Genomic DNA, 115,038 nt, shown 5'->3' on the forward strand with positions numbered 1-115,038 from the left:
CGGCTTGAAGGGCTTGGGGATGTAGTCGTCGGCGCCCGACTCGAGGCCGAGCACCACGTCCACCGTCTCCGACTTCGCGGTCAGCATGACGATCGGCACGCCCGACTCGGCGCGGATCTCACGGCAGATGTCGATGCCGCTCTTGCCGGGCAGCATGAGGTCCAGCAGGATCACGTCCGGCTGCTCGGCGCGGAACACCTCCACGGCGCGGTCGCCGTGGTCGCAGAACACTGGCTCGAAGCCGTCGCCCCGCAGGACGATTCCGATCATCTCGGACACTGCAGGATCGTCGTCGACCACCAGGATGCGCGCCGTCATGCGCCCATCTTGCCACGCACCGCAAGGCTCTCCCAGGGTCTGCTTCAGTCGTTCCCCGCGTCACGGCCGCATGGCAGGATGGTCGGAACGAGGAGGGATGCGAGTGAGCGACCAGCCGCAGGGCCAGGACGAGGCCGCGACGGACCGGGTACAAGGGGGATTCTCACCCTTCGCCGCGCCGACGGGCGGGCAGGGTCAGATCGACGCGTTCCCGCCGCCGCCGGTCGCCCCGGCGCCACCGCTGGGCGCCCCTGCGCCAGCGTCGGGCGTGGGGCCGACAGCGCCGCCGCGTGCGGGGACGCAGGCCCCTCCCCGCTTCGCGGACGCCGCCGCGATGAACCGCCCTGGGATCATCCCCTTGCGACCGCTCACCTTCGGCGAACTGCTCGACGGCCCCCTCAAGGCGATCCGCCACAACCCCAAGGTGATGCTGGGGCTCAACGCGCTCGTCGCGCTCGTCTCGATGCTCGCGACGTACGGGATGGGCTACAGCTACTACTCGGCGCTGTTCGGCAGCGCCTACCTCGAGTCGGGCTCGACGACCGACGCGCCGTTCACCGTGACGGACGTGGTGCTGCTGCTCGTCGGCGCCTTCGTGGGCTCGCTCGTGCTGCTGGTGTCCACGGGCATCACCACCCTGTCCTTCTCGCGCTCGGTTCTCGGCGAGCGCATGAGCGTAGGCGAGGCGACGCGCCGAGCCCTGCGCGCACTGCCGACGCTCGTGGTGCAGTCGCTCGCTCTGGGCCTCGCGTACAGCGCGGTGCTCGCGGTCGTCGTGCTGCTCGCGATCCCGTCGTTCCAGGCGTCGGTAGGCCTGGGGATCGCGGTGCTGATCCTCAGCGCGCTCGGCGCCACCGCCCTGGTCATCTGGACTGCGATCAAGCTCTCGCTCGCGGTGCCCGCCGTGGTGCTCGAGCGCAAGGGCCCGTTCGCCGCGATGGCCCGCTCGTGGCGCCTCACCGGTGGACGCTTCTGGATGATCCTCGGCGTGCTCGCGGTCGCCTCGATCATCACCGGGGTCATCCAGAACGTGCTCGCCGTGCCTGTCTCCGTCCTGCTGCCGCTGCTGATGTTCACCACCGACCCCGCGACCGCCGTGCCGATCTACGTCATCGCGATCGGCGTCGCCTCGTTCCTGGGTGTCCTGCTCTCGATCGCGTACCTGGGCGGGGTGACCGCAGGCCTGTACACGGACCAGCGGATGCGCAAGGAGGGCTTCGACCTCGCGCTCACCAAGGCAGTCCAGCAGCGTGCCGAGGCCGACGCCGCGTGATACTCGCGCTCCTGCCGCTCGCGCCGCCGGTGGAGCCGGGCGCTGATGAGGCGCGCCGCTGGGCCGAGGACGAGCTGTCGAAGGCGGACTACGCCGCAGGGGCCTCCCTCATGGACCGGATCGCGCAGGCACTCACCGACTTCCTCGCCGATCTGCTCTCCGGCGAGGGAAGCGGCTCGCTCGAACCGCTGGGATACGTGCTCGCGCTGCTCGCCGTGATCGCCGTGCTCGGCGGGGCCTTCGCCATCGCGCGTCCGCTGCTCGCCGCGCGCCGACGCGAGCGGTCCGATGTGATGGAGGACGAGACACGCAGCGCCACCGAGCTCGATGCGGCCGCCCGGACGGCCGCCGCTGCCGAGCGCTGGCACGACGCGGTCGTCGACGGGTTCCGAGCGATCGTGCGCTCTGCGGAGGAGCGCGCGCTGATCGACCCGCGGCCCGGCCGCACGGCGCACGAGGCCGCGTGGGATGCCGGCGTCGCAGTGCCCGATGCCGCGCGCGCGCTGCACGCCGCGTCGCGCACCTTCGATGAGGTCAGGTACAGCGACGTCGTCGCCACGCGCGCCCACTACGAGACCGTGCGCGCGGCGTCGGAAGCACTCGCCCTCGCCCGCCCCGCTGTGAGCGCCGCCCAGGAGCCGACGCCATGAGCCGCACCGTCGCCGCGCCCGACGGCTTTCTCCTGGGAGACGGCTCCACAGCCGCTGTGGTCGGCTCGGCGCGCTGGAACCGCTCGCGCTGGCTGGTGACCGTCTTGGGGCTCGTGCTCGTGCTGCTCGTGACGGTCACGCTCGCACGCCCCGCAACGTCGTCCACACCGCTGTCGATCAGCAACCCGGGCCCCACCGGCGCCCGCGCGCTCGCCGAGGTCCTGCGCGACCAGGGCGTGAGCGTCGAGGAGGTCGACACGCTCGCGGACGCGTACCGGCGGCTGGACGGCGGCGGCACGCTCGTGATCGCCTCGTACGTCTTCCTCGAGGACCGTCAGGTCGCGTCCATCGCCGACCACGCGGGCGACATCGTGTGGATCGACCCGGATGCGAACACTCTCGATGCGATCGACCCCGGGCTGTCGGCCGAGCCTGCCACCGGCGAGGGGACGCTCGTCGCAGACTGCGACGCGCCCGCGGCCGTCGCCGCAGGCTCGCTCACGGGGGTCGCCACCAGCATCTACGCCGACTCGCCGCGCGCGGTTCCTTGCTTCACGGACGGCTACGGGTCGGCGTACGTGATGCTCGAGCGCAACGGCGCCCGACCCGTGCACGTGCTCGCAGACGCGGACATCGTCTCCAACGCCGGCCTCGCGACCGACGGCGCCGCGGCGCTCGCACTGTGGACCACCGGCCACGCGGAGCACGTGGTCTGGTACATGGGAGGCGAGCTCGACGACACGGTGTTCGGCACGGACCAGGCGGGATCGACCTACTTCACGCCCCGCACGCCGCCCTGGCTCGCCGCGGGCGGCGTCGCCGCCGCGATCACCGCGCTCGTCGCCGCCGCGTGGCAGGGCCGACGCATGGGCCGCCTCGTCACGGAGCCGCTCCCCGTCATCGTCAGAGCGTCAGAGGCCACGCGCGGCCGCGGACGCCTATACGAGCGAGGCCGCGCCCGCGGGCACGCGCTCGCCGCGCTGCGCGCCGGAGCCGCCGCACGCATGGCGAGCCGGCTCTCGCTGCCGCGGACAGCCCCGCGCGGAGCGCTCGTCTCCGCGATCGCCGCCCACACCGAGCGCGACGGCGCCGAGATCGACCTGCTGCTGTACGGCCCACCGCCGGCCGACGACCACGACATGCTGGACCTCCTGGCCCGGCTCGACTCCCTGGAAGACGAGGTGCACCGCTCGTGACCGAGAACCCCGACCAGAACCCGCCCGCCTACTCGCCGCTGGTGACCACGCTCGCGAAGGTGCGCACCGAGGTGGGGCGCGCCGTCGTCGGCCAGGACGCCGCCGTCACGGGCCTCATCATCGCGCTGCTGTGCCGCGGTCACGTGCTGCTCGAAGGAGTGCCCGGCGTCGCCAAGACGCTCCTGGTGCGCACCCTCGCGGCATCCCTCGCTCTCGACACCAAGCGCGTGCAGTTCACCCCCGACCTCATGCCGGGAGACATCACGGGCTCGCTCGTGTACGACGCACAGACCTCCCGCTTCTCGTTCCGCGAGGGCCCCGTCTTCACGAACCTCATGCTCGGCGACGAGATCAACCGCACTCCCCCCAAGACGCAGTCCGCGCTGCTCGAGGCCATGGAGGAGCGCCAGGTCACCGTCGACGGCGAGGCGCGCCGCCTGCCCGAGCCATTCCTCGTGATCGCGACCCAGAACCCCGTCGAGTACGAGGGCACCTATCCGCTCCCAGAAGCCCAGCTGGACCGCTTCCTGCTCAAGCTCCAGCTGCCGCTGCCCGATCGCGCCGTGGAGGCCGAGGTGCTGCGCCGCCACGCCGCGGGCTTCGACCCGCGCGACCTCGGGGCCGCCGGCGTCACCGCAGTGGCATCGCTCGAGGATCTCGAGGCTGCGCGCAGCGAGGTCGCGAAGGTCGAGATCTCACCCGAGGTGATCGCCTACATCGTCGACGTGTGCCGTGCGACGCGCGCGGCGACCGCGACCTCGCTCGGCGTCTCGCCCCGCGGCGCGACCGCGCTCCTCGCCACCACTCGCGCATGGGCGTGGCTCTCGGGACGAGACTTCGTCACCCCGGACGACGTCAAGGCGCTCGCGCTGCCGACGCTCGCGCACCGCATTCAGCTCACCGCAGAGGCGGAGCTCGAGGGCGTCACCGCGGACAGCGTCGTCGAGTCCGTCCTCGCGGCGGTCCCCGTACCCCGCTGATGTACCTGACCTGGAGGGCCGCAGCGCTCAGCGCCGTCGGCATCGTCATCGCCGCGGCCGCGGGATCTGCGGGCGCCGCGCTCGTGTGGGCAGGCATTACCGCGGCGCTCGTGCTCGGCGATGCGCTCGGCGCACCGTCCCCGCGGCTGCTCGCCTCCAGGCGTGAGCCGCCGGGCGCGGTGAGGCTGGGCGAGGCGACGCAGACGACGCTGCTGGTGCGCAACGTCGGCTCGCGGCGCGCGCGCGGCGCCGTCCGCGACGCCTGGCAGCCGTCCGCAGGCGCGGGCGTCAATCGGCACGCGTTCGACCTCCCGGCGGGCGAGGCGAGGCGCTTCACGACCTCCTTGCGGCCGGTCCGACGCGGTGATCGGCACGCGGGAGCAGTCACTCTGCGCGTGCGCGGTCCCCTCGGCCTCGCTGGCCGACAGCTGTCCGTCGACCTGCCCGCGACGCTGCGCGTGCTCCCCGAGTTCGCGTCGCGCCGCCACCTCCCGTCGCGGCTCGCCCGCCTGCGCGAGCTGGATGGCCGGTCGGCCGTCCAGATGCGCGGCCCCGGATCGGAGTTCGACTCGCTCCGCGAGTACGTGATCGGCGACGACGTGCGCGCGATCGACTGGCGCGCCACCGCCCGACGCTCCGAGGTCGTCGTGCGCACATGGCGCCCCGAGCGCGACAGGCAGGTGCTGATCCTCGTCGACACGGCCCGCTCCGCAGCCGCGCGCATCGGCGACATCCCCCGGCTCGACGCGTGGATCGAGACCACCCTGCTCCTGTCCGCCCTCGCCTCCAAAGCCGGGGACCGCGTGCACGTGGTCGCGTTCGATCGTGGCGTGCGCGCACGCGTCTCGGGCGTCTCCGGGGCGGCGCTCATGCCCGCGATCGCCGACCGCCTCGCCCCGCTGGAGCCACGCCTCATCGAGCCCGATTGGACGTCCGTCGCGGGCATCGTGCGCGAGACTCTCTCACAGCGCGCGCTCGTGGTGCTGCTCACCGACCTTGGCGCCGCGGCCGCAGATTCAGGCATGATGCGTGCGCTCGCGCCCATCGCGCGCGACCACCAGTTGCTCGTCGCACCGGTCGACGACCCAGAGCTGCGCGAGATCGCGGCCGCCCGCGGAGGCACGGCCGAGGCCTATGCCGCCGCCGCGGCCACCCGCCACGAGCTCGAGCGGGCAGCCGTCGCCGACCGCATGCGGCGCAGCGGCATCGAGGTGGTCTCGGCGGGCCCCGACGACCTCCCGCCCGCCGTCGCCGACGCGTACCTGGCCCTCAAGGCAGCGGGACGGCTCTAGGGCTGGCCGCCCACTGCGTCGGGCGTCTGCGACTCACGTCGCTACGCGGCGACCGGAGCGACGTCCTCGCGCAGCTCACGCTCGACATCGCCGGTCTCCCCCATGAGCGCCGCGCGGCGGCCGAGCGTGAACACCAGCGTCCAGTAGCCGGCGAGTGCCGTCACGCCGATGGCGATCTTCACCGGCCAGGGGATCGCAGGGGCGCCGGTGACGTATCCCTCGATGATCCCCGACACCAGCAGCACGACGACCAGGCCGAGCACCGCGCCGAACATCGCGCGTCCCTCCTCGGCAAGCGCGCGCATCCGTGGGCGGGGCCCCGGGACGAGCGCCGTCCACGCGAGGCGAAGCCCCGCCGCGCCGGCGATCCACACGCCCGTCAGCTCGAGCAGGCCGTGCGGCGCGATGAGCTGGAAGAACAGTCCGAGCTGGCCGAACTCGTGCATGACCGACGCGGCCACGCCCACCGACACGGCGTTCTGCACCAGCACGTACAGCGGCACGACGCCCGTGATGCCGCCGAGCACGCACATCGCCGCGACCCACGCATTGTTGGTCCATACGCGCGCGAAGAAGGACGCCGAGGGGTTCTCCGAGTAGTAGGCCGCGAAGGCCTCCTCGGCATACGCCTGGCGCTCCTCGACGGTGCCCAGATCCGACATGAGCTCAGGGTTCGCGACGTAGTGCAGCGTGGTCGCGGCGCCGATCAGCAGGAACACCGCCATCACGGCGAGCGTCCACCAGCGCAGCCGGTACAGCGCCGCCGGCATGGACAGCACGAAGAAGCGTGCGACTTCACGGTGCACGGGCGGCCTCGCGCCAGCGAGCGCGGCGCGCGCCTTCGCGAGGAGCACCGACAGGCGCGACACGAGGGCGGGATCGGGAGCTGCGGACCGCACCTGCGCGAGATCCGAGGCGACCAGCTGGTACAGGCGCGCGAGCTCGTCCGCCTCCGCGCCGCTCGGCCGCCCGCGGCGCGAGAGCGTCTCGAGCCTCCTCCACCGATCCTCACGCAGCGCCATGAAGGAGTCGAGGTCCATGCGGATACGATGCCATACGGGGGCGAGCGCGCGCCATGGAGTCGCGGCCCAGACGGAGGGAGACCCGTGGACGACACCACGACGATCGGCGAGGGCGTGGTCCTCGAGACCGCCGCCGCGAGCGTCGGACTGAGGGCCGCTGGCGCGATGCTGGACGCGATCGTGCTGGGGGCGTTCTATGTGGGGTCCTTCACGGCACTGGCCTGGGTGATGCCCGACTCGATGGACTTCGCGGCGCTGAGCGCGGCTGTGCTCACTCACCTCATCCTCGTGTTCGTCGGCATCCCGGTGGCCCTCGAGACACTGACGCGCGGACGCTCGGTGGGCAAGTTCGCGACCGGCGTGCGGATCGTGCGCGACGACGGCGGGCCGATCGCGTTCCGCCAGGCATTCGTGCGCGGGCTCGTCGGCGTGCTCGACCTGTGGCTCACCGCGGGCGGCATGGCGCTCATCAGCGCCTTCACGACCGCGCGAGGCAAGCGCGTCGGCGACATCCTCGCCGGCACGTACGCACTCAAGGAGCGCGCCGCACGCAGCCCCCACGCGCCCCTGGTCATGCCGCCCGCCCTCGCCGAGTGGGCCACCACCGCTGACGTGCGACGCCTGCCCGACGGTCTCGCGCTCACGGTGCGCCAGTTCCTGTCGCGGGCCGCGCAGCTCAATCCGGTCTCGCGAGCCCAGATCGGCACCGAGATGGCCGACGCGGTGACTCCCTACGTCTCCCCCGCGCCCCCTCAGGGCACCCACCCGGAAGCGCTGCTCACCGCGGCGCTCGTGATGCGTCGCGATCGCGAGTACGCCCGGGCGCTCGAGCACCAGCGCACAGACGCCGAGGTCGCCTCACGGATCCAGCGGCTCCCGCACGGCGTCCCCGAGGTCTCGTAGCGCCCGACGCTCTCGCCGGGCAGGCGCGTCGGCCCGGCTCAGTACCGGTAGTGGTCAGGCTTGAAGGGCCCGTGCTGCGGCACGCCGAGGTAGTCGGCCTGGTCCTTGCTCATCTCCGTGAGGCGCACCCCGAGCGAGTCGAGGTGGAGGCGCGCGACCTTCTCGTCGAGCACCTTCGGCAGGCGGTGCACGCCCAGCGGGTACTCCTCAGGGCGCACCCACAACTCGATCTGCGCGAGCACCTGGTTGGCGAACGACGTGGACATCACGAAGCTCGGGTGGCCGGTCGCGTTGCCGAGGTTCAGCAGACGTCCGGCGGAGAGCACGATGACGCTGTGGCCGTCGGGGAAGGTCCACTCGTCGACCTGCGGCTTCACGGGCTCGAGCTTCGCGCCCGAGCGTGCGAGGCCCGCCATGTCGATCTCGTTGTCGAAGTGGCCCACGTTGCCCACGACGGCCTTGTTCTTCATGGCCGCCATGTGCTCGACGCGGATGATGTCCTTGTTGCCCGTCGTGGTGATGAAGAAGTCCGCGCGGTCCACGTAGTCCTCGACGCGGGCGACCTCGTAGCCGTCCATGGCGGCCTGGAGCGCGCAGATCGGGTCGACCTCCGTGACGACCACGCGCGCACCCTGGCCGCGCAGCGCCTCCGCGGCGCCCTTGCCGACGTCTCCGTACCCGCACACGACCGCGACCTTGCCGCCGATCAGCACGTCGGTGCCACGGTTGAGGCCGTCCGGCAGCGAGTGGCGGATGCCGTAGCGGTTGTCGAACTTGGACTTGGTGACCGAGTCGTTGACGTTGATCGCGGGGAACAGCAGTTCGCCGCGCGCATGCATCTGGTCGAGGCGGTGCACGCCGGTGGTCGTCTCCTCGGAGACGCCGACGATGCCCGCGGCCATGCGCGTGAAGCGCGTCGGGTCCTTCGCGAGCGAGCGGCGGAGCACCGCGCGCATCGCCTCGATCTCCTCGTTGTAGCGCGGGTCGTCCTCATCGATCGGGTCCGGCACGGCGCCCACCTTCTCGAACCGCACGCCCTCGTGCACCAGCAGCGTGGCGTCGCCACCGTCGTCGAGGATGATCGTGGGGCCGTCGTGACCATCCCACGTGAGGATGCGGTCGGTGTACTCCCAGTACTCCGCGAGCGACTCGCCCTTGACCGCGAACACGGGCACGCCGTCGGGCGACGAGTAGGAGCCCTGGCCGACGACGATCGCCGCGGCCGCCTCGTCCTGAGTGGAGAACACGTTGCACGACGCCCAGCGCACGTCCGCACCGAGCGCAGTGAGCGTCTCGATGAGCACTGCGGTCTGCACAGTCATGTGGAGCGATCCGGCGATGCGCGCGCCGGCGAGCGGCTGCGACGCGGAGAACTCCTCGCGCAGCGAGGTGAGGCCCGGCATCTCCACCTCGGCGAGGCGGATCTGATGGCGGCCCGCCTCGGCGAGGGCCAGGTCGGCGACGACGTGCTCGGTCATGGTTCTCCTTCAGGGACGGCGTGCGCGACGGCCCGGTGGCGGGGCGCGATGTCTGAGGAGAGGCTAACGCAGATGCGCCCGACGCTGTGGAGGGCCGCCACTGCGGGCCTCCTGGGGGCGGGCGAAAGGTGGCTAGCTGCCGCGCTCATCCCCGAGCTCGGCACCGAGCGGACGCGCGCCACCCTCGCGCTCCGGCTCGTCATGGCGCACGTCGGGCTCGATGAAGATCAGCCGCGCGGCGGGCACGGCCGCGCGGATGCGCTGCTCGGCGTCGTCCGTGCGGCGAGAGATCTCTGCGAGCGTCTCGTCGGCGCCCGCGCCCACCTTGGCGGTCACGAGCACGTCGTCGGGACCCAGGTGCATCGTGCGCAGGTGGATGACGTCGGTGAAGCCGGCCTCAGCGAGACCCGCTCGGATCTTCGCGATGTCCTCCGGCGTGGCCGACTCGCCGAGCAGCATCTCGCGGGTCTCGCGCGCCAGTACGAGCGCGATGCAGACGAGCAGCACGCCGATCATCGCGGTGCCAGCCGCGTCCCAGAGCCCGTTGTGCGTGACGAGCGTCATCGAGACGCCGAACAGCGCGAACACCAGGCCCACGAGCGCGCCGAAGTCCTCGAGCAGGATCACGGGCAGCTCGGGAGAACGCGAGCGCTGGATGAACTTCGCCCAGCCCACATTGCCGCGGATCTTGTTGGACTCCCTCATGGCAGTGCGGAAGCTCAGCCCTTCGAGCATGATCGCGATGAGCAGGACCACGATGGGGACCCAGTGCCATGACTCGATCGGCTCAGGGTGCTGGAACTTGTGCCATGCCTCGTACAGCGCGAACAACCCTCCGAGGCTGAACAGCACGACGGCGACGAGGAAAGCGAAGTAGTACCGGTACCGCGAGTAGCCGAAGGGGTGCTCCGGCGTGGCCTCCTTGCGCGCCTTCCTGCCGCCGAGCAGGAGCAGCAACTGGTTGCCCGAGTCGGCGACCGAGTGGATCGCCTCAGCGAGCATCGACGACGCGCCCGTCAGCGCGTATGCCGCGAACTTGGTGACGCCGATGCCCAGATTGGCGCTGAGCGCAGCGACGATCGCCTTGGTGCCGCCCTCAGCCGACACGTCAGCCCTCCCGGATGACCCGCAGCGCCTCGTCGCGCACTGCCTCCATGTCGGCGACCGTGGCCGCCTCCACGTTGAGGCGCAGCAGCGGCTCGGTTCCAGACGGGCGCACGTTGAACCACCAGCGAGGCTCGTCATCCCAGTGCGTCACGGTCAGGCCGTCGAACTCGTCGAGGACCACGCCGTCGCGCGTGCCGAAGGCGCCCTTGATGCGTGCGAGCGCCTCAGGCACCGAGGTCACGGTCGAGTTGATCTCGCCGGACGCGGCGTAGGGGTCGTAGGCCTCGAGCATGGCGCTCAGCGGCCCGTCCTGCTGGCCGAGTGCCGCCATCACGTGCAGCGCCGCGAGCATGCCCGAATCGGCGTAGAAGAAGTCGCGGAAGTAGAAGTGCGCCGAGTGCTCGCCACCGAAGATCGCGTCGTGCTCAGCCATCTGCGCCTTGATGAAGCTGTGTCCCACGCGCGAGCGAACGGCGGTGATGCCAGCCTCGCCCAGCAGCTCCGGCACGGCCCGCGACGAGATGAGGTTGTGGATCACGGTCGACTGGCCGTCCTCGCGCGCGGCCTCGCGCAGTCCCACGAGCGCGGTGATCGCGGAGGCGCGCACCACCTCGCCGCGCTCGTCGACGACGAAGCAGCGATCGGCGTCCCCGTCGAACGCGAGCCCCAGGTCCGCGCCGTGCTCCACGACGGCCTTCTGCAGGTCGCGCAGGTTCTCCTCCTCGAGCGGATTGGGCTCGTGGTTGGGGAAGGTGCCGTCGAGCTCGAAGTACAGCGGCACGATGTCCAGCGGGAGCTCGGGCAGGCCCGCCTCGGTGCCGAGCACCGCGGGCACCGTGTAGCCAGCCATCGCATTGCCTGCGTCCACGACGACCTTGAGCGGGCGGATCGCGTCGAGCGGCACGAGCGAGCGCAGGAACTCGCCGTACTCGCGCAGCATGTCCTGCGTCTCGTCGGTGCCTCGCTCCTCTGCGACCGGCACGCCCTCGTCCACGTAGCGCTCGGCGAGCGTGCGCACGTCCGCGAGGCCGGTGTTCTCGCCGACGGCGCGTGCGCGCGACCGGCACAGCTTCATGCCGTTGTATGCGGCCGGGTTGTGGCTCGCGGTGATCATCGCGCCGGGCAGGTTCAGCGCGCCCGACGCGTGATACAGGCCATCGGTGGAGCACAGTCCGATGCGGATCGCGTTGACGCCACGGTCGTTCAGGCCCGCGACGAACGCGTCGGCGAGGCCTGGGCCCGTGTCGCGCATGTCGTGGCCGAGCGCGACCGTGGTCTCGCCGTCGGGGCGCACGATGGCATCGGCGAATGCCGCGCCGATCGCGTGCGCGATCTCGGTCGTGAGCTGCTCGCCGACGATGCCGCGCACGTCGTAGGACTTGATGAGGCCGCTGAGATCGGTCATGACGGACAGGCTAGCGCCCGCCGGTGACGGACGGAGCCCTCCCCACCAGTCGTGGCGCGGCGGACCGGTTCAGGAGTCGGAGTTGACGACCCGCAGATGCCCGCGGCGCGGCTCTGAGGCGACCGGAGCGGGCGGCATCACCGCCACGCGCGGCGCGCCCGCCTCGCGCACGGCGCGCGCGAGCGCGTCCAGGTCGTCCGGAGACGGGCCGGGATCCACGAGGTCCTGGTGGATATGGACCACGTCCCAGCCGCGCGGCGCCGTGAAGCCCTCCGCATGAGGGGCGCACAGGTCGTAACTGTGAGGCTCGGCGTTCGCGGACAGCTGCCCCACGACCACGGTCGAGTCCGCGTAGACATAGGTCAGCGTCGCCGCCGCCGGGCGGGCGCAGGTCGACTTGGAGCACTGTCGCGAGGCCATCACGTCTCGTGACGCTACCCCCGCGCCACCACGTACCGCTGGAGGCACGCCGCCCGCCCGACCACGGCGTCGGGCCGGTACCGCGACACGCCCGACGCGCGGACTAGGGTTCCCGTATGGGCGCGCGCGACAGGCACGGCAGGGGGCTGAGGGCTCCCCTGGTGCCTGCGTCGCTGCCGGGTCACCTCACCCGGGCTGATCGCTTCGACAGGCTCGTGCTCGAGGCCGCCGAGCGGCTCGAGCCACGGTGGGGCCGACGCTGGGGCAAAGTCGAGTTCGGCGCCGAGGACGTGCCCCCGTCCGACCCGAGCCCGTGGGAGCGCGGCGTGCCGCTCGGCAGGCTGTTCCCCTCAGACCTGGGGCAGCCGACACGCGTGGTCGTCTACCGACGCCCGTGCGAGGAGCGGGCCGACGGCCCAGAGCTCGCGCTGCTGGTGCGCGACGTAGTCGCGGAGCAGGTGGCGCATCTGCTCGGCATGGCGCCGGAGGACGTCGACCCCGAGTTCGGCGAGTGAGCGTCAGCGCACGTACGAGCGATCGACAGTGGTGATCTCCATCGGATCCACCTCGGGGCGCGCGGGCGCCATCGCCGCCAGGAAGCCAGGGTCCTGACGCACTGTCACGACCCACGCGGCACGTCCCGTGATCGACACGGCCGTGCCCGCAGGCAGATCGAGGGGGATGCGGACCACGGTGCGCGCCGCGACCGGCGTCTCCGCGACCACCGCGCCCGCACCATCGAGCACCGTCACCGTGGTGCTCACGGGCGAGTAGGCGACGATCGCCCCACCGAGTCCCGGGGCGTACGCCACGCGTGCCGCCGTCGACTCCGCCGTGGTTGGCACCGGCTGCGCCGCGACCCACATGAAGTCGGTCGCAGTCTGCCCCTCGAGCCCCACATCGGAACTGCGCTGCACGACCGTGCGCGCGGCGGCCACCACGTCAGCATCGGCGTCGATCTCGATCGCCCTGACGTCGCCGAGCGGCACCGCGACTTCGGTCACGACGCCCGCCTCGAGCTCCACACGCGAGGTGCCGGGCCAATCGAGGATTCCGTCGGCGCCCACGAGCGTCAGCGACGCCACCGCACCCTCGGGCGACATGAGACGCAGCGTCGCCGCGCTCGCGCCTCCGCCACCGACCGCGGGCACCACGAGATGGCGTCCAGGCTCGGAGGCGCTCGCCCAGTCGGTGCCCGCGGGCTGCAGCCCGTCGAGCCTTGAGTCCTGCAGCGCCGCGACCACGCCCGCTCCGGTCGCATCGACGCGGATCGCCATGGCGGGCAGCTCTGCCTCGACGCCCTCGAGCAGCAGCTCAGCCTGGGACGCCGCGCCGACCGCGAGCGTCCTCGTCTCGCCGAGCGCGCCAGCGCCGCCGTACAGCGTCACGGTCGCCTCGATGTTGCGCTCGGTCGGGTTGGTGAGCACGAGTCGGGACGAGGCTCCCACGGTCGTCGCGCCGGCCACGATCCACTGCGTGGACGCGGGGCGCGTGCACGTGAGCGCCGCAAGCGAGGCGATGTCGCCGTCCTCCGCGCGTTCCAGCACGGCGCCGACCGGCGCTTCGACCGCCACCCCATCGCCGACCGGCGTGGACGCGCCGCCGAACACCGCGCGTGAGGACTGCGTCGGCACCGAAGAGAAGTCGTCGCCCTCGATCGCGCCCACCGGCACCGTGAGAGGTGCGGGGCAGGCCGCGGGCTGGGCAGCGGGCATCACTGCGGTCGTCGACGTCGCATGCGCGCGCTCGGCGGCGGGGTCGAGCGATGATCCCAGCACTGCCACAGCCGCGAGGGCGCCCAGCGCGACGGCGCCCGTCGTCGCCTTGATCCAGGTCGCCGTCATCGCGCGCCCCGTCCGAACCTCGTGCGATGGATGGGGATGGAACCCAGCAGCGTGAACCCCACGAAGCCCGCCACGATCCACAGCCAGCGTGCGCGCGTCGGGTCATGATGGACGATCTCCAGCTGCCCCGATCCCGCGACCTTCCATGCCGCACGCCCGAGCGGATCGTCCACGCGCGCCAACGGCTCGCCGTCCAGGGTGGCCGTCCAGGCCCGGTCATCCGCGACCGCGAGCACGAGCGTGCCGTCCACGCTCTCGGCGAGCTCGATCGTGCCGGAGAGGCGTCCCATCGGCACGGCCGTGCGGGCATCGCCCACCTCGACCCAGGCGCGCGTAGCGCGTGCGTCGTCCTCCCACGTGACCCGGTAGGGGGTGCCGCGGTCGCTCGCGCCCAGCAGGTCGAGCTCCTCGATCTGGGACAGCGCCGCGTCGAGCTCGGTGGCCCCTGGCGCGACCACGACGGTGCCGATGCCCCACGCGGCCAGCGAGGGCGACGCCCCCGAGCCTGCCCCGGCGAGGGTTGCCACAGCTTCCCCGAGCGAGGCGGGCGTTGCAGGCGGCGGGTCGGTCGGGTGCGCGTACGCGCGCCCGTCGTCATCGCGCTCGGCCGTCCCGAGCGCGTGCACCGAGCCGTCAGTCTCGAGCACGGTGTAGGCGACGGTGCCATCCTCCGCCGAGTCCAGTACGAGCACGCGCTGGCGTTCGCCGGAGACCTGGTCGAGCGCCGTCGCCAGGGGCAGCACCGCCACATCGGTCGTGCCGAGGTCCGTGGGACGGCCGGGCCACGCGACGACGAGCGCGTGCGCGCTCAGCGCGAGCGCCGCGACGCCGAGCACCACTGCATATCCCGTGCGCCTCCACGCCAGCGCTGCGCCCTTGCCCTGACCCCATGCGCCGGACGCCGCCGAAGCCGCCGCGCCCAGCAGAGCGAGAGCCATGAGCGAGGAGCCGGGGCCGGGCCACCCGTTCACGAGCTCCATGCCCGCGCCGTCCTCCCCGCCGACCAGCGTGCGCTGCTCCACGAGCGCCGTCGCGAGGCCCACGGACGCGAGCAGCACGAGCGTGCGCACCGGCCAGGTCGCGCGGCCCGAGAGCACGGCCCACGCCGCGCCGAGCACGACGAGCGCTCCGACTGCGAGTGCGGCCGCGCCTGCGGTGGGCGCGAGGTCGGCCCATGGGAGGGCCGTCTGGGGCGTCGGCGCGCCGAGCAGCAGTTCCCACGGCTCGGATGGCTGCGAGGCGGCTACCGGTCCCGCGTCGCGCAGCAGCACGCGCGCGGCGCCTCCCCACGTGCCCTCGTGCCATGCGGCCACGAGTGCGGGTGCGGAGACGAGCAGCGCCGGCAGGGCGATCGCCCACGTGCGCAGCCGCGCGCCTCGCGCGAAGCCTCCGGCGACCAGCGCCACCAGCACGACCGCTGGCAACAGCGCGGGCGCCGCGGAGACTGCGGCGGCCGCAGCGACGGCAGCTCCCGCGGATGCGCTCGGCGAACCGACGCGCACGCGGGGGAACTCGCCGTCCCCCACGGGCTCGCCGCGATGCCACCCGGCGCCGCGCACCAGGCCGAAGGCCACCCACGGCAGCAGCACGTGCGCAAGTACGGCGCCGAGCCGGCCATCGTCGACCGAGACAAGGAACGCGGGCCACAGGCCATACGCGAGCGCCGCGGCGCCGCGGATCCACGCCGACCGCACCGCAGTGCCGGCAGCAGCCCAGCCGCCGAGCGTCGCGGCCAGCGGCGCGAGCACGAGCGTCAGCGCGAGCCCGACGCGCGCGCCGCCCGGCACCACGCTCGCGGGAAGCAGCAGCGCTGCATAGACGGAGTCGATCGAGGCGGCGCCGAAGCCCGCGCCGTCCCAGCCGGAGACGAGGCGCGCCCACACGTCCCCCGCCGCGAGGTCCGTGACTCCGAGGATGCCGCCAGCGAGCATGTCGCCGCGCAGCACGGGACCCAGCCACGCGCCGCCGAACGCGAGCGACGCCGCGAGTCCTAGCGCACCGGTGATCGCGAGCCCCCGTCGACGGCGGCTCGCCGCGAGCGCCAACTCGGCGCGTTCCACATCGTTGGGGGCGATCGATTCGCGCCACTGCTCGTAGGCGCCGAGCTCGCGGGCGCGCACGAAGCGCACGACGGTGCGCCACGGCGCGAGCAGCGGCCGCTCGACGCGGGGCCCGAGCTCCTGAGTACGCCGGATCGCCGCGCGCGACGCGGGCAGTCGACCCAAGCGTCCCAGCACTCGCCACGGCACGCCGAGGTCGGCGAGCGCCATGCGCGGCTCGTTCTGCGCGATGCGCAGCAGGGCGCGCACGGGTGCGGAGACGAAGGCCCACAGCACGAGCAGGGGGACGCCGAGCGCGGGCGCGAACGCCATCGCGTGGTACCACTCGCCCGTCCGACGCTGGGGGTACGACGAGCGTCGGTCCTGCTCGCCCCCGGCGCGGGTGCCGTGCAGGTTCTCCTGCGCATGCCGGATGCGCGCGGACGGCACGACGACCACGTCGAGTCCCGCGCGCCACGCGCGGCGGCACAGGTCGACGCTCTCCCCGAAGCCGCGGTACGCGTCGTCGGTGCCGCCAGCGCGGTCCCACCACTCACGGCGCACCAGGGCGCCCGCGAGGCTGACGGCCAAGACGTCGTCGCGCGAGTCGTACTGGCCCTGGTTGACGTCGTCCTCCTCGACCAGCTGGATGCGGCGCGCGCCGACGCGCGAGACCGTCGCCCCCAGATCGACGAGTCGCGAAGGGTCGCGCCAGTTGACGTGCGCGGCACCGACGATCGCGGCACGGCGGCGCTTGCGCGCGACCGCGGCGAGCGCGTCGAGCGCTCCTGGCATGGGCGCCGTGTCGTCGTGGAGCAGCCACAGGAGCTCCTGATCGAGCGCGGGGTGCGTCGCGACCGCGGCATCGATCGCCTCGCGATAGTTCGCGCCGTCAGCGCGCAGGATCTCGCCTCGAAGACCGTCAGGGAAATCGGGTTCGTCGCCGTCCACGACCACGACATCGAGGGTGTCGTACGAGTGGTCCGCGAGCGAGGCGAGGACCGCTGGGAGGTGACCGCTGCGACCGTCGGTGACGACAATCGCGCGCACGACAGCGCGCGCCGTTGTCACGACGCGCCTCCCGTCACCGGCTCGCTAGACAGCGCGACGCTTGAGCTTGCGTCGCTCACGCTCCGACAGACCGCCCCAGATCCCGAAGCGCTCATCATGCTCGAGCGCGTAGTCGAGGCACTCCGAGCGCACGTCGCACGACGCACACACCTTCTTTGCCTCACGGGTGGAGCCTCCCTTCTCGGGAAAGAAGGCCTCCGGGTCGGTCTGCGCGCAGAGCGCGCGTTCCTGCCAGCCGAGCGGACCGTCGTCGTCGACAGCATCGAAGATGTCGACCACCGGTGCCAGCGTCGGCGTGGGCTTGCCGGCGTCTGAGGGCACGGTGCCGTCGTAGATGCTCCACATAGGCTTCCCTCCGAATCGCCCACGAGGGTGGCAACCCCCGCTTACCCGAAATTACACCTGTGTAATCCGCGCCAGTCAAGTCGAGAGCGACCCTTGCCACACCCTGTCACCGCCCTCGCAACGTACACGCCGCGCCGGGCGTTGAATGCGCAGCAGGGACGAGGAGGGGAATGTGACCAGGTACGCGCGCGGCAGCGCGCCCGTGCGCCACCGCACGCGGCGCGGCGCGCTCACGGCGCTGCGGGTGGGAAGCACTGCTGTCGCCGCGCTCGCCGGATTCGCGCTCGTCTCGGTCGCCGCGCTCGCCGGGAATCTGCAAGGCGCGATCGACGCGAACGACGTCTCCGGCATCGTCGACCCGATAGACGAGCAGCTAGACCCCACCGATCCCGACGCGGGCCGGGCCCTCGACATCCTGCTCATCGGCACCGACGTGCGCACGGGCGAGAACGGGGACATCGGGGGCGATGACGCCGAAGGCATGCGCTCCGACACCACGATGCTCATGCACATCTCCGCGGACCGCGCCCGCGTGGAGCTCGTCTCGATCCCGCGTGACGCGCAGGTCGACATCGCCGACTGCACGCTGTTTGACGGCACCGAGATCCCCGGCGGTCACGGCGACTTCAACGTCGCGTTCAGCAACGGCGGGCGACAGGGCGACGCCGCCGAGGCTGCCGCCTGCACCATCAACACGGTCCAGCACCTCACCGGGATCTCGATCGAGCACTTCGCCGTGCTCGACTTCGTCGGCTTCGAGCGCATGGTCGACGCGCTCGGCGGAGTCGAGATGTGCATTCCCTTCGATATCTCGTCCAAGAAGGCCCACCTCGAGCTCACCGCGGGTCAGCAGACCCTCACGGGTGCGCAGGCGCTGGGCTTCGCGCGCCTGCGCACGGCCGAGGTGGGCGACGTCTCCGGCTCGGACCTGCAGCGCATCTCGCGCCAGCAGGCGCTCATGGGGGCCGTCGCGGACTCGCTGCTCGCCCAGAACATCCTCACCGATGCCGGGGCCATCACGCAGTTCCTCAAGGCGGTCGCCGGATCCCTCACCACCGACACCCAGCTCGGCTCAGTCGAGTACCTCACCGGGCTCGCCTGGAGCCTGCGCGGCATCGACACCGATGACATCGTGTTCGCGACCGTCCCGTGGGAGTACACCCCTGACTTCCTCAACGTCGAGCTCCTGCCCGAGTCCGAGTCGATGTGGCAGCAGCTGCGCGACGACGAGCCGCTGACCATCGACGCCGCAGACGACGCGTCGTCCACGTGGGACGACGGCTCGAACCCGTCCACGGGCTCCGACCCGACGCAGGAATCCGGCGATTCCGGCGAGGAATCCGTCACAGACTCCCAGAACGCGGCGTGCACCACGTAGAATCGGCGCATCCATGACTGAGGCATCTCCTGTGCAGCGCGCCCACCGGCGCCCCCGCCACGCCGCGCGCATGCGCACCGGCGTGGTCGTCGGCGTGCTCGGATCTCTGGTGCTCGGAGCAGCGACCTTCGGCGCAGTGTTCTCTGGCACCTCGCTCGCGCTGTTCGAGAGCGAACTGAACACCCAGGACATCGGCTCGATCGCGGGTGACGCCGGCGACAAGCCCGATTACATCGCGGCTCCCGTGAGCGCCGACGCCACCACGGGAACTCCCGTCGACACCTATGCAGGCGAGCCGGTCAACATCCTGCTCATCGGCTCGGACGTCCGCAGCGACGAGAACGCGGCGCTCGGGGGCTACGTGGACGGTGCACGAGGCGACACCACGATCATCGTGCACGTCTCAGCCGATCGCAGCCGCGTGGACCTCGTGTCGATCCCGCGCGACGCCAGGGTGGACATCGCCTACTGCGAGTCCCTCGACGGCCAGTCGCAACGCGGCTGGACCACGAAGTTCAACGTCGCCTTCTCCAACGGCTTCGGCTTCAACAACAACCCCGCGGAAGCCGCCGCGTGCGTGATGCGCACGATCAACGAGATGAGCGGACTCGCCTTCGACGGCCAGTACGTCGTCGCGGACTTCGCCGGCTTCCGCGACATGATCGACGCTCTGGGCGGCGTGCCCATGTGCATCCCCCGCGATGTGTACTCCAAGAAGGCGGACCTCGACCTCGACGCCGGCGCGCAGACGCTCAACGGCACGCAGGCGCTCGCGTGGGCGAGGGCCCGCACGGGGTCCGGCCTGGGCGACGGCACGGACCTCGCGCGCATCGAGCGCCAGCAAGAGCTCATCGAGTCGGTCCTGCGCAAGGCGCTCGGCATGAACGTTCTCACCGACATCGACGTGCTGACGCAGTTCATCCGCGCGGCGGCCGGCTCGTTCACCATGTCGGAGCAGCTGGGCGACGTGGGCTACGTGTTCGGTCTCGCCTATTCGCTCCGGAACCTGTCGATGGACAACGTGAGCATGTCTACCATCCCGTGGGCCTACGCGGGCGACGGCTCCGGCGACGTGGTCATCACGAGCGCGGCCGATGACGTGTGGGAGGCGCTTCTCGCGGATCAGCCGCTCCCCCTCAAGGACGACTCGTCCGACGACGAGGAGACCGACGATAGCCCCGGAACGGTGCAGCAGCCGGTCGACACCTCGCAGCTCGAGCGGACGCAGTACCTGCCGATCCCGCCGGAGGCCGCGTACGTGGTCACGGTCGAGCGCGAGACCGAGGAGCAGATCCTCGCCTCGTGCGTCCTCGACGACTGATCGCCGCCTAGGCTCGGCGCAGCGCCTCTCCCTTGGCGTGCGCAATCTCGCGCAGACGCTCCTGGAAGCCCGACATCTCGTCGCGCAGTCGCTCCGCGTGCGGCCCCTCTCCCGCGGCGAGCATCCTCACCGCGAGCAGGCCCGCATTGCGCGCCCCTCCGATCGATACCGTGGCGACGGGAACGCCTGCGGGCATCTGCACGATGCTCAGCAGCGAGTCCATGCCGTCGAGGTGCTTGAGCGGCACGGGTACTCCCACGACGGGCAGCGTCGTCACCGAGGCGAGCATGCCCGGCAGGTGCGCCGCGCCTCCCGCGCCCGCGATGATCACCCTGAGCCCGCGATCTGCGGCCGCGCGCCCGTACGAGATCATCTCGTCCGGCATCCGGTGCGCGGAGACGACGTCCTTCTCGAACGGCACGCCGAACTCGGCCAGGGCCTCGCCCGCGGCCTGCATCACCGGCCAGTCGGAATCGGAACCCATCACGATCCCCACCAGGGGTCGCTCGTCGCTCATGTCGCACCTCCGTCCCTCACGATAGCGGCGGCGGCCACCGCACGGCCGTAGACGTCGTCCGCGTCGGCGCCGGAGAGGTTGACGTGCCCCACCTTGCGCCCCGCCCGCACGCCCTTCGCGTACAAGTGAATCTTCGCGTCGGGGTCGTGCACGTCGGCGAGCGCTGCGGGGAGGTCCTCGCGCGCGCCACCGAGCACGTTCGCCATCACCGTCACGGGCGCGGTCGCCGCGGTCGAGCCAAGCGGCAGATCCAGGACTGCACGGAGGTGCTGCTCGAACTGGCTGGTCACGGACCCGTCCTGGGTCCAGTGACCCGAGTTGTGCGGCCGCATGGCGAGCTCGTTGATGAGCACGTGCTCGCCCGTGTCGAACATCTCGACGGCGAGCACCCCCACGACGCCGAGCTCGGTCGCGATGCGCGTCGCGACCTCGCGGGCCTCGCTCTCCTCCTGGGCCGTGAGCCCCGTGGCGGGCGCGATGACCTCCGAGCACACGCCGTCGCGCTGGATCGAATCGACCACGGGCCACGTCACCACGTCGCCTGAAGGCCTGCGGGCCGCGAGCGCGGCGAGCTCCCTCACGTAAGGAACCTTCTGCTCGATGAGCACGCGCGGACCGCCGTCTGCCGCGGCTGCGAGCCAGTCCGACGCGTCGGTCGCCTCGGTGATGACCCTCACCCCCTTGCCGTCGTAGCCACCGCGCGCGGTCTTGAGCACCGCCTCGCCGCCGTGGGAGTCCAGGAAGTCAGCGACCTCCGCCTCGGTGGTCACCGGCGCCCAGTCGGGATTCGGCAGGCCGAGCGCGTCCATGCGGCGGCGCATCTCGATCTTGTCCTGCGCGTAGATCAGCGCGTCCAGGCCAGGGCGCGCGGGCACGCCGACGGCCTCGGCCGCCGCGAACACCTCGGCCGGAATGTGCTCGTGCTCCCACGTCAGCACGGCAGGACGGGGCTCGGCGAGCAGCCTCGCCACCGCGTCGGGGTCGCGCGGCAGGCCGACGACCGTCTCGTGAGCCGGCAGCGCCGCCGCGGCCTCCTCGGACTCGACGAGGACGCGGAGCACGATGCCGAGCTCGGTTGCCTCGGGTGCCATCATGCGGGCGAGCTGGCCGCCTCCGATGACGGCGACGATAGGCGGGGTCATGGCCCCCAACCTACCGCCGGTACGCTCGACAACCATGACACTCGTCGACCGTCTGCGGGGCCGCGCGGGAGAGCTCGCGCGCTTCGCGACGGTGGGCGCCGCGGGCGTCGTCGTGAACCTGGGAGTGTTCAATCTGCTCAGGCTCGGGCCGCTCGCTCCCGACTCGACGGTCGCGGGCGATGACGACCGCGTCGTCACGGCCAAGGCCATCGCCACGGTCGTCTCCATCGCCTTCGCATGGCTCGCGCACCGCGGCTGGACGTTCCGGGGGATGCAGGTGCACCGCCCCGGCGCCGAGGCGCTGCTGTTCTTCCTCATCAACGGTGTGGCGCTCGGGCTCGAGGCGGGGGTGGTCGCGCTGTCGCATCACGGGCTCGACCTCACGTCGGCGCTCGCCGACAACGTCGCCGCGGCGATCGGGATCGGACTCGGGACCGTCGCCCGCTACGTGGGCTACCGGCTCTTCGTGTTCCGTGACGCCGCGCCTTCGCACGACGAGGAGCGCTCAGAGCGCTGAGGCGCGGATCAGCGGCGGCGGCGGCCGCGTCGGCGCTCGACGCGGCTGTGCGGGACGACCTCCTCGAGGTCGACCATGCGCGGCACGCCCTGGAGGAAGACGGAGAACACGGCGGGCCTGCGCTGGGACAGCTCGAGCCGACCCCCGTCCGCCGTCACGAGGTCGCGCGCGAGTGCAAGTCCCAGCCCGTGCCCACGACCGGACGTGACCTCGCGCTCGAAGATGCGCGGCGCGAGATCGTCGGGCACTCCTTCGCCCTCGTCACGCACCTCGATGACGAGCGCGTGGTTCGCGCCCGAGGACCGCGCGGAGACGGTCGTGGTGCCGCCTCCGTGGTGGAGGGAGTTCTCGATGAGAGTCGCAAGCACCTGCGCGAGCGCGCCCGGGGTGGCGAACAGCGTGGCGTCCGTGTCCTCGACCACCAGCGCGCGACCGGCGCGCGCGAACGACGCCTCCCACTCCTCGTACTGCTGGGCGAAGACCTCGGCGAGCTGCACCATCTCGGTCCCCGCGCCGAGCGCGCGTCGCGATCGGCCCAGCAGGTCGTCGACGACGCCGACCAGGCGCTCCACCTGTTCGAGCGATGCGTCGACCTCGGCCCTCACCTCGTCCTGATCGGTGGTGAGGGAGATCTCCTCGAGCCGCATCGTGAGCGCCGTGAGCGGCGTGCGCAGCTGATGCGACGCGTCGGACGCGAACTGGCGTTCGGCCGCGAGGCGCGCGGCCATCCGATCCGCGGATCTGCTCAGCTCGTCCGCGACCATGTCGATCTCCTCGACTCCGGTGCGCTCGAGGCGGGGCCGAGTCTGACCGGCGCCCACCTGCTCGGCGGAGGCGGCGAGGTACACCAGCGGGCGCGCGAGCCGCTCGGCCTGCCACGACGCCATCGCGACACCCGCGACGACCGCGATGACGGCGACCGCGAGCACGAGACCCACGAGCCGTGACGCTTCGAAGAACACGTCCCACCATGCGACCTCCATGATGACGACGATCCCCGAGTCGGAGGACTCCGAGTCGGAGAGCGCGGGCGAGGGACGCTCGCCGGCCGAGTGCTCGGAACCGTCGGGCAGGCGCACCGAGATGTAGCGCGGCGCGCCCGACGCGGTAGAGACGAACGACGAGAGCGTGCGCTCGTCGATGGTCTCACCGAGGAGGTACCTGACCTCGAGCGCACGCGCCGCAGTCGAAGTCCTGAGATCCAGGTCCCGCTCCGCGTCGCCACGGATCAGCTGCGCGGCAGCAACCCCTAGCGGGATGCCGAGCAGGATCACCGCGACCACGAGCGCGGAGATGGTCGCCTGGAGCATCCGCCGCCTCACGGCGCGCTCCTAGTCGTCGTTCTCGAAGCGGAAGCCCATGCCGCGCACGGTCGTGATGTACCGCGGGTTCGCGGCGTCGTCGCCGAGCTTGCGGCGCAGCCACGAGACGTGCATGTCGAGCGTCTTGGAGGGCGCACCCGACTCCGCCTCCCACACCTCGCGCATGAGCGACTCGCGCGACACGACCGAGCCTGCGTTGGCGACGAGCACCTGCAGCAGCTCGAACTCCTTGGAGCTGAGCTGGAGCTCGGCGTCGCCGAGGTATGCGCGGTGCCCCGACACATCGACGCGCACGTCGCGGGCCGCGATCTCGCCGGCAGCCTCACCGCCGACGCGACGACGCAGGAGCGCGCGCACGCGTGCGAGCAGCTCGGCGAGACGGAAGGGCTTGGTGACGTAGTCGTCCGCGCCGGCGTCGAGGCCCACCACGAGGTCCACCTCGTCTGCGCGCGCGGTGAGCATGAGGATCGGAACCTGGAGGCCCTTGTCGCGGATGCGCCGCGCGACATCCACGCCGTCGATGTCGGGCAGGCCGAGGTCGAGGATCACCAGATCGGCGTCCTCTGCTCCCCCGACTCCTCCGGCACCGGTTCCGTGCCATTGCACGTCGTAGCCTTCCCTACCCAAAGCCCGGGTCAAGGGTTCCGAAATAGTCGGGTCATCTTCGACCAAGACAATGCGGGTCATGGGGACACGATACCGCTGGGACCCGACATTGCAAGAGCCGCGCGACACGCCACGGCGCGCGTCGCCGCCGGTAGGCTCGGAAGGCGTGAGCGCACTCGACGCAGACGCCGCGGCCCTGCGTGAGCCGCGCCTCCCCCAGCCGCTGATCGCAGCCGCCTCCGCGGCGCCTGCGGCGATCGTGCTGATCGCCTCGTCGCTCGCGCTTGCCGCAGGCGTGGCCGTCTCTCTCGACGCGCATCATCCCTGGACAGTGATGCCGCTTGCGGCCCTGATCGCCGCGCTCGGATGGAGACCCCTGGTCCGCGTGGATCCGCACCCGCGCGCCGCCCTCGCGGGCACCCTGCTGGTCGTGGGGCTCGTCGCCTGGACCGTCGCGAACGCCCTCATGGCGTCCGAGTACCTCATCGTGGTTCGCGACCCCGGCTTCCTCACCCTCTCGGGGATCTGGCTGGTCGACCATGGAGGCACCGACATCCCGGCGTCGGGGGCGATCGAGGCGGCGGCCCTGCAGGCCAACCTCATCCCCGACGCCTCGGAGGCGTGGACCCTGCGCGGCGAGATGGTGCAGCCCCAGGGGGCGCACATGCTCCCCGCGACCATCGCGATCGGTGGCTGGATCGGCGGCCTGAACGGCGTGCTCGTCGCCAACGTCGTCGCCGGCGCTGCCGGGCTCGCCGCAGTCCACCTCGCCGCCCGACGGTTCCTGACCCCGATGGCGGCCCTCGCCCCTGCCACCGCGCTGGCGTTGACCGTCGCGCACATCGGGCTCTCACGTGCCGCCTATACCGAGCCGCTCACGCTGCTGTTGGTCATCGCGGGCCTCGCGTGGACGTGGCAGGGAGTCGACGAGCGACGCTGGGCACCCGTGCTCGCGGGCGCGATCGCGACGGGCGCCACGAGTCTCATCCGCATCGACGCCGCCGCGTTCGCCGTCGGCGCGCTCGCCGGGGCGGCGCTCGCACTCGCCGCCAGCCCGCACGACGCGACCTGGCGGCGGCGTGCTCTTCTGGGCTTCGCCGGAATGCAGCTGCTCGTGCTCGGCGCCGGCTACCTCGCGCTTCTGCGCTGGAGTCGGGAGTACGTGCTGCGCCTCACCGATCAGATCACCTCCCTCGGCGCCGTCTACGTTCTCGGGCTTGTCGTGGCAGTCGCGTGGGCGCTGACGTGGGGGCGACGACTCCGAGGTGAACGCCTGCTCACGGGCGCGACCGCACGCCTGGGCCATCGCGGCTCCCTGATCGGCGCGCTCGTCGTGTCCGGAGCCCTGGTCGCGCTCGCGTCGCGACCGCTGTGGACGGTGGTGAGGCGCGGAACCGAGACGCCCTCCGACGTGTTCGCCAATGGGGTGGTCGAGCAGTTCCAGGCAGCGGCTGGCATGGAGATCGACCCTCTGCGCACGTACGCGGAGCACACGATCACCTGGATCAGCTACTACCTCACCTGGCCGCTCGTAGCGCTGGGAGTACTGGGGTTCGGACTCATGACCTACCGCGCGCTGCGCGGCCAAGGGGCCTGGTGGATCGCGCTCGCGGCACTGCTCGCGCCGACGCTCATGTACGCGTGGCAGCCCTCGATCATGCCCGATCAGCTCTGGGCGATCCGGCGCTTCGAGCCCGCCTCGCTGCCGGGATTCCTCCTCGCGGCCGCCGTCGCCGCGTGGTGGCTCGCGAGCCTCCTGCGCACCGAGGGCGCGCGCCATTCCGCGCGCAGAGTCGCCGCGATCGCATTCGTGATGCTGCCCCTCAGCACGTGGGTCTCGGTCGTGCCGGGCGACGAGGACCCGGTGCTCGCGGCGGTCAACGTCGCCACCCGCGAGATGGGCGCCCCGCTCGGAGGCGGCGAGCACGACGGCGCGGTCGCACAGGCTCAGGCTCTGTGCGACGTCGCCGACGGCCGCCCGATCATCCTCGCGGGCACCTCGTCGCACTTCGGGACACTGCGCGTGATGTGCGACGTGCCGGTGGTGCTCGCGCTCGTGGAGCCGACGCAGGAGACGCTCGCGGCGATGACCGAGGTGTTCGGCGAGCCGCCGGTGGTGCTCACGCGGAACGCCGAGTGGGTGGCGTGGACCTCGGAGCCGCAGGTCGTGGTGTCATCGACCGTGGTGCATTCCGACTACTCGTTGCAGCGGATTCCGCGCACACTCATCATGCGTTCCTATGAGTGGTACGCGGGCGTCGTCACTCCCACAGGCGAGGTGCAGCCGATCGCGCGCGAGAAGGCCGCTGCCTCAGCCCTCAACCCCTGAGGGATTGCACCCCCGTGACCTGAGCGTCAGCGGCCCTCGTCGGTCTCGGCAGATGCGGCGGCCGCGCCGCGGCGCGTCACAGCGATCGCGACCACGCCCGACACGACCACGATCACCGCCGCGGCGACAGGAAGTGCGCGCCAGATCAGCGTCGCGATCGCTACCTGCAGCAGCTGCCAGGTCAGGGCTGCGCCATACGACCAGCTCGAGCCTCGTGAGAAGCCGCGCGCGATCAGGGCGACTGATGCCGCGCCGAGGACGGCACAGGCTGCGATACCCAGCGCCGCACCCCCGTCGGCGGTGCCCACCTGGGCGAAGTGAACGGCTGCCCCCGCCGCGAGCGCGGCGAACGCCACGGCCTCGAGCCACAGCAGCACCGAGGCCGCGCGCGTGAGCAGATCCGGACCTGGGCGAGGCATGCCCCCCACGGTAGCGCGCGTCGGGATCAATCCGGGCCCCTCGCGCGTTACCCGAGGGACGGCAGTACCCGTCACGAAATCCCCTCTCAACTGTGAGAAAGGTCGCAGAATTGGGGTCTTGTCATCTGTTCGTAACAATGCGACGATGGTAGGCAGTGATGTTGCAGAGACGCGACGGATCCTCCTTCCTCCCCCGGAACCGAGGCCGTCGCGCTCGTTTTTTCCAAGGAGTTCAAGATGGATTGGCGCAATCGCGCAGCCTGCCTCGAGGTCGACGACCCCGAGCTGTTCTTCCCCGTCGGCAACACCGGCCCCGCACTCGTTCAGATCGAGAAGGCCAAGGCCGTGTGCAACGGCTGCTCGGTCCGCGAGGTCTGCCTGCAGTGGGCCATGGAGCACAACCAGGACTCCGGCGTATGGGGCGGACTGTCCGAGGACGAGCGCCGCTCGCTCAAGCGCCGCGCTGCGCGCGCACGCCGCGCCGCCAAGTAGCCGCGCGCCCGGCGACGCCGGGTGTGGTGCCCGGCGGCCGCTCGCCTGAGCCGTAGTTCAGTACCGCGTGTCAGTGCGCGGCTCCGACACGCGCACATCGAGGCGCACCATCGAGCCGCGGCCCGTATCGGTCCACTCGATCGAGCCGCCCAGTTCGTTCTCCACGAGCGTGCGCACGATCGACGAGCCCAGGCCCGTCGGGTTCCCCGTCAGACCCGAGCCATCGTCCTCGATCTCCACGTGCAGACGCTCGCCGTCGCTCGTGCGATCCGCGCGGATCGTGATTGTGCCGTGCTCGCGCCCCTCGAAGCCATGCTCCACGGCGTTCGTGATGAGCTCCGTGACCACGAGCGCGAGCGACGACGCCCACTGCGCCGGGATCATGCCGAAGTCACCCTCGCGCACGATGCGCGCCTGCACGTTCGGAGAGGCGACGTCCGCCGCCATACGCATCGACCGCTGCGCGAGGTCATCGAAGTTCACGAGTTCGTCGAGCGTGCCCGAGAGGGTCTCGTGAACCATCGCGATGGTGCTGACGCGCCTCATGGCCTCGGCCAGCGCCTCGCGGGCCTCCGGCGCCTCCACTCTTCTGGACTGCAGCCGCAGCAGCGCCGCGACCGTCTGCAGGTTGTTCTTCACCCGATGGTGGATCTCGCGGATCGTGGCGTCCTTGGTCACGAGCTCGCGCTCGCGGCGCCTCAGCTCTGACACGTCCCTGCACAGCAGTACCGCGCCGTGGCGCACGCCGTTCTCCGTGACGGGGATCGCGCGCAGCGACAGTGCGGCACCGCCTGACTCGATGTCGGTGCGCCACGCGGCCCGGCCCATGACGACCATCGCGAGGGTCTCGTCCATCTGGCCCTTGTCCAGCATGAGAGTGCTGACCTCGCGCGGCAGCGACTTATTGATGAGCGGGCCCGTCAGACCCAGGCGGTGGAAGCACGACAGCGCGTTGGGGCTCGCGTACGTGACATGCCCGGCCGCGTCCAGCCTCAGCACGCCGTCGCCGACGCGGGGCGCACCGCGGCGCGGGCCGCTGATGGCGGTCGCCGTGGGGAACTCGCCTCGCGTGATCATCTGGAGGACGTCGTCGGCCGCGCCCTTGTAGTTCAGCTCGAGCCTGGACGACGACCGCGACACCGCCTGCGAGACCTCGCGTGTGAGCACCGCGATGGGCTTGCCGTCGAGCACCACGGGCAGCGCGTCCTCGCGCACGGCGAAAGTCTCGTCCCAGCGCGGCTCCCGCGAGGCGACCATCGCGCGCTCGTCGAGAGCGCGGCGCAGATGCGCGTTGCGTCCTTCCGCGGCCCTGGACCCGACGATGTCCTCCTGGTGCACCGTCGGCCCCGTGGACGGCCGGCACTGGGCGATAGCGACGAAGCCGCCGTCGACCTCGAGCCACAGCACCAGATCGGCGAACGAGAGGTCGGCGATGATCTGCCAGTCCTCCGCGAGCATGGACAGGCGCTCCGCCTCGGCGTCGCTGAGGTGCGTATACCTCTCGGCGATCTCTCTCAAACTGGCCACGGGCCCAGCCTACGGCCCTCGTACGGCACTGCACGCGCGCATCGGACGCGCGCTCTGCCGGGGCCGGATCGGGGGTGCCTCGCGGTAGGATCGAGGCACTGCACCAGGGGGATCACGGACATGGACTTCACACACCGGCACCGCCTCGACGCACCGCTCGAGGCGGTCGTCAGGATGTTCGCCGACCGTGAGTTCGTGCGCCGCCGCGGTGCCACGATGGGCGCGAAGGTCCTCGACGCCGACGTCGACGGCACCAGCGACGCCGACTTTCAGGTGACGCTGCGCCGCGAGGCGCCCACCTCGTCGATCCCGGCGGAGTTCCGCGGCTTCGTGGGCGCGAGCCTGGTGATCACGTACGTCGAGGCGTGGGAGGCCCCCGAGGAGGGTCAGCGCATCGGTACGTTCGCCGTGGAGATCCTCGGGGCGCCCGGCCATGTCTCGGGGGCGATCGGGCTCACCGACGAGGGCCCGGCCACCGAGCTGCTCGCCACCGGCAAGGTCACGGTGCCGATGCCCCTCGTGGGGCCCATGATCGAGAAGGCACTGGTGGAGAACGCCTCGCGGCTGCTCGAGGCCGAGCTGGCCGAGGCCGACGCCTGGCTCGCGGAGCGCGCGTAGCGGATGCTGCGCCCGCTGCTGCTCGTCTTCGTCGGCGGAGCCGTCGGCGGTGTGCTCAGGCTGATCGTTGGGGCGGCGCTGAGCGCCGAGGGCAGCGTCCCGTGGGACCTCGTACTGATCAACGTGCTCGGATCGGCAGTGCTCGGCTTCGTCGTCTCACGCGCCGAGCGCGAGGGCGGCTGGGCCCTGTTCCCCGCCATCGGCCCTGGCCTGCTGGGAGGGTTCACCACCTTCTCCGGGATCGCCGCGCTCACGTGGACGGCCGACGCGGCTGAGCCGTGGGCGTGGGCGCTGCTGGGCCTCCTGATGGCAGGAGCCGTCGCCGCGGCGGGCGTGGGCTGGTGGTTCGGCTCCGCTGAGGCGGTGCGCGAGGAAGACGTGAAGGAGCGTCGCTACGAGGGTCCACGGCCATGATCGACCCGCTCCTGCTCCTCGCAGCAGCCGCCGGCACCGGAGCCGGTGCCGTGCTGCGCTATCTCGCTGGCCGGATCGACCACCCACAGTCGTTCCCATGGCCGACGATCCTCGTCAACGCTCTCGGGTCCATCCTGCTGGGTGCACTTCTCGCGCTCGAGGCGCGCGGGGCGCTGGGCGCCAACGCACTGTATGTGCTCGGCGGGGGCCTCGCGGGGGGCCTCACCACGTTCTCGTCACTCGCAGTCGACGCGATCGTGCTGTTCAAGGACGGGCGCCGGTCCGATGCGGCGGCCTACCTCGCGGCGACGCTCGCGGTCGGCATCGCGGGGGCGGGCGCGGGATGGTGGCTCGGCTCCTGACGAGGCGCTGCTCTCGGGCCATCCGGGGAGTCGTCGCCCGCACCCCCGGGGACTGAGGTGCGGGCCGAGGACGGTCACACCATGGTGGACCCGTCAACGACTCGGACATGGTAGCGCGAGGAGAACCCACGCGCGACCCCGCCGGTCAGGTGCGACGACGCACCAGCCACGCGAGCGTCGGCCACCCGAGCACCGACGCCACGAGCAGCCACGGCAGCCAAACCCCGCCCTCCCCGGCAGCCGCAGGCGCCGCGACGACCGCGAGGGACACGCAGCCAAGCAGACCCAGCGCGCTCAGCGCCACCGGGACTGCGAGCGTCGCGGTCCGGCCAGCGCGGCGCTGACGGATCGCGGCGGCATTGGCGACGGCGTAGTACGTGAGGATCGTCGCGACCGAGACGAGCAGCAGGCTGGAGATCGGCATCCAGACGAGCGCGGCGGCCGCGAGCGCGATCGCGAGCTCCGCGAGCCACGGCGCGCCACTGCTCCCCTGACGAGCGAGCGCACGCGGCAGATCACCCTCGCGCGCCATGGCCATCGCGGTACGGCCCGCGCCTGCGAGCACTGCGAGCATCGCTCCGCCGACGCTGAGCGCCGCCACGACCGTCACCGCTGCGACCGGGGCACCCAGCGCGTCGGCCAGGCGCTCGATCGGCCCCAGCGTGTTCGTCTCACTGAAGTCGACACCTTGGGGAAGACCGCTCTGGAGACCTGCGAGGCCCACGTGCCACTGAAGCGCGATCGCCAGACCGACGTACAGCGTGAGCACCACCGCGAGCGCCGCGATGATCGCGCGTGGGATCACTCGCGCCGGATCGCGCACCTCCTCGCCCAGCGTGGCGATGCGCGCGTAGCCTGCGAACGCGAAGAAGGCCGCCGCCGCGGCCACTGGGAGCTGCGCGAGCCCGCCCTCAGACGAATGAGGGATCAGCGCAGAGACCACCCCGCCATCCAGGATCGCGGGATCATAGGTCTCGCCCGAGAGCGGCGCGTAGGCGAACCAGCCGAAGCTCACGGGCGTCACGAACGCGAGCACGATCAGTGCGGCGAGCGCGAGGCTGACCACGATCGCGATCGCAGTGGCGCCCCACGCCGTCTTGGTGATGCCTCGCGCGTTGAGCGCCCACACGAGCGCGATCGCAGCGGTCGCCACGCCCTGCGCATGCCCGGGAAGCACGTACGCGCCGAGGACGCCCGCCGCCACTGCGACCGAGGCGGTCTTGCCCACGAGGAAGGCGGCGCCCGCAACGTGTCCCGCCCACGGGTTCAACTCAGCACGTCCATACGCGTAGGCGCCACCCGCGACCGGATGCGCGGCGGCAAGCTGTGCAGTCGAGAGTGCATTGAGCACGGCGACGAGTGCGGCGATGCCGATCGCGGCGAGATACCACTGGCCGGCGGCGAGGACGTCCTCCCACATGTCGGAGAACACGCCCGCGCCGAGCATCGAGCCGACCCCGATCCCCGTGGCACCGAGGATCCCCACCCTTCGCGCGGTCACGACGCGAGGCTAGCAGTCGCGACGCCGTCCGCGCGGTTCACTCCCGCGTGCGCGCTCCCGCCCGCCGCACGGGAATGCTCACGGTCTCCTCGGACATCTCCCCGGCGTGCTCTCCCCCTGCCGCGGACTCGGCCTCGCCTGCCTCGGCCTCCGCCACCGCGTGCGCCGCTCCGCGAGGCCGGCCCGCCCTGACCCACGCCGCGTACAGTACGCCGGCGGCGAGCGCCGTTGCCGCGAGCGAACCGAGCGCTGCGGGCCGGATAACGTTCATCGCGAGCGTGAACGCGACGGCGATCGCAGCCGCGACATTCAGCGCGACCCACCTGCGCTGGCCGTCCCGGTGCGCGAGAATCGCCATCGACGCCAATCCCATGAGGAAGCTCACGAACACCGCGACAGCGTAGAAGAGGACGAGGCGCGGCTCACGCGCGTCGGCAGCGATGACGACAGCTCCCGAGAGGACGAGGAACAGGACGACGCCCACATAGGGGGTGTGGTGCGAGTTCGTGCGTCCGAGCGGCTCGGGCAGGACCCCGTGGGCCGACCCCTCGCCGCGCGCAAGCGCCTTCAGCAAGCCTGGCCCCGCCTGGAAGGACGAACTTGCCGCAGACAGAAGCAGCAGCGCGGTGGCGGCCTGGAACAGCGTGAAGACGGCAGGAGTGCCGACGGCGCGCGCGAGATCGGCGACGAGCGTCGAATCCTCATGCGGCAGGTGAATGCCGAGTGCCACCACGGCTGCGGTGATCGCGAGCGTCAGCGTGCCGACGATGCCGAGCGTGAGCCACAGAGCCCAGCGGCCGAAGGTGCGCCGGCCAGCGTCGTCGAGCTGGGCGAGCTGCGCGATCGCCGAGGACGGCGCCTCGACACCGGTCGCGAGCGCCATCGCGACCGGGAAGGCCAGGATGACCGCGAGCGGCGCGCCATCGAACAGGCCGGGAGCGTGCGTCGCCGTCTGCGCGGCGCCGGGCTCGGCACCGAGCGCGGAGACGAGCACCGCGACTGCCGCGGCGAGGAAGATCACGGTCAGCAGCGCGAACACGGCGCGCCCCAGGTGGCCGAACCACATGAGACCTGCCACGACCACCAGCAGTCCCAGCGCCAGCGGCAGCCGATACGGCGCCAGCGCTGGCAGGTATGAGATGAGAGCCGAGGAGCCCGCCGAGACCGAGATCGCGATCGTGAGGACGAAGTCCACGATCAGCGCTCCCATGGGCACGAAGGAGAGCCCGTCGCCGAAGGCCTTCCCCGTCGCCGCGGCCGCTCCGCCGCCCTCAGGGAAGCGCCCGACGAGCTGGTGATAGCTCGTCACGACGAGTGCGACGACGAGGACGACCATGCCCATCGCAGGCAGGAGCAGCGCCAGGTTGCCGTCGAGCTCGCGGAGCGCGGCCTCGATCGCGTACGCGACGGAGGACACGGGGTCCGCCATCACCGAGAAGGCGAACGCGATCAGCAGCGCGGTCCTCCCGTGGATCCACGCGCGGCGCGTGGCGGGCGCGCTCACGAGGCAGCCCGCCGGGGGCCGTCGCATGCAGGGGACAGATCACACACAAGCACGAAGCGCGAGACTACGCCCGATGTGAGCGCTCTCCAAGGACCTGGGGCCCAGGCGGCGCCGCGTGGCGGGGGACAGTGCAGCGCAACAACACCCTGCGAGAACGACGAAGGCCCGGACCTGACGGTCCGGGCCTTCCGAAGTGGTAGCGGGGACAGGATTTGAACCTGCGACCTCCGGGTTATGAGCCCGGCGAGCTACCGAACTGCTCCACCCCGCGTCGTTGTGCCTGAACAGTCTAACAGGTCTGCGAGGTGGTCCAGGACAGATCGATCAGGCGCCGCCCTCCGCCGCAGCATCGGCCAGCTCCTCCAGGCGTGCCTCCGCCTCGATCGCGTCCTCGAGCGCAGCAGCCAGGTCGTCCTGCGCCACGCCGTAGGCCGCGAAGTCGCCCTCGGCAAGCGCCGCGTTGCCGCGCTGGATCGCCTCGTTGGCGCGGTCCAGGGCGTCGCGCAGGTCGTCGCGCGCCTCGGTGGCGGCGGGCGGCTCCTCGGTGCCGTCGCCGGTACCGTCGCCTGCACCATCGCCGTCCGTGGCGCCGTCACCCGATCCGTCGCCGGTGCCGTCGCCCTCGTCGATGCCGTCGCTGGCGCCGTCGCCGAAGACTTGGTCGAGCGCTTCCGCGAGAGTGTCGGCGAATCCGACCTGCTCGCCGAAGGCCACGAAGACCTTGCGCAGCAGCGGGACCTGCGTGCCGGAGCTCGCCTGCACGTAGACGGGCTGCACGTACAGAAGGCCGCCTCCCACGGGCAGCGTCAGCAGGTTGCCGTTCTCGACGGTCGACTCGCCCTGACGCAGCAGGTTCAGCGTCGTCTGCGCCTCGGAGTCCGAGTTGAAGTTGTTCTGCACCTGGCCCGGGCCCGGGATGGTCGAGTCGCGGGGCAGCTCGAGCAGCCTCAGCTGGCCGTAGCTCTCTGCGACCTCGCCCGCGGTGTCTCCCGTCTCCGAGTCCACCGCGAGGTAGCCCGTGAGGATGTTGCGCGCGTCGGAGCCCGCAGGGATGAAGTTCGACGTGAGCGAGAAGGTCGGCTCGGACTGCCCCGGCATCTGCAGGGATAGGTAGTACGCCGGCTGGCGCTGCGTCGAGTCGTTCGGGTCGGCCGGGACCTGCCAGAAGTCCTGCGCTGAGAAGAACGAGGCTGCGTCGTCCACGTGGTACTGAGACAGCTGGTAGCGCTGGATCGTGAACAGGTCCTCGGGGTAGCGCAGGTGGCTCATGAGGTCCGCCGAGATCTCGGACATCGGCTGGATCGCGGTGGGGAACACGTGCGACCAGGTCTGCAGGATCGGGTCCTGGTCGTCCCACGCGTACAGCGTCACCGAGCCGTCGTACGCGTCCACGGTGGCCTTGACCGAGTTGCGGATGTAGTTCACCAGCGTGGGCTGGAGCGCCTCGTCGGTGCCTGCGAACAGTCCGGACACGCTCAGACGGCTCGAGTACGGGTAGTCCGACGTGGTGGTGTAGCCGTCCACGACCCACACCACGCGCTCGTCGACCACGGCCGGGTAGGCCGTCGAATCGAGCTGGAGGTACGGCGCGACGCGGGCCACGCGCTCGATCGGGTCGCGGTAGTACAGCACCTGCGACTCGGACGTGACGCGGTCGGAGAACAGGATCTGCTCGGAGCCGAACGAGATCGCATACATCGCCTTGGCGAAGATGTTGCCGATGCTCGGGCCGCCCTCACCTGTGTACGTCGTGTTCTGCTGTCCCGTCGGCGAGTCGTCGTCGGGGTAGTCGAGCTCCCACGGAGAGGTCCCGGCGGGGGCGCCGACGATCGAGTAGTCGGGCAGGTTCTGACCGAAGTAGATGCGCGGCTCGTACTCGCCGAGCAGTCCCGAGGACGGGATCCCGCCCTCGAAGAACGACGGCTGGCCGTCGCGGTTGACCGTGTTGCCGTACGCGGCCACCACGCCGAAGCCGTGCGTGAAGACCGTATGGTCGTTGACCCAGTTGCGGTTCTCCGCGTCGAGGCCCTCGAGATTGAGCTCGCGCACCGCGATCACGGTGTCCTGGGACTCGCCGTCGATCGCGTAGCGGTCCACGACCAGCGGGTCGGCGAATGTGTAGTACTGGCGGTTCTGCTGCAGCTGACGGAACGCCGGCGAGACGATGTTCGGGTCGAGAAGGCGGATCTGCGCCGTCGTGTCGGCGTCCGCGCGCAGCGCTGCGGAGTCCGCCTCGGTCGTCGCGTCGTACTGCGTCACCTCGACGTCGTCCAGTCCGTACGCGGCGAGAGTGGCGTCGATGTTGCGCTGGATGAACGGCTCCTCGAGCTCCTGCTCGTTGGGGTTGACCTGGAAGCGCTGCACGATGCCGGGGTAGACGGCGCCGATCGTAATCGCAGCGAGCACCATGAGCGAGACGCCCACGATGGGGATGCGCCAGTCGGCGCGCCAGATCACGACGAGGAACAGGATTCCGACGATGACCGCGATGCCTGCGAGGATCTCGCGCGACGGCAGCACCGCATTCACGTCCGTGTAGTTCGCGCCGTAGAAGTTGTCGTCGGGGTTCTGCTTGGTGAGCAGACCGAAGCGGTCCAGCCAGTAGTTGACGGCGATGGCGAGCATGACGATCATGCCAAGGATCGCGAGCTGGATCCTCGCGCCCTTCGAGGCGATGAACGAGCGCCCACCGCCAGCGATCGAGCCGTACAGCAGGTGCACGAACGCCGAGACGACGGCGCACAGAATGGAGATGGCGAGCACGAAGCCCACGAGCGAGCGCAGCACCGGGAGGGTGAACACGTAGAACGAGGCATCGAGACCGAACTGCGGGTCGGTCACGCCGAACGGCTCCTGGTTGAGGAAAGCGACGAAGGTCGTCCACTGCGATGCCATGGCGCCGCCCGCGATCAGACCCACGACCGCGGGAAGCGCGATCATGACGGCCTTCTCGAGCGGCTCGATCTGCTGACGGTAGCGGTCCAGCCCCGAGCGTCCGTCCACGCGGGCCGGGCGCGCGCGCTTGGCGAGGACGAGCGACAGCCACACGGCGCCGGCGGCAAGCACGCCGAAGATGAGGAAGATAGAGAGGCGCGCGATCCACTGCGTGCGCACCACGTCGAAGTAGCCCGCCTGGCGGTACCACGCGATCTCGGTCCAGAGGTTGGCCAGGATCACGGCGGCGACGACGAGCACGCCCAGTGTGATCGCGGCGATGCCAAGCGGCGAGCGCCTGCGTGGGACGTCGGGTCGGCGTGGCGGGGTCGGCTGGCGGTCGTCGGCGAACGTCACTTCGGGCCCTTCGGCTGATCGGGAACGCCGGCGGGGACTGCGCCGGCGCGTACGAGACTCTGCTGACTAGCCTGCCACAGCGGAGCACGTCGGCAGGGCGTTGGTCTGCCCCTCACCGATCGCGACGATGGCGGCATAGGCGTCGTCGATGGTCTCGACCGCTACAACGGACAGACCAGCGGGAATGTGCCCGATCACTTCATCACAATTCGATTGCGGCGCGAGGAACCAGGCAGCCCCGTCACGCGCGGCGCCTGCCATCTTCAGCGCGATGCCCCCGATGGGCCCCACGTCGCCCGTCGTGTCGATCGTGCCGGTGCCCGCGACTGCTACCCCCGCAAGCTCGTCCTCGGGCGTGAGGAGGTCCATGATGCCGAGCGAGAACATGAGGCCCGCGCTCGGGCCCCCCACCGTGTCGATGGCGACGTCCACCTGGATCGGCAGGTCGAACTCGGGGTCCACGAAGATGCCCATCACAGGCTCACCCTCGCCGTTGTCCGAGAGCACGAACGAGACGTAGAGCTCCTCGCCGCCCCGATCGATCGTGACGTCGACCTCGTCGCCTGGCTCGTGCGCGGCGATGCCGTCGGCGAGATCGGCGAAGCCATCGAGCCGCTGCCCGTCGAGCGCCACGAGGTAGTCGTCCACCTGAAGCACACCGATCGCGTCCGAGCCCTCGATGAACTCCGCGACCCTCAGCTCGGCCGGAACCTCGGTGCCGAGCGCCTCGAGCGCGGAGACCGTGGCGCGCTCCTGCGACGTCACCCAGTCGACGCGCGACTGCTCGGCCACCTCCTCGGCCTCCTCGTCCGTCGCCCCGAAGACCGCCTCCCGGGGCACCGTGTATGCGGAGCCGGACAGGAAGGCGCGCAGGACGGCGCCCATCGTGAACGGCTGGGATGCGGCGTCCGACACCGAGACCGTGGTGAGCCGCAGCTCGCCAGACGGCGGATACGTCGGCGCGCCGGTAATCGTCACGAGCGACGCGCCGCCATCGGTCGCGAGCGTGTCGTACGTCGGCCCGGGGCCGCCGATCGCATAGGGCGACGGCACGATGGTGAGCACCGCGATCAGCAGGCTGGTCGCGAGCCCTGTGACCGCCATCACGGTGCTGCGCCGCGTCGGACCCGCGTGGTCCTCCTGGTCGGCTCCCGCACGAATGCGCTCCCACACGTCCGACGCGGCGGCCTCCTCGGTGACAGCGGTCGACTCGGCTTCGGGACGGGTCGGGTCGTGGCTCACCCGGCCATCATTGCTCATAGCGAACGCGGGGCCCAATCCGCCCCCCGGTTCGTTACGTTGAGTGAGGGCGCACCGTCACGCGCCCGCACCGTGGGCGAGGAGAACCCGTGAACGACGATCAGACCCCCTGGATGCGCCTCCTGCGAGAGCTGTTCGGGGACGATGCCGAGGCCGCGCTCGAGGAGCTCCAGCGCATGGGCATGGACCCCCAGGCGCTCGCAGCCGCCTCTGGGATGACCGCCTCGCCTGCGATGATGGACCACGTGCTGAGCCAGATCCGCACGCTCCTGTCGCAGTCCGACGGACAGACGGTGAACTGGCAGCTCGCCCACGACGTCGCGCGCGGCGTCGCGGCGCAGGGCGGCGACCCGACCGTCACGGCGTCGATCGCGGCGACCCACCGCGAGGCCGTCTCGCGCGCCGAGCTGTGGCTCGATGCCGTCACCGATCTGGACCCCTCGCGCCTCGAGCCGCGTGTCTGGAGCCGCGCCGAGTGGGTCGAGGCGACCCTGCCGACGTGGCGCGTCCTCGCGGGCCCCGTCGCCGAGAGCGTCTCGCAGGCGCTCGGCGGCGTGCTGTCGCAGGAGATCGGCGGTGAGGACGCCGAGCTCGCTGCGGTGCTCGGCTCGCAGGCGGGCGGCATGCTCGCCTCCGTCAGCCCGACCGTGTGCGGGATGCACATGGGCCAGGCCGCCGGCCAGATGGCGCAGGAGACGTTCGGCGGCACGGACCTCGGACTGCCCCTCCTCCCCGAGCCGCGCGTCGCTCTCGTGCCAGGCGCGATCAGTGCCTTCGCCGAAGGTCTCGAGGTGCCCGAGGACCAGGTGCGCGTGTACCTCGCACTGCGCGAGGCCGCGCACGTACGCCTGTTCCAGGCCGCCGCGTGGCTGCCCGGCACGCTGCACGCGCTCGTCGAGCGGTACTCCGCCGGCATCCGCATCGATCTGGACGCGCTCGACTCCGCCGTGCGGGAGGCCGGCCACGGCGATCCCTCCACGCTGCAGCAGGCGCTGACGAAGGGCATCTTCACGCCGCACGCCGACGATGAACAGCAGGCCACGCTCGCATCGATCGAGACTCTCCTCGCCCTGATCGAGGGATGGGTCCAGGACGTGGTGACCCGGGCCGCCGCGCCGCACGTGGCTCAGGTGGGGGCGCTGGGCGAGATGATGCGCCGCCGCCGGGCCGCGGGCGGCCCGGCAGAGGATGCGTTCGCCAATCTCCTCGGGCTCGAGCTGCGGCCCCGTCGCATGCGTGACGCCGCCGCGCTGTGGGCGGCGCTCGCGTCGCGCGGAGGACCCGAGGCGCGTGACGCCGTCTGGTCGCATCCCGACCTGCTTCCGACCGCAGAGGACCTCGACGACTGGACCGCGTGGGTCGAGCGGCGCCTCACCGGCGACGACGACGACACGATGGACCGCGAGCTCGAGCGGCTCCTCGGTGGCGGCACAGACGCGGACCCCGCGAACGATCTCGATGCGGACGGTCCGGACGAGTCGGAGAGCCCGGGGCGCGAGTGACGCCCAGGGTGCCGTAGGCTCTCTCAGTCGCCACAGGCCCCACGACACGTCGGGGCGGGATGACGACCTTTTGTCCCCCCTCACGTCTACGCTGGGGGGCGAAGGGTCCACGAGACCGATCGACGCGCGGCGCACCGGCGCCGCGCACTACGAAGGAGGAAGGCTCATGGGCGAGAAGTACCAGGGCGAGTTCTACTGCGTGAAGTGCAAGGAGAAGCGCGAGACCGAGGGTGACGTGGTCGTCGCCAACGACCGTCGCATGGCCAAGGGCATCTGCCCCGTGTGCGGCACCAAGCTGAACCGCATCCTCGGCAAGGCGTAATCGCCCCACCGAAGGCGTGACGAAGGCGGGCTCCCCTCGGGGGCCCGCCTTCTGCATGTCCGGCACCTCTCGGTGCGCGCAGAGATCGTGCGGCGGCACCCTGCGCGGAACAGGAGCGCCTGTGGAGAACCCGGGCGGGAGCGCGTCGCGATGCGACGATCGGCGCATGCGGCTCAGACCAGGCGTTCCCGTGCTCGTGCGGCCCGACGGCCCCGTGCAGGTGGGTGTCGCGCGTCCCATCCTGATCGAGTGCGCGGATCCCGCCACCAGCGCCGCGCTGGCGCTCATGGAACCGCCTGGCATTCCCGCCGCGCACGGGCCCGCGCCCGCCACGGTCGCGCGCCTGCGCGACGCGGGACTGCTCGCCGACGGCCCACGTGAGACCGCCGAGGCCACTGTCACGATCCACGGCGCCGGCGCGCTCGGGGTGGAGATCGGCGTGGCTCTCGCGGCCGCGGGAGTCGGTACCCGCTACGAGGACGCCGCACCCGCGCGCGTCGAGCCGGACGCCTACAGCCCGAGGCACGTCGCCTCCACGTGCGCGGGGGCGGCGCACTGGACGGTTGCCGAGCGCTCCCCCTGGTCCCCACCGCCCGGCGAAGTCGTGCTGGGCGCGGCGATCGCTCTGGGCGGGGTCAGCCGCACTGTGACGGCCCGCTGGGAGTTCGACGGCCTCCCGCATCTGCTCATCTCCGCGGACGAGGACGGCGTCGACGTGGGACCGCTGGTCGTCCCCGGCGTCACCGCGTGCGCTGGCTGTGTGGCGCATCACGCCCGCGAGCGCGATCCGGCTTGGCCGTCCCTGCTGCTGCAGCTCGAGGCGCGGCGGCCATGGGTCGATCCGCGCGTGCTCACCGAGGCTGCCGGCACGGCGGCGCGTCTGCTGCTGACGGAGCTGTCGCGGCGCCCCGACGAGGCGCCGGTCTCGTCTCGCTGGCGGCTCGAGCCGCTGACGGCCCCCCGGCAGAGCGAGGTGACACCGCATCCCGCGTGCGGGTGCGGCACCGCGTGACCCCGGCGCTCAGCGATGCGGTCAGTGCTCGGCGACGATCTCCAGGATCTCGAGTCCGAAGCGCTCGAGTTTCGAGGCTCCCACGCCGTTCACGCGAGCGAGATCGCCGAGCGTGCCCGGCCTGTCCCTGGCGATCTGCACGAGCGAGGCGTCCACCAGCACTGTGAAGGCGGGCTTGCCGTCGGTCTGGGCGACGTGCAGCCGCCACCTCTTGAGCGACTCGAAGAGCCGCAACTGTTCCACGTCCAGGTCGGCGAGCTGCGTCTTGGTGGACGTGCGGGGAGCGCGCGCGGGCGCCGCGTCGGGCCACCAGCGCTCGAGGAAGCGAGTGCGCTTGCGGGTCGCCTTGCCACCTTCGCGACGAGCACGCGCGAAGGACAGCGCGAGATGCTCGCGGGCACGCGTGATCGCGACGTACAGCAGCCGTCGCTCCTCCTCGATGGCCTCGTCCGTCTCCGCCATTGAGATGGGCATGAGCCCCTCGGAGCAGCCGATCACGAACACGGCATCCCACTCGAGCCCCTTGGCGGCGTGCACGGTCGTGAGCGTGACGCCCTCGACCGCGGGCGCGTGCTGGGCCTGGGCGCGCTCCGCGAGGTGCTCGACGAACTCCCGCAGGGTGGTCTCGCCGCCCGCATCCGCATCCATGTCGTCCGCCAATTGCACGAGCGCCTGCAGGTTGTCCCACCGCTCGCGCACCGCCCCGCGCTCGGCAGGCGGCTTCTCAGACCAGCCGGCGTCCGAGACCACGGCGCGCACCTGCTCGCCGAGCGGTGACTCGTCGGGAGAGACTGCCGCACCGCGCAGCAGCACGACCGCCCGCTTGATCTCGTCACGGTCGAAGAAGCGCTGCCCGCCGCGCACGAGGTAGCCGACGCCACGCATCGACAGCGCCTCCTCGAGCGCCTCGGACTGGCTGTTGGTGCGATATAGGACGGCGATCTCGCTCGCGGGCACTCCGGCCGCGATCAGCGACTGCGCCGCGTCGGCCACGCCTGCCGCCTCCGCCGCGTCGTCCGCGTACGCCTTGAAGCCCACCGCAGGCCCCGAGGGTCGCTGCGCGACGAGCTCCACGCCCGCGCTGGCCGCACCGCGTCGCGCCATGAGGCCGTTCGCAAGGTTCACGACCTGCGGAGTCGAGCGGTAATCGCGGACCAGGCGCACCGTCTGTGCCGCCGGGTATCGCCTTGCGAACTCGAGCAGATGCTGAGGCGAGGCGCCCGCGAACGAGTAGATCGTCTGCGCCGGATCGCCCACGACGCACAGCTCCTCACGGCCGCCGAGCCACTGATCCAGCAGGAACTGCTGCAGCGGAGAGACGTCCTGGTACTCGTCCACGACGAAGTGACGGTACTGGCGGCGGATCTGATCGCCCACCTCGTGGTGGCGGCCGATCATGTCGGCGAGCAGCAGGAGGATGTCCTCGAAGTCGAGGACCACGGCCTGCGTCTTCGCCTCCTCGTAGGCCCGCATCACGTCCACCACCTGCGCACGTGACAGGCCCGCGGGCTCAGGACGACCGCGGTCCGCGGTCACGCGCACGTAGTCCTCTGCCGCGACGAGCGACACCTTGGCCCACTCGATCTCGGAGGCGAGGTCGCGCACGGCGAGGCGGTCCACACTCAGTCCCGCGTCACGCGCGGCGCGGCCCACGAGAGGCGCCTTGTGCTCGACGAGCTGCGGCACCTGGCCGCCGACGACCTGCGGCCAGAAGTAGCTCAGCTGCCGCAGCGCGGCGGCGTGGAAGGTGCGCGCCTGGACTCCCGTGGCGCCAAGCGCCCTCAGGCGCTGCCGCATCTCACCCGCGGCGCGCGCGGTGAACGTCACCGCGAGCACGGACTGCGGGTTGTAGGCGCCCACGCGCACCCCGTACGCGATCCGATGCGTGATCGCCCTGGTCTTGCCCGTGCCAGCACCCGCGAGCACGCACACGGGACCGTGCAGCGCGGTGGCGACCTCCCGCTGCTCGGGGTCGAGGGCATCGAGAATCTCGTCGGCAGACATCACACGCATTGTGTCAGCCGAGACCGACATCGCCGCGCCCGTCCCCAGGTGCGCGGGCGCGGCGTCAGACGTCGACGCGCGCGTCTGGTGCGCGGTCCGCGAGCGGTGCGCCGTACCACTGCTCGATCAGACGCCGGGCAATGGAACCGTGTGGGGCGATCACCATCTCGCCGTCGGCGATCAGCGCGACGAGCTCCTCTCGGCCCACGAAGCGCGCCTCGGTGATCTCCTCGCCGTCGACGCGGACGTCGGCGCTCGTCGCACGTGCGGTGAATCCCACCATCACGGACGCGGGGAACGGCCACGGCTGCGAACCTGCGTACGCCACGTCCGTGAGCGTGATCCCCGCCTCTTCGTACACCTCCCGATGCACCGTCTGCTCGAACGTCTCCCCCGGCTCCACGTAGCCCGCCAGGATCGAGAAGCGCCGCGACGTCCAGTGCGCCGCGTGCGCGAGCAGCAGTCGGTCGTCCTCGTCCGTGATGGCGACGATGATCGCCGGGTCGACGCGCGGATAGTGCTCACGGCCGTCCTCGGGGCACACCCGTACCCAGCCACCCTTCGCGGGCGCCGTCGGGGCTCCACAACGGGCGCAGTGGCCATGCGCCGCGTGCCACGCGGACACCGCGACCGCGGTGGCGGCGAGCTCGCGATCGCGCAGCCCCTCGTCTCCGCGCTGCGCGAAGGGCCCGAGCAGATCCCGCAGGCCGACGAGCCGTTCGCCGCCGATGCCGTCGTAGCCGTCCACGAAGGCCGGGTCCTCAGGCACGAGCGCCACCAGGTCCCGGTCTCCGTCCCTGCCCAGGTACACCTTGAGCGACGCTGGCGGATGCTCGGGAGGCGCGAGCTCGACGAGCCGTCCTCCCGCCGCGAGGAGGCGTCCCTCGGAGACCACCACCGCGTCGGCCGCGTCCAGGTCGACCCGCTCGCGTCGCTCGCCGGAGCGATCGATGAGGGAGGGATGGGGCAGCGTCCACGGGTCGTTCACGCCCGCCACGCTACTCCCCACCTCTGCACCGGATCGGCCCACGCCGGTCCCGTCGGGCGCTGCGCCGAGCACGGCGCCAGCGGCGTGGAGCGTGGTGATTGTGCCTGGTGGGGCCTATGGTGAGGACGTGCCTCGTTCACCGCTCGCCCTCGCGGCGCTGGCGTCGGTGGCAGTGCCCGGCCTCGACGTGTACGACGTCCTGCGCTCCCCGCACTCCGATTCCGACTTCGACGTGGTCGTCGTCAAGGACGCCACCGGCCGGCGCTGGCTGGTGCGCGCCCCGCGCCGCCCCGCCGCCGGAGCCGCCCTCGAGGCCGAGCGCGGTCTGCTGCAGGCGCTCGCACGCGCCAAGGAGACGGGCCTCATCTCGTTCGACGTCCCGTCACCTGCCGGTGCTGCGTCGCTCGGCGAGGGCGAGGGCCGCGCCATCGTGTACGTCGAGGCTCCCGGCGGACCGCTCGTCCTTGCCGAGGTCGCCCCCGGACCCGGGCTGGCAGCAAGCCTCGGCTCCGCGCTCGCCTCGATCCACGAGTTGCCGATTCAACTGCTTGAGGACCTCGGGCTGCCTTCCTACTCTGCGGACGAGCACCGTGCGCGCCGCCTCGCCGAGCTCGACGCGGGAGTGCAGACCGGCCTCGTCCCCCCGCGCCTCGCCGACCGCTGGGAGCACCAGCTCGAGAACGTCGCATGGTGGCGCTTCGAGCCGACCGTGGTGCACGGAGACATGGGCGAGCACCAGCTGACGGTGCGCGAGGGTCAGATCTCGGGCGTCGTGGACTGGATGGATGCCCGCGTCGCCGACCCCGCCGATGACCTTGCCTGGCTCGTCGCCGCCGCGCCCGAGGACGTCCTGGACTCCGTGCTCGAGGCGTATCACGTCAAGCGCCGCGAGACGCGCGACCCCCACCTGCTGGACCGGGCCCGGCTGTCCTCGGAGATGGCGCTGCTGCGCTGGCTGATGTACGGCGTGCGCACGGAGGACGACGCGATCGTCGCGGATGGCCGCGGCATGCTGGCGGACCTCGAGGCCCTGCTGTTCGACTCCCCCGACGAGCCTTCGCTCTAGCCGACTTCGCCCGGCCCGGACTCGCCCGACGGGTCGCCACCACCCCCACGCTCGCCTTCGGCGGCGAGCAGAGCCTCGATCTCGACGGCATCGAGCAGGCGTGCCGGCCGCACGGTCTCGTCGGTCGCGACGTAGTAGAAGGCGGCATCCACAGCCTCGAGCGGTACACCGGTGCGCGCGGACCACGCGAGCCGATACATCGCGAGCTGCACCTCTCGCGCCGCGCGCTCCTCGGGGTCGCGCGGGGGCCGTCCCGACTTCCAGTCCACGACGGTGACCCGATCGAGCCCTGCGCCTGCTGGGAACACCGCGTCGATGCGCGACCGGATGGAGACGCCTCCCACCGGCATCTCGACGTCCACCTCGACGTGCGACGGCGTACGCGCGGCCCACTCGGAGGCGAGGAACGTCGCCTTGAGCGCGTCAAGATCGGCGTCGTCCTCGCCTGGACCCAGGTCGTCGTCCTCGAGCAGGGGCACTTCCCCGTACTGAGACTCGATCCATGCGTGAAGGGTGGAGCCGCGGTGTGCGGCAGCGGTCGGCTCCTGTGGGAGGGGGCGGCGCAGTTGGCGTGCGAAGGCCTCACGGTCCCTGCTCATCGCCACCAGCGCCGAGGTGGAGAGATGGGCGGGCAGGGGGACGTCGCCGGTGTCCGTCTCGCGTGTGGCGCGTTCGGCGAGCATCGCCGCGATCTCGGCCGCGAGCGGGAGCGTCTCGGGGCGATCCGCACCCGGTTCGGCTGCGGCGACAGCGGCGGCGAGTGAGCGGCGGTGGCGCCGAGCGGCGGTCTCCACCCGCGGCCACACGGCGGTGACGACGGGCTCGGGGGGCGGCGCGTCGTCCGGGCCCGGGGCGGGAGCCCAGTCTTCGTCGGACACGAGCCCCTGCTCGACGAGCTCGGCCACGAAGAGCGAGGGGCTGCGCACCGTCTTGCCCGAGGAGTACCACGAGCCCGAGACGAGTACATGGCTGCGAGCGCGCGTCAGTGCGACATAGAACAGCCGACGCTCCTCGGCGACGGCGTGCTCGCCGGCGTCCACGCGGAAGTCCGCGATCGATGCCGCGAGATCCCGGTGATCCACAGCCGCACGCCAGTGCCACTCGGGCAGGGATCGCGCATCCATGCGCAGCTCCCACGGCAGTGCGAGATCGCCGGAGAGCCACGCGCCGTCCTCGTAGCCGCCTCGCGACCCCGTCACGGACGGGAAGGCCCCGTCGACCGCGCCTGGCACGGCGACGATGTCCCACTCGAGGCCCTTGGCGGAGTGGACCGTGAGGATCTGCACGGCGCCCGGCTCTGGCTCCTTCACGGGAGCATCGAGCCCGCGCTCCTCGGCGCGCGCGGCGTCGAGCCACGCCAGGAACGCGCCGAGCGTCGCATGCTCGGCTCCCTGAGCGAAGGTGCGCGCGGCGTCGAGGAACGCATCGACGTTGCGCCGCACCCGGCCGTCGGGGCTGGCGACCTCGGCCTCGATGTCGAGGCCCCAGACGCGCTCGGCGAACGCGATCAGCTCGGTGAGCGGCAGGTAGGTGTGCTGGCGAACCGTGGACACAGCGCGCCTCAGGACGGCGAGCCGCTCGCGCGCCTCCCAACTGAGCGTCCGAGACTCGCGCGACATCCACTGCTCGGGGGGCTCCTGGTCGAGCGCGTCAACGATGCTCGCTCCGCCCTCGCGCTCGCCCCGGGGACCCGCGAGCTCCTCGGCCCAGTCGTGGAGCGCCCTGAGGTCGCGCGGGCCCAGGTTCACACGTTCGGAGGTGAGCAGGCGCATGAGCGAGTCGCCTCGCGACGGGTCGTGGGCGACCTCGAGGATCGCGACCAGATCGGCCACGTCGGCGGTGTCGAGAAGTCCGCCGAGCCCGACGACCTCGTAGTCGATCCCTCGGCTCGCGAGGGCGTCGACGATGCCAGGGATGGTCGAGCGGCGACGGCACAGGACTGCGGCCTCCACGATGCGCGGCGCGACGCGCCCCGCTGCGTCCCGCACGAGCGATCCCCCGCCGTCGCGGTGGGGCTGTCCGTGACCGAGCTCGGCGCGCCTCGCGAGGATGTACTCCGCGACGTGGGCTGCCTCGTCCGCTGCGGTCGCGGCCATGTGCGCGGACACGCCCGGTGCGACCCGAGTGGGCTCGGGCTTCCCCAGGTGCTCCCCGCGCGAGCGCAGGCTCTCGACGTGGACGTCGGTGGACTCACGCAGCGGCGCCGCCGCGGCATTCGCGACGTGCAGGATGCTCGCCTCGTTGCGCCACGACACTGACAGCGAGGACTGGACCACGCGGTCGGGGCCGCCGAACTCCGTCACGAAGTCGTCGAGCGCGGCGGCGGAGGCCCCGCGGAACCCGTAGATCGCCTGGTTCGGGTCCCCGACGGCCATCACGGGGTGCTCCGCTCCGAACATGCGCGCGAAGAGCCGCAGCTGCGCGGGCGAGGTGTCCTGGAACTCGTCGAGCAGCACGGCGCGGTAGCGCGAGCGCTCGATCTGCTGGACGGCAGGAATCTCGGCGAGACGAACCGCGGTCGCCACCTGGTCCGAGAAGTCGAGCAGCGCCCCGGTGCGCTTGCGCGCGTCGAAGTCGTCGATCAGGTCGGCCATCGCGCGCAGCGACCGCAGCTTGGCGATGCGGCCGCCGAGAGCCTGCGTCATCCTGCCGGGTACAGCGTCGCCGTTCTTCTTGGGCAGCGCGTCGATGCGCCCGAGCGCCTCGTCGAGCCAGGTGCGTAGCTGGGCGGTCGTCACGCCATGCTCGCGCAGCTGAGCGGCGAGCCTGGGAAGCGCACTGCGGACCGTGCTGGGTGCGGAGTCGATCCCCAGTTCAGCAGTCCATGCCTCGAGGGTGCGCGCGGCGAGCTGCCACAGCGCGGCGTCCGTGAGCACCGTGGATTCGGGATCCACACCGACGCGCAGCCCGTGCTCGGCGGCGAGTGCGGCGGCGTACGCGTTGTAGGTGGCCACGGTCGGCGCGGGCCGCTCGGGATCGCGTGCGCGTCGCTCGCTCCCGTCAGGCGCGGTGACGACGGGGTCCCAGACCGTCGAGATGCGCGTCTCCGCGCGCGCGGCGATCTCCGCCGCGGCCTTGCGCGTGAACGTGAGGCACAGGATCTCCTCCGGGCTGATCGGCTCGCCGAAGAGCTCGTCCGCGTGGTCGAGAAGGTAGACGATGCGCATCGACAGGGTCTCGGTCTTGCCAGAGCCCGCGCCGGCGACCACCAGCGTGGGCTCCGTCCCCGCGCCGATGATGCGCGCCTGCTCATCCGTCGGGTGCTGTCCGGGAGAGACGATCTCCGCCAGCGCGGCGACGGTGCGTCGCTGTGGCGCGATGGCTCCCACGGCGGTCACCGCCTGCTCGCGCTCGAGGGGTGCGGTCATGAGTCGCTCACCTGCCTGCCGCTCGCGTGCGCGGGGCACGCCCGACGCACGGGGCAGCGCTCGCACAGGGGGTTCGTGGTCGCGGTGAAGATCGGGGCGGTCATGGTCTCGACGGCCGCGTCGAGCACCTCTCGCGCCACCTCGGGATCGATCGCGGCCTGCTCGACCACGGAGCCTGCCCGTGCGGCATCCTTGCCGACGAACACAAGCGCGGCATCGGTCGCCCGCTCGACGCCCGCGAATGCCCCGTGCGCGGCGACGAGCTGGTACAGCATCAGCTGACCATGGTCGGAGGCCTCGGCGCGCGAGATCTTGGCTCCGGTCTTGAGGTCGACGATGCGCGCCTCGGAGCCGCTGACCTCGACGCGGTCGGCGATGCCTGCGACCTGCGCGCGACCGAGCGTCACCGAGAATCCCTCTTCGACGAGAGCACGATCGGCGCTCACGCCTCCGAGGTAAGCGGCGAGCCTGCGCACCATGGCCTGCGCCCTCGCGTAGTCCTCACGCTCGATCCAGGTCTCCTGCCCGCCGACGTCGGCCCACCGGCGCTCGAGCTCGGCGAGCATCTGCTCCTCGCCGCCGTCCGGGTACTGCGCGGCGATCTCGTGGACGAGCAGCCCCACCTGCTGCGCGTCGGAGCTCTCCGGCGTGCCTCCCGATGACTCGAGGGCCCACCGCAGCGCGCACGTGCGCACCGCGTCCAGTCGAGACGGAGAGACCCTGACGGGCACGTCCTCATCCCAGAAGGGCGCGTCGGTGGAGGGGTCGGGAACGCCATGCCAGCGGGCGGGATCGGCACCGGCGATGCCTCGCGCGGCGAGGTCCGCGAGCTGCGCGGCCGCGCCCTCGAGCTCTCCTCGCGCGCGCACGTCGGACGGGTCTCGCTCCAGGCGAGCCGCTGCAGCGACGCCGCTCGCGCGCAGCCTCGCGACGGCCGACCTGAGGTCGGAGACCACGCGCGTCTGCGCGGCATCCTCTCGCGCGATCCCGGCCGCGTCCTCGATGAGTGTCAGGAAGCGCGACGGACGCGCCTCGCCGTCGTCGACGGCCGCGACGATCAGTCGGGCGCGTGCGCGAGAGACGGCGACGAGCAGTGCACGCGTCTCGTCGTCGAGCACCGACGCGCGGGCACCACGCAGGTCCCTCGGGCCTCGGGCAGCCGCCAGCGCGGCATCGGGAGACGCGCTCAGCCCGCCCGCCGTGACCAGGTCTGCGAAGGCCTGCGCTCCCAGCACGGAGTCGCGCAGGCGCAGGTTGGGCCACACGCCCTCCTCGAGGCCCGCGACAACGACCACGTCCCATTCGCGCCCCGCGGCGGACGCCGGGGTACAGAAGGACACTGCGTCCGGCGCCCTTCCCCTCAGACCGAGCGAGTCCGCAGCGAAGTCCTGGGCTTCGAGGTAGTCGAGGAAGGCGACGGCGGGGGCCTCAGGAAGTCGCTCCGTGAAGCTCTGTGCGGCGCGCATGAGCGCGATCACGGCGTCCAGGTCGGCGTCGTCGCGCGTGGACCCGGCGAGGGCGGCCGCGCGCCACGACTCGGCGACGTCGAGCGCCTCCCAGGCGGCCCACACGACAGCGCCGGGCGTCGGTGCCGGTGCCTGCGCGCGCTCCCGGGCAGCCACGACCGCGCGCGCGGCGCGTGCCGCCGCTCGCGGCTCGGGGCCTGGCAGTGCGGCGCATCGGGCCGGATCGCCCAGCGCGTCGATCAGCAGCTCCGCGCTGGTTCTGGCCCCACCGCCCTCGCGCTCGTCCCTGACGAGCGCGCGCCGGAGCCTGCGCAGCCCCACGGCGTCGAGACCGACGAGGCGCGACGTGAGGACCTCCACCGCCGAATCCTCGTCCCAGGGCTCGCCGAACGCCACCTTGAGCAGGGTGAGCAGAGGTGCCACGGCGCTCTCGCGGTGCAGCGCGGTGCCGTCTCCCAGAGGCTCGCACGGGATGTCCGCGGCGAGCAGGTCCGACCTGAGGGCGCGCAGCTGCGCGCCCGAGCGCGCGATGACCGCCATGTCCTTCCACTCCGTCGCGGCCCCGTCGAGGCCGTGACGCGCACGGCGCAGGGCAGCAGCGATCGCGCGTGACTGCGCGTAGCGGTGCGGGGCGGTGATCGAACGCACCGGCGCGGCACGCTCGCTCCCCTCCCGCTGAGGCGGCGCGGCCTGCACATCTCGGTAGGCGCCCCGCGCGCTCGCACTTCCCTTGACCCCGATGCGCTCCGCGACACGCGCGCTCACCGAGGCGAGCGCAGTCTGGCGGTGGTCGTGCCTCAGTTCGACATGTACGGCACCCTCGAGCCCGAGCGGCTCGGCGAGGCGCTCAGGGACGGCGCCACGGTAGCCCTGCACCGACTCGTCGGCGTTGCCGACGAGCACCACGCGAGCGCCATCGTCTGCGAGGCGCGCGAGCAGGTCGTGCACGGCGGCGGTCGCGTCCTGCGCGTCGTCGACGATCACGACATCCCACGACGGTCTCCGCGCGGCCGAGCCGACCGTGCTGTCCCACCATGCGAGCGCCTCCGTGGCGCGCGACAGGATCGTGGCCGGGTCGTAGCGCCCACCCTGGTCCAGCGGCGTGGAGCGCAGCGCCATGACCGACTCGTACTCCTCGTACAGCGCCGCAGCCGCCTCCCATTCGCGCCGGCCGGTCGCGCGGCCCAGCTCAGCGAGACGATCGGGTTCGACACCCCGTTCGGCTGCGCGCATGAGCAGATTGCGCAGCTCCTCGCGGAAGCCAGGGAGGATCGTCGCCTCCTGCGGCACGGCGTCGCCCCAGTCGAGCGGTGCGACACGACCCGAGTGGTGGCCGTCGAGGAGCTCGTGGAGCACCACGTCCTGCTCGGCGCCCGAGACCAGCGCGGGACGCGGCTCCTCGAGCGCGTCGGCCTCCGCCCGCAGCACGGCGAAGGCCACCGAGGCAGCGGTGCGCACCACGGGAGAACCGGTGGGAGCAGCGATCGCGGTCGCGACGCGGTCGCGCAGCGCGGCGGCTGTCTGGCGCGTCGGCGCGATCACCAGCACCCGATCGGGAGGCGTGCCGTCCGAGACGGCGCGCGCCGCGGCGGCGACCACGACGGAGGTCTTGCCCGTGCCTGCCGCGCCGGTCACGACGATGGGCCCGCCCGGCGCGGACAGCGCGTCGACTGCGCGGCGCTGAGAGGGATCCAGGGCCGGCTCAGGCGGAGCAGCGGCGGCGACGAGGCGCAGACGCGGGCTCCGCTCGCGCGGCTGCCGCTCGGCCTGCTCTCGGGTCATGCCAGTCATCCCACCATGCGGCACCGACATCGCCGCGAAGGCTCTACGACGGCTCGGCTGTCGCCGCCGCGTCGTCCGTCAGATCGACCACGGAGCCCGGCTCCGCGGAGGGATATGCCCACGGGTTCGGCGAGCAGTCCCCGAGGGCGCCCTCCTGGTCGACCATGAGCGGCGCGGCGCCGCCGCGGCACGCCTGATCGTCGTTGCCGAGCATGTGGCCGACGAAGTGCCCGAGCAGGTAGCGCCGCGAGTCCTGACGCCGCTCCTCGCCGTAGGTGGGAAGCCCGGCGGCCCAGTCGTACTGCGAGATGACGATGACGCCCTGGGACGCGCACGTCTCAGGCTGGGCCTCGGCCGTGGGCGACGCGTCGGGCGAGGTCGCCTCGGGGGCATCCGCCGCCTCGCTCTCCTCGGCGACGGGACCTGTCGCGGCGGAGAGGTGGGGATCGGTGCACAGCACCTCGGACGTGTAGGGGCTCGCGAAGAGGATGCGCACGTCGGGCACGCCCTCGGTCTCCACGAACTGCATGCGCCCCTCGGAGCCCCAGCCGCGGTTGTCGTTGAGCGTGTCCAGGACGAAGTCGGCCAGCGCGGTCTGGTTGACGCTGAGTCCGTCCTCGAACTCGATGCGCACCCACCGGACCGTCCCGGCGCCCTCGGTCGGCTCGGTCTCGCCGGGGATCACGCTGAAGGTTCCCTCGCCCCTGAACGGCACGTCAAGATCGAGCAGACCGGCGAGCAGGTCGTCGTCGTCAAGCTCGCGCACGATCGGCTCGGGCGTGGGAATCGCCGCGGTCGGACTGGGAAGAGGACTCGCCTCCGGGCTGGGAGTCACGCTCGGCTCCGGCGCCGTCAGCGCGTTGTAGAAGTCCGGTACCAGGGACGTCAACCAGCCGGCGCCGATGCCGACGCCGAACGCTAGAGCCACGAGCAGGATGCCGCCGGGGATGCTCCGCGCACGGATTCCCCTGCCCGCGAACAGGCGGCTTCCCTCGCGATCCATCCCCCTACGATAGAGCCAGGAAACCAGTGGCTCGGCTCACGGAGGTCAGCGTGGAAGTCAGGATCGGTGTGCGGAACGTCTCACGCGAGATCGCGTTCGAGACGAACGAGTCCGCGGACGATGTCGCGGCCAAGGTCGCCGCGGCCACCTCAGGCGGCGTGCTCGACCTCGTGGACGCCAAGGGCCGCCGCGTGGTGGTCCCCTCCGACGCTCTCGGCTACGTCGAGATCGGCGAGGAGGAGAAGCGCCGCGTGGGCTTCGGGGCGTAGGCCCCCCGAGCATCGGGCATGCACACGCCCGACGCGGGCGACGGCGCCGCACGAACCCGGCCTCGGCGTCGGGCTGGCCTCAGGCGATGACCTGGCGCGCGAAGGCGACCGCCTGCGCGGGGTCGCACTTGTTGACGTCGATCGTGAAGCCGTCCTCGTCCCCCTGCAGCGGCTCGAGCGCCGCATACTGCGACGCGAGCAGGTCGCTTCCCGCGAAGTGATCAGTCGTGGCGGAGCGCTGCTCGACGCGACGCGTGATCGCGCTGATCGGCGCCGCGAGGTGCAGGAAGAAGATCCCCTCAGCCGCGTCACGGAGACGATCCCGGTACGCCCGCTTGAGAGCCGAGCATGCGATCACGCCTGACTCACGCGCCGCAAGCCACGCGCCGACCGCGTCGAGCCACGGCTCCCGGTCCTTATCAGTGAGCGCCTCGCCGCCCGCCATCTTGAACACGTTCGCGGGCGGGTGCAGGTCGTCGCCGTCCTGGAAGTCGGCTCCGATCGAGTCCGCGAGACGCGAGCCCACGGTCGTCTTGCCGCATCCGGTCACACCCATCACGACGATTCGCACGGGCCCACTGTAGCCACGGCTCCGCAGCACCGACAACGAGGGTCTGGGCCTGTGATGGACCCGCACGGTACAATCGGAGCGACCCGAGGCTGACCGGTCGTCATGTGAAGCCGGGGCCCGCCGTACGAGGCGGGCTCCCCCTGTGGAAGATTCGCGATCGGCTGCCCGCCGCACGCGCCCCCGGCGCCCCAGAGTTGGGACAACTCCATGACAGACACGCACGCCTCCGTGCAGTCCGCGAACACGTCGTTCGCTGACTACGCGGTCAATCCCCTCATCGTCGAAGCTCTCGCCGATGCCGGCATCACCTCGCCGTTCCCCATCCAGGCCATGACCCTGCCGGTCGCTCTCAGCGGCCACGACATCATCGGCCAGGCCAAGACCGGTACCGGCAAGACGCTGGGCTTCGGCGTCCCGCTCCTGCACCGTGCCGTCGGCAAGGGCGAGGACGGTTGGGACGCGCTCGGCGATGCGCAGGGCAAGCCCCAGGCGCTCGTCGTCGCCCCGACGCGCGAGCTCGCCGTGCAGGTCGCCGGCGACCTCGAGACCGCGTCGCGCAAGCGCCCGCTGCGCATCACGCAGATCTACGGTGGCCGCGCGTATGAGCCGCAGATCGACACCCTGAACAAGGGCGTCGAGGTCGTGGTCGGCACGCCGGGTCGCATGATCGACCTGCTCAACCAGGGCCACCTCGACCTGCGCTACATCAAGACCGTCGTGCTCGACGAGGCTGACGAGATGCTCGACCTGGGCTTCCTGCCGGACGTTGAGCGCCTGCTCGCCGCGACGCCTGCCTCGCGCCACACCATGCTGTTCTCGGCCACCATGCCGGGCGCGGTCGTCTCGCTCGCGCGCCGCTACATGACGCAGCCCACGCACATCCGCGCGGCCGACCCCGACGACGACGGCGCGACCGTCAAGGCCATCAAGCAGGTCGTGTACCGCGCCCACGCGCTCGACAAGGTCGAGATGCTGGGCCGCATGCTGCAGGCCGAGGGCCGCGGACGCACCGTCATCTTTGCGCGCACCAAGCGCACCGCTGCCAAGGTCTCCGACGAGCTGCGCGACCGTGGCTTCGCGGCCGGCGCCATCCACGGCGACCTCGGCCAGGGCGCACGCGAGCAGGCGCTGCGCGCGTTCCGCAACGGCAAGGTCGACGTGCTCGTCGCCACCGACGTCGCCGCGCGCGGAATCGACGTCACCGACGTGACGCACGTCATCAACTACCAGTGCCCCGAGGACGAGAAGACGTACCTGCACCGCATCGGCCGGACGGGCCGCGCGGGCAAGACCGGCACCGCCGTCACCTTCGTGGACTGGGACGACCTGCCCCGCTGGTCGCTCATCGACAAGGCGCTCGACCTCGGCTACCCCGAGCCCGTCGAGACCTACTCCAGCTCGCCGCACTTCTACGAGGACCTGAACATCCCTGAGGGCACCAAGGGCCGTCTGCCCAAGGACAAGCAGGTGCTCGAGGGCCTTGAGGCCGAGAAGCTCGAGGACCTCGGCGAGACCGGCAAGGCCGCGGGCCACGGCGAGAAGCGTGGCGGCCGCGAGGGCGGCCGTGACGGCCAGCGCGAGGGCGGTCGCGGACGCGGCGGTCGCGGAGGCCGCGGCGGCCAGGGCCGCGGACGTGGTGAGGGTGGTCGTCGGGACGGCGCCGAGCGCCAGACCGACGCTGCACGCACCGAGCGCGCACCCCGCACAGAAGGCTCTGGCGAGGGCGGAGACGCTCCCAAGCGCAACCGTCGCCGTCGCCGTCGTGGCGGTTCGGGCGGCGGCCAGGGCCAGCCGTCTCAGACTGCGGCTGAGTAGGCACACAGACTGAAGGCGAGGGCCGGGATCCGCGAGGGGTCCCGGCCTTCGTCACGTCTGAGGTCAGGCGTGCTGTGCGCGCAGCGCCTCGAGCACCTCGGGCGCCGTGAGGTTCTCACCCAGGCGATTGAGCTTGCCCGTGCCGTGATAGTCGGACGAGCCGGTGCGCAGCAGTCCGTGTCGATCCGCGAGCGCGGCCAGCCGCTCTCTAGCCTCGTCGTCGTGGTCGCGGTGGTCCACTTCGAGCGCTGCCAAGCCGACGCTGGCGAGGTCGGCGATCACGGCGTCGGGCACGATCCTGCCGCGGGTGTGCGCACCAGGATGGGCGAACACGGGCACTCCCCCGGCCGCGCGGACGGCGCGGATGACGTCACGCACGTCGGGCGCGTAGTGCGGCACGTAGTAGCGCGAGCCGTTGCGCAGCACTTCGGCGAATACCGCGTCGCGCGAGGGGAACACGCCCTTGGCGACGAGTGCGTCGGCGATGTGCGGCCGGCCGACGGTGACAGAGCCATGTGCGTGGGTGGCGACGTCGTCCCAGGTGAGCGGGTAGTCGGCGGCGATGCGCTCCACAATCTGCTGCGCTCGGCCGACGCGGGCGGCCCGCGTGGCCTCCATCATGTCGACCAGCGTCGGGTCGTCGCGGCGCGGCCAGTACGCGAGCAGGTGGATCGACACCCAGCGGTCCTTCGCGGAGATCTCGATCGCGGGCACGAGCTCGATACCCAGCGCGTCGGCCTCTGCCTGAGCCTCGTCCCAACCTGCCGTCGAGTCGTGGTCCGCGAGCGCGACCACGTCGAGGCCCGCGTCGGCTGCCTCGCGCATCACCTGCGCGGGCGACCCGGTGCCGTCTGAGACGGTCGAATGGGTGTGAAGGTCGATGCGCACGGTCCCAGCCTAGGCATCCGTGCCGCGTGGGAGAATCGGCCGGTGAGCGAGAACAAGGACGAGACCAACAAGGCGCGCGCGTCGCGCCCCAATTCCGCGGCGTTCAAGGAGTTCCTTTCCACCGGCTGGGCCGAGCCCGACGACGTGGCCACCACGCTGATCGCCGCCGCCCCGTATGCGGCGTCGCGGCGGGATCGCCTCAGCGCGCAGTTTCCCGGCCGTCGCATCGTGGTCCCCGCGGGCGACCTCAAGGTACGCGCGAACGACACGGACTACCGATTCCGCCCACTGTCAGACTTCGCGTACCTCACGGGCCTCGGCGCCGACTACGAGCCCGGCGCGGTGCTCGTGATGGAGCCCACCGATGATGGCCACGACGCGACGCTCTACGTCGTGCCGCCCGCCGGACCCGGCGATGAGGGCTTCTACGCGGACCCACGCGCGGGCGAGTTCTGGATCGGGCGACGCCCCGGTCTCGCGGAGTTCGCGGCGATGACCGGCATCGCGACCGCCGACCTCGCGGACCTGCCGAAGGACATCCGCCTGGCCTCGCACCCGCACAAGCCTGTGTCCCGGGCGCTGTCGGAGATGCGCTTCGTCAAGGACGAGTACGAAGTGCAGCAGCTGCGCGACGCCGTCAACGCGACCATCGCGGGCTTCGAGCGGGTGGTGCGAGAGCTGCCGCGCGCGGTGGCGCACAAGCGCGGCGAGCGCGTCATCGAGGCGACCTTCGACGGCCACGCCCGCGAGGAGGGCAACGCGGTCGGCTACGAGACGATCGCGGCGTCGGGCGCGCACGCCACGACGCTGCACTGGATCCGGAACACGGGCCAGGTGCGCGAGGGCGACCTGCTGCTGCTCGACGCCGGCGTGGAGGTCGAGAGCCTCTACACCGCCGACATCACGCGCACCCTGCCCATCGACGGCACCTTCACCGAGGTGCAGCGGCGCGTGTACAGCACCGTGCTCGAGGCCGCCGATGCCGCGTTCGCCGTCGCCAAGCCCGGCGTGCGCTTCCTCGACGTGCACGAGGCGGCCATGGAGGTCATCGAGAAGCGCCTCACCGAGTGGGGCATCGTGCCCGAGCACGAGGACCCCGACGCGAAGCTGTTCCGCCGCTGGATGGTCCACTCGACGTCGCACCACCTGGGACTCGATGTGCACGACTGCGCCGAGGCCAAGCGTGAGCTCTACATGGAGGGCCTGCTCGAGCCGGGCATGGTGTTCACCATCGAGCCCGGCCTGTACTTCAAGGCCGACGACGTCACCGTGCCCGCCGAGCTGCGCGGCATCGGCGTCCGCATCGAGGACGACGTGCTGGTCACCTCGGACGGCGTGGAGAACCTCTCCGCTGCGCTCCCCCGCACGCCCGACGCCGTTGAGACCTGGATGACCGGCCTGCGGTAGTCACCGCCTCGCATCGGGTTCGGGACCGCGGTCCCGCGGAACCTGGGCAGACGATGCGTAGCGTGTGAGCAGGATCGGCGCGGACCCCGGCGCGCCCGCACGCATTGGAGCTCCATGCCTCTCGCCGGCCCGGCACCTTTCCGCGCTCGGTTCGCCGCGCGGGTCACGATGCTGCTCGCAGGAGCTGCGGTCGCGCTCGGCATGGTCCTGACGCTCGCCCCTCCGGCCGCTGCCGACCCGGCCCCCGCGTCGGGCATGGCCACCGAGGTCGCATCCGATCTCGGCATCACCGGCGGCACCGCGCCTGCTCAAGAGGCGGGCCTCGAGCCGACCGCCGACCTGGTGCTGTTCTGGGGCGATGGCTGCCCGCACTGCGCCGCGGAGAAGGAGTGGCTCGCCGCGTACTCCGCCGAGCACCCCGAAGTCGTGATGATCGGCTACGAGGTCTGGTACGAGGAGGCCAACCAGGCGCTGCTCGCGAACACGGCAGAGGCGTTCGGCTTCGAGGTCACGGGCGTGCCGGTGACGATCGTCGGCGAGCAGGTGTGGACCGGATGGTCCGAGTCGATGGCGCCTCAAGTTGAGGCAGCGTTGTCAGCCGCTCTCGACGAGCCGGAGCCCGCGCCCACCGAGACGTCCGATCCGGTGGAGCGCGACGTCATCGACGTGCCGCTGGTCGGCGAGGTGACGCTAGACGAGCACAGCCTGCTGGTGTCGACGCTCGTCATCGGCTTCGTCGACGGCGTCAACCCGTGCTCGCTGTGGGTGATCTCGGTGCTGCTCGCGATCGTGCTGCGCACCGGCTCGCGCGGCCGCGTCGTCCTCATCGGCAGCACCTTCCTCGCCGTGACGGCGGCGATGTACGCGCTGTATATGGCGGCGTTCTACTCGGCGCTGACCGTGATCGGATGGATGGGCTGGATCCAGCTGGTGGTCGCGGGAGTTGCCGGGATCTTCGGTGTCGTGAGCGTCAAGGACTACTTCGCCTTCAAGAAGGGCCTGTCGTTCACCATCTCCGACTCCGCGAAGCCGGGCATCTACAAGCGCATGCGCGAGGCCGCGCAGCACAAGGCGGTCCTCCCGGCGCTCGGCGCGACCGTGGTGCTGGCGGTGGGCGTGAGCCTGCTCGAGACGCCCTGCACCGCGGGCTTCCCGCTGCTGTGGACGGGGATGCTGCAGGCCAACGACGTGGGCCCGGCCGCCACCGCGGGCCTCTTCGTGGCGTACATGATCCCGTTCCTGATCGACGAGCTCCTCGTGTTCGCAGCGGCCGTGATCACCATGCGCGCCACCAAGCTCACCGACAAGCACGGCGAGATCCTCAAGCTCTTCGCAGGCGTCACGATGCTCGTGCTCGCCGCGGTGATGCTCATCGACCCGACCCTGATGAACGACCCCGTCGCGGCGCTGGCGCTGTTCGCGGGCGCCTTCGTCCTCGCCGGCGCGATTCACCTGGTGACCACGAAGGTGAGATCCGCGCGGGACTGAAACCGGCGTCGGGCGCGTTGCACCCCTGGATCCCCGCTCCCGACCTGAGGTGCCCCATGCCTGTGACCCTGTCCGTGCTCGATCTCGCCGCGATCGCCCCCGGCGGCTCCGCCGCTGACTCTCTCGCGCACTCCGTCGAGTTGGCGCGCGCGGCCGAAGAGTCCGGCTTCACCCGCGTCTGGTACGCCGAGCACCACGGGATGTCGTCGATCGCGTCCTCAGCGCCGGCGGTGCTGATCGCGCACGTCGCAGCCCACACCTCGACGATCCGACTGGGCGCAGGGGGCGTGATGCTCCCCCATCACTCCCCGCTCGTGGTCGCGGAGCAGTTCGGCACGCTCGCAGAGCTTCACCCCGGGCGCATCGACCTCGGCCTCGGCCGCGCGCCGGGCGGCGACCGCGCCGTCTATGCGGCGCTACGCCGCGACCCCTCGGCTTCGGATCGATTTCCCGACGACGTCGTCGAGCTTCGCTCGCTGCTCGCGGGCGAGACGCGATCCGACGGCGTACGAGCGACTCCAGGCGCGGGCACGCACGTGCCGCTGTACATCCTTGGCTCGTCGCTGTTCGGCGCTCAGCTCGCCGCAGCGCTCGGCCTGCCGTATGCCTTCGCCTCTCACTTCGCGCCTCAAGCGTTGCACGAGGCGGTCGCCCTCTACCGCGATCGGTTCCAGCCGTCGCCAGAGCTGCCGGAGCCCTATGTGATCGCCGGGGTCAACGTCGTCGCGGCCCCGGACACCGCGCTGGCGCACGAGCGCTTCGAGAGCGCCCGACGCGAGCGGGTGCGCCGCATGATCCAGCGAGGCCCCACCGCGCACGAGTACTCGGACGCCGAGATCGACGCGTTCCTTGCCTCCGCGCAGGGACAGCAGATCGCGGCCATGATGTCGCGCACCGCCGTCGGCACGCCAGACGACGTGCGGGGCAGCCTGGAGGCGTTCGCCGAGGAGGCGCACGCGGACGAGCTCATCACCGTGCACGCGGCGCTCGACGCCGACGCACGGGTCGAGTCCGTGCGGCTCACTCGCGCCGCATTCGCCTCCTAGGGAGCGATCGGCGGGTACTTGCCCGGATCCGGGTAGACGGTGATGCCGCCTCCCTGCGCCTTGGTCGTGTTCCAGTGCGCGGCGAAGCACGGAGCGATCTTGTCCCACAGGTAGTGATTGCCGCGTGGCGGGCCGCCCGCCTTGTACCAGGCGTAGCTCGCGTAGGCGACGAGATCGGGTAGCTGGATGAGTTCCTTGTCCCACGTGCTGAGCTTGGGGTCGATCCACACCGGCTTGTCCAGCAGCAGATCGAAGTTCGGACGACCGCGGCCCTTCGTGGACAGAGCGTTGACGTCTCGCGTGAGATTGCCGCTCTTGAAGTACGCCTCGTGCTCGTCCTGCTGGTCGGCGATGAAGATCGCGCCTTCGCCCCTGTTGACTTGCGCAAGCGTGAGAGCGACGCGCTCATAGAGCCGGGCGTACGCGGCCCCGAGCGGGTTCACTCCTGAGTCGGCGTCGAGGATCGCCCCCTTGTCCACGACCACGGAGAACACGAGGGGGCGGAACTTGGCGAAGAGCTGGCCCACGTCGCGCAGAAGCTCGTTCATGCGGTTCAGGTCGTAGACCGCGGCGTACCCGGGAGGGAGCCAGTCGTGGGCGCCGTCGCGCAGGTTGTGGTCGAGGTGCGCGAGGTAGGAGCCCTTGATCTCGGTGTCGCCCCAGGGACGGTCAGTGGCGGCGGCGCCGAACACGCGTTCCTTGATCGCGCGCAGCTCGAGCGCGAGCAGCTCCCGGGAAGAATCGTGGATGCCGACCGCACTGAGCACGAAGTACTCGCTCGCACCCGAACCGCGCGATCGCCCGCGCGGCGCCTCGCGGAACGTCATGGACGTGCCACCGGACTCATCGACGTAGAACAGCAGCATGGTCGGGCCTCCTCGCCTGCTGCTCACGCTACGCGCGCGTTGTGCGTCGCGGCTGGCACGGCCTAAGCAGCGCGGTCGGCGAGCATCTTCACTCCGAGCCGCATCTGCTCGGGCGGCAGATAGAACGGCAGGCGGAAGTGGCCGTCGGCGGCGCCAGGCAGCACCTCGAACGCCGAGCCCGGCGCGACGGGCGCACCCGCCGCCTCCGCCCGCTCGGAGAACCTGTCAGCATTGCCCGAGCCAAGCCGCACCCACAGAGACGGGCCGCCTTCGGGCTCGTGCCACGTCCAGTCGAGGCCATGCTCGCTCACGGCCGTGCGTGTGGCCGCGAGGGACTCGCGCAGTGCCGAAAGCCTCCACGCGAGCGTGTCCTCGAAGCGGTCGCGAAGGAGCCGGGCCGCGACCCGCTGGAACAGTGCGGGCGAGCCGAGATCCATGGCGGCCCTGCGGTGCCGGAGCTGGGCGGCGAGGGTCGCGTTGGTGTGGAGCCAGCCCACGCGCAGCCCACCCCAGAAGACCTTGGACATGCCGCCCACGGTGATCACGGCGGCGCCGGAGGCGTACGCCGCCAAGGGCCGACGCGGCTCTCCCGTGAGCGTCAGATCGCCGATGGTGCGGTCATCGATCACGGTTGTGCCTGACGCGGCGGCGGCGGCGAGCACGCGCTGCACCGCCTCGTCGGTCATGGCGGTGCCGGTGGGGTTGTGGAAGGTCGTGAGGTACGCAAGCTCTGGCCGAGCGGCGCGCAGCAGCTTCGCCGCCCCCTCCGCGTCGAGCCCCTGGTCGCGCATGGGCAGGGCGAGCGGGCGCGAGCCGGCCGCCTGGATCGCGTCGAACACTCCCGGGTACGTGAAGGACTCGAGCGCGACGGGCCTGTGAGGCCCCGCGAGCATCGTGACCAGCAGCCACAGCGCCTGCTGCGCGCCCGAGGTGATGACGATCTCGTCGGCGCGCGCGGGGATGCCGAGCGCTCGCAGGTGGTCGGTGACGGCGAGCACGAGGTCGCGGTCGCCGAGCGCGGCGTAGCCGTTGCCCACGGCCGGCTTCCCGCCGAGGAAGCCCTCGAGGTCCGCGAGCGCCTCGGTGACGGCGGGCGCAGGGGGCGGCGAGGCCGTGTTGAACGCGACCAGCGGTTCGTAGCGACCCGTGAGGATCTTGCTGAAGCGGTCCTGCGCGCTGAGGGCCGCCACGCCACGGGAGAGCGAGCCCAGGCGTGGCGCGGCGCCCGGCTTGACCTCGAGCCAGCCGATCTCACGCAACTGCTGATACGCGGAAGTGACGGTGTTGCGGCTGAGGTGCAGCTCAGTGGCGAGCGCTCGTTCCGACGGCAGGCGCGCGCCGTGCTCGAGCGAGCCGGACTCCGCGAGCGCGACGATGGCGTCGGCGAGCTGCTGATAGAGCGGTCCCTTGCCCGACTGCCAGTGGTCGAGCACCGCGGTCAACTGCTGGGCGGTGGTGAGCATGCCCCATCATCGCGCGACCGGCACCATCGCTCAAGTGCCAGTTGACCGCGACCGGACTGGACGCACTGGAGCCAGTGCGGGCGACTCGGCACTCGCCGCCGCTGCCGCACGACGTCGCCTGCGCTACGTGACGCCCGCGCGAGCGCATCGGGCATCTTCCCTGGCACGCCTCGCACACGCGACGGGCCTCGCCGGTAGCCTTAAGTCCATGAGCAACGGACCCGAGCGCGTGTACATCGCGAGGCTCGCGGGCGCCACCGTCTTCGACCCGTTGGGCGACGCTGTGGGCCGCGTGCGCGACGTCGTGCTGCTCGTGCGCCGCAGCGGAGGTGCGCCGACCGCCGTGGGACTCGTGGTCGAGGTACCCGGCAGGCGACGCGTCTTCATGCCGCTCACGCGCGTCACGTCCATCTCGGCGGGCCAGGTGATCTGCACCGGCGTCATCAACCTGCGTCGCTTCAAGGCACGCGCCCGCGAGTCGCTCGCGATCGCCGAGCTGTTCGAGCGCAGCGTGCGCCTCAAGGCAGACAAGTCGACAGCCTTCGTCGAGGACATCGCGATCGAGCCCGACCGCACCCGGACCTGGCACGTGACAAAGCTCTACGTGCGCAGGGCCGAGCGGCGCAAGGGCGTGCTGGGTTTCTCGCGGCGCGGCGAGGCGCTCGTGGTCGACATCGACCAGGTGACGGGACTGGCGGTGCGCGACAAGAACCAGGGCGCCGCGCTCGTCATCGAGTCCTTCGAGGACCACAAGCCCGCCGACCTCGCGGCCGCGCTCATGGAGATGACGCCCTCACGGTCCGCAGAGATCGCGGCCGCACTCGACGACGAACGCCTCGCGGACGTCCTCGAGGAGCTTCCCGAGGAGGACCAGATCGCGCTGCTCTCGACGCTGCGCTCCGAACGCGCGGCCGACGTGCTCGAGGCCATGGACCCGGACGACGCGGCCGACCTGCTCGGAGACCTTCCCGAGCAGGAGGCGGCGGCGCTCCTCGAGCTCATGGAGCCCGAGGATGCGCGACACGTGGAGCAGCTGCTGGGCTACGAGGACGACACCGCTGGCGGACTCATGACCCCCGAGCCGATCATCGTGGGCCCCGAGACGACCGTCGCAAGCTGCCTCGCCCTGGTGCGCCGCCAGGAGCTTCCTCCCGCGCTCGCCTCGATGGTGTTCGTCGTCAGGCCGCCGCTCGAGACCCCCACGGGCCGCTACATCGGACTGGTCCACATCCAGCGCCTGCTGCGCGAGCCGCCGCACGATGCGATCGGCGGCTACGTGGATCAGGCCGTGTCGCCGCTCGCGCCCACCGACCACCTGTCCGACGTCGCACGCCGCCTCGCCGCCTACGACCTTCTCGCGCTACCTGTCGTGAACGCCGACCACCGCCTTGTCGGAGCCGTCTCGATCGACGACGTGCTCGATCACCTGCTGCCCAGCGATTGGCGCGAGCACATGGACGAGGAGCCGGACGCGCAGACGGAGGACGCCCGTGGCTGACTTCCGGCTCGACCGGCCCAAGGCCGAGGATCGCTCGCTGTTCCGCCGTCGTCCCCGCACCGGGGCGAGCGCAGACCGAGCGGGCCAGGTGTCTGAGGGCATCGCGCGCTTCCTGGGCACGCCGCGCTTCATCTTCTACCTCACGGTCTTCTGCATCGTGTGGCTTAGCTGGAACGTGTGGGGCCCGGAGACCATGCGCTTCGACTCGGCAGCCAACGGCTTCACGGCGCTGACCCTGATGCTCTCCCTGCAGGCCTCGTACGCGGCACCCCTGATCCTGCTCGCGCAGAACCGTCAGGACGACCGGGACCGTGTCTCCGCCGAGCAGGACCGTCAGCGTGCCGAGCGCTCGCTCGCCGACACCGAATACCTCGCGCGCGAGGTCGCGGCGCTGCGTCAGGCGATCAACGAGACGGCCACGCGCGACTTCGTGCGCTCCGAGCTGCGGGCGCTGCTCGAGGAGCTACGCGACGAGGACGACGAGCCCGGCGACATGCGCCGCCCGAGCGGCCGACGCTGACTCGCCCCCGGCAGGCCTGACGCCCGACGTAGGGGCTGGCTCACGCGTCGGGCGTTCCCCTGCCGCGACTCAGGATCGGACGAGCCGGCCGAGCAGGCGGCCGTCACCGAGCCCACGGCCGGTCAGGTACGCGATCGCGAGCGAGGCCCCCATGGCGGCCAGCGCGCGCCACGGCTCGCCCGCCGCGTAGTGCGCGAAGAGTCCGCCGACGCCGTTCGCGGCGACGTGGTCCACCATGCCGGAGAACGGCGACTCGCTGGCGGCCGCGACGCACGAGAAGCACGAGAGCGGCACCAAGAGCAGCAACGCGAACGCCGTCACCGCGACGGCCGCGAGTCCCGCGCGATGGCACCGGTCGATGACCTGAGTGGCCATCGACGCCCCTGCGGCGAGCCCGATCGCGATGGCGAGGTAGCGGCTCGGCGAGCCCGAGACATACGAGATCACGGCGGCGACGGCCACCAGGGGCACCGTGATTGCTAGCCCCATCCACACGCCGCGCCTGATCGCGCCCCGGTGCCGCGCGGAATGGGCCTCCTCGCGGCGTGCTGCCCCGGCGTCCGCCGCGCTTCGCGGGGCCGCGATGCGTCCAGGCGCGAGCCTCGCGCCCTGTGCGGCGCGCGTGCGCGCGCCACGTCCGTCCGTGTGCGTCACTGCCTGGGCCATCGTGCATTCCTGAGGGTTCGGGAAAGGTCACAGAATGGTTACGACGGTAGCGTGAACGCGCTCTCACCACAACGCCTCGCAGGCATTTCGAGGAACCCCACAAAGAGCGCCGCGCAGAGGCGCGGTGGACCCCGCCCAGCGGGTTCACAGTTGTCGGTCACCGCCTACGATGGACACCATGCCTACCGTCGCTGAGCTCGAGACCGCACTGTCCCGCGTCATCGACCCCGAGATCCGCCGACCCATCACCGAGATCGGCATGGTCCGCTCCGTCGACGTCGATGACGCCGGCGCGGCAGTGATCGGGATCGACCTGACCACGCAGGGCTGTCCCATGCGCGAACGGATCACCGACGACGTCGACAGCGCCGCCAGGTCCGTCGACGGCGTGACCGACGTGCGCATCGAGTTGGGCGTCATGACCGACGAGCAGCGCGAGAACCTCCGCTCGCAGCTGCGCGGCGGCAAGCCCGAGCCCGTCATCCCCTTCACCCAGCCGGGCAACATGACGCGCGTGTACGCCATCGCGTCCGGCAAGGGAGGCGTCGGCAAGTCCACCGTCACCGCGAACCTCGCGGCAGCGATGGCCGCCGACGGACTCAAGGTGGGCGTGCTCGACGCCGACATCTTCGGCTTCTCCATCCCCGGCATGCTCGGCGTCGCAGGTCAGCCCACGCGGCTCGACGACATGCTGCTGCCCCCGATCGCCCACGAGGTGAAGGCCGTCAGCATCGGCATGTTCGTCCCGGCGGGCCAGCCCGTCGTGTGGCGCGGCCCCATGCTCCACCGCGCCATCGAACAGTTCCTCGCGGACGTGTTCTGGGGCGACCTGGACGTCCTGCTGCTCGACCTCCCGCCCGGAACCGGCGACATCGCGATCTCCGTCGCCCAGCTGCTCCCCCACGCCGAGCTCGTGGTCGTCACCACGCCGCAGGCGGCCGCGGCGGGAGTCGCGGAGCGCGCAGGCTCGATCGCCACGCAGACCTCGCAGTCAGTCGTCGGCGTCATCGAGAACATGGCGTGGCTCGAGCAGGCTGACGGCTCACGCCTGCACGTCTTCGGTGAGGGAGGCGGCGCCAAGGTCTCGGAGCGACTCTCGGCGACGCTCGGCACGAAAGTTCCCCTGCTGGGTCAGGTGCCGCTCGACATCAGCGCACGGGAGGCCGGCGACGCGGGCACTCCCGTGGTGGTGAGCGACCCCGAGTCGCCCGCCGCACAGGCTCTCCGCGACATCGCTCGCTCGCTGAGTGCTCGTCAGCGCGGCCTCGCCGGGCGCTCGCTCGGCGTCACTCCCGTCGCCCGCTGAGACGCCGGCGGTTCGCCAGCCCGACGCCGGGGCTCAGTAGCCTGCGGGCCTGGCGGGCCTCTCGCCCGGCTCGTCGCGCGCGCCCCAGCCTGCGATGACCGCGGCCACGAGTCCGCACAGCAGCACACCGCTCGAGAAGATCGGCGCGCCCAGAGCGGCGAGCAGGGCGTCGTCGAAGCCTGGGCCCTGCGCTCCGAGGTCCTCGAGGAGTCCACTGCCCGCCGAGTTCACGGCACCGGTGATGAGCATGAGGTGCGCGCCCAGCGCGGTCGTCGCGAAGGCGGTGCCCTGCGCAGCGAAGCCGCGATCGGGGCTGAGGTAGCGCACCGTCGCCCCCACCGCCGCAGTGAGAAGCAGGCCGAGCAGCACGTACGCCAGCAGGTTCGTCCCGCCAGGCACCAGTACCGACAGCAGCAGGCCGACCACGAGCGCCACGAGCAGTCCCGCGGCCAGCGCTCCCATGCGGTTGCGGCGCACACGCTCCAGCACCGGCACCGATGCAGGCGCGACGACCGGCGTCGGGGACGTCGGCGAGTCCGAGGGCTCGGGCACGCCCGCGGGGCTCTCCTCGGGTTCTGGGGCCGACTTGCTCGCCATGATGTGCTCCCTTCGACGCATGCCTCTTCGCCCTCATCCTCGCACGCCTCACGCGCGATGAACATGCCTGGCACAATGGCGCGTGTGAGGGAAGTCTCGCCTGAGGGGTCCGCATGGGTGAAGGCGTGGACGCCGGCTGAGGGCCGCGACCGCGCTGCGTCCCTCCTGCTCGAAGAGTTGGGCGTCGACGCGACCTGCCATTGGTCAGCCGCGGGCCGCGCGACCCTCATCGGCGAGCACACCGACTACAACGCCGGGCTGTCGCTGGCCACGGTCACGCCGCATCGGGCCTACGTCGCTGCGGCACCGCGGGACGACGACGTCGTGCGAGTGACCAGTGGGCTGGGCGACGTGCTGGAAGGACCGGGCCGCGTGTGGGAGGGGCGCGTCGGCGAGGCGCCCGGCCCCGATCTGGGTTGGCCCGCGTACCCCGCCGGCATCGTGTGGGCGATGCACGAACGCGGATTCAGCGGACGCGGCATGGACATCGCGATCGAATCGTGCCTGCCGCCACAAGGGGGCCTGGCCTCATCGGCAGCCGTGCTCGGAGCGACCGTCCTGGCCGTCAACGACCTCTGGCGCCTCGCGCTCGACGGCGACGACGGCAGGTCGGAGCTCGCTGACGCGTGCCTCGACGCAGAGAACGCGATGGCAGGGGTGATGTGCGGACCCCTCGACCCGCATGTGGCGCTACGGTGCGGCGCAGACGAGGCGCTGCTGCTGGACTTCAGTGGCCGCACCGTGAGCGCGACGCACTACCCGATGTACATCCGGGACTACGGGCTGGGCCTCCTGGTGGTCGACACGCAGGTGCCGCACGGCGACGTGCGCCCTCTGTTCGAGTCGCGTCGCGCCGAGTGCGCCGCCGCGGCGCACGCGCTCGGCGCCGCGGACCTCCGTGAGATCGCCGACTCGCCGCAGGCGCTCAGGCGCGTCGAGTCTCTCGAGGACCCGATCGCCCGGCGACGCGCGCGTCACGTCGTGTCCGAGATCGAGCGCGTGCGCCTCGTCGCCGCGGAGCTCGGCGGCACTGCCCCCGCGCACGAGCGCTTCGTCTCCATCGGCAAGGCGATCTTCCGCTCGCACGCGTCGCTCGACGTGGACTACGAGGCGTCGCGCCCCTCGCTCGACCTCGCTGTCGACGCTGCCTTCCGGGCAGGCGCACTGGGGGCACGGGTGAGCGGCGCGGGTGGAGGGGGCTCCGTGATCGCGCTCGTGCGCAAGGCGCAGGCCGAGTCGACGGCGACGCAGATCGCCGACGCGTTCACTGCCGAGGGACGACTGGCGCCGCGCTTCCTCTGGATCTGAGTCCTTCCGACTGCGGGCCGAGCCTCGCGCCTACAGGTCGTAGTCGACGACGAGCGGCGCGTGGTCGGTCCAGCGCGCGTCCCACGACGCCTGACGATCCACGCGCACCCCGGTCGCGGCTTCGGCGAGCGCAGGCGACGCGAACTGGTAGTCGATGCGCCAGCCCGCATCGTTGTCGAACGCCTGTCCACGCATCGACCACCACGTGTACGGCCCCGGCATGTCTCCCGACAGCGTCCGGTGCACGTCGACCCAGCCGGCCTCGAGCCACTGCGTGACATACGCACGCTCCTCAGGCAGGAAGCCCGCGGACTTGAGGTTGCCCTTCCAGTTCTTGATGTCGTTCTCGGTGTGGGCGATGTTGATGTCGCCCATCACCACCACCCGCTCGTACTCCTCGCGCAACGCCGCCAGGCGAGCGGTCATCGACTCGAGCATCGCGTACTTGTCGTCCATCTTCGGGGTGCCTGCCGTGCCGGAGTGCATGTAGACGGACACGACGCGCACCGGGCCGGCGGGCGAGTCGACGGTCGCCTCGATCCAGCGGCCAGTGTGCACGGGCTCATTCATGCCCTCGCCCAGCGCGTCCGCACGCGCGAGCACGTCGCTCAGCGGGGTGCGCGAGAGGATGGCGACGCCCGCGCGACCCTTGATGTCACACGCGTCCTCCACGACGTGCCAGCCCTCGCCGACCAGTTCGGCGGTGGTCTCCAGCGGCGCGCGCACCTCCTGCAGACACACCACATCCGCACCGCTGGGGTCGAGCCAGTCGTGCATCCCCTTGCGCGCCGCGGCGCGCACTCCATTGACGTTGACGGTGACGATTCGCATGCCGTCGAGCGTACCTGGCGACCCCGACACGACGACGCCGGCCGCACCCTCGGGAAGGGGGCGCGGCTGGCGTCGTCGAGTGTCGTCAGGCGAGCGAGCGCTCGGCCGTCTCGACCACGTTCGCCAGGAGCATCGCGCGGGTCATGGGGCCGACCCCGCCAGGGTTCGGTGAGTACCACGATGACTTCGCCACCGCGTCGGGCGCGATGTCGCCGGCCACGCGAGACTTGCCCGTCTCCGGGTCGGTGACGCGGCTGACGCCCACGTCCACGAGCACGACGCCGTCCTTGACCATGTCTCCCGCGACGATGCCCGGCACGCCTGCGGCGGCAACGATCACGTCGGCCCTGCGGGTGTGCGAACCGAGGTCGGCGGTGCCGGTGTGGCACAGCGTCACCGTCGCGTTGACGGCCTTGCGCGTCAGCAGCAGCCCGATGCTGCGGCCCACCGTCGTGCCACGGCCGATGACCACGACCTCCTTGCCGCGCAGCTCGATCCCGTGCCGCTCGAGCAGCTCGATGATGCCCTTGGGCGTGCACGGCAGGCTCGACGTGACCTCCTCCGCCACGCGCAGCACGAGGCGACCCAGGTTCGTCGGGTGCAGGCCGTCCGCGTCCTTGTCGGCGTCGATGCGCTCCAGGATCGCGTTCGTGTCCACGCCCTGGGGCAGCGGCAGCTGCACGATGAAGCCCGTGCACGCCGGGTCCGCGTTGAGACGGTCCACTGCGGCCTCGATCTCCGCCTGCGTGGCGTCACCGGGCAAGTCCTCGCGGATCGACGCGATGCCCACCTCAGCGCAGTCGGCGTGCTTGCCGTTGACGTACCACGTCGAGCCGGGGTCGTCGCCGACGAGCAGCGTGCCAAGCCCCGGGGTGACGCCGCGCTCAGCGAGCGCGGCGACCCTGGTGGCCAGCTCGGACTTGATGGCGGCCGCAGTGGCCTTGCCGTCCAGCTTCTGCGGAGCCGCCGCCATTACTGCTGCAGGCCCTCGTAGAGCGGGAAGTCGCCGGCGAGCTTCGCCACGCGGGCACGCAGGGCGTCCACGTCGGCGCCGCCCTTGAGCGCAGTCGTGATGACCTCGGCCACCTCGGTGAACTCCTCGGCGCCGAAGCCGCGCGACGCGAGCGCCGGCGTGCCGATGCGCAGGCCCGAGGTGACCATCGGCGGACGCGGGTCGTTCGGGACGGCGTTGCGGTTGACCGTGATGCCGACCGAGTGCAGCAGGTCCTCGGCCTCCTGGCCGTTCATGGGCGAGTTCCGCAGGTCCACGAGCACCAGGTGTACATCCGTGCCGCCCGAGACGACGTTGACGCCGGCCTCGATCGCGTCGGGCGCGGTGAGGCGCTCGGCGAGGATGCGCGCGCCCTCGAGCACGCGCTCGTTGCGCTCCTTGAACTCCGCGCCCGCGGCAGCCTTGAGGGCCACTGCCTTGGCTGCGACCACGTGCATGAGCGGTCCGCCCTGCTGACCGGGGAAGACCGCGGAGTTCAGCTTCTTCCCGTAGGCCTCGAGGTCGCGCGACAGGATCATGCCGGAGCGTGGGCCGCCGATCGTCTTGTGGATCGTGGTCGACACGACGTCGGAGTGCGGCACCGGCGAGGGGTGCAGGCCCGAGGCGACGAGGCCTGCGAAGTGCGCCATGTCGGTCCACAGCTTCGCGCCCACCTCGTCCGCGATCGCGCGGAACGCGGCGAAGTCGAGGTGGCGGGGGTACGCGGACCAGCCTGCGATGATCACGTCGGGGCGGTCCGCGAGCGCCTGCTCGCGCACCTTGTCCATGTCGACGAGGTGCGTCGTGTCGTCCACGCCGTAGGCCGAGACCTCGTAGAGCTTGCCGGAGAAGTTGAGCTTCATGCCGTGAGTCAGGTGACCGCCGTGCGCGAGCGAGAGGCCCATGATGCGGTCGCCCGGCTTGGCGAGCGCGTGCAGCACCGCCGCGTTGGCCGTCGCGCCGGAGTGGGGCTGGACGTTCGCGTACTCGGCGCCGAACAGGCTCTTAGCGCGCTCGATCGCGATGTTCTCCGCGACGTCCACCTCCTCGCAGCCGCCGTAGTAGCGCTTGCCCGGGTAGCCCTCGGCGTACTTGTTGGTCAGGACCGAGCCCTGCGCCTGCAGCACGGAGCGCGGCACGAAGTTCTCGGACGCGATCATCTCGAGGTAGGTCTGCTGGCGCTCGAGCTCGCGGTCGAGGACCTGCGCGATCTCGGGGTCGAAATCCTGCAGCGTCGCGTTCATGACGGCTGCGGTGGCGCTGGAGTCGGTGCTCATGGCGTTCCTCTCTGGTGGCGGCACGCGGCCGCCGGTTGTCCGGTGACCTTGGCCCAGGCGTACGACCAAAGAGTCTTGAGAAAGGTGCCGCTTCCTCGTGGTGACCCACTGCGCCAGTCGCGGCGTTCGTCAGTCTAGCAACGGCGCGCCGCGTGTACTCCTTCGCGTCAAGAAGGACCGCGCTTCTCTGCCGAAGTGACGGTCAGTTCAACGATGCACGGCGCGTACCTGCCTCCGGGCCCGCCTCAGCCGTCACTTCGGAGTGGGACGGCGACGTAGCGCCACGCGCCGACTCAGGCCTCAGCCCTCAGGCCTCGGGTCGGTCGTCGACGATGGCGCCGGTCTCGAGGATCTTGCGCAGGTACGCGTACGTGAGGTCACCGGAGACCTGGTCGAACTGGTGGTCGTAGCCGGCCTTGTTGTACAGCGCGATGTTGTGCTTGGAGTTCTGACCCGTGAAGGCCCACACCTCGGATGTGTCCTCGGGCAGGTAGCCGAGCACAGCGAAGACCAGTTGCGCGCCGATCCCCTTGTTCTGGAGGTCGGGCACCACCGCGAGGCGGCCGATGGTGGCCTTCGTGCCCTCGATCCCCACGCGGATGGTGCCGACCAGGCGCGGACCGATCCACGCGCCCAGAGTGACCACGGCGTCGGACGCCATATCCTGCTCGAGCTCCTCGAGGGTCTGCGTGAGCGCGGGGATATGCGGATCGTTATACAGCTGCGCTTCCACCACGAAGGCGGCCCTGCGCACGGTGAGAATCTCGCCCGCGTCCTCGGGGCCGACGGTGTCGATGCGAACCTCTGCGTCGTCGCTCATGCCCCTATGGTGACAGGTCACGCGTCTCCGAATCCACCCCAGGGGTCCCAGACCTGCCCGGCCCCTGCGTCGGGCAGGTGCCCGATGCGGCGCTCGCCTTCACTACGCTGGTGGCCATGACCGACGCTCCCCTCCGCTACGTGCTCAGCCTGTCCTGCCCCGACCGCCCCGGCATTGTCCACGCGGTCTCCGGCGCCCTCGCGGAGCACGGCGGCAACATCACGGAGTCCCAGCAGTTCGGCGACCCTGACACGGGGCTGTTCTTCATGCGCGTCGAGGTGGAGAGCGCGGCCCCGCTGCGCGAGCTCGAGACCGCGTTCGCGGCGCTCGCGGAGCGGTTCGAGATGACGTGGAGCCTGGACACCGCGGGACGCCGCATGCGCACCGTCGTCATGGTCTCCAAAGCCGCACACTGCATCAACGACCTCCTGTTCCGCGAGCGCGCAGGCACGCTGCCGGTGGACATCGTCGCGGTCATCGGCAACCACCCCACGCTCCGCTCGCTCGCCGAGTTCTACGGCAAGCCGTTCCACCACATCCCCGTCACGGCGGAGACGAAGACCGAGGCCGAGTCGCAGGTGCTCGAGCTCGTCGACGAGCTGGACGCAGAGCTGGTGGTCCTCGCGCGCTACATGCAGATCCTCTCCCCCGACATGTGCGAGGCGCTCAAGGGCAGGGCGATCAACATCCACCACTCGTTCCTGCCGAGCTTCAAGGGCGCGCGCCCGTACTTCCAGGCCCACGACCGCGGGGTCAAGCTCATCGGCGCGACCGCGCACTATGTCACCGCTGACCTCGACGAAGGCCCGATCATCGAGCAGGACGTGGACCGCGTGGACCACACGTACACGCCCGAGTCCCTCACCGCCACCGGCGCCGACGTGGAGCGCCGCGCGCTCGCCCGCGCTGTCCGCTGGCACGCCGAGCATCGGGTGCTGCTGGACGGCCACCGCACTATCGTTTTCAGATGAGCACTGCCGTCTGCACGTAGCTCCTGTCTTCAAGCTGCCCACCCGTTGAGTCCCCACGCGCGCCAAGGAAGGTTCACGTGAAGGTCCGATCCGTCGTCACCGTCTCGCTCATCGGACTGCTGGCGCTGTCCGGATGCTCGCCCGAACCCACGGTCGATCCCGCCCCCTCGGACGGGATCGACCGCAGCTACCTGGATTCCTCGCTCCCGCTGGAGACGCGCGTCGAGGTGCTCCTGTCGCAGATGACCCAGGCGGAGAAGCTGGGCCAGATGACGCAGGTCGAAGAGGACTCCCTCGAGCCGGGCGACGTCGCGCTGCTGAACCTCGGAAGCGTGCTGCACGGCGGCGGCGGCCTGCAGGGCGCGTCCGACGCTGCGGCGTGGAAGGCGACAGTGCTCGAGCATCAGCGCGAAGCCATGGAGGACACGCGCCTCGGCATCCCGCTGCTCTACGGCATCGACGCCGTGCACGGCTTCGGCGGCATGGACGGCGCGACGGTGTTCCCGCATCAGATCGGGCTCGGGGCCGCGAACGACCCCGAGCTCATGACGCAGATCGGGCACGCCACGGCGCAGGAGCTGGCCGCCGTGGGCATCCGCTGGAACTTCGCGCCGGTGCTCGCCATGCCGGGCGACATCCGCTGGGGCCGCACGTACGAGACCTACTCGCAGGATCCCGACGTCGTGGCGAGCCTGGGCACCGCGTACCTTCGCGGCCTTCAGGGCTCCGATCTCGCGGACCCGTCGACGGTCCTCGCCACACCCAAGCACTTCGTGGGCGACGGAGCGACCGTGTACGGGACGTCGACACAGATCATCCAGGTGCCCTACCTGCTCGACCAGGGCGACGCCCCCGCCGACCCCGCACTGCTGGAGGGCTCGCTGCTACCCCCCTACCGGGCAGCGATCGACGCGGGCGCGCGCTCCATCATGGCTTCGTTCTCCTCGTGGGGTGGCGAGAAGGTACATGGTGACGCGACGCTGCTCACGGACACGCTGCGCGGCGAACTGGGCTTCACCGGGTTCGTCGTCTCAGACTGGGGCGGCTGCGATCAGGTCGCCGCCAAGACCGGCTTCGAGAAGGTCGCGCAGTGCGTCAACGCGGGCGTCGACATGGTGATGACGCCCTTCGACGGCGAAGGCTTCCAGTCCTCGCTCGAGATGGCCGTGAGCCGCGGCGACGTCTCGCAGGCGCGGATCGACGAGGCGGTCAGCCGCATCCTCACCGTCAAGTTCCAGATGGGACTGTTCGACGGTCCCGTCGACCCGGCCGTCCCGACCGACGTCGTCGGCAGCGCCGAGCACCGCGAACTCGCCCGCCGAGCAGTCCAGGAGTCTCAGGTGCTGCTGTCGAACGACGGCGTGCTGCCCATCGGGCCGGAGGTGCGCACCATCGCCGTGGTGGGCGACGCGGCGGACGACATGGGGGTCCAGGCGGGCGGCTGGACCAGGTCCTGGCAGGGCGATGTGGGCCCCGTCATCCCCGGGACGACCATCGCGGAGGGGATCCAGCAGCGCGCGGGCGCAGACGTCTTGGTGACGGTCGGGATGCCCGATTCCGGCCAGGTCGACCTCTGCATCGCCGCCGCGGGCGAGGTGCCGTACGCCGAGGGCATGGGCGACTCGACGACGCTCGCGCTTCCCGGCCTGACCGTCCTGGATGAGCTCGGCGACCGGTGCGCAAGCACCGTCCTCGTGGTCGTGACGGGACGGCCCGTGCTGATCACGAACACCGTCGACCGCGTCGACGCCGTCGTCGTGGCATGGCTTCCCGGCACCGCGGGAGAGGGCATCGCCGACACGCTCTTCGGCGACGTCCCCTTCACGGGGACGCTGCCCGTCAACTGGCCGCGAAACCTGGACCAGGTGCCCACGGCGCCGGACGGCGAGGAGTACCTCTTCCCAATCGGCTTCGGACTCACCGGGTAGCGCGGCTTCGCGCTCGCGTCAGGCGGGAACCGTCCACCCGCAGGCCTGCAGCGCCTTGACCGGGGTCACGGTCGCTGCCTCGATCGCGGCCTCGCGGGAGATGCCCGACGCTTCACACACCTCGATCGCTCGGCTCAGCACGAGCGTGGAGCCCGCAAGCGTGTCTGTTCCCGCGAGGACGGCCTTGCCGCCCGAGACGGTCACCTCGAGCTCGCCCAGCAGGTAGGTGCCCTCGTCCGACGCAGCAGCCGCCATCGCGTCGGTCACCAGCACGACGCGACCGGGGGCGGCCGCGAACAGCAGTGAGAGCGACTCGGGTGCGACGTGGAAGCCGTCGGCGATGACCTCGAGGAAGACACGCTCGTCCGCGAGCGCGGCTCCGAGCGGACCCGGAGCACGCCCGGCGATCGGCGGCATCGCGTTGAACGCATGCGTGATGAGCCTCGCTCCCGCCGCGAAGGCGTCCCGCGCCTGCGCCGCCGTGCACTCGGTGTGCCCGACCGCGACGACCACGCCCGCCTCGGCGAAGCGCTCGATCGCCGCGAGCGCTCCCGGAAGTTCCGGTGCCATCGTGATCTGGCGCAGGTCCTCGCCGCAGGCGTCGATGAGGCTCGCCACCGCGTCGGGCGCGGGATCGATCAGCGCACTTTCGGGGTGAGCACCCTTCCGCGAAGGTGCCAGGAACGGACCTTCGAGGTGGATGCCCAGGAGGTTGGGCGACTGCCGCATGGCCTCGCGCACGACGGCGATCCGGCGCTCCATCGCGTCGAGCGGTTCAGTGACGAGCGACGCGACCATGCGGTCCGTGCCGGTCGCCTGGTGCGCCGCAAGCGCCGCAAGCGTGCCTTCGACGGTCGCGCCGAACGCATGCCCGCCACCGCCATGACTGTGGATGTCAATGGCACCGCGCATGTCGACGACGTTCACCTCACAGACCCTGCCATGCGGGCTTGTGATCCGCCGCCCAGCGGTAATAGTCGAGGTGCTTGAGACGCGAGGCGGCGGCGTCATCGACCACGACGGTCACGTGCGGGTGCAGCTGGATAGCGGAACCCGGCATAGACGACGACACGGGCCCCTCCACGGACGCCGCGAGCGCCTCGGCCTTGCCCTCGCCGAACGCGAGCAGCACCAGGTGCTTCGCGCGAAGGATCGTGCCCAGGCCCTGCGTGACGCAATGAATCGGCACCTCGTCGAGCGAGTCGAAGAAGCGCGCGTTGTCGATCCGCGTCTGCTCCGTGAGGGTCTTCACTCGCGTGAGCGAGCCGAACGACGAGCCCGGCTCATTGAACCCGATGTGGCCCGTCGTGCCGATGCCGAGGATCTGCAGGTCGACACCGCCGGAGGCCGCGAGCAGTGCCTCGTAGCGCTCGCCCGCCGTCTCGATGCGTTCGAGCGACCCGTCCGGCACGTGCACGCGCGAGGGGTCGGCGCCCACGGCCTCGACGAACTCCTTCGTGATCACCGACCGGTAGCTCTCAGGATGCTCCACCGGCAGGCCCACGTACTCGTCGAGCGCGTACGCGGAGACTCGCGAGAAGTCGAGCCCGTCGCGTGCGCGAGCACCCAACGCCTCATACACGGGTAGCGGTGTGGAGCCTGTGGCGACGCCAAGCACCGTCTCCGGATTCCCTGCCACGAGGCCAGCGATGTGCGAGGCGACGACCTCGCCGGCCGCCTCCTTGGTGGATGCGAGGACGATCTCAGCCACGTCCGGCTCCTCTCATGGCCGCGCCGATGGCGGCGACCGGGGTCTCGGGGTCGAGCACGCGCATGCGTGCAGTGAGGTCGACGGACGCGAGGAACGGACTGTTGCGCTCCCAGCCGCGGATGACGCGGCGCGTGCCGTCGAGAAGGGAGTCGCCCATGCGGGTGAGTCCGCCGCCGAGCAGCACCTCCTCCACATCGAGCGTGAGGACGAGCACGCGTACCGCGCTCGCGACGCCGAAGAACAGTCCGTCGCGGATGCGCGCCGCGAGCGGATCGGTCTCAGCCTGCGCCAGCACATCGACCGCGGGCGCACCGCCCGCTTGGATCGCGATGCCCGAGCCAGACGCGTACGTCTCGAGGCCGCCGGGCAGGCCGTCTGGACCGAGCGGGCCGTGCGGATCGACCGCGATGTGCCCGATCTCTCCGGCCGAGCCGCGCGCCCCGCGCCACACGGTGCCGTCAAGGATCAGACCGGCGGCGAGTCCGGTGCCCAGGTTGAGGAACGCAACCGAGCGCTTCTCGGAGCCGGTCGACACCCACGCGCCCACCGCGGCCGCATTCACGTCGTTGTCCACGACAGGCCGCGCGCCCCATGCATGCGCCAACTCGCCCGCAAGGTCCAGGCGCGTGATGCCTAGATTCTGCGCGTGACTGACGACGCCGTCGAGCACGGAGCCTGGCACGCCCACGCCGATCGAGTCGGCCGACGCGGGATCGATGCCTGCCTCCGCACACACCTGCGCTACGGCCGCGACCGCCTCGGCGACCACCGCGTCGGGCCCGTGGCCGGAGGGCCGCACCTGCCTGCACAGGACACGCCCCGTCTCGTCGACGAGCACCGCATCAGTCTTGGTGCCGCCGATGTCGATGCCCAGGTGCCGCGTCATGAGGCCACCGCCTCGAGCAGTGCCTCGCCCACGAGGCGCGATGCGCCGTAGGTGGCGACATCGGCGTAGCCGGCCGACACGTCGGGCCAGCCCATGTCCACGGCCAGTGTGGGCACGGCGGCCCGCAGCGCGTCGATCGCCTCCCGCGCGAAGGCGTGGCGGTGGTTGTCCTTGCCGACGACCACGGCGAGCGCTCCCGCCGGGATGGCGGCCACGGCGTCGGCCGGGTCGTCGCCGGGCCGCACCGTGGCGACCGGCTCAATGCCGAGGGCGAAAGGACCCCACGGGCTCGCGCCGACCGCGATGTTCGCGGCGGGTTCAAGCCTGACCCACGCCACCTCCCGGCCCGTCGACAGCGCGTGCGCGGCAGCGTCGGTCACCTCGAACGCGTCACGCACGCGCGGCGCCTCCAGCCCCGGCACCTGCCCGACGCGGAGGCCCTCAGGCACCGGGCGCTCGGACCGGGCGGCGGCGAGGGATGCGCCGAGATCCTGGACGCGCCTGACCGCACGCTCAAGATCGGCAGCGTCGAGATCGCCCTCCGCCACCGCCTCGTCGAACGCGGCGAGGATCGCCGTGATCTGCTCGTCCGTGTTGGCCGTGCCGATGCACAGGAAGTCGCAGCCTCCATGGATCGCGAGCACCGCCGCGGCGGGGATGCCGCGACCGCCCGAGGCTCCCGCCATGTCGAGCGCATCGGAGACGACCACGCCCTCGAAGCCCAGTTCACCGCGCAGCAGATCCCTCAGGATCGGACGGCTGAAAGTCGCCGGCGCCGTCGCGTCGAGCGCCGGCACCAGGATGTGCGACGACATGAGCGTGAGCGTTCCCGCCTCGATGGCGGCCACGAAGGGCGCCAGCTCGCGAGCGCGCACCGTCGCCTCGTCGGCCGTGACCGTCGGGAGCGACACGTGGCTGTCCTGCGCCGTATCGCCGTGACCCGGGAAGTGCTTCGCGCACGCCGCGATGCCTGTGCTCTGTACTCCCCTGGTCCACGCGGCGCCATGCACACCCGCTACCTCCGCGTCCGCGCCGAAGCTGCGCACGCCGATCACAGGGTTCAACGGGTTCGAGTTCACGTCCACGTCAGGCGCCATCGTCAGATCCACGCCCGCGGCGCGAAGCTCCCAGCCGACCTGCGCACCGACGGTCTCCGTCAGCGTCGCGTCGCCGAGGCGACCCAGGATCGCGTTGCCAGGGAAGGGCGAGCCCTGCGACTGATAGAGCCGCGACACGTCGCCGCCCTCCTCGTCGATCGCGATGATCGCGTGCGGGTTCGCGACGTGGATCGCCTGCGTGAGGGCGCGCAACTGCGCGGGCGAGTGGACGTTGGTGCCGAACAGGCACACCCCGCCCATACCCTCGCGAAGTCGCCGCTCCACCCAGGCGGGAAGCTCGGGCCCCTCGAAGCCCGGCATCAGGGTGGCGAGGCCCGTCATCCCTTCACCGCCCCGCCCACGAGGCCCTGCGCCATGCGGCCCTGGACGATCATGAAGAACACGATGACGGGGATCGCGACCAGCACCGAGCCGGCCATGACCTCGCCCCACTCGGTCACGCCCAGGTTGGAGGTCTGCGCGAAGTCGCGCAGCCACAGCGGCAGCGTCGCCTTCTCGTTCTCGGTCAGGATGATCGAGGCGAGCGCGAACTCGTTCCACACCTGCACGAACGCGAACACGCCGCTCGCGACCAGACCCGGCGCGAGGAGGGGGAACGTGATGCGGCGGAACGCGCCCATGCGGGTGCAGCCGTCGATCATCGCGGACTCCTCGAGGTCCACGGGGACGCCCGCGACGAAGCCGCGCAGCATCCACGTCGTGAACGGCACCACCATCGCCAGATAGATGATCGAGACGCCGAGCACCGAGTTCAGCAGGCTCACGGAGGCGAGCATCTTGTACTGCGCGATGAACATCGCCTCCGCGGGGAGCATCTGCACCAGGATGACGGTCAGGACGAACGCCTTGCGACTGCGGAACCGGAAGCGGGCGATCGCAAACGACGCGAGCGTGGCGAACGCGACGCACACCACGAGCACGAGCGCCGTGACGGTGAGCGACATGCCCAGGGCGCTGAGGAAGCCGTTGTCGTCGAGCACCGCCTGGTAGTTGCCGAGCGTGCCGTTGGTCGGGAAGAACGTGGGGGTGAGACGGTTGATGGACGCAGGCGTCTGGAACGACGTGTTAATCATCCAGTAGACCGGGAAGGCCCAGATCGCGGCCAGCGCCACGGCGACCAGCGCGCCGACGCCCCTGCCGAGCTTCTTCGCTCTCATGACTGCTCGTCCTCCTTGAGCATGCTGCGCACATAGCCCCAGCTCACGCCCAGCGTGAGGAGCATGACCACCATCGCGGCGGCCGACGCCATGCCGAACTGGCCCTGGCCGATGCCCAGGCCGTAGATGTAGGTGCCGAGCAGGTCGTAGCGCTCGCCGGCCGCGCCGAAGTCCTGCAGCAGCTGGATCTGCGCGAACACGCGCAGATCCCAGATCAGCTGCAGCAGCAGCAGGATGACGAGCACGGGCCGGATGATCGGCATGATGATGAGACGGAGGGTCTGGAAGCGTCCCGCGCCGTCGAGCTGCGCCGCCTCCATCACCTCCTCGCTGACCTGAGTGAGGCCCGCGTAGACGGAGAAGGCGACGAAGGGCACCGATGCCCAGACGATGATCGTCATCGCGACGCCGAAGAAGCTGAGGGGCTGGATCAGCCAGTTGTGGCCCAGCATGTCCATCCCGAACACCTCGGTGAGGACATAGTTGACCACGCCGTTGCGGTCGTCGATGAGCCAGTTCGCGACGGTCATCTGCGCCACGATGGGCATCGACCACGCCAGCAGCATCGCCACCTGCAGGACGATGCGCGACCACGCGGGGATGGCCTTCATGAGCAGCGCGAAGGCGATGCCGATCGTCATCGTGATGAGCGCCGTCAGCGCCATGAAGGCGAGCGAGCGAGCGGTGATGATCCAGAACTGCGCGCTGGTGAGCAGGGCGATGTAGTTGTCGAGGCCGATGAACTCGGCCGGCTGCCCGAACTGCTGGGCGAGTCCGTACTCCTTGAAGGAGTTGATGATCTGCCACGCGACGGGATAGCCCATGCCGATCAGCAGGGTGGCGACGGCGGGGATGATCAGCCAGTACGGAAGCGAGGAGCGCCTGCGGCGACGGGGCTTCGCCGGAGCCGTCCTGTCGGCGCCGGGAGGCGCCGGGGCGGCGAGGGTGGTCATGCGAGGGCCTTTCGAGAAGGGGTCGGACGGGGCTCCGGCCGGACCGCGGCCGCTGGGGTCGCGGCCCGGCCGGAGCGTCAGGGTCCCGTCAGGGCGTGTCAGCCGTTGATCAGCTCGTTGATCTTGGCGTCGGCCTCAGCGGCCAGCGCTGCGACGTCGCCACCCTCGGCGACCGCCTGGAAGTAGTCCTCCATGATCCCGGCCTCCTCGATGCTGGCCCAGCCGGCCGCGGCCGGGGTGAGCTTCGCGTTCGATGCGGCCTCGAGGGCGACAGCGTTCACGCCCTCGAAGTAGCTGTTCTCCGCGTAGATGTCAGCGAAGTCCAGGTTGGCCGGGCCCATGCCGTTCTCGGCGAGCATCGTCTGGTACTCGTCGGAGAAGATGATGCGCATGAGGTCCATCGAGCCCTCGACGTTCTGCGTCGCGGCCGAGACACCGATGTTCGAGCCACCGGCGAACACGGGGGCCGTGCCGCCATCGACGCCCGGAAGCGCGTAGACGCCGAACGTCTCGGGGTTCCACACGTAGCCCTCGGTCTCCTCGTCGTAGTCGCCGAGGGTCCAGGTCGCCCAGCTCGGCGCCAGGGTCGAGGACGCCGGGGTGCCCGGCAGGAACTCGTCGTTGATCGCCGAGTAGGTGGTGGTGTCGTCGTCCGTGGGCTGCGCCACGTTGCCGGTCTGGAACAGCGTCTGCCACTGCTCCATGCCCTCGATCGACTCGGGCGAGGACAGCGAGCCGGTCCACGAGGAGCCGTCATAGGTGGCGATGTCGCCGCCGTTGGCGAAGATCCACGAGATGCCCGAGCGCCAGTCACGGCCCGCGAGGTAGGCGCCGCCCACACCCTGGTCCTTCATGGCCGCGTTGACCTCGGTGTACTCGGCGAGCGTCGAGGGAACCTCGACGCCGGCGGCCGCGTAGATGTCCTTGCGGTAGAAGACCGCGCGCGAGCCGAAGTAGTACGGGAGCGCGTAGACCTGGTCGCCGATCGAGCCGGCCTCGACGAAGCCGGGGAGCAGCGAGTCGCCGCCGAGCTCGTCGTAGTAGTCGGTCAGGTCCATGAACGCACCGACGGTGGTGAACGTCGCGGCCTGCGTGTTGCCGACCTCGGCCACGTCAGGGGTGTTCGCCGAGTCGGGCAGAGCGGTGGTGAGCGACGAGATCAGGTCGCCCCAGCCGATCTGCTCGACCGTGAGCGAGCCGCCGTTGACGTCCGCGTACTCGGTCTTCAGGTAGTCGATGAGGGCATCCGGAGTGTCGGTCCCGGCCAGCCACAGGGTGATGTCCTGAGGGGTCGACTCGTCGCTCGTGGAGGTGGCGGTCGAGGTGGGCTCGTCGTCACCGGCGGACGAGCAGCCAGCGAGGGCGAGGGCTCCGGCGGCCGCAAAGGCGGTCGCGGAGAGCATCGTCTTCTTCATTGCCTTGTTCTTTCTCTTGTGGTGCGGCCGTGACCATCGGGGCCACGTCCCTGGGTGAGGGAGTCAGCTGACCCCCAACTGGCCCGTGAGGACCATGACCGCGGCTCCGAGCACGACGATGTCGCGCCCGAGTTCGGTCATCCGCACCGCCTGGTGGCCGTGGACACTGGCCATCGTGCGGGCACGGAGGGTGTCGGCGGCGCTGGCGAGCAGCGGACCGTCGAGCACATCGAGGGGGCCGCTGATGACGACCTCCCCCAAGTCGAGGGCGCCCACGACGGGCGCGAGCGCGATGCCGAGCCGCTCGCCCGCAGCGACCAGCACCGCGGTCCGGGCTTCAGCGTCGGGCGCGGCGTCGAGCCGCTCCCTGAGGTGGGGCATCGCCAGCCAGGTCTCGAGGCAGCCGACCTTGCCGCAGGCGCAGGTCTCGCCGCCGTCGGTGCCGACCACCACGTGGCCGATCTCGCCTGCGGCGGAGGAGGCTCCCCAGACGAGACTGCCGCCGATCACGAGGCCGGCACCGACGCCGCGGCCGACGCGGACGAGCATGAGGTTCTCGTCGGCTCCCCCGAACGTGCGCTCGGCGAGAGCCGCGGAGTTGGCATCGTTCGCGACCTGTACGGGCAGCCCGCTGCGCTGCGCGAGCACCGACTGCAGCGGCACGTCGTACCAGCCGAGGTTCGGCGCGTTCAGCACGGTGCCGTCAGCAGCCACGATGCCAGGAGATCCGACGCCGACGCCGAGCACCGGGGCCTGCGCCGCCTGCTGCAGGCGGTCGAGCACGACGCCCGCAGCCTCGATCGCGTCGTCGCCCGTGAGTCCGGTGACGTCGAGCTCCTCGCGGTGGAGCACGATGCCGTCGAGGTCGGTGACCACGCCGCGGAACATCGCGTCCTTGGAGAGGTCGAGCGCGAGGATCGCGAAGCCCGCACGGTTGATGTCGAGCAGCGTCGCGGGCTTGCCGGGGCGCGAGTCGGCGCGCACGCCGAGCTCGACGACGAGGTGGTCGGCGATGAGGTCCGCGACGAGGTCCGAGATCGTGACGCGGGTGAGGCCTACCTCGCGAGCCAGGTCGGCGCGACTGAGGCCCTCAGCGCGGTACAGGGCCTGAAGCACGAGCACGCGGTTGTGACGCCGCGCGTGCTCGGGGCGGACGCGGGCGCCGGGGCGAACCTTCGAGGCGAGCGCGGTGCGGCGCGCGGCCAGGATTCCGTCGGGGGCGTCGGCACCCTGCGGGGCACCCGTCTGGGTTCCCGAAGAGGTCATGTCCGCCGTGGTCATGTTTGTTAGTAAAGGTTACTAACGAATGTCGCGCAACCCCTCCGCGTGAATCTGTGACGAACTGTTACCGTTCCGTGACACTCCCAGTTCCGCGAACGCCACAGCGCCGCACAGCCCGGCCCCGCACGCCAGTAGTCATCCAGTGTCGAAGAGCGGCCCACTTCCAGCCCTGAACGACTACCAGGACGCCGAGGGCAGTGTCACGCCTCGCAGGATGCGCAAGACATAGACGAGCGCCCCGAGCCGTCAGGCCCGGGGCGCTCCAGAACAGCTGCCGATCAGAGCAGCCCGAGCTCCTTCACCGCGTCACGCTCCTCCACCAGCTCAGCCACCGACACGTCGATGCCCGCCTGCGTGTAGTCGTCGATCTCGAGGCCCTGCACGATCTCCCACGCGCCGCCCTTCGAGACGGCAGGGAACGACGACACCAGCCCCGAGGGCACGCCATACGAACCATCCGAAGGCATCGCGACGGACGTCCAGTCACCCGCGGGCGTACCGAGCACCCAGTCGTGCACGTGCTCGATCGCGGCGTTGGCGGCAGAGGCTGCCGAGGACGCCCCGCGCGCCTCGATGATGGCCGCGCCGCGCTTGGCGACGGTGGGCACGAACTCGTCCTTGACCCACGCGTCGTCCGCGATGACCTCCGACGCCGCGCGCCCTCCGATCGTGGCGTGCGTGATGTCAGGGTGCTGCTTGGCCGAGTGGTTGCCCCAAATCGCGACGCGCTCGATCGACGACACCGGCGAGCCCGACTTTGCGGCGAGCTGCGCGAGGGCGCGGTTGTGGTCCAGGCGCATCATGGCGTTGAAGCGGTCGGCGGGCACATCGGGCGCGTGCGCGGAGGCGATGAGCGCGTTCGTGTTGGCGGGGTTGCCGACCACGAGGATGCGCACGTCGTCCGCCGCGCCCGCGTTGATCGCCTCGCCCTGCGGGCCGAAGATGCCGCCGTTGGCGGCAAGCAGGTCGCCGCGCTCCATGCCGGCTCCCCGAGGGCGCGCGCCCACGAGCAGGCCGACGTTGACGCCGGAGAAGGCCGCCTTCGGGTCGTCGAAGATGTCGATGCCGGCAAGCAGCGGGAACGCGCAGTCCTCGAGCTCCATCGCGGTGCCCTCGGCTGCCTTCACCCCCTGCGGGATCTCGAGCAGGTTGAGCTTCACCGGGGTGTCGGGGCCGAGCATCTGACCGGACGCGATGCGGAACAGCAGCGCATATCCGATCTGACCTGCGGCGCCGGTGACGGTGACAGTGACGGGTGAGGTGCTCACGACAGTGTGACTCCTTGCATGGGAACGGGAGGGGGACGTGGGGGTTCGACCTGCCGGCCTCTAGGCGAGGCGGGCTGCGAGATTCGAGTCGAGCGTGCCGAGGAACTCCTCGGTGGTCTGCCACTCCTGGTCAGGCCCGACGAGCAGAGCGAGGTCCTTGGTCATCGAGCCGGACTCGACCGTCTCGACGATGACCTTCTCGAGCGTCTCGGCGAAGCCCGTAACCTCGGGCGTGCCGTCGAGCTTGCCGCGGTGCTTGAGGCCGCCGGTCCACGCGAAGATCGACGCGATCGGGTTGGTCGAGGTGGGCTTGCCCTGCTGGTGCTGACGGTAGTGGCGCGTGACGGTGCCGTGCGCCGCCTCCGCCTCGACGGTCTTGCCGTCAGGCGTCATGAGCACGGACGTCATGAGTCCGAGCGAGCCGAAGCCCTGCGCCACGGTGTCCGACTGCACGTCGCCGTCGTAGTTCTTGCAGGCCCAGACGTAGCCGCCCTCCCACTTCATCGCGGCGGCGACCATGTCGTCGATCAGGCGGTGCTCGTAGGTGATGCCGGCCTTCGCGAAGTCGGCCTTGAACTCCTTCTCGAACACGTCGGCGAAGATGTCCTTGAACGCGCCGTCGTACTGCTTGAGGATCGTGTTCTTGGTGGAGAGGTACACGGGGTAGCCGCGCATGAGTCCGTACGCGAACGAGGCGCGAGCGAAGTCCTCGATGGACTTGTTGAAGTTGTACATGCCCATCGCGACGCCGCCGTCCTCGCCGTAGTTGGCGACGACGTGCTCGATCGGCGCGGAGCCGTCCTCGGGCGTGAACGTGACGGTGAGCTTGCCGGCGCCGGGCACCTTGAAGTTGGTGGCCTTGTACTGGTCGCCGTGGGCGTGGCGGCCGATGACGATCGGCTTGGTCCAGCCCGGAACGAGGCGCGGGATGTTGGAGATGATGATCGGCTCGCGGAACACGACGCCGCCGAGGATGTTGCGGATCGTGCCGTTGGGGCTCACGTACATGCGCTTGAGGCCGAACTCCTCGACGCGCGCCTCGTCGGGCGTGATGGTGGCGCACTTGACGCCCACGCCGTGCTTCTTGATGGCGTGCGCCGCGTCGATGGTGATCTGGTCGTCGGTCGCGTCGCGCGACTCGATGCCGAGGTCGTAGTACTCGAGGTCGATGTCGAGATACGGGTGGATCAGGCGGTCCTTGATGAACTGCCAGATGATCCGCGTCATCTCGTCGCCGTCGATCTCGACGACCTTGCCTTCGACCTTGATCTTCGCCATCGCTGTCCTCACATCGTCGGGGTGGGTCCGCACCCAGGCTAGTCCACGCACGGGGCCTCGCCTACACGAGCCCACGAGCGCCAGGAGGGGACGACGGTCCCATGCCCGACGCGTCGGCTGGGCGTGTGCCCGACGCGTCGGCGTGGTGCGACGCGGCCGCGACGGGGGCGGCCCCGCCCGCCTGGCTCGCCGCGCGCACTCGCCGTTCGCCTGCCAGGATCGACACAGACGCCGCCACGGGGGCGGGTCACGTGAAGGGGGCATCATGTCCGAGTCTGAGCACCGCGCCGTTCCCGACCCTGAGGTCCACGACCTGGACGACCCAGAGGAGACCGACTTCGAGGAGGCGGCTGGCCCCGCGCTGCTCGCCCGGATGGGCGCCGAGGCGGCGGGAACGTTCGTCCTGGTGTTCATGGGAGTCGGCGCCGCGCTGTTCTCCGGGGTGCTGAATTGGGGGATCGTCGCTGTCGCGTTCGGCTTCGCGTTGGGCGTGATGATCGCCGCGCTGATCTTCGGCGGCGTCTCGGGCGCGCACCTCAACCCTGCCGTGACGTTCGGGCTGTGGATCGCGGGCCGGCTCCCCGGCAGGGACGTGGTGCCGTACATGATTGCGCAGGTGATCGGAGCGGCAGCCGCGGGCGGTCTGTTCACGGTGCTCGTGTCCTCGAACGAGCTGTACGCGCAGCTGGGCACCACGCGGGAGTTCATCGGCACGGCATCCAACGGCTTCGACGACCACTCCCCCACGGGCTTCGGCATCCTGGCCGCGGCGATCATCGAGATCGTGATCGCCGCTCTGCTCGTGGGCGTGGTCCTCTCGGTCACGTCGGTCACGCGCAAGGCCGGGGCCGCGGCCGCGCCGTTCGCGATCGGTCTCACGGTCGGATTCCTGGTCATGGTCGCGGTGCCGTTCACCAACGGTGCGCTCAATCCCGCACGCGCGACGGGCACCGCGCTGTGGTCGGATCCGTGGGCGCTGCAGCAGCTGTGGCTGTTCTGGGCCGCGCCGCTGCTGGGCGCGGCGATCGCGGGCGTGCTGTTCCGCGCGCTGGGTCCCCGCGAGGATCTGCTGAGCTACGTGCGCGTCGAGACGGTCGAGGTCATCTCCGGCTGACCTCGACCGCTAGAGCGGCGTCGTGAGGCCCAGAAAGGTCAGGGCGGCCGTGAACGCGACCATCATGGCCACGTCCACCGCGCGACGACGCACCGCGAACGCGCGCTCGGCAGGAAGCACGAGCCGCGCGACAGCGCCCGCGGCGCATGCGACGGCCATCACGAGCACCCCCACTCGCGCGCCGAGGACGAGCGAGAGCAGCACGGCGCCCACGGCGGCGAGCACCGTGAGCAGCGCGACCTGCACGGAGGTCTGAGGCGTCTGGATCATGAGGGCGTCCCGGCTCAGTGGAAGAAGTGCCTGGTGCCGGTGTGGAACAGCGCGATGCCGGCCTCCTCGGCTGCTGCGATGACCTCGGCGTCGCGCACGGAACCTCCCGGTGAGACGACCGCGGTCACGCCCGCGTCGATGAGCACCTGCAGTCCATCGGCGAACGGGAAGAACGCGTCCGACGCGGCGACCGAGCCGCGCGCGCGATCCTCGCCCGCGCGCTCCACGGCGAGGCGGCACGAGTCGACGCGGTTCACCTGCCCCATGCCGATGCCGACCGCGGCGCCGTCGCGTGCGAGCAGGATCGCGTTGGACTTCACGGCGCGGCAGGCGCGCCATGCGAGCTCGAGGTCGGCCTTCACCGCGTCGGAGACGGCGCCGCCGGCGACCTGCTGCCACGCGCTGGGGCTGTCACCCTCGGCGTCGATCGCGTCGACGGACTGCATGAGCATGCCGCCGCTGATGCGGCGCGTCTCGACGCCCGTGGTCGACGGCTTCACGACGAGCAGACGCAGGTTCTTCTTGGCTGTGAGGATCTCGAGAGCCTCGGGCTCGAAGCCCGGTGCGGCGACGACCTCGGTGAAGATGTCCTTGATCTGATTCGCGGCCTCTGCGGTGATCTCACGGTTGGCCGCGATCACGCCGCCGAACGCGGAGACGGGATCCGTGGCGTGCGCCCTGCGGTGCGCCTGCGCGATGTCCTCGCCCACGGCGATGCCGCACGGGTTCGCGTGCTTGATCACTGCCACGGCCGGCCGCTCGTGGTCGTACGCCGCCCGCACCGCCGCGTCGGCGTCGACGTAGTTGTTGTAGCTCATCTCCTTGCCGTGCAGCTGCTCGGCGTAGGCGAGGCCGTTCGCCGACAGCGGGTCGCCGTACACTGCCGCGCGCTGGTGCGGGTTCTCGCCGTAGCGCAGGGTGCCGAGGCGCTCCCACGACGCGGCCGCCCAGCCGGGGAACCCCGACCCGTCGTCGTCGGGCGCGACCACGTTGCCCATCCAGGACGCGACGTGGATGTCGTACGTCGCGGTGTGGCGGAACGCCTTGGCCGCGAGAAGCTTGCGCTGCGCGAGCGTGAACCCACCCTCGGAGATCGCGGCGAGGACGGTCGCGTAGTCGGCGGGGTCGACGACCACGGCCACCGACGGGTGGTTCTTGGCAGCCGCGCGCACCATCGAGGGGCCGCCGATGTCGATCTGCTCGATGACGTCGTCCTCGCCCGCGCCCGAGGCGACGGTCGCGGCGAATGGATACAGGTTGACGATCACCAGGTCGAACGGCTCGATGTCCAGTTCGTCGAGCTGAGCGCGGTGCTCGGGCAGGCGACGATCCGCGAGGATGCCTGCGTGAATGCGCGGGTGGAGCGTCTTGACGCGACCGTCGAGGCACTCGGGGAAGCCCGTGATCTGGTCCACGGGGGTGACGGGCACGCCCGCGTCGGCGATGCGCGCCGCCGTGGAGCCTGTCGAGACGACCTGGATCCCGGCGTCGGCCAGGGCCGTGGCGAGTTCTGCGAGGCCCGTCTTGTCGTACACGGAGATGAGCGCTCGGCGCACCGGCTGGCGATCGGTCATGGTCGTCCTTCCCTCCGCGGCCGCGCGGGCCGTCGTGTCATCCGAGCCGCGCGACGCGGCCCTCCACGGTCCACCCGTCGCGCACCATCCGTCCCACGGTGTCCACGACGAGCGCACGCTCCACGGCCTTGATGCGCTCGTGCAGCGACTCCTCGGTGTCATTGTCCCGCACGTCCACGGCGCTCTGCGCCAGGATCGGACCCGTATCCACGCCCTCGTCGACGAGCATCACGGTGCAGCCCGTGACCTTCGCGCCCCCCGCGAGCGCGTCCCGCACCGCGTGGGCGCCCGGGTAGCTGGGCAGCAGCGCAGGGTGCGTATTGACGATCAGTCCCGGCCAGCGCGACAGCACCGGCGCGCCGAGCAGGCGCATGAAACCGGCGCACACCACTAGATCAGGCTCGAACGTCGCCACGGTGCGCGCGAGCGCCTCGTCCCACGTCGCCCGGTCAGGGAACTCCCCCGGCGAGACGACCGCGGTGGCGACCCCGGCGTCGGACGCGATCTCCAGCGCGCGCACACCAGGACGGTCCGAGACGACCGCGGCGACCCGCGCCCCGAACGCCTCGTCCTCGGCAGAACGCAGCAGCGCCTCCATCACGGAACCCGTGCCGGAGACGAGCACCACGAGCCGCTGGGGGGAGCGTCGGTTTGTCACGGATGCGAGCCTATCGGCATGCTTGAGGGCACATCGATCCGAAGGAGCCCCGTGGCATCCCCCACCCCGCCCCCTGTGCCAGCGCCGCAGGAGCCAGCCGTGCGCGCCGCCAGAGCGCTCACGGTGCTCGTGCTCGGCGTGCTGGTGCTGTATCTCCTGGGGTTCCCGTATGCGCTGGGGCTCGCGGCGCTCGGCCCGCTCGTCGCGGTGGTGGGCATCCTCGCCCTCACGCTGCGCGGCGCCGGCACGCTCACCACGTGGGCGCGCACGAGCGCAGCCATCTCGACCGGCCTGGGGGTCATCGCGACCTTCACGGGCCTGGGCATGATCGTGCTCTACCAGCCCTTCGCCGACCTCGCCGAATGCCGGTCGCGCGCGCTCACGATCACGGCCGACCGCGAGTGCCAGGCCGATTTCGACGCGGCCTACCAGGACATGCTCGACCGCTTCGGAGTGGAGTTGCCCTCGCAGCCCTGACGCTCAGTCGTCGCCGTCGCGCTCGTCGCGGCGGAAGCGCGCGGCGGCGCTCGCGGCCGTCCCCGCAGTCTGCGGTGCCGCCTCGGGCTCCGGGTCCCGCTCGGGCTCGTGAGGCGCGCGCGCTGGCGCAGAGGATGTCCGCGCCGCGGGCGACACCTCCCGCGCGCGCGTCGGCTGGGCTCCCGACCGGGGCGCCGCTTGGCGCAGCGCGCTGGACGACCGAGGCCTCACCTGAGGCTCGGGCGCGAACGCGCGCGACACCGCGGTGGCGAGCAGCACCAGCAGGTGCCCGGCGCCGATGAGCAGACCTGCGGCGAGGCCCACGGCCCACGCATCGGGCCCCGTGACGGCCAGGCGTCCCGGCCCGATCGCACCGGATGCGAGCCCGGCCAATGCGGCCGTCATGAGCGTGGCGGCGACGACCTCCGCCACCAGCACCGCCGCATCGGCCCTCCATGCGGGGATGCGTCGATGCATCGCGACGCGCGCGATCGCGCCGACGGCGACCAGCAGCAGCGGCGCCCACACCAGCGGCCCGCCCGACGCGGTGGGCAGCGCGCCCAGCAGCGGCACCTCGGGCAGGTCTCCGGTCAGCAGTTGCGACGGAGCCCACAGCGTGTCATCGCCGATGCGGAATCCCAGGCCGGTGAGCCACGCCAGTGCCCACACGACGAGCGTGGGTGCGTACGCCGTCTCTCCCAGCGCGAGCACGACGCCGCCGACGCCGTCCACGCCCAGCCCCGTGGCGGTCTCGGCCATGGTGTGCCGCCCGGCGACCGCCCACGCGATCGCGACCAGAGCGGCGACGCCGAGCGCGAGCGCGACGGACGCCGCGGCGATGCGCGTGCCCACGCGCACGGGTGCAGGGACGAGCTCGAGCGCGTCCACGGTGAGGCCGTGCGCTCGCACGCGCCCGATCACGGCCCCCGGCACCGCGAGTACGAACGCGCCCACCACGGCGCGCGTGATCAGATCCGAGCCGTCGGGCGTTCCCGCCCACACCAACGCGGCCACGGAGCCGACGACGAACGCGTAGCTCGCGACCGCGAGCGCGACCGCGACCCATGAGCGGTCAAGGAAACGCTGCGCGGTCGCGACGAGCACGGTGAGGCACACGAGGCTGAGCCCGAGCGGCACGAGCGTGAACGCGGCGAGATCGGTCTCGACGGGAACGCCGTGCGCCAGCAGCCACAGCTTCGAGGCGATTGCGGCTCCGGCGGACCAGTCCACCGTGCCTGTGCCTGTGGGCGTGGGAGCGGCGGCGACAGCCGCGAGAGCGGGCGCGATCACCGCCATCAGTGAGACCAGCGCGGCGAGAGCGCCCGTGACGAGTCCGCTCGCCCAGCCCGGCAGCGCGTCGGCCAGGCCGCGCAGGCGCGAGCGCAGGGACGTGGACGCGGTCATGGCATCTATGGTCGCTCGGATGGCGTCCCGGTCCGGGGACCGCCGCGCGGCGACCCGCGGCGACGTGCGTGCTGGACGCGCAGACGCAGCGAGGGTCGGCTCCCGCCTGGGGCCGACCCTCGCTGTGTGTGCTGACGAATCGTCTAGCTGAGGATCTCCCGCATGAGCTGCGCGGTCTCGGACGGGGTCTTGCCGACCTTCACGCCCGCGGCCTCGAGAGCCTCCTTCTTCGCCTGCGCGGTGCCCGCCGAGCCTGACACGATGGCGCCCGCGTGGCCCATGGTCTTGCCCTCGGGGGCCTCGAAGCCCGCGACGTAGCCGACGACGGGCTTCGTGACGTGCTCCTTGATGTACGCGGCCGCGCGCTCCTCTGCGTCTCCGCCGATCTCGCCGATCATCACGATCGCCGCGGTCTCCGGGTCGTTCTCGAACGCCTCGAGGCAGTCGATGTGCGTGGTGCCCACGATCGGGTCGCCGCCGATGCCCACGGCCGTGGAGAAGCCGATGTCGCGCAGCTCGAACAGCATCTGATAGGTCAGAGTGCCGGACTTCGACACGAGGCCGATCTTGCCCGGGCCTGTGATGGACGCCGGCGTGATGCCCACGTTGGACTGTCCGGGCGTGATGAGGCCGGGGCAGTTCGGGCCGATGAGGCGCGTGCCCTTGGACTGCGCGTACGCGAAGAACTCGGCCGTGTCTGCGACTGGCACGCCCTCGGTGATGATCACCGCGAGGGGCATGCCCGCGTCGACTGCCTCGATGACTGCGGCCTTGGTGAAGGGCGGCGGGACGAACAGCACCGAGACGTCGGCGCCGGTCGCGGCCATCGCCTCGGCGACCGAGCCGAAGACTGGCACGGTGACGTCGCCGGGGAACTCGACCTCGGTGCCCGCCTTGCGCGGGTTCACGCCGCCCACGATCTGGGTGCCGGACGCGAGCATGCGCTGCGTGTGCTTCATGCCCTCGGAGCCGGTCATGCCCTGAACGATGACCTTGGAGTCCTTGGTGAGGAAGATCGCCATGTCAGCTCTCCTTACGATGCGGCCAGCTCGGCGGCCTTGGCCGCTGCGCCGTCCATGGTCTCGACGATGGTCACGAGCGGGTGGTTGGCGCGCGCGAGGATCGCGCGGCCCTCCTCGACGGCGTTGCCGTCCAGGCGCACCACGAGGGGCTTGCTCGCCTCGTCGCCGAGCGTCTCGAGCGCACCCACGATGCCGTCGGCCACAGCGACGCACGACGTGATGCCACCGAACACGTTGACGAACACGCTCTTGACCTGCGGGTCGTGAAGGATCACGTCGAGCCCGTTGGCCATGACCTCGGCCGAGGCGCCGCCGCCGATATCGAGGAAGTTCGCGGGCTTGACTCCGCCGAACTGCTCGCCCGCGTACGCGACGACGTCGAGCGTCGACATGACGAGGCCCGCTCCGTTGCCGATGATGCCCACGGAGCCGTCGAGCTTCACGTAGTTGAGGTTCATGTGCTTGGCCTTGGCCTCAAGCGGGTCGGCGGCGGCCTTGTCCTCGAGCGCGGCGTGGTCCTCGTGACGGAACTCGGCGTTCTCGTCGAGCGTGACCTTGCCATCGAGCGCGATGACCTCGCCGTCCTCGGTCAGCACCAGCGGGTTCACCTCGACGAGCGTGGCGTCCTCGTTCTTGTAGACGTGCCACAGGCGCACGATCACGTCGGCGACCTTGTTCCGCAGCGCCTCGGGGAACGACGCCTCGGCGACGATCTCGAGAGCCTTGGCCTTGTCGATGCCCTCGAGCGGGTCGATCGCGACCTTGGCGAGCGCCTCGGGGCGTTCGACGGCGAGCTCCTCGATCTCCATGCCGCCCTCGTAGGAGCACATCGCGAGGTAGCGGCGCTCGGCGCGGTCCAGCAGCACGGAGAAATAGAACTCCTGCGCGATCTTCGCGCCCGCGGCGATCATCACGCGGTGCACGGTGTGGCCCTTGATGTCCATCCCGAGGATCGCCTGCGCGGCGGCCTCGGCCTCGGAGGGCGAGTGGGCGAGCTTGACCCCGCCGGCCTTGCCTCGTCCACCGGTCTTCACCTGGGCCTTGACGACGACCGTGCCGCCGCCCAGCTGTTCAGCCGCGGCCTTCGCCTCGGCGGGGGTGGTGGCCACGATGCCGGGCAGCACGGGGACTCCGTGCTTCTCGAACACATCGCGGGCCTGGTACTCGTACAGGTCCATCGTTGGTCCTCACTTGTCGGGGACGCCGGGTCGCGGCGGTGGGGTTCGACGGAGACAGCCTAGCCCGAGCGTCGGGCCTGCCGACACGCCCGACGCGCTGTGCCACCCCCGTTCCCCGGTGGCGGTTCACCCGTGCTCGCCTTCCCGCCGCAGCCGTGACACGACTCCGCTCGTGCGAGCCCGCGGGTGCAGGACGTCACAGTCGCAGCCATCGACTTGGCAGTCCGCATGCACCTCGACGCGTGTGAGCTCGAACTGCTGGGCGACGGCGACGCGCCGCTCCCGACGCTGGACTGAGTCACGACGCGTCCGCGTCGGACGGAACCGCTACAGATCCGCGGCGTCACCAGGACGTACGAAGCCCGACTCGTACGCGACGATCACCGCCTGCGTGCGATCGCGCACGCCAAGCTTGGTGAGAATCGAGGCGACGTGCGACTTCACGGTCTCCACCGACACGAACAAACCTGTGGCGATCTCAAGGTTCGAGCGGCCACGGGCGAGCTCGCGTAGAACGTCCTGCTCGCGCTCGGTGAGCTCGGGCATGTCCAGCTGGCCCGGTCCCGCGAAGCGCTCGATCACGGCACGGGTGGAGGCAGGGAACAGCAGCGACTCGCCCGAGGCGACGATCCGGACCGCCTCGATCAGCTCCGTGGGCGGCACTCGCTTGAGCACGAAGCCCGCCGCGCCCGCACGCATCGCCTCGAAGACGTACTCGTCCACCTCGAAAGTGGTCAGCACGAGCACCTTGGTCGCGGAGCCCGCCTGCACGATGAGGCGCGTGGCCTCGAGCCCATCCATGCCGGGCATGCGGACGTCCATGAGCACCACATCGGGCGCTGCGCGCCTCACCTCGGCGACAGCCGCGGCCCCGTCGCCCGCCTCGGCCACGACGTCCCAGCCGTCCTCCGACTGCAGAATCGCCTTGAGGCCCATGCGCACGAGCGGGTCATCGTCGACGATCGCGATCCTCATGCGCTCACCCTGTCACGCGCGCGGCTCCAGGCACAGCACTCGGCGTCCTCGGCGGGGTCAGCCGCACCCAGACCCATTTCGAGCGGCAGCGTCACGAGGACCTCGAAGCCACCGTCGGACGTGGGGCCGATCGCGCTCGCACCTCCGAGCAGGGCAGCCCGGTCGCGAATGCCTGCGACGCCGCGCCTCAGGCTCGGCTGCGCGCGTCGCAGGGCCGCGATCGGCACGGCGCCCGGCGCGGCCGGACCGTTCGTCACGCCGACCGCGAGCGCGTCGGCGAGCGACGCGGTGTGCACGTGGATCGGCGTGCCGGGAGCGTGCTTGGCAGCGTTCGTCACGCCTTCGCGGACGATCGCGTAGGCGGCCCTCGACAGCGCCGCCGGCGCCGGGCCGGCCTCGAGTCGAGCGACGATCTCGAGCCCCGCCGCACGGGCCTGATCCAGGAGCGAGGGCAGGTCGTCGAGCGTCGGCAGCGGGGCGCGAGGCCCCGCGTCGTCGCCCCGGATCGCGGCGATGATGCGATCGAGCTCGCCCATGGCGACGCGGCCGCGCTCCTCGATGTTGCGCAGCGCCTGCCGCGCGAACTCCGGGTCCGTGTCGAAGACGTGGGCGCCCGCGCCCGCCTGCACGATGTTCATGGTGATCATGTGCCCGATGCTGTCGTGGAGCTCCTGATCGATCCGCACCTGCGTCTCGGCGAGCTCGGCGCGCTGCGTCGCCTGCTCCACACGCTCGTCCGCGCATGGCCCCAGGGCCCAGCGCGCGATCACCGCCATGAGAGACGACCAGTGGTGGCTCACCCACGCGAACATCGGGATCGCGAGCGCGATCACAGGCGTGCCGACCAGCACCCAGAACGCCACCGTGTCGACGATCGACTGCGCGACCGCATCGTCCGTGGCGGGCACTACCCCCACGAAGTACCCGAAAGCGATCCCCCACGCCGCGACCAAGGACAGCGGCACCACGACCGTGAGAATTGCGAGGGTGAAGCCGATCGGCCCGAGCACGATGCGCATCATGAGCCAACCGAGCACGCGCCACGCGTGAGCGTCATGCAGCAGCGCGTGGCTCCAGCGGCCCGCGCCCGCGAGCGTGAGCGGACCGCCGGGTTCGTGCAGGCGATAGGCGAGCGCGAGAGGCTCGTCGATGCGGGCATCGATCAGCGTGTTTGCCGTAGCGCGCTCCAGTCGGCCGATGGGCCTCATCGACCGGTGCGCGAATGCCAGGATCGGCACCCCCACCCAGATGATCAGCAGGGAGACGCCGAGCGCGTACATCGTGACGGCGTAGACGAACCACACGATCGACATGGGAAGACCCAGCAGCAGGTAGGCCACCTCGCGGCCCGTGCGGGCCGACCAGGTGACCGCGAAGTAGCGACCGACGATGCTCATGGCCCCATCGTGCCCGTGCGCGTCCTGCTGTGCCCACACTCGGCCGACGGAATCGCGCCTCCCCCTCACGGGTGACGCGGCTGATGCTGCACTCCCCCGACAGCGGCGCCAGGTTCCCCCACGGACCTCCCGCATTCGCTCGCAGGCGGGCAGACCCGCCCCCGTCGCCGTCCTTAGCGTCGAGGCCGAACCCAAGGAGGAGACATGACACCAGGGATCACCGGGCGCATCGCCCGCACCGCGGCCGCCCGGCCGTGGGTCACCATCGGCATCTGGCTCATCGCGCTCGCCGGCGCGATCTATGCCGCAGGGGGGCTCGGGGACGCCCTCACCCAGGATGAGCGGATGCTCGTCGAGACGGAGGCGCAGGTCGCGGACGATCTCGATACGGCGCTGCGAGGCGACCTCGACGCTGACACTGTCGAGACGATCGTGGTCGAAGCCGACACGGCGCGCTTCGGCGACGCCGACTTCACCGGCGCGCTCGCCGCTCTCGCGACGCAAGTCGGGGCCGTCGAGGGCGTCGCGAGCGTCTCGGTGCCCACCGCGGAGGCGCCGTTCCCCGTCTCCGAGGACGGCACCACCGCGCTCGTCTCGGTCTCCGTCGAGCCTGACGAGGACGGCGCCGTCGCCGAGGCCCTGATGGCAGCCACCGAGGCGGCGCAGACGGACGGCTTCACGCTGCGCAACATCGGGCCCGTCACCGGGGAGGCGGCATTCGACGCGCTGGCGGAGGAGAGCCTGCTCGTGGGCGAGGCGATCGGCATCGGCGTCGCGCTCGTGATCCTCGTGATCGTGTTCGGCGCGCTCGTCGCGGCAGGCATCCCTCTGCTCGTGGCGATCGTGTCGATCATCATGGCCGTCGGCGCGACCGCGATCGTGGGCCAGGCGTTCGAACTTTCGTTCTTCGTGGTCAACATGATCACGATGATGGGACTCGCGCTCGGCATCGATTACAGCCTCATCATGGTGCAGCGCTTCCGGGAAGAGCTCGCGCACGGGCGAACCGTGCGAGACGCCGTGACCGTCGCGGGGTCGACGGCGAACCGTGCCGTGCTGTTCTCAGGCGTCACCGTGGTGATCTCGCTCGTGGGCCTCTTGATCGTGCCGTCGACGATCATGCGCTCGCTCGGGGCCGGCGCGATCATCGTCGCGATCATGTCGGTCATCTCCGCGCTCACGCTGCTGCCAGCAGTGCTGCAGCTGCTGGGGCACCGCGTGAACAAGGGGCGGGTGCCTACCGCGCATCCCGGCCGCGAGCCGCGAGCCTGGCGCGCGATGGCCAATGCCGTGATCCGGCGACCGGCTGCGTGGGCCGTCGCCGGGGTGGCGCTGCTCGGCGTGCTCGCCGCCCCTGCAGCGTCGATGCGTCTGACGTTCCCCGGCATCGAGTCCCTGCCCGAGGACAACTCGATTCGCCTCGCGACCGAGACGATCGTGGAGGACTTCGGTCAGGGCCAGGCGTCGACGCTGGTGGCGATCGAGAACGCGGGAGGCGCGCGCGCAGCCATCGAGGCCCTCGCTGACCGGATCGAGGGTGACGAGGCGTTCGCCGAGACGGCCGTGTCCTGGAACGGCGAGACGGCCTTCATCGACACGCGGGACGTACACGACTCCGCCGACCCCGCCGCGGAGCGCGCGATCGAGCGCCTGCGCACCGAGGTCGTTCCCGCCGCCCTGGCGGGCACCGATGCCGTCGCACACGTGGGAGGAGACCAGGCGGACTCGGTCGACTTCTCCGACATGATTCGCTCGATGGCCCCGTGGGTGCTCCTGATCGTGCTCGGGTCGAGCTTCGTGCTGCTGCTAGGCGCGTTCCGCTCGATCGTGGTGCCCGCACTCGCGATCGCTCTGAACCTGCTGTCGACCGGAGCGGCGTTCGGCTTGCTGGTCGCGGTCTTCCAATGGGGCTGGGGCGCAGAGCTGCTCGGCTTCCCGCAGGTGGACGGCATCGCGCCATGGATTCCGCTGTTCCTGTTCGCGGTCCTGTTCGGGCTGTCGATGGACTATCACGTGTTCCTGCTCAGCCGGATCAAGGAACGCTACGACGTCACGGGCGACACGAAGGAAGCCGTGGCGTTCGGTCTGAGCCGTACGGGCTCGCTCATCACCGGGGCGGCTCTCATCATGGTTGCCGTGTTCTCGGGCTTCGCGATCGGGGATCTCGCCGAGTTTGCGCAGATGGGCTTCGGCCTCGCGGCGGCGGTCATCATCGACGCCACCATCGTCAGGTCGATCCTGGTGCCGTCGCTCATGACACTGCTCGGCAGGGCGAACTGGTACCTGCCGTCGTGGCTCGCGTGGCTGCCCGAGGTGCGCATCGAAGGCGGCCACCCCGCCATGACCGACGCGGACGACGACGCGGACCGCAAGGAGCCCGCGCTCGCCTAAGGCTGGCACCGGTGAGCCCTGGCGCGACCCTTGAGGTGCACGCCGGGGCTCACCGGCGCCCGGCACACGACCACGAGTCCACGGGCGCGCCGCGGCTCTCGCACTGCCCTGCCTCTGGTTCGATGTCGCCAGGGGAACAGCACGACAAGGGGGAAGCATGGAGACCATGGTGCCCGCAGGCTGGTACGCCGACCCGCAGGTCATGGGGACGCTGCGCTACTGGGATGGAGCGCGCTGGACCGAGCACACCGCACCGATGCCGCCGCCGGCGACGCTGCCCGTGCAGGGACAGCCCATGCCGGGGCAGGTCACCCCCGGGCAGTTCGCGCCGGGGCGCTACGGACCCGGCCAGCTCCCGACGCAGGCTCCCGCCACCGAACCGGGCCCGAACGACGCGATGCACTGGATCGTGCCGGTGGGGCGCTCGTGGCAGTCGATCGCGGCAGGCTACCTCGCGTTCGCGAGCCTGCTGTTCGGCATGTTCGGGCCGCTTGGGATCGTCGTAGGTGGCGGAACGCTGTGGATCTCGATCTGGGCGCTGCGGCTTGCCAAGCGGGGAGGGCACGGCTCCGGCCGAGCGATCTTCGGGATCGTCGGAGGCTCCATCGGCCTCATCGGCGGTCTGGGCACGACGGCCCTGCTCGCGCTCAGCTGAGCGGCGTTCAGACGCCGACGCCGAACCGCTCCGCCGTCTCGCGGATCGAGCGAGCAGACGCCTCGAGCGCCGCGCGCTCGCTGTCGTCCATGGGGGTCGCCGCCTGGTGCTCGATCCCGTTGCGTCCGATGACTGCGGGCAGCGACATGCACACCTCGCCGACGTTCGGGTAGGTCGTGAGCGTGGATACCGGCATGATGCGGCGCTGGTCGCCGAGCACTGCCTCGACGATGCGTGCGCCGGCGGCGCCGACCGCATAGTTGGTCGCGCCCTTGCCCTCGATGATCGTGTACGCCGAGCGCATCACGTCGTGGTGGATCTGCTCGCGCACGTCCTCCGTCATGACGATCTCGCCGTCGCGGCCACGCCACTCTGTGAGCAGCTGGCCGCCGATCGTGGCCGAGGACCACAGGGCAACCTCGGAGTCGCCGTGCTCGCCTGCGATGTACGCGTGCACGTTGCCCACGGCGACGTCGCACTTGGCGGCGATCTGGTGGCGCAGGCGCGACGTGTCGAGCGCCGTGCCGGAGCCGAACATCTGCGCGGGGTCCATGCCGGACTTCTTGATCGCCGCGTACGTCACCACATCCACGGGGTTGGTCACCAGGATGTAGATCGCGTCGGGAGCGGCCTTGAGCAGCGGCGGCAGCACCTTGTCCATGAGCGAGATCGTCGCACCCGCGAGGTCCATGCGGGACTGCCCGGGCTGCTGCTTGGCGCCGGCCGTGATGACCACCACGTCGGAGTCCTCGACCACGCCCACGTCGTCGGACCCGAGCACGGTCGCCTCGGGCATGAACTGGATGCCCTGCGCGAGGTCGAGCGCCTCCGCCTCGACCTTCGCCTTGTTGATGTCGTACAGCGCGACGGTGCGGGCGAAGCCTCGCATCAGGCCTGCGTAGGCGAGGGTCGAGCCCACCGCGCCAGCGCCGACGATCGAGACCTTGGACGTCCTGGCTTCCATGATTCCTCCGCGAGTTCCGGGTCCGGGTCGAGCCTACTCGGCGACCGCGCGCGCGGTCGCCGGGAGAGTGTCTAGAGCTTCTCGAGATTGTTGAAGCGCAGCACGAGGCGCTTGACCTCGGAGCCGAAGTCGACCTTGGCGACAGCGTTGCGGCCGGAACCCTCGGTGCCGACGACCTTTCCCATGCCGAACTTGTCGTGCAGCACGCGGTCGCCGACCTCGTAGCCGACGTCACCCCCAGCGCCCCCTGGCGGGCTCGGCGGCACGCGCCGCGTCGAGACGGCTCCGGCACGCGAGTACGAGTTGCCGTCGCCGCGGTCCTGGCTCCCGCCGTAGCCCATGCCCGACCACGCGCCCGAGCGCGACGTGCCGCGGTCGGAGCGCGCGCGCAGGGACGCCATGGTGTGCTCCGAACGCTTCCACTCCATCAGCTCGGCGGGGATCTCCTCGACGAAGCGTGACGCGCCGAAGTACTGGGGCGTGCCCCAGCTCGAGCGCACCTCGGCGCGCGTGAGGTAGAGCCGCTCGCGAGCGCGCGTGAGACCCACGTAGGCGAGTCGGCGCTCCTCCTCCATGTCCTTCGGAAGCCCAGACTCGATGGAGCGCATATGCGGGAAGGTGCCGTCCTCGAGGCCGGTGAGGAACACGACGGGGAACTCGAGGCCCTTGGCGGTGTGGAGAGTCATGAGCGTCACGACTCCCCCGGTGCCGTCCGCGTCGGGCACCTGGTCCGCGTCGGCGACGAGAGCCACCTTCTCGAGGAAATCAGCGAGGGAGCCGTCGGGGTTCTCCTCGGAGAACTCACGGCCCACGGCCACGAGTTCCATGATGTTCTCGATGCGGCTCGCGTCCTGCGGGTCGTCGGACGCGCGCAGCGTCGCGAGCATGCCCGAGCGGTCGGCGATCGCGTCCAGCACGCCAGCGGGCCCGTTGTCGGCGGCGAGGGACCGTAGGTCGTCCATGAGCGCCACGAAGTCCTGGACCGCGCGCAGCGAGCGGGTCGCGAGGCCCGCCTCGTCCGCCTTGCGCAGCGCGGCTCCGAACGAGATCGGCGCGATCGCGTTCGCGCGCTGAAGGGTCGCGACCGAGTCCACCGCGGCGTCCCCGATGCCCCGCTTGGGGGTGTTGATGACGCGCCGCATCGCGACATCGTCGTCCTCGTTCACGACCGCCGCCAGATAGGCGAGCATGTCCTTGATCTCCTTGCGCTCGTAGAAGCGCGTGCCCCCGACCACCTTGTACGGGATGTCGGCGCGCATGAAGCGCTCCTCGAGCGCGCGGGACTGCGCGTTGGCGCGGTACATGATCGCGACGTCGGACGGCGCGACGTCGTGCTCGCGCATGAGGCGCCCGATCTCGTCGGCGACGTACTGCGCCTCGTCCTGCTCGGTGTCCGCCGCGTAGCCGGCGATGCGCGCTCCGGCCCCGGCGTCGGTCCACAGATTCTTGGGGCGGCGGCCCTCGTTGTTCGCGATCACCGCGTTGGCCGCGCTGAGGATGGTCTGCGTGGAGCGGTAGTTCTGCTCGAGGTGCACCACGTGTGCGTCCGGGTAGTCCTTCTCGAACTCCAGGATGTTGCGGATCGTCGCTCCACGGAACGCGTAGATCGACTGATCCGCATCGCCGACCACCGTGAGATGCCCCGTCTCGCCCACGAGCTCGCGCACGAGCACGTACTGCGCGTGGTTGGTGTCCTGGTACTCGTCGACCAGCACGTGGCGGAAGCGCTCGCGGTAGCGCTGCACGACCTCGGGGTGGTTCTGCATCAGGTGGACCGTCTTGACGATGATGTCGTCGAAGTCCACGGCGTGCGCGGCCTCGAGCCTGCGCTGGTAGGGCCCGTACGCGGTCGCCGCGGCGTGGTCGATGCTGAAGCGGCTCTTGCCCTCGGCGGCGGCGAGCGCCTGCTGCGGGCTGAGCAGCTCGTCCTTGAACGTGCCGATGCGCCCCAGAATGGCCTTGGGCGTGAACTTCTTAGGGTCGAGCTCGAGTTCCTTCATGACGAGCTTCATGAGGTTGACCGAGTCGGCGGTGTCGTAGATCGAGAAGCTCGACTTCAGACCGGCGAGCTCGTGATCCTGCCGGAGGATCCTCACGCACGCCGAGTGGAACGTCGAGACCCACATGTGCCGGCCCTCGGGTCCCACGAGGGCGGCGACGCGCTCGCGCATCTCGCCGGCGGCCTTGTTGGTGAACGTGATCGCGAGAATCTCGTGCGGCCGGGCGCGCCCCGACTCGAGCAGATGCGCGATGCGGTGAGTGAGCACACGCGTCTTGCCGGAGCCTGCGCCGGCGATGATGAGCAGCGCGTGGCCATCGTGCAGCACGGCCTCGGCCTGCGGCGGGTTGAGCCCGTCCACGAGCGCTGACCTCGCGGGCTCGGCCTGCGTCGGGTTCGGGTCGGCAGGGTCGGTGAGATCGAAGAGCGCATCCATGACCGGGCCAGTCTAGGCGGTGCCACTGACGCGCGAACGCGCCCGACGCGGGGGTCGGGCGCTACGGGAGGCGGCGCCTCAGTCGCTCGTGGAGGGCATGCGTCGCGACTCGGTCGCGGGCCCGAAGCGGTCGGCGAGGATGACCCTGTTGCGGCCCGCCTCCTTGGCCCGGTAGAGCGCGTCATCGGCCGCCGCAAGGCAGTCCATCGGGGTGCGTCCCGTCCGCGCGATCGCGCCGCCGATCGAGACTGTCACGGTGCGATCCTTGCCGTCCCACGTGTACCAGGTGTTCTCGACGGCAACACGAACGCGCTCGAGCGTGCTCGCCAGCTCGGAAGGCAGCACGCGGTACAGCACCACCACGAACTCGTCTCCGCCCCAACGGCTCACGAGATCCACGTCGCGGAAGCAATCCGAGAGCACGCCTGCGACAGTCTGGATCGCGCGGTCGCCGCACTCGTGGCCGTACGCGTCGTTGACGTCCTTGAAGTTGTCCAGGTCCAGCACTGCGATCGCGTAGTCGGTGCGCCCGGTGCGCTCGAGCTCCTCGAGCCGGGCCTGCACCGGGCGCCGGTTGACTAGCCCCGTGAGCTCGTCGGTGGCGGCGCGTAGCTCGCCGTACAGCGCCGCACCCTCGAAGATGCGGCGCGCCGTCATGAAGCGTCGCTGCACGAGCCACGCGAGCACGAGCACCGTGGCTGCCGCCAGCAGGTTGCTCACGCGACTGGTGCGCTCCAGCTGATCTGCGTCGAAGGGAGCGCGCTCGGCGATCGGGGGGGCCACGAACTGGAGCGCGCCGAACACCAGCGCCGTCATGGTCGCGAGCGCCGCGCGCACCCTGATGTACTCGGGCGGCACGAGCAGGAATGTCGAGAACCCGATCGGGAACAGCTGCAGCTCGATCGAGGCGTCGGTGCCGAACACGTGGGTGAGCGCAGTGACGACCGCGGTGTTGGCGACGACCACTATCGCTCCGACCCATGCGGAGGGCGTCAGGAAGGACGCGAACAGGGCGGCGCCGATCACCCCGATGGCGATGCCCGAGGCCACCACAGGCGCGCTGATGCCCAGGCGTGCGAGCGCGATGATCACGACGAGCCAGCCGATCAGCGAGTACAGCGCGACCGCGCGCACGACCCACCGGCCGCGCACCCGGTCCGCACGCTGCAGGGCGCGCACCTGCCCGGGAGACAGTGCCACCGGCGCCGGGGCATGGCTACGCCTGCGATCGAGCATTCGCCACGAGCGCAGGCGTATGAGCGAGCCCCTCAGCACAGGTCAACGGTAAGTCGTGATGGCACTCTCGCGCCAGGGATCGGGGTCCGACGTGTCCGGCTTGTCACCTCATGGGCGGAAGCAACCCTCCGCGGCGTGGCCGTTCTCACACGCGCGCGGGAGGGCTACACGATCCGGCGCTGCGCCGCCCAATGTGCGAGCTCGTGCCGGTTGCTCAGCTGGAGCTTGTGGAGCACCTTGCCGACGTGCGTCTCCACGGTCTTGATCGAGATGAAGAGCTTCTCCCCGACCTCGCGGTACGTGTAGCCCCGCGCGATGAGGCGCATGACCTCCTGCTCGCGCTCCGTGAGCTTGTCGAGGTCCTCGTCGGCGTGCGCGACCTCGCCGCCGGCGGCATTGAACGCGTCCAGCACGAAGCCTGCCAGCCGAGGCGAGAACACGGCGTCGCCACCGGCGACCCTGCGCACCGCGTCGGACAGGTCCGGGCCCGAGATCGACTTCGTGACATACCCGCGGGCGCCCGCCCGCACCGTCGCGACGACGTCCTCGGCGGCGTCCGAGACTGAGAGCGCGAGCACGCGCGGAGCGTCGGGCCCGTCCAGGATGTCCGCGAGCACGTCGAGCGCGCCGCCCCCCGAGCCTCCGGGGAGGTGCACGTCGAGGATCACCACCTCAGGGTGCTTCTCGCGCACGGCCTCGATCGCGGACTCGACGTCGCGGCCCTCGCCGACGACGTGGATGTCATCGTCCAGGGACTCCCGGACTCCGACGCGGATCACGTCATGATCGTCGACGATGACGACGGTGGTGCTCATCGCTGCTCCTCACGAGGGATGGTGATGGTGACCTCGGTGCGCCCGCCGGGCGTCGAGGCGACGACCGCGTCGCCGCCATGACGGCGTGCGCGGCCCAGGATCGAATGGCGGATGCCCGCGCGGTCCGCGGGGACCGCCGAAGGATCGAAGCCCGGTCCGGAGTCGCGGACGAAGATCTCGTAGCGCGCGTCGGTCAGCTCGGCGTACACCGAGATCGGCTCGGCGCCGTGGCGCGCAGCGTTCTGCACCGCCTCGCGGGCGGCCTTCACGGCCGCGCGCAACGCATCGGTCGTCGGTGCGTCGCCGACGCTGACGACGTCCACGGCGACGCCGTGCGCGTCCTCGACCTCCGACACGGCGGCCTGCAGCGCCGTCGCCACGGAGTCCGCCTCCGAGCGTCGGTCCTGGTACAGGTACGAGCGCAGGTCGCGCTCCTGGGCGCGTGCGAGGCGTGCGACCGCGGCCGGATCGTCGGCCTTGGCACGGATCAGCGTGAGCGTCTGAAGCACCGAGTCGTGCAGGTGCGCCGCGATCTCGGCGCGCTCGAACTCGCGCACCCGACGCTCGCGCTCGACGCCTACCTGACGGATCAGGCGCAGCCACCAGGGCGCGAGCAGCAGGGCGAGAGCGGCCACGATGATCACCGGCACCAGCACCCCCCGCAGCAGCGGGTCATCGGTGAAGCGCCACTGCGCCACCCACACGAGCGTGCCGATCGCGAGCGCGAGACCCAGCAGCACGCGCGCCCACGCGTCCCGCGAGAACAGCGCGACCACGTCTGGCCGCCGCGCGTCCGTCTGGACCGCGGTCTCCAGCGGGCTCCAGACCAGGACGAGGGCCGCAGCGAACAGCAGCGCAGGGATGAGCCACCCGGAGACGCCGTCGAGACCCCACCGCTGCGCGAGGAGCGTGGCCGACATGCCGATGAACGTCAGGCCCAGCGACGCGAGCCACCACCGGGACGCGGACGCGCGCCGCCGCAGCGGCGAGGCGAGACGGGTGGTGGCCATACGCACATCGTCGCAGAGCCCACCCCCATGCGTCGTCAGTCATACGGCCGACGCCGGGGTCAGGGGCGGGCGGCAAAGATCAGGGGCGGATCAGGGGGATACCTCATAGCGCCCGACGCGGCGGCGGCGCGAGCATGGAGCCATACGTTCGACCCGTCTCTTCGACCCGCAAGGGAGCAGTCATGTCAGACCCGCAGCAGCCGGCCCACGAGGCCGCGTTCTTCTCCGCGATCCGCTCGTGGGGGATCACGCGCGGCGACCACGGGGTCGTCGGAGGCGTCATCGAAGGCGTCGGCGACCGCATCGGCCTCGCCCGCGTCCCCGCACGCCTGATCTTCGTCCTCGTCGCGATCTTCACCGGGGGCTTCGCCGCCCTCGCATACGCCGCGGGGTGGGGCCTGCTGCCCGATCGCCGCGGCAACATCATCATCCAGAACTTCGGGCGCGGCGTCACGAACGTCGGCGCACTCCTGGGCATCGCGGTGCTCACCCTCATCGGGCTCAGCTCGATCCCCGACGCATTCATCACGATCGGCCCGTGGGACTGGCCCGCGAACGACGGACGCGGGATCGGCGGTGTCTTCGCCGCGCTCTGGGGCTTCGCGATCCTCGCCTCGGTGGTGTGGCTCGTCGTGTGGCTCGTGCGCCGTGGCCGCGGCGCCAGCACGACCGGTGCCGCTCCCGCAGCCCCCCACGCCTCGGACACCGCCGCCGAGTCCACCGGAGTTCAGGAAAGCCCGGCGGACACCGACGAGAGCCCCGTGGTCGCCGCCGCGGCTCCCGCGCCCGTCTATGCCGCCCTACCGGGCCAGGCGGGCCCCGGCTCCGCCCCCAACCCGCTGCCTCCGCGCGGCGAGTCTCAGGGTCGCCCCGCCGCAGCGTCGGGCACGTACGCGCCGGTCCCGCCCGTTCCCCCGGTGCCGCCGCAGCCTCCGCGGCCGCGCATCCCCGGCCCCGGCCCCGCCGGCTACCTGAGCGCGCTCGCGTGGCTCATCCTGTCCGGCGTGGGCGTCGCGATCGCCGGGCGGAACGACGAGCTCGCGGTGCACCCGCTCGTCGCGTGGCCGGTCGCGGTGCTGGTCGGCTGGAGCGTGATCCTCATCGTCGTGAGCCTCACGGGCCGCAAGCTCGGCTTCCTAGGTTTCCTCACCGTGCTCGGCGTCGCGCCGGTGCTCGCGCTCGGCGCCGGAGCGGACACGTTCCGCGAGGGATGGGCCGAGCACGAGGGGATCTTCCCGAGCGATCCCGACGCGGACCGCATCGCCGCGAACATCGAGGACTGGATCCGAGACAACATCGATCCGAACTTCGACGTCGAGGTCCACGTCGACCAAGGCGCGGAGCCGGACCCCGGCGAGACCGCGACGCTCGCGGCAGCCGACATCCCCAGCATCTTCGGCGACTATGACGAGGTGCTCGTACGCGGCACGTGCTTCACCGACGCCGGGACCTGGGACGACGCGAGCGCCGACGAGACCCTGGTGCTCAGCACCGTCGGCTCCGACCGCGAGATCGTCATCACTGCTGAGACGACGTCGCTCACCATCCCCGAAGGCACCTCCCTGGTGCTCGAGGGACGCGGCAACGCCTACGCCACCGTTGCATGGCTCGACCGCGACGTGTGGTGCGACTTCTCTGACGGCGACGCCACCTACGTGTCGCTCGACGGCGATCCCGAGGGGCCCACGCCCACGCTCACGCTCGTGGTCGAGGACGACGCGTACGCCAACACCATCCTCATCACCGAGACGCCCGTCTCCACCACTTCGGAGGTCCAGGAATGACCACGTTCACCCGCCCCCGCCGCAGCCCCGCGCAGCGCTTCGGATGGGCCGTCGTGCCCGCCGCCACCTGCGCCGTCGGCGTGATCGTCGGCGCCCGCCTGTCCGGCTACGACGTCGACATGGGCCTCGTCGGCATCGTCGCGCTCGGCGCGCTCGGCGTATGGCTGCTCATCACGGCCGCCGTCGCCGGGGTGCGCGACCGTCAGGCGCCGCCCATGTATGCGCAGACCCCCGCCGAGTTCTCCGCGGCCGACGAGTCCGTCGCCTCGCAGCACACCGGCCCCGATTCGACGGTCCCGATGGGCTCCACGCCCGACGCCGACCAGCGCTAGGGGTGCGACCAGGCCGGGCCGGGAGGCTCGGACACGGTCACCACGCGGTCGCGACCGCGCCGCTTGGCCTCGTACAGGGCCGAGTCGGCGCGGCGCAGCGCCTCGTCCACCTCTTCCCCCGGCTCCCACATCGCGACGCCGATCGACACGGTCGCCGGATGGTCCGCCACGGCGCAGACGGGAGACGCGGCCGCCACCGCGACCCTCACCCTCTCCATCGCGTCCGCCGCCTCGCTCTCCGTGGCCGCACGCAGCACTGAGACGAACTCCTCGCCGCCCCACCGGCCCACGAGGTCGTCCTCGCGCGTGCCGTCGAGCATCGCCCGCGCCACGTGCCGCAGGGTCTCGTCGCCGCAGTCGTGCCCGAACGTGTCGTTGAGCGCCTTGAAGTGGTCCACGTCCGCGAGCGCCACCGCGAACGGACGACCCCGCCGCGCGAGCGACTCCATGCGCTCGCGTACCGGGCGGCGATGCGGCAGCCCGGTCAGCGTGTCCGTGTCCGCCGCCGCCTGCGACAGGCGCAGCGAGGCATCGACGATGCGTCGCGCCCGCACCAGCGCCTGGGTCAGGATCAGCGCGAGCGTGAACAGGCCCACCGTCAGCAGCGTGCGGTGCGCGGCCGCGAGCGCCGACGTCTCCGCCGTCGGCAGCTGGGACCACGCACGCGAGCGAGGGAACGCGATCTGCATCATCGCGATGCCCGCCACGAGAGCCGCGACGAGCCCGATGCGCCACCTCGGCCGGTCCTCGGGCACCGTCACCGCGACGCCGAGCGCGCCGAGCATCAGCATCGACGCGAACCCCGCGTCGACGGAGAACGCCGACGCGTACAGCAGCGCGGGAAGGATCGGCGCCGCCTGCGAGATCGCCGCCGCGCCCAGGCGATGGCCACGCACGTCCGCTCCGATGCCGCCCAGGCACAGCAGCGCCGTCGCGAAGGCGACAGCCGCGAGCCAGCGCGGCTCGAGCAGCGCAGCCGTGAGGAACGTCCACGCGTACACGCATGCGACAACGGCGCCGAACGCCAGATAGAGGCGGACGATCCAGCCCTGCCTTCGATGCTCCACGGCGCGATCGCGCTCGAGCTGAGCGCGCGCCAGGGTCAGTGCGTCGGCGTCCATCCGCGCGCCCCGGCCGCCTGCGGCGTGGTCACTCCCACTCGATCGTGCCCGGCGGCTTGCTCGTGACATCGAGCACGACGCGGTTGACCTCGGCTACCTCGTTGGTGATGCGGTTGGAGATGTGGGCGAGCACCTCGTACGGCACGCGCGACCAGTCAGCGGTCATCGCGTCCTCCGAGGACACGGGGCGCAGCACGACCGGGTGACCGTACGTGCGGCCGTCGCCCTGGACGCCCACCGAGCGGACATCGGCGAGCAGCACCACGGGACACTGCCAGATGTCCTGATCCAGACCCGCCTTCGTGAGCTCCTCGCGCGCGATCGCGTCGGCCGCGCGCAGGATCTCGAGCCGCTCCCACGTGACCTCGCCGATGATGCGGATGCCGAGCCCGGGGCCAGGGAACGGCTGGCGCCCGACGATCTCCTCGGGGATGCCCAGCTCGCGGCCCACCGCGCGGACCTCGTCCTTGAACAGCGTGCGCAGCGGCTCCACGAGCGAGAACTGCAGGTCGTCGGGCAGTCCGCCCACGTTGTGGTGGCTCTTGATGTTGGCCGCGCCCTCACCGCCGCCCGACTCGACGACGTCGGGGTACAGCGTGCCCTGCACGAGGAACTCGACGTCCTCGCCGTGCGCGCCCGCCTCCTCGACGACCTGGCGCGCCGAGTCCTCGAACACGCGGATGAACTCGCGGCCGATGATCTTGCGCTTGGTCTCAGGGTCGCTCACGCCCGCGAGGGCGCTGAGGAACCGCTCCTTCTCATCTCGGATGATGAGGCGCACACCCGTGGAGGCGACGAAGTCCTTCTCGATCTGCTCGACCTCGCCCGCACGCATCAGGCCGTGATCGACGTGGATGCACGTGAGCTGGTCGCCCACGGCCTTCTGCACGATCGCTGCAGCCACGGCCGAGTCGACGCCACCCGAGAGCGCGCAGATGACACGCTTGTCCCCCACCTGCTCGCGAATGCGCGCGACCTGCTCGTCGATGACGTTCTCGCTGGTCCAGTCGGGCGTGAGGCCCGCGACGCGGTACAGGAAGTTCTCGATCGCCGCCTGGCCCAGGGGCGAGTGCTTCACCTCGGGGTGCCACTGCACGCCGCACAGCTGCGCCTCAAGGTTCTCGAACGCCGCCACGGGCGCGCCCTCGGTCGTCGCGAGAACGGTGAAGCCCGCGGGCGCCTCGTGCACCGAGTCGCCGTGGCTCATCCAGACCTCCTGGGTCTGGGGGCTGCCCGACAGAGCCGCGCCCGCGTCGGACACGTGCGCCTGGGTACGGCCGTACTCGCGCAGGCCCGTCTTCGCGACGGTGCCGCCGAGCGCCTTGGCCATGACCTGAAAGCCATAGCAGATGCCCATCACGGGAACGCCGGAGGTCAGCAACGCGGCCTCGTCGTCCAGGTGCGGCGCGCCGTCCTCGTATACCGACGAGGGGCCACCGGACAGGATGATCGCCGCAGGGTCCTTCTCGAGCATGCGCGCCACCGGCATCGTGTGCGGCACGATCTCCGAGTACACGCTCGCCTCGCGCACGCGGCGCGCGATCAGCTGGGCGTACTGGGCGCCGAAGTCGACGACGAGGACGGGGCGGTGCGCGGTCTCGTTCACGAGCCCAGCGTACCGGCGACCTCGCGGGCGATCCGGCGCTCCGCGAAGAACGACAGCAGCGGCACGACGCCTCCCGCAGCCATGTACAGGAGCCGTCCCAGACCCCAGCGCATCCGCATCCACAGATCCACCGTGGTGATCAGGTAGATCACGTAGATCCAGCCGTGCACGATCGCGACGCCGGTGAAGAACGCGTCCACGGCAGACGGCTCGTCGATGCCAGGGACGTACCGGATGAGACCCATGAACACGGTGAGCAGGAACGTGCCGGTGATGATCGCCATGACGCGGTAGCGCGCGAGCGCTCCCCGCACCTTGGCATCGCCGCGGGTCGTGTCCTCGGGGGCGGGCTGGGTCACGCTTCCTCCTGGTCGCCGGGGTCCGCGCCCGACGCGGGGGTAGCACCCTCGGCGGGCGCGGCGGGGCGCTGCCTCCCATTGTCACGTATCCACCGCACGGCGACGAACGCCGCGAACGCACCGAAGATCCACCACTCGATCGCGTACGCCGCATTGCGCAGGTTGAGCTCCGTGGTGGGCGGGAGCGGCTCGAGGGCCCTCCACCCGTCGATCGGCTCGTATGAGACGAGCACGTCGGAGTACAGAGGGGCGGGCCAGGTCTGCGCGAGCGCGCTCGTCGCGACGGCGCCGACCGTCGTCGCCTCCACGGCTGAGGCGTCCGGCGCGGGCGTGCTCTGCTCCGAGGCCCGCAGGTATCCGGTGAGCGCCACCCCACCCTCGGGCACCGCGACGGCAGGCGCCGCATCGGCGGGCGCCCAGCCGACGACGACCGCCAGCGTCGCCGGCTCGCCCGTTCCCGTCGCGTCGGGGTCGACCTCAAGCGCCCGCACGAGCAGCTGCGCGGGCTCACCCTCCACCTCACGGCCCGTAACGACGAAGACCTCCTCGTCGAGCCAGCGGCCCTCGACTGAGACCTGACGGCCCACACCCGTGCCTGCACGATCGCCCGGCCTCAGCACCTCGGCGATCGGCACGGACGGCTCAGGCAGCACCATCTGCCCGGTCGCCTCCGCGCGCGTCCACTGCCACCAGCCCAGTCCTCCTGCGACGCCGACCGCGAGCACCGCGATCGCGACAGCACCAGCGACTGCGCCCCAGCGCACGCGGGCCGTGGCGCTCTCAGCCACGGCCGTCACTGCTCGGCCTGGCCGCGGCCAGCCTTGGACGACGGCGCCCCGGCCTCGAGGCGCGCACGCAGCACACGCTCCGCGTCCGAGCCGGGCGCGACATCCGCGATGCCACGCGCGACGACGCGGTCCCGCCCTCCGCTCTTCGCGGCATACAGCGCGTCGTCCGCGCGCTTGATGACACGGTGCGCCCGCTCATCGTCGAGCCCGTCCGTGACGCCGATCGACACCGTCACCTCATGCGAGTGACCCGCGCAGGGGACCGCGTGATCCGCGACGACTGCGCGCACTCTCTCCAGCATGGCCGTGGCCTCCTCCAGGGTCGCTCCGGGGAGCACGAACACGAACTCCTCACCGCCCCAGCGTCCTACGGTATCCGTCAGCCGCAACTGCTCGCGAAGCCGCCGCCCGATCGTGGCCAGCACGCGGTCGCCGCACGAGTGCCCGTATGCATCGTTGAGGCGCTTGAAGTGGTCAAGGTCTGCGATCGCGAGACCGTACGAGCCCGAGCCGACCGACGCGAGCGCCTCGAGGGTCTCCGTCACGGGGCGCCGGTTCGGAAGTCCGGTCAGCGGGTCCGTCGCCGCGAGGTACTCGGCCCTCGCCGTCGCATCGGCCGCCGCCTGGGACGAGTGGGCCGCGCGCAGATGCGTCGCGACGGCGATGACGGAGATGACCACCGCGGTGAGGCCCGCGTTCACCGTGAAGAGGAATGTGATCATCGGCTCTGGCAGCGCGACCAGCGCGCGCGAGAGCGGCATCGTGACCTGGCACAGCAGGAAGACCGAGGCCGCGACCACGATCGAGGCCCAGCGCAGCGCACGCTGGCGATCGGAGAACAGCAGCAGGCCGAGCGGACCGCCCGCGAGCAGGTACAGGTGCACGCCGCTCGGCCAGCCCATGTGCGCGGTCGCGACGACGATCTGGACGAGGGCAAGGGCCAGTACTCCGAGCGCAGCGGCGTGGGCACGACCGGCACGGACGAGCAGAAGCACTCCGACGAACGCGACCGCGGCCACCGCATCGGTCACGATGAGTGCCCGGAAGCCCTCGGCGTCGTACACCGTGTAGAACACCGCGTGAGCCGCACTCAGCAGTGCCGCCCCGATCACGAGCCCCTGCACGACGGTCGACGACACGTCGAGCAGGCGCCGCGCGACAGGGATCCCCTGGATCGGCGTCGTCACGCGCGCACCCTCGACGGGACTCGCTGCAGCGAGGCGCCGCGTACCGCGTTGCGCCCCGCCTCCTTCGCCGCGTAGAGCTGGCCGTCCGCGAGCTGCAGGGCCTCCTCGCCGCGGCCGGCCGTGGGCGAGTGCGCGACGCCGATCGAGACGGTGACGTGCTCGAGCTCGCCTGCCACGCCGATGTCGCCCTCGGTCGCGACGCGCATGCGCTCCATCGCGACCACGGCCGCGACAAGACCCAGGCCAGGCATGACGACCAGAAACTCCTCGCCGCCCCAGCGCGCGAGCCTCGCGCCTTCGGGGAGGCTGGCGCGCAACCGCTCCGCGACGGCCTCGAGCACCGCGTCACCGCGCGGGTGCCCAAAGCGGTCGTTGATGTCCTTGAACCGATCGATGTCGACGAACGCGAGGCTGTAGTGGCCCTCGGCGATCGCGTCCTGGAGCGCTGGCTCGATCCCGCGACGGTTCACCAGACCCGTGAGGCTGTCGGTGGCCGCGAGCCGGGACGCCTCCGCGAGCAGGCGCTCGTTGCGACGGCGCTCGCGCGTGTAGTAGCGGTGGTTGAAGTAGCCGGTGGCGTAGATGAACATCGCCATGAGCGCCAGGTTCATCACCATGGCGCCCTCGACCCACAGCTCGGAGACCGGGAAGTGGGGGGCTGCGCTCGCCGGTAGCACGTGCAGCACACCCGCGGCGGTCGCGGCCACGAGACCGACGGCGAAGCCGACCCGCCAGTGGCGGCGCGCGAACACCGTGTACACCAGGCCCCCGATCATCACCAGCTGCAGGTGGAAGCCCGCGCCGCGCGACATCACGATCGTGAGGTAGCCGAGCTGCACGACGGGCGCGAGGACTCCCGCGATCGCCGCGACCAGGAAGTGCCCGCGCGAGTTGAGGAACAGGCCTGCGCACCACACCGCGATGAGGCCGAGGTGCGCCACGGCAGGCACCAGCGTCGCTGGCGGCGCACCGAGCGCGAGGTAGACGACGAACGGCACGTGCGCGAGGCTGCACAGCACGAAGACATGGTTGGCGCCCTCGACCATGCGCGCGCGGGTGACGTCGACGCGGTCTACGCCAGTGGAGCTGAGGCGAGTCCAGGCGTCGACCACGACGGCACGCAGGCGCGAGAACTCCACGACACGCACCCCCAAGGGACGTCAGGCGCGACTCCCTCATCGCCGCGCGGACCTTTGGAGTCTACGGGCGCGCCTGCGTGAACGCCATGGTCCTGACGCAATTGGAGAGAAGAAAACGGTGACGCTTCTCCGCAAAGTGGACGAATACGCCGACCCCGCGCGCACGGACCGCCCCACATGCCTCCCCCCGTATAGGCCTAACGTCGTGTGGCACGCAAGCGACGACGTGACATCCTTGACGTGTGGCACACAGCATCTATATCGCATCGTCCGAAGGCGACACCGGGAAGTCCACGATCGCCCTGGGGATCACCGCGCTGCTCGCGCGCAGCGTCGAGAAGGTGGGCATCTTCCGCCCCGTCGCTCGCGTCGCGGACGGCTCCGACTACGTGCTCCAGCTCCTGCTGGGCCACGATGGCGTCGATCTGACCTATGACGAGGCCGTCGGCGTCACCTATGAGGACGTGCACGCCAATCCCGACGCGGCTCTCGCCACGATCGTGCAGCGGTACCACGAGGTCGCGAAGAAGTGCGACGCGGTCGTCATCGTCGGCACCGACTACACCGACGTCTCCTCTGCCGCAGAACTCGAGTTCAACGCACGCATCGCGGCGAACCTCGGCGCGCCGGTCGCGCTCGTCGTGCGCGGCATGGACCGCACGCCTGCGGAGATCGCGCAGACCGTCGAGGCCGCGATGCTCGAGATGCGGGGCAGCCACGCCCACGTGGCCGCAGTCTTTGCCAACCGCTGCCGACGGGAGGACCTCGAGCAGATCGTCTCGCTCCTGCCGGAGGGACTCGCGGGCGGCGCGCTGCCCGAGGAGGACCTGCTGTTCGCTCCCTCGCTGGCATCCCTCATCGAGGCCGTCAACGGCACCGTCATCTCCGGATCGCCCGACCTGATGTCGCGCGAGGTGCGCGCGATCGTCGTGGGCGCCATGAGCCCCGAGCACCTGCTCGGCCGCCTCGAGGAGGGCGCCCTCGTCATCACGCCAGGCGACCGCGCCGACGCGCTGCTCGCGCTCCTCACCGCGCACGCCGCAGGGGGCTTCCCCGCGCTGTCGGGCATCATCCTCAACGGCGGCTTCGAGCCCGCCGAGCCGATCATGAGGCTCGTCGAGGGACTCGGATCGTCCCTGCCCATCGCCACCACCCAGCTCGGCACGTACGACACCGCG

100 protein-coding genes, 1 tRNA gene and 1 riboswitch (2 of these 102 cut by a window edge) are annotated in these 115,038 nt (G+C 71.2%); of the genes, 37 read left to right on the top strand and 64 right to left on the bottom strand.

The window, feature by feature from the left end; genetic code table 11:
• Positions 1–318, bottom strand: the beginning of a protein-coding gene (mtrA, locus tag B7K21_RS04390; RefSeq protein ID WP_084073992.1) for an MtrAB system response regulator MtrA. The gene continues 366 nt to the left of window position 1, outside the view; only the first 318 of its 684 coding nucleotides appear in the window; its start codon is at positions 316–318; the stop codon falls past the left edge of the window.
• 103 nt (positions 319–421) lie between these two features.
• Between mtrA and B7K21_RS04395 the strand changes: the two genes are divergently transcribed.
• From B7K21_RS04395 to B7K21_RS04415, 5 genes are read left to right on the top strand one after another with little or no spacing between them, the layout of a single operon-like run.
• Positions 422–1,591, top strand: a complete 1,170-nt coding sequence (locus tag B7K21_RS04395; RefSeq protein WP_159448412.1) for a glycerophosphoryl diester phosphodiesterase membrane domain-containing protein — start codon at positions 422–424, stop codon at positions 1,589–1,591.
• Entirely contained in the window at positions 1,588–2,241 is a 654-nt protein-coding gene (locus B7K21_RS04400) for a DUF4129 domain-containing protein (RefSeq protein WP_084073994.1), read from the top strand. The genes B7K21_RS04395 and B7K21_RS04400 overlap by 4 nt, the downstream gene beginning before the upstream one ends.
• Positions 2,238–3,437, top strand: coding sequence for a DUF4350 domain-containing protein (locus B7K21_RS04405; protein WP_084073995.1), 1,200 nt, complete (start codon positions 2,238–2,240; stop codon positions 3,435–3,437). Before B7K21_RS04400 ends, B7K21_RS04405 begins: the two co-directional genes overlap by 4 nt.
• Before the next feature lie 38 nt (positions 3,438–3,475).
• A complete protein-coding gene (locus B7K21_RS04410) occupies positions 3,476–4,417 on the top strand; it encodes a MoxR family ATPase (RefSeq protein WP_234989230.1) in 942 nt (313 codons plus the stop codon).
• Positions 4,417–5,709, top strand: coding sequence for a DUF58 domain-containing protein (locus B7K21_RS04415; RefSeq protein WP_084073997.1), 1,293 nt, complete (start codon positions 4,417–4,419; stop codon positions 5,707–5,709). The genes B7K21_RS04410 and B7K21_RS04415 overlap by 1 nt, the downstream gene beginning before the upstream one ends.
• Positions 5,710–5,750: 41 nt before the next feature.
• Here the strand turns inward: B7K21_RS04415 and B7K21_RS04420 are convergent, their stop codons facing one another.
• Positions 5,751–6,749, bottom strand: coding sequence for a stage II sporulation protein M (locus B7K21_RS04420; RefSeq protein WP_084073998.1), 999 nt, complete (start codon positions 6,747–6,749; stop codon positions 5,751–5,753).
• Positions 6,750–6,815: 66 nt separating this feature from the next.
• On the opposite strand from B7K21_RS04420, the gene B7K21_RS04425 reads away from it, so the two are divergent.
• Positions 6,816–7,634 (top strand): RDD family protein, encoded by an 819-nt coding sequence (locus B7K21_RS04425; RefSeq protein ID WP_234989177.1) that lies wholly within the window; start codon positions 6,816–6,818, stop codon positions 7,632–7,634.
• 38 nt (positions 7,635–7,672) lie between these two features.
• Here the strand turns inward: B7K21_RS04425 and ahcY are convergent, their stop codons facing one another.
• From ahcY to B7K21_RS04445, 4 genes are all read right to left on the bottom strand, one after another.
• Entirely contained in the window at positions 7,673–9,112 is a 1,440-nt protein-coding gene (gene ahcY, locus B7K21_RS04430; protein WP_084074000.1) for an adenosylhomocysteinase, read from the bottom strand.
• A 132-nt stretch (positions 9,113–9,244) separates the two neighbouring features.
• The gene (locus tag B7K21_RS04435; protein ID WP_084074001.1) at positions 9,245–10,219 is read right to left on the bottom strand and encodes a cation diffusion facilitator family transporter; all 975 of its coding nucleotides are present in this window, start codon (positions 10,217–10,219) and stop codon (positions 9,245–9,247) included.
• A 1-nt stretch (position 10,220) separates the two neighbouring features.
• Positions 10,221–11,624, bottom strand: a complete 1,404-nt coding sequence (locus B7K21_RS04440) for a phosphomannomutase/phosphoglucomutase (protein ID WP_084074002.1) — start codon at positions 11,622–11,624, stop codon at positions 10,221–10,223.
• Positions 11,625–11,693: 69 nt separating this feature from the next.
• Positions 11,694–12,044, bottom strand: coding sequence for a DUF3499 domain-containing protein (locus B7K21_RS04445; RefSeq protein ID WP_084074003.1), 351 nt, complete (start codon positions 12,042–12,044; stop codon positions 11,694–11,696).
• Between the two features lie 116 nt (positions 12,045–12,160).
• On the opposite strand from B7K21_RS04445, the gene B7K21_RS04450 reads away from it, so the two are divergent.
• Positions 12,161–12,559, top strand: a complete 399-nt coding sequence (locus tag B7K21_RS04450; RefSeq protein WP_084074004.1) for a metallopeptidase family protein — start codon at positions 12,161–12,163, stop codon at positions 12,557–12,559.
• Between the two features lie 3 nt (positions 12,560–12,562).
• Here B7K21_RS04450 and B7K21_RS04455 read toward each other — a convergent pair whose 3' ends face one another.
• From B7K21_RS04455 to B7K21_RS04465, 3 genes are read right to left on the bottom strand one after another with little or no spacing between them, the layout of a single operon-like run.
• Entirely contained in the window at positions 12,563–13,888 is a 1,326-nt protein-coding gene (locus B7K21_RS04455) for a DUF5719 family protein (RefSeq protein ID WP_084074005.1), read from the bottom strand.
• On the bottom strand, positions 13,885–16,998 hold the full coding sequence (locus tag B7K21_RS04460) for a glycosyltransferase (RefSeq protein WP_084074006.1): 3,114 nt from the start codon (positions 16,996–16,998) through the stop codon (positions 13,885–13,887). The genes B7K21_RS04455 and B7K21_RS04460 overlap by 4 nt, the downstream gene beginning before the upstream one ends.
• 24 nt (positions 16,999–17,022) lie before the next feature.
• Entirely contained in the window at positions 17,023–17,343 is a 321-nt protein-coding gene (locus tag B7K21_RS04465; RefSeq protein ID WP_084074007.1) for a WhiB family transcriptional regulator, read from the bottom strand.
• Between the two features lie 172 nt (positions 17,344–17,515).
• Between B7K21_RS04465 and B7K21_RS04470 the strand changes: the two genes are divergently transcribed.
• Positions 17,516–18,721: an LCP family protein gene (locus B7K21_RS04470; protein ID WP_144016065.1), complete on the top strand. Its 1,206-nt coding sequence runs from the start codon at positions 17,516–17,518 to the stop codon at positions 18,719–18,721.
• A gap of 13 nt (positions 18,722–18,734) precedes the next feature.
• Positions 18,735–20,042, top strand: coding sequence for an LCP family protein (locus B7K21_RS04475; RefSeq protein WP_084074009.1), 1,308 nt, complete (start codon positions 18,735–18,737; stop codon positions 20,040–20,042).
• 7 nt (positions 20,043–20,049) lie between these two features.
• Here the strand turns inward: B7K21_RS04475 and purE are convergent, their stop codons facing one another.
• Positions 20,050–20,559 carry a 5-(carboxyamino)imidazole ribonucleotide mutase gene (gene purE / locus B7K21_RS04480; protein WP_084074010.1) on the bottom strand — a complete coding sequence of 170 codons (510 nt, stop codon included), beginning with the start codon at positions 20,557–20,559 and terminating at the stop codon, positions 20,050–20,052.
• Entirely contained in the window at positions 20,556–21,701 is a 1,146-nt protein-coding gene (locus B7K21_RS04485) for a 5-(carboxyamino)imidazole ribonucleotide synthase (protein WP_084074011.1), read from the bottom strand. Before B7K21_RS04485 ends, purE begins: the two co-directional genes overlap by 4 nt.
• A gap of 34 nt (positions 21,702–21,735) precedes the next feature.
• Between B7K21_RS04485 and B7K21_RS04490 the strand changes: the two genes are divergently transcribed.
• Entirely contained in the window at positions 21,736–22,218 is a 483-nt protein-coding gene (locus tag B7K21_RS04490) for a GtrA family protein (protein ID WP_159448413.1), read from the top strand.
• Between the two features lie 8 nt (positions 22,219–22,226).
• On the opposite strand, the gene B7K21_RS04495 is transcribed toward B7K21_RS04490, so the two are convergent.
• Both B7K21_RS04495 and B7K21_RS04500 read right to left on the bottom strand, forming a co-directional pair.
• Entirely contained in the window at positions 22,227–23,540 is a 1,314-nt protein-coding gene (locus B7K21_RS04495; RefSeq protein ID WP_084074012.1) for an ATP-binding protein, read from the bottom strand.
• A 9-nt stretch (positions 23,541–23,549) separates the two neighbouring features.
• A complete protein-coding gene (locus B7K21_RS04500; RefSeq protein WP_084074013.1) occupies positions 23,550–24,227 on the bottom strand; it encodes a response regulator transcription factor in 678 nt (225 codons plus the stop codon).
• 85 nt (positions 24,228–24,312) lie between these two features.
• Between B7K21_RS04500 and B7K21_RS04505 the strand changes: the two genes are divergently transcribed.
• Positions 24,313–26,475: a hypothetical protein gene (locus tag B7K21_RS04505; RefSeq protein ID WP_084074014.1), complete on the top strand. Its 2,163-nt coding sequence runs from the start codon at positions 24,313–24,315 to the stop codon at positions 26,473–26,475.
• 26 nt (positions 26,476–26,501) lie between these two features.
• On the opposite strand, the gene B7K21_RS04510 is transcribed toward B7K21_RS04505, so the two are convergent.
• Complete coding sequence (locus B7K21_RS04510; RefSeq protein ID WP_084074015.1) at positions 26,502–26,894, bottom strand: hypothetical protein; 393 nt, start codon at positions 26,892–26,894, stop codon at positions 26,502–26,504.
• Positions 26,895–27,131: 237 nt separating this feature from the next.
• On the opposite strand from B7K21_RS04510, the gene B7K21_RS04515 reads away from it, so the two are divergent.
• On the top strand, positions 27,132–27,386 hold the full coding sequence (locus B7K21_RS04515; RefSeq protein ID WP_084074016.1) for a WhiB family transcriptional regulator: 255 nt from the start codon (positions 27,132–27,134) through the stop codon (positions 27,384–27,386).
• Positions 27,387–27,443: 57 nt separating this feature from the next.
• Here B7K21_RS04515 and B7K21_RS04520 read toward each other — a convergent pair whose 3' ends face one another.
• A complete protein-coding gene (locus B7K21_RS04520) occupies positions 27,444–28,913 on the bottom strand; it encodes a sensor histidine kinase (protein WP_084074017.1) in 1,470 nt (489 codons plus the stop codon).
• A 120-nt stretch (positions 28,914–29,033) separates the two neighbouring features.
• On the opposite strand from B7K21_RS04520, the gene B7K21_RS04525 reads away from it, so the two are divergent.
• The 3 genes from B7K21_RS04525 to B7K21_RS04535 are packed head-to-tail and all read left to right on the top strand — an operon-like array spanning position 29,034 to position 30,307.
• A complete protein-coding gene (locus tag B7K21_RS04525; RefSeq protein WP_084074018.1) occupies positions 29,034–29,531 on the top strand; it encodes a DUF2505 domain-containing protein in 498 nt (165 codons plus the stop codon).
• 3 nt (positions 29,532–29,534) lie between these two features.
• Positions 29,535–29,945 carry a CrcB family protein gene (locus B7K21_RS04530; RefSeq protein ID WP_084074019.1) on the top strand — a complete coding sequence of 137 codons (411 nt, stop codon included), beginning with the start codon at positions 29,535–29,537 and terminating at the stop codon, positions 29,943–29,945.
• Complete coding sequence (locus B7K21_RS04535; protein ID WP_084074020.1) at positions 29,942–30,307, top strand: CrcB family protein; 366 nt, start codon at positions 29,942–29,944, stop codon at positions 30,305–30,307. Before B7K21_RS04530 ends, B7K21_RS04535 begins: the two co-directional genes overlap by 4 nt.
• Before the next feature lie 145 nt (positions 30,308–30,452).
• Here B7K21_RS04535 and B7K21_RS04540 read toward each other — a convergent pair whose 3' ends face one another.
• The 5 genes from B7K21_RS04540 to B7K21_RS04560 form a co-directional block, all read right to left on the bottom strand.
• A complete protein-coding gene (locus tag B7K21_RS04540) occupies positions 30,453–31,808 on the bottom strand; it encodes an APC family permease (protein WP_144016066.1) in 1,356 nt (451 codons plus the stop codon).
• Positions 31,809–31,845: 37 nt separating this feature from the next.
• Complete coding sequence (locus tag B7K21_RS04545) at positions 31,846–33,312, bottom strand: amino acid permease (RefSeq protein WP_200806238.1); 1,467 nt, start codon at positions 33,310–33,312, stop codon at positions 31,846–31,848.
• A 194-nt stretch (positions 33,313–33,506) separates the two neighbouring features.
• Positions 33,507–33,583 (bottom strand) — tRNA-Met (locus B7K21_RS04550).
• Positions 33,584–33,636: 53 nt separating this feature from the next.
• Positions 33,637–36,603 (bottom strand): UPF0182 family protein, encoded by a 2,967-nt coding sequence (locus tag B7K21_RS04555; RefSeq protein WP_084074023.1) that lies wholly within the window; start codon positions 36,601–36,603, stop codon positions 33,637–33,639.
• 66 nt (positions 36,604–36,669) lie between these two features.
• Positions 36,670–37,845, bottom strand: coding sequence for a PDZ domain-containing protein (locus B7K21_RS04560; RefSeq protein WP_234989178.1), 1,176 nt, complete (start codon positions 37,843–37,845; stop codon positions 36,670–36,672).
• A 107-nt stretch (positions 37,846–37,952) separates the two neighbouring features.
• On the opposite strand from B7K21_RS04560, the gene B7K21_RS04565 reads away from it, so the two are divergent.
• The 3 genes from B7K21_RS04565 (at position 37,953) to B7K21_RS04570 (ending at position 40,699) form a co-directional block, all read left to right on the top strand.
• On the top strand, positions 37,953–39,365 hold the full coding sequence (locus B7K21_RS04565; protein ID WP_234989179.1) for a zinc-dependent metalloprotease: 1,413 nt from the start codon (positions 37,953–37,955) through the stop codon (positions 39,363–39,365).
• Positions 39,366–39,531: 166 nt separating this feature from the next.
• Complete coding sequence (locus B7K21_RS12725) at positions 39,532–39,687, top strand: DUF5679 domain-containing protein (protein ID WP_144016067.1); 156 nt, start codon at positions 39,532–39,534, stop codon at positions 39,685–39,687.
• A 166-nt stretch (positions 39,688–39,853) separates the two neighbouring features.
• Positions 39,854–40,699 (top strand): hypothetical protein, encoded by an 846-nt coding sequence (locus B7K21_RS04570; protein WP_084074024.1) that lies wholly within the window; start codon positions 39,854–39,856, stop codon positions 40,697–40,699.
• Positions 40,700–40,720: 21 nt separating this feature from the next.
• Here B7K21_RS04570 and B7K21_RS04575 read toward each other — a convergent pair whose 3' ends face one another.
• Positions 40,721–42,703, bottom strand: coding sequence for an ATP-dependent helicase (locus B7K21_RS04575; RefSeq protein ID WP_084074025.1), 1,983 nt, complete (start codon positions 42,701–42,703; stop codon positions 40,721–40,723).
• Between the two features lie 64 nt (positions 42,704–42,767).
• Positions 42,768–43,691, bottom strand: coding sequence for an NAD(+) diphosphatase (nudC, locus tag B7K21_RS04580; RefSeq protein WP_200806239.1), 924 nt, complete (start codon positions 43,689–43,691; stop codon positions 42,768–42,770).
• 127 nt (positions 43,692–43,818) lie between these two features.
• On the opposite strand from nudC, the gene B7K21_RS04585 reads away from it, so the two are divergent.
• Positions 43,819–44,757, top strand: coding sequence for a phosphotransferase (locus tag B7K21_RS04585; protein WP_084074808.1), 939 nt, complete (start codon positions 43,819–43,821; stop codon positions 44,755–44,757).
• Here the strand turns inward: B7K21_RS04585 and B7K21_RS04590 are convergent.
• Genes B7K21_RS04590 through B7K21_RS04600 form a run of 3 tightly spaced genes read right to left on the bottom strand, consistent with a single transcriptional unit; the run spans position 44,754 to position 52,376 of the window.
• On the bottom strand, positions 44,754–48,125 hold the full coding sequence (locus B7K21_RS04590; protein ID WP_084074809.1) for an ATP-dependent DNA helicase: 3,372 nt from the start codon (positions 48,123–48,125) through the stop codon (positions 44,754–44,756). The two genes, B7K21_RS04585 and B7K21_RS04590, sit on opposite strands and share 4 nt — an antisense overlap.
• Positions 48,122–51,373 (bottom strand): ATP-dependent DNA helicase, encoded by a 3,252-nt coding sequence (locus tag B7K21_RS04595; RefSeq protein WP_159448414.1) that lies wholly within the window; start codon positions 51,371–51,373, stop codon positions 48,122–48,124. The genes B7K21_RS04590 and B7K21_RS04595 overlap by 4 nt, the downstream gene beginning before the upstream one ends.
• Before the next feature lie 43 nt (positions 51,374–51,416).
• Positions 51,417–52,376, bottom strand: a complete 960-nt coding sequence (locus B7K21_RS04600) for a DUF3152 domain-containing protein (RefSeq protein WP_084074027.1) — start codon at positions 52,374–52,376, stop codon at positions 51,417–51,419.
• Positions 52,377–52,426: 50 nt separating this feature from the next.
• On the opposite strand from B7K21_RS04600, the gene B7K21_RS04605 reads away from it, so the two are divergent.
• Entirely contained in the window at positions 52,427–52,645 is a 219-nt protein-coding gene (locus B7K21_RS04605) for a DUF3107 domain-containing protein (protein ID WP_084074810.1), read from the top strand.
• A gap of 79 nt (positions 52,646–52,724) precedes the next feature.
• Here the strand turns inward: B7K21_RS04605 and B7K21_RS04610 are convergent, their stop codons facing one another.
• Positions 52,725–53,216, bottom strand: a complete 492-nt coding sequence (locus B7K21_RS04610) for a gluconokinase (RefSeq protein WP_234989180.1) — start codon at positions 53,214–53,216, stop codon at positions 52,725–52,727.
• A gap of 207 nt (positions 53,217–53,423) precedes the next feature.
• Here B7K21_RS04610 and B7K21_RS04615 point away from each other — a divergent pair, with 207 nt between their 5' ends.
• Entirely contained in the window at positions 53,424–55,031 is a 1,608-nt protein-coding gene (locus tag B7K21_RS04615; RefSeq protein ID WP_084074028.1) for a DEAD/DEAH box helicase, read from the top strand.
• A 63-nt stretch (positions 55,032–55,094) separates the two neighbouring features.
• Here the strand turns inward: B7K21_RS04615 and B7K21_RS04620 are convergent, their stop codons facing one another.
• Complete coding sequence (locus B7K21_RS04620) at positions 55,095–55,919, bottom strand: PHP domain-containing protein (protein WP_084074029.1); 825 nt, start codon at positions 55,917–55,919, stop codon at positions 55,095–55,097.
• Between B7K21_RS04620 and B7K21_RS04625 the strand changes: the two genes are divergently transcribed.
• The 3 genes from B7K21_RS04625 to B7K21_RS04635 all read left to right on the top strand — a co-directional run bounded on the left by B7K21_RS04625 (position 55,896) and on the right by B7K21_RS04635 (position 59,860).
• Positions 55,896–57,326: an aminopeptidase P family protein gene (locus tag B7K21_RS04625; RefSeq protein ID WP_084074030.1), complete on the top strand. Its 1,431-nt coding sequence runs from the start codon at positions 55,896–55,898 to the stop codon at positions 57,324–57,326. The genes B7K21_RS04620 and B7K21_RS04625 overlap by 24 nt on opposite strands.
• 114 nt (positions 57,327–57,440) lie before the next feature.
• A complete protein-coding gene (locus tag B7K21_RS04630) occupies positions 57,441–58,814 on the top strand; it encodes a hypothetical protein (protein WP_084074031.1) in 1,374 nt (457 codons plus the stop codon).
• A gap of 56 nt (positions 58,815–58,870) precedes the next feature.
• Entirely contained in the window at positions 58,871–59,860 is a 990-nt protein-coding gene (locus B7K21_RS04635) for an LLM class flavin-dependent oxidoreductase (RefSeq protein ID WP_084074032.1), read from the top strand.
• On the opposite strand, the gene B7K21_RS04640 is transcribed toward B7K21_RS04635, so the two are convergent.
• Both B7K21_RS04640 and B7K21_RS04645 read right to left on the bottom strand, forming a co-directional pair.
• Entirely contained in the window at positions 59,857–60,726 is an 870-nt protein-coding gene (locus B7K21_RS04640) for a DUF3800 domain-containing protein (protein WP_084074033.1), read from the bottom strand. The genes B7K21_RS04635 and B7K21_RS04640 overlap by 4 nt on opposite strands.
• A 62-nt stretch (positions 60,727–60,788) precedes the next feature.
• Positions 60,789–62,189 carry a PLP-dependent aminotransferase family protein gene (locus B7K21_RS04645; protein WP_084074034.1) on the bottom strand — a complete coding sequence of 467 codons (1,401 nt, stop codon included), beginning with the start codon at positions 62,187–62,189 and terminating at the stop codon, positions 60,789–60,791.
• Positions 62,190–62,397: 208 nt separating this feature from the next.
• Between B7K21_RS04645 and B7K21_RS04650 the strand changes: the two genes are divergently transcribed.
• Both B7K21_RS04650 and B7K21_RS04655 read left to right on the top strand, forming a co-directional pair.
• A complete protein-coding gene (locus B7K21_RS04650) occupies positions 62,398–63,687 on the top strand; it encodes a magnesium transporter MgtE N-terminal domain-containing protein (RefSeq protein ID WP_084074035.1) in 1,290 nt (429 codons plus the stop codon).
• A complete protein-coding gene (locus B7K21_RS04655) occupies positions 63,680–64,207 on the top strand; it encodes a DUF1003 domain-containing protein (RefSeq protein ID WP_084074036.1) in 528 nt (175 codons plus the stop codon). Before B7K21_RS04650 ends, B7K21_RS04655 begins: the two co-directional genes overlap by 8 nt.
• Positions 64,208–64,276: 69 nt before the next feature.
• Here B7K21_RS04655 and B7K21_RS04660 read toward each other — a convergent pair whose 3' ends face one another.
• Positions 64,277–64,873, bottom strand: coding sequence for a hypothetical protein (locus B7K21_RS04660; protein WP_084074037.1), 597 nt, complete (start codon positions 64,871–64,873; stop codon positions 64,277–64,279).
• Between the two features lie 178 nt (positions 64,874–65,051).
• On the opposite strand from B7K21_RS04660, the gene B7K21_RS04665 reads away from it, so the two are divergent.
• Positions 65,052–66,179 carry a P-loop NTPase gene (locus tag B7K21_RS04665; RefSeq protein WP_084074038.1) on the top strand — a complete coding sequence of 376 codons (1,128 nt, stop codon included), beginning with the start codon at positions 65,052–65,054 and terminating at the stop codon, positions 66,177–66,179.
• A gap of 33 nt (positions 66,180–66,212) precedes the next feature.
• On the opposite strand, the gene B7K21_RS04670 is transcribed toward B7K21_RS04665, so the two are convergent.
• Positions 66,213–66,776: a hypothetical protein gene (locus B7K21_RS04670; RefSeq protein WP_084074039.1), complete on the bottom strand. Its 564-nt coding sequence runs from the start codon at positions 66,774–66,776 to the stop codon at positions 66,213–66,215.
• An 84-nt stretch (positions 66,777–66,860) separates the two neighbouring features.
• Here B7K21_RS04670 and B7K21_RS04675 point away from each other — a divergent pair, with 84 nt between their 5' ends.
• The gene (locus B7K21_RS04675) at positions 66,861–68,084 is read left to right on the top strand and encodes a galactokinase family protein (RefSeq protein WP_159448415.1); all 1,224 of its coding nucleotides are present in this window, start codon (positions 66,861–66,863) and stop codon (positions 68,082–68,084) included.
• A gap of 30 nt (positions 68,085–68,114) precedes the next feature.
• Here B7K21_RS04675 and B7K21_RS04680 read toward each other — a convergent pair whose 3' ends face one another.
• The 4 genes from B7K21_RS04680 to B7K21_RS04695 form a co-directional block, all read right to left on the bottom strand.
• Positions 68,115–68,915, bottom strand: coding sequence for an exodeoxyribonuclease III (locus B7K21_RS04680; RefSeq protein WP_084074041.1), 801 nt, complete (start codon positions 68,913–68,915; stop codon positions 68,115–68,117).
• Positions 68,916–69,000: 85 nt separating this feature from the next.
• The gene (locus B7K21_RS04685; RefSeq protein WP_084074042.1) at positions 69,001–69,888 is read right to left on the bottom strand and encodes a bifunctional methylenetetrahydrofolate dehydrogenase/methenyltetrahydrofolate cyclohydrolase; all 888 of its coding nucleotides are present in this window, start codon (positions 69,886–69,888) and stop codon (positions 69,001–69,003) included.
• Positions 69,888–71,183 carry a serine hydroxymethyltransferase gene (gene glyA / locus B7K21_RS04690; RefSeq protein WP_084074043.1) on the bottom strand — a complete coding sequence of 432 codons (1,296 nt, stop codon included), beginning with the start codon at positions 71,181–71,183 and terminating at the stop codon, positions 69,888–69,890. The genes B7K21_RS04685 and glyA overlap by 1 nt, the downstream gene beginning before the upstream one ends.
• Positions 71,184–71,227: 44 nt before the next feature.
• Positions 71,228–71,330, bottom strand: a riboswitch (ZMP/ZTP riboswitch).
• A gap of 160 nt (positions 71,331–71,490) precedes the next feature.
• Positions 71,491–72,003 (bottom strand): GNAT family N-acetyltransferase, encoded by a 513-nt coding sequence (locus tag B7K21_RS04695; protein WP_084074044.1) that lies wholly within the window; start codon positions 72,001–72,003, stop codon positions 71,491–71,493.
• Positions 72,004–72,119: 116 nt separating this feature from the next.
• On the opposite strand from B7K21_RS04695, the gene purU reads away from it, so the two are divergent.
• Positions 72,120–72,974 carry a formyltetrahydrofolate deformylase gene (purU, locus tag B7K21_RS04700; RefSeq protein WP_084074812.1) on the top strand — a complete coding sequence of 285 codons (855 nt, stop codon included), beginning with the start codon at positions 72,120–72,122 and terminating at the stop codon, positions 72,972–72,974.
• 77 nt (positions 72,975–73,051) lie between these two features.
• Positions 73,052–74,902 (top strand): glycoside hydrolase family 3 protein, encoded by a 1,851-nt coding sequence (locus tag B7K21_RS04705; RefSeq protein ID WP_084074045.1) that lies wholly within the window; start codon positions 73,052–73,054, stop codon positions 74,900–74,902.
• A gap of 18 nt (positions 74,903–74,920) precedes the next feature.
• Here the strand turns inward: B7K21_RS04705 and B7K21_RS04710 are convergent, their stop codons facing one another.
• The 10 genes from B7K21_RS04710 to B7K21_RS04755 form a co-directional block, all read right to left on the bottom strand.
• Positions 74,921–75,829: an N-acetylglucosamine-6-phosphate deacetylase gene (locus B7K21_RS04710; RefSeq protein WP_234989182.1), complete on the bottom strand. Its 909-nt coding sequence runs from the start codon at positions 75,827–75,829 to the stop codon at positions 74,921–74,923.
• A gap of 1 nt (position 75,830) precedes the next feature.
• The gene (locus B7K21_RS04715) at positions 75,831–76,613 is read right to left on the bottom strand and encodes a glucosamine-6-phosphate deaminase (RefSeq protein WP_084074046.1); all 783 of its coding nucleotides are present in this window, start codon (positions 76,611–76,613) and stop codon (positions 75,831–75,833) included.
• The gene (locus B7K21_RS04720) at positions 76,606–77,499 is read right to left on the bottom strand and encodes an ROK family protein (RefSeq protein ID WP_084074047.1); all 894 of its coding nucleotides are present in this window, start codon (positions 77,497–77,499) and stop codon (positions 76,606–76,608) included. Before B7K21_RS04720 ends, B7K21_RS04715 begins: the two co-directional genes overlap by 8 nt.
• Entirely contained in the window at positions 77,496–78,938 is a 1,443-nt protein-coding gene (locus B7K21_RS04725; RefSeq protein ID WP_084074048.1) for a glycoside hydrolase family 3 protein, read from the bottom strand. Before B7K21_RS04725 ends, B7K21_RS04720 begins: the two co-directional genes overlap by 4 nt.
• Entirely contained in the window at positions 78,935–79,774 is an 840-nt protein-coding gene (locus tag B7K21_RS04730) for a carbohydrate ABC transporter permease (RefSeq protein ID WP_144016068.1), read from the bottom strand. The genes B7K21_RS04725 and B7K21_RS04730 overlap by 4 nt, the downstream gene beginning before the upstream one ends.
• Entirely contained in the window at positions 79,771–80,727 is a 957-nt protein-coding gene (locus B7K21_RS04735) for a carbohydrate ABC transporter permease (RefSeq protein WP_084074049.1), read from the bottom strand. The genes B7K21_RS04730 and B7K21_RS04735 overlap by 4 nt, the downstream gene beginning before the upstream one ends.
• 98 nt (positions 80,728–80,825) lie before the next feature.
• The gene (locus B7K21_RS04740; RefSeq protein WP_084074050.1) at positions 80,826–82,142 is read right to left on the bottom strand and encodes an extracellular solute-binding protein; all 1,317 of its coding nucleotides are present in this window, start codon (positions 82,140–82,142) and stop codon (positions 80,826–80,828) included.
• A gap of 63 nt (positions 82,143–82,205) precedes the next feature.
• Positions 82,206–83,423, bottom strand: coding sequence for an ROK family transcriptional regulator (locus tag B7K21_RS04745; RefSeq protein ID WP_234989183.1), 1,218 nt, complete (start codon positions 83,421–83,423; stop codon positions 82,206–82,208).
• A 278-nt stretch (positions 83,424–83,701) separates the two neighbouring features.
• Positions 83,702–84,691, bottom strand: a complete 990-nt coding sequence (locus tag B7K21_RS04750; RefSeq protein WP_084074051.1) for a malate dehydrogenase — start codon at positions 84,689–84,691, stop codon at positions 83,702–83,704.
• A gap of 60 nt (positions 84,692–84,751) precedes the next feature.
• Entirely contained in the window at positions 84,752–85,969 is a 1,218-nt protein-coding gene (locus B7K21_RS04755) for an NADP-dependent isocitrate dehydrogenase (protein WP_084074052.1), read from the bottom strand.
• 265 nt (positions 85,970–86,234) lie between these two features.
• Between B7K21_RS04755 and B7K21_RS04760 the strand changes: the two genes are divergently transcribed.
• Positions 86,235–87,083: an aquaporin gene (locus B7K21_RS04760; RefSeq protein WP_159448416.1), complete on the top strand. Its 849-nt coding sequence runs from the start codon at positions 86,235–86,237 to the stop codon at positions 87,081–87,083.
• 9 nt (positions 87,084–87,092) lie between these two features.
• On the opposite strand, the gene B7K21_RS04765 is transcribed toward B7K21_RS04760, so the two are convergent.
• Genes B7K21_RS04765 through purN form a run of 3 tightly spaced genes read right to left on the bottom strand, consistent with a single transcriptional unit; the run spans position 87,093 to position 89,585 of the window.
• Positions 87,093–87,353, bottom strand: coding sequence for a DUF3017 domain-containing protein (locus tag B7K21_RS04765; RefSeq protein WP_084074054.1), 261 nt, complete (start codon positions 87,351–87,353; stop codon positions 87,093–87,095).
• 14 nt (positions 87,354–87,367) lie between these two features.
• Positions 87,368–88,927, bottom strand: a complete 1,560-nt coding sequence (gene purH, locus B7K21_RS04770) for a bifunctional phosphoribosylaminoimidazolecarboxamide formyltransferase/IMP cyclohydrolase (protein ID WP_084074055.1) — start codon at positions 88,925–88,927, stop codon at positions 87,368–87,370.
• 37 nt (positions 88,928–88,964) lie between these two features.
• Positions 88,965–89,585: a phosphoribosylglycinamide formyltransferase gene (gene purN, locus B7K21_RS04775; protein ID WP_084074056.1), complete on the bottom strand. Its 621-nt coding sequence runs from the start codon at positions 89,583–89,585 to the stop codon at positions 88,965–88,967.
• Positions 89,586–89,684: 99 nt separating this feature from the next.
• On the opposite strand from purN, the gene B7K21_RS04780 reads away from it, so the two are divergent.
• Positions 89,685–90,062 (top strand): hypothetical protein, encoded by a 378-nt coding sequence (locus B7K21_RS04780; protein ID WP_084074057.1) that lies wholly within the window; start codon positions 89,685–89,687, stop codon positions 90,060–90,062.
• Positions 90,063–90,065: 3 nt separating this feature from the next.
• Here the strand turns inward: B7K21_RS04780 and B7K21_RS04785 are convergent, their stop codons facing one another.
• The 5 genes from B7K21_RS04785 to B7K21_RS04805 form a co-directional block, all read right to left on the bottom strand.
• Positions 90,066–91,466: a DUF6350 family protein gene (locus B7K21_RS04785; RefSeq protein WP_084074058.1), complete on the bottom strand. Its 1,401-nt coding sequence runs from the start codon at positions 91,464–91,466 to the stop codon at positions 90,066–90,068.
• Between the two features lie 143 nt (positions 91,467–91,609).
• Positions 91,610–92,488: a succinate--CoA ligase subunit alpha gene (gene sucD, locus B7K21_RS04790; protein ID WP_084074059.1), complete on the bottom strand. Its 879-nt coding sequence runs from the start codon at positions 92,486–92,488 to the stop codon at positions 91,610–91,612.
• A gap of 11 nt (positions 92,489–92,499) precedes the next feature.
• Positions 92,500–93,666: an ADP-forming succinate--CoA ligase subunit beta gene (gene sucC, locus B7K21_RS04795; RefSeq protein WP_084074060.1), complete on the bottom strand. Its 1,167-nt coding sequence runs from the start codon at positions 93,664–93,666 to the stop codon at positions 92,500–92,502.
• Positions 93,667–93,993: 327 nt separating this feature from the next.
• Entirely contained in the window at positions 93,994–94,641 is a 648-nt protein-coding gene (locus B7K21_RS04800; protein WP_084074061.1) for a response regulator transcription factor, read from the bottom strand.
• Positions 94,638–96,038 carry a sensor histidine kinase gene (locus B7K21_RS04805; protein WP_159448417.1) on the bottom strand — a complete coding sequence of 467 codons (1,401 nt, stop codon included), beginning with the start codon at positions 96,036–96,038 and terminating at the stop codon, positions 94,638–94,640. Before B7K21_RS04805 ends, B7K21_RS04800 begins: the two co-directional genes overlap by 4 nt.
• A gap of 204 nt (positions 96,039–96,242) precedes the next feature.
• Between B7K21_RS04805 and B7K21_RS04810 the strand changes: the two genes are divergently transcribed.
• Both B7K21_RS04810 and B7K21_RS12730 read left to right on the top strand, forming a co-directional pair.
• A complete protein-coding gene (locus B7K21_RS04810; protein WP_084074063.1) occupies positions 96,243–98,429 on the top strand; it encodes an MMPL family transporter in 2,187 nt (728 codons plus the stop codon).
• A 157-nt stretch (positions 98,430–98,586) separates the two neighbouring features.
• Positions 98,587–99,084, top strand: a complete 498-nt coding sequence (locus tag B7K21_RS12730; RefSeq protein WP_200806240.1) for a DUF2510 domain-containing protein — start codon at positions 98,587–98,589, stop codon at positions 99,082–99,084.
• A 7-nt stretch (positions 99,085–99,091) separates the two neighbouring features.
• On the opposite strand, the gene B7K21_RS04820 is transcribed toward B7K21_RS12730, so the two are convergent.
• The 5 genes from B7K21_RS04820 to B7K21_RS04840 form a co-directional block, all read right to left on the bottom strand.
• Positions 99,092–100,048 carry an L-lactate dehydrogenase gene (locus B7K21_RS04820; protein ID WP_084074064.1) on the bottom strand — a complete coding sequence of 319 codons (957 nt, stop codon included), beginning with the start codon at positions 100,046–100,048 and terminating at the stop codon, positions 99,092–99,094.
• 71 nt (positions 100,049–100,119) lie between these two features.
• The gene (pcrA, locus tag B7K21_RS04825; protein ID WP_084074065.1) at positions 100,120–102,483 is read right to left on the bottom strand and encodes a DNA helicase PcrA; all 2,364 of its coding nucleotides are present in this window, start codon (positions 102,481–102,483) and stop codon (positions 100,120–100,122) included.
• Positions 102,484–102,561: 78 nt separating this feature from the next.
• The gene (locus B7K21_RS04830; RefSeq protein ID WP_159448418.1) at positions 102,562–103,683 is read right to left on the bottom strand and encodes a diguanylate cyclase; all 1,122 of its coding nucleotides are present in this window, start codon (positions 103,681–103,683) and stop codon (positions 102,562–102,564) included.
• A gap of 200 nt (positions 103,684–103,883) precedes the next feature.
• Complete coding sequence (locus B7K21_RS04835; RefSeq protein WP_084074067.1) at positions 103,884–104,534, bottom strand: response regulator transcription factor; 651 nt, start codon at positions 104,532–104,534, stop codon at positions 103,884–103,886.
• A complete protein-coding gene (locus tag B7K21_RS04840) occupies positions 104,531–105,544 on the bottom strand; it encodes a sensor histidine kinase (RefSeq protein ID WP_084074068.1) in 1,014 nt (337 codons plus the stop codon). The genes B7K21_RS04835 and B7K21_RS04840 overlap by 4 nt, the downstream gene beginning before the upstream one ends.
• 182 nt (positions 105,545–105,726) lie before the next feature.
• Here B7K21_RS04840 and B7K21_RS04845 point away from each other — a divergent pair, with 182 nt between their 5' ends.
• Positions 105,727–107,328: a PspC domain-containing protein gene (locus tag B7K21_RS04845; protein ID WP_084074069.1), complete on the top strand. Its 1,602-nt coding sequence runs from the start codon at positions 105,727–105,729 to the stop codon at positions 107,326–107,328.
• The gene (locus B7K21_RS04850) at positions 107,325–107,660 is read left to right on the top strand and encodes a hypothetical protein (RefSeq protein WP_084074070.1); all 336 of its coding nucleotides are present in this window, start codon (positions 107,325–107,327) and stop codon (positions 107,658–107,660) included. The genes B7K21_RS04845 and B7K21_RS04850 overlap by 4 nt, the downstream gene beginning before the upstream one ends.
• Here the strand turns inward: B7K21_RS04850 and B7K21_RS04855 are convergent.
• The 6 genes from B7K21_RS04855 to B7K21_RS04880 are packed head-to-tail and all read right to left on the bottom strand — an operon-like array spanning position 107,657 to position 113,860.
• A complete protein-coding gene (locus B7K21_RS04855) occupies positions 107,657–108,781 on the bottom strand; it encodes a diguanylate cyclase (RefSeq protein WP_159448419.1) in 1,125 nt (374 codons plus the stop codon). The two genes, B7K21_RS04850 and B7K21_RS04855, sit on opposite strands and share 4 nt — an antisense overlap.
• 28 nt (positions 108,782–108,809) lie before the next feature.
• A complete protein-coding gene (guaA, locus tag B7K21_RS04860; protein ID WP_084074072.1) occupies positions 108,810–110,387 on the bottom strand; it encodes a glutamine-hydrolyzing GMP synthase in 1,578 nt (525 codons plus the stop codon).
• Entirely contained in the window at positions 110,384–110,746 is a 363-nt protein-coding gene (locus B7K21_RS04865; RefSeq protein ID WP_234989184.1) for a DUF3817 domain-containing protein, read from the bottom strand. The genes guaA and B7K21_RS04865 overlap by 4 nt, the downstream gene beginning before the upstream one ends.
• Complete coding sequence (locus tag B7K21_RS04870; RefSeq protein WP_159448420.1) at positions 110,743–111,534, bottom strand: SURF1 family protein; 792 nt, start codon at positions 111,532–111,534, stop codon at positions 110,743–110,745. Before B7K21_RS04870 ends, B7K21_RS04865 begins: the two co-directional genes overlap by 4 nt.
• Before the next feature lie 5 nt (positions 111,535–111,539).
• Positions 111,540–112,721 (bottom strand): diguanylate cyclase, encoded by a 1,182-nt coding sequence (locus tag B7K21_RS04875; protein ID WP_084074074.1) that lies wholly within the window; start codon positions 112,719–112,721, stop codon positions 111,540–111,542.
• On the bottom strand, positions 112,718–113,860 hold the full coding sequence (locus B7K21_RS04880) for a diguanylate cyclase (protein ID WP_144016070.1): 1,143 nt from the start codon (positions 113,858–113,860) through the stop codon (positions 112,718–112,720). The genes B7K21_RS04875 and B7K21_RS04880 overlap by 4 nt, the downstream gene beginning before the upstream one ends.
• Positions 113,861–114,102: 242 nt before the next feature.
• Between B7K21_RS04880 and pta the strand changes: the two genes are divergently transcribed.
• Positions 114,103–115,038, top strand: the beginning of a protein-coding gene (pta, locus tag B7K21_RS04885; protein WP_084074076.1) for a phosphate acetyltransferase. The gene runs 1,125 nt beyond the window's last position; 936 of the gene's 2,061 nt are visible here — the first part of the coding sequence; it begins with the start codon at positions 114,103–114,105; its stop codon lies off the right edge, out of view.

This window comes from Demequina sp. NBRC 110052 (genome assembly GCF_002090075.1).
Classification (GTDB): Bacteria; Actinomycetota; Actinomycetes; order Actinomycetales; family Demequinaceae; genus Demequina.

What these genes read in the sequence shown, in the direction of transcription:
- B7K21_RS04670 (WP_084074039.1), bottom strand. Translation starts at nt 66,776, where the DNA reads ATGGCGAGCAAGTCGGCCCCAGAACCCGAGGAGAGCCCCGCGGGCGTG.
- purE (WP_084074010.1), bottom strand. Translation starts at nt 20,559, where the DNA reads ATGAGCGACGAGCGACCCCTGGTGGGGATCGTGATGGGTTCCGATTCC.
- B7K21_RS04515 (WP_084074016.1), top strand. Translation starts at nt 27,132, where the DNA reads ATGGATTGGCGCAATCGCGCAGCCTGCCTCGAGGTCGACGACCCCGAG.
- B7K21_RS04500 (WP_084074013.1), bottom strand. Translation starts at nt 24,227, where the DNA reads ATGACCCGCATTGTCTTGGTCGAAGATGACCCGACTATTTCGGAACCC.
- B7K21_RS04450 (WP_084074004.1), top strand. Translation starts at nt 12,161, where the DNA reads ATGGGCGCGCGCGACAGGCACGGCAGGGGGCTGAGGGCTCCCCTGGTG.
- B7K21_RS04820 (WP_084074064.1), bottom strand. Translation starts at nt 100,048, where the DNA reads ATGGAAGCCAGGACGTCCAAGGTCTCGATCGTCGGCGCTGGCGCGGTG.
- B7K21_RS12725 (WP_144016067.1), top strand. Translation starts at nt 39,532, where the DNA reads ATGGGCGAGAAGTACCAGGGCGAGTTCTACTGCGTGAAGTGCAAGGAG.
- B7K21_RS04695 (WP_084074044.1), bottom strand. Translation starts at nt 72,003, where the DNA reads ATGAGCGACGACGCAGAGGTTCGCATCGACACCGTCGGCCCCGAGGAC.
- B7K21_RS04415 (WP_084073997.1), top strand. Translation starts at nt 4,417, where the DNA reads ATGTACCTGACCTGGAGGGCCGCAGCGCTCAGCGCCGTCGGCATCGTC.
- B7K21_RS04635 (WP_084074032.1), top strand. Translation starts at nt 58,871, where the DNA reads ATGCCTGTGACCCTGTCCGTGCTCGATCTCGCCGCGATCGCCCCCGGC.
- B7K21_RS04630 (WP_084074031.1), top strand. Translation starts at nt 57,441, where the DNA reads ATGCCTCTCGCCGGCCCGGCACCTTTCCGCGCTCGGTTCGCCGCGCGG.
- B7K21_RS04765 (WP_084074054.1), bottom strand. Translation starts at nt 87,353, where the DNA reads ATGATCCAGACGCCTCAGACCTCCGTGCAGGTCGCGCTGCTCACGGTG.
- B7K21_RS04665 (WP_084074038.1), top strand. Translation starts at nt 65,052, where the DNA reads ATGCCTACCGTCGCTGAGCTCGAGACCGCACTGTCCCGCGTCATCGAC.
- B7K21_RS04510 (WP_084074015.1), bottom strand. Translation starts at nt 26,894, where the DNA reads ATGCCTCGCCCAGGTCCGGATCTGCTCACGCGCGCGGCCTCGGTGCTG.
- sucC (WP_084074060.1), bottom strand. Translation starts at nt 93,666, where the DNA reads ATGGACCTGTACGAGTACCAGGCCCGCGATGTGTTCGAGAAGCACGGA.
- B7K21_RS04855 (WP_159448419.1), bottom strand. Translation starts at nt 108,781, where the DNA reads ATGGACGCCGACGCACTGACCCTGGCGCGCGCTCAGCTCGAGCGCGAT.
- B7K21_RS04720 (WP_084074047.1), bottom strand. Translation starts at nt 77,499, where the DNA reads ATGACGCGGCACCTGGGCATCGACATCGGCGGCACCAAGACTGATGCG.
- B7K21_RS04465 (WP_084074007.1), bottom strand. Translation starts at nt 17,343, where the DNA reads ATGTGGAGCATCTACGACGGCACCGTGCCCTCAGACGCCGGCAAGCCC.
- pcrA (WP_084074065.1), bottom strand. Translation starts at nt 102,483, where the DNA reads ATGGATGCGCTCTTCGATCTCACCGACCCTGCCGACCCGAACCCGACG.
- B7K21_RS04685 (WP_084074042.1), bottom strand. Translation starts at nt 69,888, where the DNA reads ATGGCGGCGGCTCCGCAGAAGCTGGACGGCAAGGCCACTGCGGCCGCC.
- B7K21_RS04810 (WP_084074063.1), top strand. Translation starts at nt 96,243, where the DNA reads ATGACACCAGGGATCACCGGGCGCATCGCCCGCACCGCGGCCGCCCGG.
- B7K21_RS04760 (WP_159448416.1), top strand. Translation starts at nt 86,235, where the DNA reads ATGTCCGAGTCTGAGCACCGCGCCGTTCCCGACCCTGAGGTCCACGAC.
- B7K21_RS04645 (WP_084074034.1), bottom strand. Translation starts at nt 62,189, where the DNA reads ATGCTCACCACCGCCCAGCAGTTGACCGCGGTGCTCGACCACTGGCAG.
- B7K21_RS04680 (WP_084074041.1), bottom strand. Translation starts at nt 68,915, where the DNA reads ATGCGAATCGTCACCGTCAACGTCAATGGAGTGCGCGCCGCGGCGCGC.
- B7K21_RS04575 (WP_084074025.1), bottom strand. Translation starts at nt 42,703, where the DNA reads ATGTCTGCCGACGAGATTCTCGATGCCCTCGACCCCGAGCAGCGGGAG.
- B7K21_RS04640 (WP_084074033.1), bottom strand. Translation starts at nt 60,726, where the DNA reads ATGCTGCTGTTCTACGTCGATGAGTCCGGTGGCACGTCCATGACGTTC.
- glyA (WP_084074043.1), bottom strand. Translation starts at nt 71,183, where the DNA reads ATGAGCACCGACTCCAGCGCCACCGCAGCCGTCATGAACGCGACGCTG.
- B7K21_RS04485 (WP_084074011.1), bottom strand. Translation starts at nt 21,701, where the DNA reads ATGACCCCGCCTATCGTCGCCGTCATCGGAGGCGGCCAGCTCGCCCGC.
- B7K21_RS04835 (WP_084074067.1), bottom strand. Translation starts at nt 104,534, where the DNA reads ATGAGCACCACCGTCGTCATCGTCGACGATCATGACGTGATCCGCGTC.
- B7K21_RS04615 (WP_084074028.1), top strand. Translation starts at nt 53,424, where the DNA reads ATGACAGACACGCACGCCTCCGTGCAGTCCGCGAACACGTCGTTCGCT.
- B7K21_RS04535 (WP_084074020.1), top strand. Translation starts at nt 29,942, where the DNA reads ATGATCGACCCGCTCCTGCTCCTCGCAGCAGCCGCCGGCACCGGAGCC.
- B7K21_RS04650 (WP_084074035.1), top strand. Translation starts at nt 62,398, where the DNA reads ATGAGCAACGGACCCGAGCGCGTGTACATCGCGAGGCTCGCGGGCGCC.
- B7K21_RS04845 (WP_084074069.1), top strand. Translation starts at nt 105,727, where the DNA reads ATGTCAGACCCGCAGCAGCCGGCCCACGAGGCCGCGTTCTTCTCCGCG.
- B7K21_RS04475 (WP_084074009.1), top strand. Translation starts at nt 18,735, where the DNA reads ATGACTGAGGCATCTCCTGTGCAGCGCGCCCACCGGCGCCCCCGCCAC.
- B7K21_RS04525 (WP_084074018.1), top strand. Translation starts at nt 29,034, where the DNA reads ATGGACTTCACACACCGGCACCGCCTCGACGCACCGCTCGAGGCGGTC.
- B7K21_RS04445 (WP_084074003.1), bottom strand. Translation starts at nt 12,044, where the DNA reads ATGGCCTCGCGACAGTGCTCCAAGTCGACCTGCGCCCGCCCGGCGGCG.
- B7K21_RS04740 (WP_084074050.1), bottom strand. Translation starts at nt 82,142, where the DNA reads ATGAAGAAGACGATGCTCTCCGCGACCGCCTTTGCGGCCGCCGGAGCC.
- B7K21_RS04660 (WP_084074037.1), bottom strand. Translation starts at nt 64,873, where the DNA reads ATGGCCCAGGCAGTGACGCACACGGACGGACGTGGCGCGCGCACGCGC.
- B7K21_RS04725 (WP_084074048.1), bottom strand. Translation starts at nt 78,938, where the DNA reads ATGACGGGCCTCGCCACCCTGATGCCGGGCTTCGAGGGGCCCGAGCTT.
- B7K21_RS04745 (WP_234989183.1), bottom strand. Translation starts at nt 83,423, where the DNA reads ATGACCACGGCGGACATGACCTCTTCGGGAACCCAGACGGGTGCCCCG.
- B7K21_RS04420 (WP_084073998.1), bottom strand. Translation starts at nt 6,749, where the DNA reads ATGGACCTCGACTCCTTCATGGCGCTGCGTGAGGATCGGTGGAGGAGG.
- B7K21_RS04530 (WP_084074019.1), top strand. Translation starts at nt 29,535, where the DNA reads ATGCTGCGCCCGCTGCTGCTCGTCTTCGTCGGCGGAGCCGTCGGCGGT.
- B7K21_RS04405 (WP_084073995.1), top strand. Translation starts at nt 2,238, where the DNA reads ATGAGCCGCACCGTCGCCGCGCCCGACGGCTTTCTCCTGGGAGACGGC.
- B7K21_RS04595 (WP_159448414.1), bottom strand. Translation starts at nt 51,373, where the DNA reads ATGACCCGAGAGCAGGCCGAGCGGCAGCCGCGCGAGCGGAGCCCGCGT.
- B7K21_RS04785 (WP_084074058.1), bottom strand. Translation starts at nt 91,466, where the DNA reads ATGACCGCGTCCACGTCCCTGCGCTCGCGCCTGCGCGGCCTGGCCGAC.
- B7K21_RS04440 (WP_084074002.1), bottom strand. Translation starts at nt 11,624, where the DNA reads ATGACCGATCTCAGCGGCCTCATCAAGTCCTACGACGTGCGCGGCATC.
- B7K21_RS04455 (WP_084074005.1), bottom strand. Translation starts at nt 13,888, where the DNA reads ATGACGGCGACCTGGATCAAGGCGACGACGGGCGCCGTCGCGCTGGGC.
- B7K21_RS04755 (WP_084074052.1), bottom strand. Translation starts at nt 85,969, where the DNA reads ATGGCGAAGATCAAGGTCGAAGGCAAGGTCGTCGAGATCGACGGCGAC.
- B7K21_RS04735 (WP_084074049.1), bottom strand. Translation starts at nt 80,727, where the DNA reads ATGACCACCCTCGCCGCCCCGGCGCCTCCCGGCGCCGACAGGACGGCT.
- B7K21_RS04570 (WP_084074024.1), top strand. Translation starts at nt 39,854, where the DNA reads ATGCGGCTCAGACCAGGCGTTCCCGTGCTCGTGCGGCCCGACGGCCCC.
- ahcY (WP_084074000.1), bottom strand. Translation starts at nt 9,112, where the DNA reads ATGACCGAGCACGTCGTCGCCGACCTGGCCCTCGCCGAGGCGGGCCGC.
- B7K21_RS12730 (WP_200806240.1), top strand. Translation starts at nt 98,587, where the DNA reads ATGGAGACCATGGTGCCCGCAGGCTGGTACGCCGACCCGCAGGTCATG.
- B7K21_RS04490 (WP_159448413.1), top strand. Translation starts at nt 21,736, where the DNA reads ATGACACTCGTCGACCGTCTGCGGGGCCGCGCGGGAGAGCTCGCGCGC.
- B7K21_RS04805 (WP_159448417.1), bottom strand. Translation starts at nt 96,038, where the DNA reads ATGAGCATCGTCGGTCGCTACTTCGCGGTCACCTGGTCGGCCCGCACG.
- purU (WP_084074812.1), top strand. Translation starts at nt 72,120, where the DNA reads ATGACCGACGCTCCCCTCCGCTACGTGCTCAGCCTGTCCTGCCCCGAC.
- B7K21_RS04590 (WP_084074809.1), bottom strand. Translation starts at nt 48,125, where the DNA reads ATGACCGCACCCCTCGAGCGCGAGCAGGCGGTGACCGCCGTGGGAGCC.
- B7K21_RS04850 (WP_084074070.1), top strand. Translation starts at nt 107,325, where the DNA reads ATGACCACGTTCACCCGCCCCCGCCGCAGCCCCGCGCAGCGCTTCGGA.
- purH (WP_084074055.1), bottom strand. Translation starts at nt 88,927, where the DNA reads ATGACCGATCGCCAGCCGGTGCGCCGAGCGCTCATCTCCGTGTACGAC.
- B7K21_RS04600 (WP_084074027.1), bottom strand. Translation starts at nt 52,376, where the DNA reads ATGGATCGCGAGGGAAGCCGCCTGTTCGCGGGCAGGGGAATCCGTGCG.
- B7K21_RS04625 (WP_084074030.1), top strand. Translation starts at nt 55,896, where the DNA reads ATGGGTGTGAAGGTCGATGCGCACGGTCCCAGCCTAGGCATCCGTGCC.
- B7K21_RS04730 (WP_144016068.1), bottom strand. Translation starts at nt 79,774, where the DNA reads ATGAGAGCGAAGAAGCTCGGCAGGGGCGTCGGCGCGCTGGTCGCCGTG.
- B7K21_RS04800 (WP_084074061.1), bottom strand. Translation starts at nt 94,641, where the DNA reads ATGAGGATCGCGATCGTCGACGATGACCCGCTCGTGCGCATGGGCCTC.
- B7K21_RS04840 (WP_084074068.1), bottom strand. Translation starts at nt 105,544, where the DNA reads ATGGCCACCACCCGTCTCGCCTCGCCGCTGCGGCGGCGCGCGTCCGCG.
- sucD (WP_084074059.1), bottom strand. Translation starts at nt 92,488, where the DNA reads ATGGCGATCTTCCTCACCAAGGACTCCAAGGTCATCGTTCAGGGCATG.